Annotated in this window: 107 protein-coding genes and 1 other RNA gene (1 of these 108 running past the window's edge); 12 read left to right on the top strand and 96 right to left on the bottom strand. The window is 51.4% G+C overall.

Going from position 1 to position 115,343, the window contains the following annotated elements; translation table 11 throughout:
* The 50 genes from KCG48_RS03600 to hflX all read right to left on the bottom strand — a co-directional run.
* Positions 1–345 carry the beginning of a 3-dehydroquinate synthase gene (locus KCG48_RS03600; RefSeq protein ID WP_211799940.1) on the bottom strand. 681 nt of this gene lie to the left of the window's left edge, so only the first 345 of its 1,026 coding nucleotides appear in the window; it begins with the start codon at positions 343–345; its stop codon lies off the left edge, out of view.
* A gap of 93 nt (positions 346–438) precedes the next feature.
* Positions 439–1,005, bottom strand: a complete 567-nt coding sequence (locus KCG48_RS03595; RefSeq protein ID WP_211799939.1) for a DivIVA domain-containing protein — start codon at positions 1,003–1,005, stop codon at positions 439–441.
* Positions 1,006–1,030: 25 nt separating this feature from the next.
* On the bottom strand, positions 1,031–1,789 hold the full coding sequence (locus KCG48_RS03590; RefSeq protein WP_211799938.1) for a YlmH/Sll1252 family protein: 759 nt from the start codon (positions 1,787–1,789) through the stop codon (positions 1,031–1,033).
* On the bottom strand, positions 1,789–2,259 hold the full coding sequence (locus KCG48_RS03585) for a cell division protein SepF (RefSeq protein ID WP_211799937.1): 471 nt from the start codon (positions 2,257–2,259) through the stop codon (positions 1,789–1,791). The genes KCG48_RS03590 and KCG48_RS03585 overlap by 1 nt, the downstream gene beginning before the upstream one ends.
* A gap of 13 nt (positions 2,260–2,272) precedes the next feature.
* The gene (locus KCG48_RS03580; RefSeq protein WP_211799936.1) at positions 2,273–2,935 is read right to left on the bottom strand and encodes a YggS family pyridoxal phosphate-dependent enzyme; all 663 of its coding nucleotides are present in this window, start codon (positions 2,933–2,935) and stop codon (positions 2,273–2,275) included.
* Positions 2,936–2,952: 17 nt separating this feature from the next.
* Entirely contained in the window at positions 2,953–3,672 is a 720-nt protein-coding gene (locus KCG48_RS03575; RefSeq protein WP_211799935.1) for a DUF881 domain-containing protein, read from the bottom strand.
* Positions 3,656–4,015, bottom strand: coding sequence for a small basic family protein (locus KCG48_RS03570; RefSeq protein ID WP_211799934.1), 360 nt, complete (start codon positions 4,013–4,015; stop codon positions 3,656–3,658). Before KCG48_RS03570 ends, KCG48_RS03575 begins: the two co-directional genes overlap by 17 nt.
* Complete coding sequence (locus KCG48_RS03565; RefSeq protein ID WP_211799933.1) at positions 4,012–4,731, bottom strand: DUF881 domain-containing protein; 720 nt, start codon at positions 4,729–4,731, stop codon at positions 4,012–4,014. The genes KCG48_RS03570 and KCG48_RS03565 overlap by 4 nt, the downstream gene beginning before the upstream one ends.
* A 25-nt stretch (positions 4,732–4,756) precedes the next feature.
* Positions 4,757–5,566, bottom strand: coding sequence for a cell division protein FtsQ/DivIB (locus KCG48_RS03560; protein WP_211799932.1), 810 nt, complete (start codon positions 5,564–5,566; stop codon positions 4,757–4,759).
* Positions 5,567–5,602: 36 nt separating this feature from the next.
* Positions 5,603–6,772 (bottom strand): putative lipid II flippase FtsW, encoded by a 1,170-nt coding sequence (gene ftsW / locus KCG48_RS03555; RefSeq protein ID WP_211799931.1) that lies wholly within the window; start codon positions 6,770–6,772, stop codon positions 5,603–5,605.
* 9 nt (positions 6,773–6,781) lie between these two features.
* Positions 6,782–7,729 (bottom strand): phospho-N-acetylmuramoyl-pentapeptide-transferase, encoded by a 948-nt coding sequence (mraY, locus tag KCG48_RS03550; protein ID WP_230976987.1) that lies wholly within the window; start codon positions 7,727–7,729, stop codon positions 6,782–6,784.
* Positions 7,722–9,074: a UDP-N-acetylmuramoyl-tripeptide--D-alanyl-D-alanine ligase gene (locus tag KCG48_RS03545; RefSeq protein ID WP_211799929.1), complete on the bottom strand. Its 1,353-nt coding sequence runs from the start codon at positions 9,072–9,074 to the stop codon at positions 7,722–7,724. The genes mraY and KCG48_RS03545 overlap by 8 nt, the downstream gene beginning before the upstream one ends.
* A 134-nt stretch (positions 9,075–9,208) precedes the next feature.
* The gene (locus tag KCG48_RS03540; RefSeq protein ID WP_211799928.1) at positions 9,209–10,948 is read right to left on the bottom strand and encodes a peptidoglycan D,D-transpeptidase FtsI family protein; all 1,740 of its coding nucleotides are present in this window, start codon (positions 10,946–10,948) and stop codon (positions 9,209–9,211) included.
* A 21-nt stretch (positions 10,949–10,969) separates the two neighbouring features.
* On the bottom strand, positions 10,970–11,467 hold the full coding sequence (locus tag KCG48_RS03535; RefSeq protein ID WP_211799927.1) for a hypothetical protein: 498 nt from the start codon (positions 11,465–11,467) through the stop codon (positions 10,970–10,972).
* A 29-nt stretch (positions 11,468–11,496) separates the two neighbouring features.
* Positions 11,497–12,423, bottom strand: coding sequence for a 16S rRNA (cytosine(1402)-N(4))-methyltransferase RsmH (gene rsmH, locus KCG48_RS03530; protein WP_211799926.1), 927 nt, complete (start codon positions 12,421–12,423; stop codon positions 11,497–11,499).
* Positions 12,424–12,432: 9 nt separating this feature from the next.
* On the bottom strand, positions 12,433–12,861 hold the full coding sequence (gene mraZ, locus KCG48_RS03525; RefSeq protein WP_211799925.1) for a division/cell wall cluster transcriptional repressor MraZ: 429 nt from the start codon (positions 12,859–12,861) through the stop codon (positions 12,433–12,435).
* A 296-nt stretch (positions 12,862–13,157) separates the two neighbouring features.
* Entirely contained in the window at positions 13,158–14,432 is a 1,275-nt protein-coding gene (yfmH, locus tag KCG48_RS03520) for an EF-P 5-aminopentanol modification-associated protein YfmH (RefSeq protein WP_211799924.1), read from the bottom strand.
* Positions 14,419–15,669 (bottom strand): EF-P 5-aminopentanol modification-associated protein YfmF, encoded by a 1,251-nt coding sequence (gene yfmF / locus KCG48_RS03515; protein WP_211799923.1) that lies wholly within the window; start codon positions 15,667–15,669, stop codon positions 14,419–14,421. Before yfmF ends, yfmH begins: the two co-directional genes overlap by 14 nt.
* Positions 15,670–15,805: 136 nt before the next feature.
* Complete coding sequence (locus tag KCG48_RS03510) at positions 15,806–17,500, bottom strand: M3 family oligoendopeptidase (RefSeq protein ID WP_211799922.1); 1,695 nt, start codon at positions 17,498–17,500, stop codon at positions 15,806–15,808.
* A gap of 9 nt (positions 17,501–17,509) precedes the next feature.
* Positions 17,510–17,785 (bottom strand): DUF503 domain-containing protein, encoded by a 276-nt coding sequence (locus KCG48_RS03505; protein ID WP_211799921.1) that lies wholly within the window; start codon positions 17,783–17,785, stop codon positions 17,510–17,512.
* Entirely contained in the window at positions 17,778–18,332 is a 555-nt protein-coding gene (locus KCG48_RS03500) for a cyclase family protein (protein ID WP_211799920.1), read from the bottom strand. Before KCG48_RS03500 ends, KCG48_RS03505 begins: the two co-directional genes overlap by 8 nt.
* Positions 18,322–19,074, bottom strand: a complete 753-nt coding sequence (locus KCG48_RS03495) for a CPBP family intramembrane glutamic endopeptidase (protein WP_211799919.1) — start codon at positions 19,072–19,074, stop codon at positions 18,322–18,324. Before KCG48_RS03495 ends, KCG48_RS03500 begins: the two co-directional genes overlap by 11 nt.
* A 252-nt stretch (positions 19,075–19,326) precedes the next feature.
* On the bottom strand, positions 19,327–20,421 hold the full coding sequence (gene ychF / locus KCG48_RS03490) for a redox-regulated ATPase YchF (RefSeq protein ID WP_211799918.1): 1,095 nt from the start codon (positions 20,419–20,421) through the stop codon (positions 19,327–19,329).
* 217 nt (positions 20,422–20,638) lie between these two features.
* On the bottom strand, positions 20,639–21,076 hold the full coding sequence (locus tag KCG48_RS03485) for a Dps family protein (protein ID WP_211799917.1): 438 nt from the start codon (positions 21,074–21,076) through the stop codon (positions 20,639–20,641).
* A 137-nt stretch (positions 21,077–21,213) separates the two neighbouring features.
* Complete coding sequence (locus tag KCG48_RS03480) at positions 21,214–21,861, bottom strand: cyclodeaminase/cyclohydrolase family protein (protein WP_211799916.1); 648 nt, start codon at positions 21,859–21,861, stop codon at positions 21,214–21,216.
* A gap of 102 nt (positions 21,862–21,963) precedes the next feature.
* Positions 21,964–23,445 (bottom strand): histidine ammonia-lyase, encoded by a 1,482-nt coding sequence (hutH, locus tag KCG48_RS03475; protein ID WP_211799915.1) that lies wholly within the window; start codon positions 23,443–23,445, stop codon positions 21,964–21,966.
* 133 nt (positions 23,446–23,578) lie between these two features.
* Positions 23,579–24,172: a hypothetical protein gene (locus KCG48_RS03470; RefSeq protein WP_211799914.1), complete on the bottom strand. Its 594-nt coding sequence runs from the start codon at positions 24,170–24,172 to the stop codon at positions 23,579–23,581.
* A 241-nt stretch (positions 24,173–24,413) separates the two neighbouring features.
* Positions 24,414–26,195: an aspartate--tRNA ligase gene (aspS, locus tag KCG48_RS03465; RefSeq protein WP_211799913.1), complete on the bottom strand. Its 1,782-nt coding sequence runs from the start codon at positions 26,193–26,195 to the stop codon at positions 24,414–24,416.
* Between the two features lie 11 nt (positions 26,196–26,206).
* Entirely contained in the window at positions 26,207–27,451 is a 1,245-nt protein-coding gene (gene hisS / locus KCG48_RS03460) for a histidine--tRNA ligase (RefSeq protein ID WP_211799912.1), read from the bottom strand.
* Between the two features lie 13 nt (positions 27,452–27,464).
* Positions 27,465–28,877: a coproporphyrinogen dehydrogenase HemZ gene (gene hemZ / locus KCG48_RS03455; RefSeq protein ID WP_211799911.1), complete on the bottom strand. Its 1,413-nt coding sequence runs from the start codon at positions 28,875–28,877 to the stop codon at positions 27,465–27,467.
* A gap of 10 nt (positions 28,878–28,887) precedes the next feature.
* Positions 28,888–29,487: an MBL fold metallo-hydrolase gene (locus KCG48_RS03450; protein ID WP_211799910.1), complete on the bottom strand. Its 600-nt coding sequence runs from the start codon at positions 29,485–29,487 to the stop codon at positions 28,888–28,890.
* A gap of 17 nt (positions 29,488–29,504) precedes the next feature.
* Positions 29,505–29,954 carry a D-aminoacyl-tRNA deacylase gene (gene dtd / locus KCG48_RS03445; RefSeq protein ID WP_211799909.1) on the bottom strand — a complete coding sequence of 150 codons (450 nt, stop codon included), beginning with the start codon at positions 29,952–29,954 and terminating at the stop codon, positions 29,505–29,507.
* Positions 29,955–29,962: 8 nt separating this feature from the next.
* The gene (locus KCG48_RS03440; RefSeq protein ID WP_211799908.1) at positions 29,963–32,167 is read right to left on the bottom strand and encodes a RelA/SpoT family protein; all 2,205 of its coding nucleotides are present in this window, start codon (positions 32,165–32,167) and stop codon (positions 29,963–29,965) included.
* Positions 32,168–32,273: 106 nt separating this feature from the next.
* On the bottom strand, positions 32,274–32,792 hold the full coding sequence (locus tag KCG48_RS03435; RefSeq protein WP_211799907.1) for an adenine phosphoribosyltransferase: 519 nt from the start codon (positions 32,790–32,792) through the stop codon (positions 32,274–32,276).
* 22 nt (positions 32,793–32,814) lie between these two features.
* A complete protein-coding gene (locus tag KCG48_RS03430) occupies positions 32,815–33,579 on the bottom strand; it encodes a single-stranded-DNA-specific exonuclease RecJ family protein (protein ID WP_211799906.1) in 765 nt (254 codons plus the stop codon).
* A 143-nt stretch (positions 33,580–33,722) separates the two neighbouring features.
* Complete coding sequence (secD, locus tag KCG48_RS03425) at positions 33,723–35,831, bottom strand: protein translocase subunit SecD (RefSeq protein WP_211799905.1); 2,109 nt, start codon at positions 35,829–35,831, stop codon at positions 33,723–33,725.
* A gap of 126 nt (positions 35,832–35,957) precedes the next feature.
* Positions 35,958–36,239 carry a preprotein translocase subunit YajC gene (gene yajC / locus KCG48_RS03420; protein WP_211799904.1) on the bottom strand — a complete coding sequence of 94 codons (282 nt, stop codon included), beginning with the start codon at positions 36,237–36,239 and terminating at the stop codon, positions 35,958–35,960.
* 82 nt (positions 36,240–36,321) lie between these two features.
* Positions 36,322–37,482, bottom strand: a complete 1,161-nt coding sequence (tgt, locus tag KCG48_RS03415; RefSeq protein WP_211799903.1) for a tRNA guanosine(34) transglycosylase Tgt — start codon at positions 37,480–37,482, stop codon at positions 36,322–36,324.
* A 1-nt stretch (position 37,483) separates the two neighbouring features.
* Complete coding sequence (gene queA / locus KCG48_RS03410) at positions 37,484–38,512, bottom strand: tRNA preQ1(34) S-adenosylmethionine ribosyltransferase-isomerase QueA (protein ID WP_211799902.1); 1,029 nt, start codon at positions 38,510–38,512, stop codon at positions 37,484–37,486.
* Positions 38,509–39,555 carry a Holliday junction branch migration DNA helicase RuvB gene (gene ruvB / locus KCG48_RS03405; RefSeq protein WP_211799901.1) on the bottom strand — a complete coding sequence of 349 codons (1,047 nt, stop codon included), beginning with the start codon at positions 39,553–39,555 and terminating at the stop codon, positions 38,509–38,511. Before ruvB ends, queA begins: the two co-directional genes overlap by 4 nt.
* 10 nt (positions 39,556–39,565) lie before the next feature.
* A complete protein-coding gene (gene ruvA / locus KCG48_RS03400) occupies positions 39,566–40,159 on the bottom strand; it encodes a Holliday junction branch migration protein RuvA (protein ID WP_211799900.1) in 594 nt (197 codons plus the stop codon).
* 110 nt (positions 40,160–40,269) lie between these two features.
* The gene (locus KCG48_RS03395) at positions 40,270–40,614 is read right to left on the bottom strand and encodes a hypothetical protein (protein WP_211799899.1); all 345 of its coding nucleotides are present in this window, start codon (positions 40,612–40,614) and stop codon (positions 40,270–40,272) included.
* A 50-nt stretch (positions 40,615–40,664) separates the two neighbouring features.
* Complete coding sequence (locus KCG48_RS03390) at positions 40,665–41,582, bottom strand: pseudouridine-5'-phosphate glycosidase (protein WP_211799898.1); 918 nt, start codon at positions 41,580–41,582, stop codon at positions 40,665–40,667.
* Positions 41,576–42,685: a PfkB family carbohydrate kinase gene (locus tag KCG48_RS03385; protein ID WP_331000367.1), complete on the bottom strand. Its 1,110-nt coding sequence runs from the start codon at positions 42,683–42,685 to the stop codon at positions 41,576–41,578. Before KCG48_RS03385 ends, KCG48_RS03390 begins: the two co-directional genes overlap by 7 nt.
* Before the next feature lie 162 nt (positions 42,686–42,847).
* Positions 42,848–43,666 carry a zinc ribbon domain-containing protein gene (locus KCG48_RS03380; protein ID WP_211799897.1) on the bottom strand — a complete coding sequence of 273 codons (819 nt, stop codon included), beginning with the start codon at positions 43,664–43,666 and terminating at the stop codon, positions 42,848–42,850.
* 179 nt (positions 43,667–43,845) lie between these two features.
* Positions 43,846–44,658 carry a ZIP family metal transporter gene (locus KCG48_RS03375; protein WP_211799896.1) on the bottom strand — a complete coding sequence of 271 codons (813 nt, stop codon included), beginning with the start codon at positions 44,656–44,658 and terminating at the stop codon, positions 43,846–43,848.
* 24 nt (positions 44,659–44,682) lie between these two features.
* Positions 44,683–45,423: a YebC/PmpR family DNA-binding transcriptional regulator gene (locus KCG48_RS03370; RefSeq protein WP_211799895.1), complete on the bottom strand. Its 741-nt coding sequence runs from the start codon at positions 45,421–45,423 to the stop codon at positions 44,683–44,685.
* A 37-nt stretch (positions 45,424–45,460) separates the two neighbouring features.
* Positions 45,461–46,129, bottom strand: a complete 669-nt coding sequence (locus tag KCG48_RS03365; protein ID WP_211799894.1) for a YigZ family protein — start codon at positions 46,127–46,129, stop codon at positions 45,461–45,463.
* Complete coding sequence (locus tag KCG48_RS03360; RefSeq protein WP_211799893.1) at positions 46,126–47,019, bottom strand: nucleotidyltransferase domain-containing protein; 894 nt, start codon at positions 47,017–47,019, stop codon at positions 46,126–46,128. Before KCG48_RS03360 ends, KCG48_RS03365 begins: the two co-directional genes overlap by 4 nt.
* Entirely contained in the window at positions 47,016–48,806 is a 1,791-nt protein-coding gene (gene hflX / locus KCG48_RS03355) for a GTPase HflX (protein ID WP_211799892.1), read from the bottom strand. Before hflX ends, KCG48_RS03360 begins: the two co-directional genes overlap by 4 nt.
* A 289-nt stretch (positions 48,807–49,095) precedes the next feature.
* On the opposite strand from hflX, the gene hpt reads away from it, so the two are divergent.
* The 3 genes from hpt to mgtE all read left to right on the top strand — a co-directional run bounded on the left by hpt (position 49,096) and on the right by mgtE (position 53,523).
* Positions 49,096–49,617, top strand: a complete 522-nt coding sequence (gene hpt / locus KCG48_RS03350; RefSeq protein ID WP_211799891.1) for a hypoxanthine phosphoribosyltransferase — start codon at positions 49,096–49,098, stop codon at positions 49,615–49,617.
* Positions 49,618–49,735: 118 nt separating this feature from the next.
* Positions 49,736–52,057: a transglycosylase domain-containing protein gene (locus KCG48_RS03345; protein ID WP_211799890.1), complete on the top strand. Its 2,322-nt coding sequence runs from the start codon at positions 49,736–49,738 to the stop codon at positions 52,055–52,057.
* 131 nt (positions 52,058–52,188) lie between these two features.
* Positions 52,189–53,523 carry a magnesium transporter gene (gene mgtE / locus KCG48_RS03340; protein ID WP_211799889.1) on the top strand — a complete coding sequence of 445 codons (1,335 nt, stop codon included), beginning with the start codon at positions 52,189–52,191 and terminating at the stop codon, positions 53,521–53,523.
* Positions 53,524–53,564: 41 nt separating this feature from the next.
* Here mgtE and KCG48_RS03335 read toward each other — a convergent pair whose 3' ends face one another.
* Positions 53,565–54,206 carry a lactate utilization protein gene (locus tag KCG48_RS03335; protein WP_211799888.1) on the bottom strand — a complete coding sequence of 214 codons (642 nt, stop codon included), beginning with the start codon at positions 54,204–54,206 and terminating at the stop codon, positions 53,565–53,567.
* A 213-nt stretch (positions 54,207–54,419) separates the two neighbouring features.
* Between KCG48_RS03335 and yaaA the strand changes: the two genes are divergently transcribed.
* Positions 54,420–55,157 (top strand): peroxide stress protein YaaA, encoded by a 738-nt coding sequence (gene yaaA, locus KCG48_RS03330; RefSeq protein WP_211799887.1) that lies wholly within the window; start codon positions 54,420–54,422, stop codon positions 55,155–55,157.
* A gap of 50 nt (positions 55,158–55,207) precedes the next feature.
* On the opposite strand, the gene hemW is transcribed toward yaaA, so the two are convergent.
* Together hemW and lepA are read right to left on the bottom strand one after the other, a co-directional pair.
* The gene (gene hemW, locus KCG48_RS03325; RefSeq protein WP_211799886.1) at positions 55,208–56,341 is read right to left on the bottom strand and encodes a radical SAM family heme chaperone HemW; all 1,134 of its coding nucleotides are present in this window, start codon (positions 56,339–56,341) and stop codon (positions 55,208–55,210) included.
* 2 nt (positions 56,342–56,343) lie between these two features.
* Positions 56,344–58,146, bottom strand: coding sequence for a translation elongation factor 4 (gene lepA / locus KCG48_RS03320; protein WP_211799885.1), 1,803 nt, complete (start codon positions 58,144–58,146; stop codon positions 56,344–56,346).
* Positions 58,147–58,375: 229 nt separating this feature from the next.
* Here lepA and rpsT point away from each other — a divergent pair, with 229 nt between their 5' ends.
* Positions 58,376–58,639 carry a 30S ribosomal protein S20 gene (gene rpsT, locus KCG48_RS03315; RefSeq protein ID WP_211799884.1) on the top strand — a complete coding sequence of 88 codons (264 nt, stop codon included), beginning with the start codon at positions 58,376–58,378 and terminating at the stop codon, positions 58,637–58,639.
* A 98-nt stretch (positions 58,640–58,737) separates the two neighbouring features.
* Here rpsT and holA read toward each other — a convergent pair whose 3' ends face one another.
* The 17 genes from holA to KCG48_RS03230 all read right to left on the bottom strand — a co-directional run bounded on the left by holA (position 58,738) and on the right by KCG48_RS03230 (position 76,782).
* Complete coding sequence (gene holA, locus KCG48_RS03310) at positions 58,738–59,784, bottom strand: DNA polymerase III subunit delta (RefSeq protein WP_211799883.1); 1,047 nt, start codon at positions 59,782–59,784, stop codon at positions 58,738–58,740.
* Positions 59,784–61,394 carry a ComEC/Rec2 family competence protein gene (locus KCG48_RS03305; protein ID WP_211799882.1) on the bottom strand — a complete coding sequence of 537 codons (1,611 nt, stop codon included), beginning with the start codon at positions 61,392–61,394 and terminating at the stop codon, positions 59,784–59,786. Before KCG48_RS03305 ends, holA begins: the two co-directional genes overlap by 1 nt.
* On the bottom strand, positions 61,382–62,011 hold the full coding sequence (locus tag KCG48_RS03300; protein WP_211799881.1) for a sigma-70 family RNA polymerase sigma factor: 630 nt from the start codon (positions 62,009–62,011) through the stop codon (positions 61,382–61,384). The genes KCG48_RS03305 and KCG48_RS03300 overlap by 13 nt, the downstream gene beginning before the upstream one ends.
* Positions 62,012–62,401: 390 nt before the next feature.
* The gene (locus KCG48_RS03295; RefSeq protein ID WP_230976984.1) at positions 62,402–63,724 is read right to left on the bottom strand and encodes a murein hydrolase activator EnvC family protein; all 1,323 of its coding nucleotides are present in this window, start codon (positions 63,722–63,724) and stop codon (positions 62,402–62,404) included.
* A gap of 195 nt (positions 63,725–63,919) precedes the next feature.
* A complete protein-coding gene (locus tag KCG48_RS03290; RefSeq protein ID WP_211799880.1) occupies positions 63,920–64,273 on the bottom strand; it encodes a DUF1622 domain-containing protein in 354 nt (117 codons plus the stop codon).
* A 132-nt stretch (positions 64,274–64,405) separates the two neighbouring features.
* Entirely contained in the window at positions 64,406–65,419 is a 1,014-nt protein-coding gene (locus KCG48_RS03285) for an aldose epimerase family protein (RefSeq protein ID WP_211799879.1), read from the bottom strand.
* The gene (locus KCG48_RS03280) at positions 65,403–66,920 is read right to left on the bottom strand and encodes a UDP-glucose--hexose-1-phosphate uridylyltransferase (RefSeq protein ID WP_211799878.1); all 1,518 of its coding nucleotides are present in this window, start codon (positions 66,918–66,920) and stop codon (positions 65,403–65,405) included. The genes KCG48_RS03285 and KCG48_RS03280 overlap by 17 nt, the downstream gene beginning before the upstream one ends.
* Positions 66,921–67,056: 136 nt before the next feature.
* A complete protein-coding gene (locus tag KCG48_RS03275; RefSeq protein WP_211799877.1) occupies positions 67,057–67,689 on the bottom strand; it encodes a V-type ATP synthase subunit D in 633 nt (210 codons plus the stop codon).
* A gap of 2 nt (positions 67,690–67,691) precedes the next feature.
* A complete protein-coding gene (locus KCG48_RS03270; protein WP_211799876.1) occupies positions 67,692–69,134 on the bottom strand; it encodes a V-type ATP synthase subunit B in 1,443 nt (480 codons plus the stop codon).
* An 18-nt stretch (positions 69,135–69,152) separates the two neighbouring features.
* Positions 69,153–70,904, bottom strand: a complete 1,752-nt coding sequence (locus KCG48_RS03265; RefSeq protein ID WP_408004692.1) for a V-type ATP synthase subunit A — start codon at positions 70,902–70,904, stop codon at positions 69,153–69,155.
* Between the two features lie 41 nt (positions 70,905–70,945).
* Complete coding sequence (locus KCG48_RS03260; protein WP_211799874.1) at positions 70,946–71,545, bottom strand: V-type ATP synthase subunit E; 600 nt, start codon at positions 71,543–71,545, stop codon at positions 70,946–70,948.
* Between the two features lie 10 nt (positions 71,546–71,555).
* Entirely contained in the window at positions 71,556–71,864 is a 309-nt protein-coding gene (locus KCG48_RS03255; protein WP_211799873.1) for a V-type ATP synthase subunit F, read from the bottom strand.
* A gap of 18 nt (positions 71,865–71,882) precedes the next feature.
* The gene (locus KCG48_RS03250; RefSeq protein WP_211799872.1) at positions 71,883–72,329 is read right to left on the bottom strand and encodes an ATP synthase subunit C; all 447 of its coding nucleotides are present in this window, start codon (positions 72,327–72,329) and stop codon (positions 71,883–71,885) included.
* An 18-nt stretch (positions 72,330–72,347) separates the two neighbouring features.
* Positions 72,348–74,273, bottom strand: a complete 1,926-nt coding sequence (locus tag KCG48_RS03245; protein WP_211799871.1) for a V-type ATP synthase subunit I — start codon at positions 74,271–74,273, stop codon at positions 72,348–72,350.
* Between the two features lie 76 nt (positions 74,274–74,349).
* Positions 74,350–75,375 carry a V-type ATP synthase subunit I domain-containing protein gene (locus tag KCG48_RS03240; RefSeq protein ID WP_211799870.1) on the bottom strand — a complete coding sequence of 342 codons (1,026 nt, stop codon included), beginning with the start codon at positions 75,373–75,375 and terminating at the stop codon, positions 74,350–74,352.
* 12 nt (positions 75,376–75,387) lie between these two features.
* Positions 75,388–76,443, bottom strand: a complete 1,056-nt coding sequence (locus KCG48_RS03235; RefSeq protein ID WP_211799869.1) for a V-type ATPase subunit — start codon at positions 76,441–76,443, stop codon at positions 75,388–75,390.
* Positions 76,444–76,470: 27 nt separating this feature from the next.
* The gene (locus KCG48_RS03230; protein WP_211799868.1) at positions 76,471–76,782 is read right to left on the bottom strand and encodes a hypothetical protein; all 312 of its coding nucleotides are present in this window, start codon (positions 76,780–76,782) and stop codon (positions 76,471–76,473) included.
* Positions 76,783–77,238: 456 nt separating this feature from the next.
* Here KCG48_RS03230 and KCG48_RS03225 point away from each other — a divergent pair, with 456 nt between their 5' ends.
* On the top strand, positions 77,239–77,940 hold the full coding sequence (locus KCG48_RS03225; RefSeq protein ID WP_211799867.1) for an AzlC family ABC transporter permease: 702 nt from the start codon (positions 77,239–77,241) through the stop codon (positions 77,938–77,940).
* The gene (locus KCG48_RS03220; protein ID WP_211799866.1) at positions 77,933–78,238 is read left to right on the top strand and encodes an AzlD domain-containing protein; all 306 of its coding nucleotides are present in this window, start codon (positions 77,933–77,935) and stop codon (positions 78,236–78,238) included. The genes KCG48_RS03225 and KCG48_RS03220 overlap by 8 nt, the downstream gene beginning before the upstream one ends.
* Positions 78,239–78,290: 52 nt before the next feature.
* On the opposite strand, the gene msrA is transcribed toward KCG48_RS03220, so the two are convergent.
* Complete coding sequence (gene msrA / locus KCG48_RS03215) at positions 78,291–78,770, bottom strand: peptide-methionine (S)-S-oxide reductase MsrA (RefSeq protein ID WP_211799865.1); 480 nt, start codon at positions 78,768–78,770, stop codon at positions 78,291–78,293.
* A 757-nt stretch (positions 78,771–79,527) separates the two neighbouring features.
* Between msrA and KCG48_RS14860 the strand changes: the two genes are divergently transcribed.
* Positions 79,528–80,439 carry a CAP domain-containing protein gene (locus KCG48_RS14860; RefSeq protein ID WP_211799864.1) on the top strand — a complete coding sequence of 304 codons (912 nt, stop codon included), beginning with the start codon at positions 79,528–79,530 and terminating at the stop codon, positions 80,437–80,439.
* Between the two features lie 113 nt (positions 80,440–80,552).
* On the opposite strand, the gene KCG48_RS03205 is transcribed toward KCG48_RS14860, so the two are convergent.
* From KCG48_RS03205 to gcvT, 6 genes are read right to left on the bottom strand one after another with little or no spacing between them, the layout of a single operon-like run.
* Positions 80,553–81,527 carry a lipoate--protein ligase gene (locus KCG48_RS03205; RefSeq protein WP_211799863.1) on the bottom strand — a complete coding sequence of 325 codons (975 nt, stop codon included), beginning with the start codon at positions 81,525–81,527 and terminating at the stop codon, positions 80,553–80,555.
* A gap of 3 nt (positions 81,528–81,530) precedes the next feature.
* Entirely contained in the window at positions 81,531–82,913 is a 1,383-nt protein-coding gene (gene lpdA, locus KCG48_RS03200; protein ID WP_211799862.1) for a dihydrolipoyl dehydrogenase, read from the bottom strand.
* A gap of 2 nt (positions 82,914–82,915) precedes the next feature.
* Complete coding sequence (gene gcvPB, locus KCG48_RS03195; protein ID WP_211799861.1) at positions 82,916–84,373, bottom strand: aminomethyl-transferring glycine dehydrogenase subunit GcvPB; 1,458 nt, start codon at positions 84,371–84,373, stop codon at positions 82,916–82,918.
* A complete protein-coding gene (gene gcvPA, locus KCG48_RS03190; protein ID WP_211799860.1) occupies positions 84,370–85,710 on the bottom strand; it encodes an aminomethyl-transferring glycine dehydrogenase subunit GcvPA in 1,341 nt (446 codons plus the stop codon). Before gcvPA ends, gcvPB begins: the two co-directional genes overlap by 4 nt.
* A gap of 2 nt (positions 85,711–85,712) precedes the next feature.
* The gene (gene gcvH / locus KCG48_RS03185) at positions 85,713–86,099 is read right to left on the bottom strand and encodes a glycine cleavage system protein GcvH (RefSeq protein WP_211799859.1); all 387 of its coding nucleotides are present in this window, start codon (positions 86,097–86,099) and stop codon (positions 85,713–85,715) included.
* A 28-nt stretch (positions 86,100–86,127) separates the two neighbouring features.
* On the bottom strand, positions 86,128–87,210 hold the full coding sequence (gcvT, locus tag KCG48_RS03180; protein ID WP_211799858.1) for a glycine cleavage system aminomethyltransferase GcvT: 1,083 nt from the start codon (positions 87,208–87,210) through the stop codon (positions 86,128–86,130).
* Positions 87,211–87,792: 582 nt separating this feature from the next.
* On the opposite strand from gcvT, the gene KCG48_RS03175 reads away from it, so the two are divergent.
* Both KCG48_RS03175 and KCG48_RS03170 read left to right on the top strand, forming a co-directional pair.
* Entirely contained in the window at positions 87,793–89,475 is a 1,683-nt protein-coding gene (locus KCG48_RS03175; protein WP_211799857.1) for a 2-oxoacid:acceptor oxidoreductase subunit alpha, read from the top strand.
* Positions 89,475–90,329 carry a 2-oxoacid:ferredoxin oxidoreductase subunit beta gene (locus tag KCG48_RS03170; RefSeq protein ID WP_408004694.1) on the top strand — a complete coding sequence of 285 codons (855 nt, stop codon included), beginning with the start codon at positions 89,475–89,477 and terminating at the stop codon, positions 90,327–90,329. Before KCG48_RS03175 ends, KCG48_RS03170 begins: the two co-directional genes overlap by 1 nt.
* A 129-nt stretch (positions 90,330–90,458) precedes the next feature.
* Here the strand turns inward: KCG48_RS03170 and KCG48_RS03165 are convergent, their stop codons facing one another.
* From KCG48_RS03165 to KCG48_RS03150, 4 genes are all read right to left on the bottom strand, one after another.
* Complete coding sequence (locus tag KCG48_RS03165) at positions 90,459–91,427, bottom strand: siderophore ABC transporter substrate-binding protein (protein ID WP_211799855.1); 969 nt, start codon at positions 91,425–91,427, stop codon at positions 90,459–90,461.
* Between the two features lie 62 nt (positions 91,428–91,489).
* Positions 91,490–92,287 (bottom strand): iron ABC transporter ATP-binding protein, encoded by a 798-nt coding sequence (locus tag KCG48_RS03160; protein WP_211799854.1) that lies wholly within the window; start codon positions 92,285–92,287, stop codon positions 91,490–91,492.
* Positions 92,284–93,228, bottom strand: a complete 945-nt coding sequence (locus KCG48_RS03155) for an iron chelate uptake ABC transporter family permease subunit (protein ID WP_211799853.1) — start codon at positions 93,226–93,228, stop codon at positions 92,284–92,286. Before KCG48_RS03155 ends, KCG48_RS03160 begins: the two co-directional genes overlap by 4 nt.
* A complete protein-coding gene (locus KCG48_RS03150) occupies positions 93,225–94,175 on the bottom strand; it encodes an ABC transporter permease (protein ID WP_211799852.1) in 951 nt (316 codons plus the stop codon). Before KCG48_RS03150 ends, KCG48_RS03155 begins: the two co-directional genes overlap by 4 nt.
* 179 nt (positions 94,176–94,354) lie before the next feature.
* Here KCG48_RS03150 and KCG48_RS03145 point away from each other — a divergent pair, with 179 nt between their 5' ends.
* Both KCG48_RS03145 and KCG48_RS03140 read left to right on the top strand, forming a co-directional pair.
* Positions 94,355–95,074 (top strand): helix-turn-helix transcriptional regulator, encoded by a 720-nt coding sequence (locus KCG48_RS03145; RefSeq protein WP_211799851.1) that lies wholly within the window; start codon positions 94,355–94,357, stop codon positions 95,072–95,074.
* 190 nt (positions 95,075–95,264) lie between these two features.
* Positions 95,265–96,215, top strand: coding sequence for a DUF7916 family protein (locus tag KCG48_RS03140; RefSeq protein ID WP_211799850.1), 951 nt, complete (start codon positions 95,265–95,267; stop codon positions 96,213–96,215).
* Positions 96,216–96,285: 70 nt separating this feature from the next.
* On the opposite strand, the gene KCG48_RS03135 is transcribed toward KCG48_RS03140, so the two are convergent.
* The 15 genes from KCG48_RS03135 to ppdK form a co-directional block, all read right to left on the bottom strand.
* Positions 96,286–96,861 (bottom strand): chromate transporter, encoded by a 576-nt coding sequence (locus KCG48_RS03135; RefSeq protein WP_230976983.1) that lies wholly within the window; start codon positions 96,859–96,861, stop codon positions 96,286–96,288.
* Between the two features lies 1 nt (position 96,862).
* Positions 96,863–97,426 carry a chromate transporter gene (locus KCG48_RS03130; RefSeq protein ID WP_211799849.1) on the bottom strand — a complete coding sequence of 188 codons (564 nt, stop codon included), beginning with the start codon at positions 97,424–97,426 and terminating at the stop codon, positions 96,863–96,865.
* Between the two features lie 8 nt (positions 97,427–97,434).
* Complete coding sequence (locus KCG48_RS03125; protein WP_211799848.1) at positions 97,435–99,039, bottom strand: gamma-glutamyltransferase family protein; 1,605 nt, start codon at positions 99,037–99,039, stop codon at positions 97,435–97,437.
* A gap of 249 nt (positions 99,040–99,288) precedes the next feature.
* A complete protein-coding gene (locus KCG48_RS03120) occupies positions 99,289–100,143 on the bottom strand; it encodes a MurR/RpiR family transcriptional regulator (protein WP_211799847.1) in 855 nt (284 codons plus the stop codon).
* Between the two features lie 42 nt (positions 100,144–100,185).
* Positions 100,186–100,875 (bottom strand): N-acetylmannosamine-6-phosphate 2-epimerase, encoded by a 690-nt coding sequence (locus tag KCG48_RS03115; RefSeq protein ID WP_211799846.1) that lies wholly within the window; start codon positions 100,873–100,875, stop codon positions 100,186–100,188.
* Between the two features lie 79 nt (positions 100,876–100,954).
* Positions 100,955–102,553, bottom strand: a complete 1,599-nt coding sequence (locus tag KCG48_RS03110; RefSeq protein WP_211799845.1) for a PTS transporter subunit EIIC — start codon at positions 102,551–102,553, stop codon at positions 100,955–100,957.
* Positions 102,554–103,272: 719 nt separating this feature from the next.
* Entirely contained in the window at positions 103,273–104,409 is a 1,137-nt protein-coding gene (locus tag KCG48_RS03105; RefSeq protein WP_331000366.1) for an MATE family efflux transporter, read from the bottom strand.
* Between the two features lie 524 nt (positions 104,410–104,933).
* Positions 104,934–105,272, bottom strand: an RNA gene (gene rnpB / locus KCG48_RS03100) — RNase P RNA component class A.
* 82 nt (positions 105,273–105,354) lie between these two features.
* Positions 105,355–106,134, bottom strand: coding sequence for a Nif3-like dinuclear metal center hexameric protein (locus KCG48_RS03095; protein ID WP_211799844.1), 780 nt, complete (start codon positions 106,132–106,134; stop codon positions 105,355–105,357).
* Between the two features lie 7 nt (positions 106,135–106,141).
* Positions 106,142–106,840: a tRNA (adenine(22)-N(1))-methyltransferase gene (locus tag KCG48_RS03090; RefSeq protein ID WP_269142397.1), complete on the bottom strand. Its 699-nt coding sequence runs from the start codon at positions 106,838–106,840 to the stop codon at positions 106,142–106,144.
* A gap of 46 nt (positions 106,841–106,886) precedes the next feature.
* Positions 106,887–107,774, bottom strand: a complete 888-nt coding sequence (locus KCG48_RS03085) for a PH domain-containing protein (protein WP_211799842.1) — start codon at positions 107,772–107,774, stop codon at positions 106,887–106,889.
* 100 nt (positions 107,775–107,874) lie between these two features.
* The gene (gene rpoD, locus KCG48_RS03080; RefSeq protein ID WP_269142402.1) at positions 107,875–108,978 is read right to left on the bottom strand and encodes an RNA polymerase sigma factor RpoD; all 1,104 of its coding nucleotides are present in this window, start codon (positions 108,976–108,978) and stop codon (positions 107,875–107,877) included.
* 274 nt (positions 108,979–109,252) lie between these two features.
* On the bottom strand, positions 109,253–110,992 hold the full coding sequence (gene dnaG / locus KCG48_RS03075; RefSeq protein ID WP_211799841.1) for a DNA primase: 1,740 nt from the start codon (positions 110,990–110,992) through the stop codon (positions 109,253–109,255).
* Positions 110,993–111,040: 48 nt separating this feature from the next.
* Entirely contained in the window at positions 111,041–112,066 is a 1,026-nt protein-coding gene (locus tag KCG48_RS03070) for a deoxyguanosinetriphosphate triphosphohydrolase (protein ID WP_211799840.1), read from the bottom strand.
* A gap of 269 nt (positions 112,067–112,335) precedes the next feature.
* Complete coding sequence (gene ppdK, locus KCG48_RS03065; RefSeq protein ID WP_211799839.1) at positions 112,336–114,969, bottom strand: pyruvate, phosphate dikinase; 2,634 nt, start codon at positions 114,967–114,969, stop codon at positions 112,336–112,338.
* Between the last annotated feature and the right edge of the window lie 374 nt (positions 114,970–115,343).

Here is a 115,343-nt window from a genome sequence, read left to right as displayed (position 1 = left end):
GAGGGTCGTGGGGACCAGCGTAAGGGGGATCCCCCGTTTGTAGGTGGCCGCGGCAAAGGCCGCCAGATCTCCCACAATGCCACCGCCGATGACCACCATGGCCCTTAGGTCCGGTCCGTCAAAGAGGGCCCCATAAATTTTCTCCACAGTTCGCAGGGTTTTTTCCGTTTCCGACGGCGTAAGAAGCAGCACGGACTTTCCCCGGAGATGGTTTGCCAGGGACAGGGTCTTGTAGAACACCCCGGAATCCACCACAAAAAGAGTCTTGTCCGGAAGTTTTCCGCAAGTCTCTTCCACCGTGTCCAGAAATTCAATCCGATCCGATTGTTCCAATGCTTTCTTCATCATACCATCCTTTCACAGGTTATCTTAACACAGGAGCTCCGTCAGAACAACAAAAGAGACCTTGCCGGGCAAAGTCTCTTCCAGGGTTTGGGTCTACCCGCGGATAACCGCTTCATCATCCACCTCTTCGGAACCCTCCAGGGAGGCTGCCGGGGTGAAGGGCGTAATGCCTGCCACCTTCAGGGAGCCTGTTCCGATGGTTCCCTGGGTGATTTCATCCGCAGAGGAGGCAAAGGCATTCATCTGGCTGTCCAGGAAATTCAGGACGCGCATCTTGAAGCTGGCAAATTCCAGCCGGTACTTCTCATACTCCCGTTTCAGGGCTTCTGTTTCCCGGTTGGCGTTCTCCAGAATGGCATTGGCCTTGTCCTTGGCGCTCTCGATGATATGCTCCGCTTCCTTCTCCGCCTGGCTAAGGGTGGACTCTGCGGTGTTCTGGGCGAGAACCAGCGTATTCTGCAGGGTTTTCTCCAGATTGGCATAATGCTGAATCTTATCGTTGTAGCTTTCCAGCTTTTCCTTCAGATTGGCGTTTTCCCGATAAAGTGCTTCAAAGTCTTCCACCACTTCATCCAGAAACTCATCCACCTCGTCGGTGCTGTATCCGCGCATGGTTCGCTTAAAATCCTTATTGGTAATTTCTACGGGTGTGATTTTCATGATTGCATCCCTCCCTTTTTGCTGCCTATTCAAATTTTGCGTAACTGATTCTCAGGTTGCCTTTCTGGGTGGTTCCCAGGATTTTGCCGATTTTGAACTTTCCCTTGCCCCGGATGGTGAGGGTATCCCCCTCACGGACGTCTTTCGCTTTCTCCCGGGCTTCCTGATAGTTCAGAAGCACCTGCCCTCGCTGGAGAAGTTCCAAGGCTTTGGAGCGAGAAATCCGGGCAATCTCCGCCACCACCACATCCAGCCGCAGGGAGGAGATCACCGCTTCCTTTTCCGTCATCTCCGGCTGCAGAAGGCTTAGTGCTTCCTCATAGGAGAGCACCGTGGTCTCCACAGAGCATCGTCCCACTTGATGGAGTTCCTGGGAAAAGTAACCGGCGTGGGCGGCGAAAACCACCACAAAGGCCCGGTCTTCCCGGAGAAACACATCGCCGAACTTTTCCCGGGCCAGGCCCAGACTCATGAGGGCACCCAGATAGTCCCCATGCCCCAGGGCGATCCGTTTATCCTTGTTCAGGATCTCCAGAATGGCCAAAGGAGCATCGTCCACCTCTCCGGCAGCTAAAGCTCGCCGTTCAAAGTAGGGTTCTCCCAGGGCCTGGATCATGGGATAGTCTTTCATGAGGAGCACCTTCTGGATCACTGGGGGCGGATAGAATTCATCGGTTACTTCCGCAGCCCCCGGCCACTGGTTGCGCTCCAAAAACTCATAGAGCTTTGCCATCCGGTGAGCATCCTCTCCCCGAAAGGCCTGGATAAACTGATTTTTCTCCATTACTTCCAGTTGAGGAATCCCTTGGCTGCGGGATCCTCCTTCAGCTCCTTGGTCACTTCCACCATGGCTGGGGAAAGGATGTAGACCCCGCTTTCCACTTCCTGGAGGTCTCCGGACAGGCTGTAATTGGCACCAGCCACAAAATCCAGAAGACGCTGGGCCGTTCGGGGCTCCAGACCCGTGGTGTTCACCACGACGATTTCATTATTCTTCAGGCTGTCGCAGATCTGCTGCGCTTCATCAAAGGTGGATGGTTTCATAATATGCACTTTGGGGCTCCTTCCGTGGAGACTTACAATTTTATTGGGTTCACGCAGCTCCTTGGTTTCCCGCTTGCGGTTAAGAAGTGCGTAGCTGGTTTTGGGCTCCTCCTGTACTTCTTCTTCCATCTCTTCGCCTTCGTACTCGTCGTAGATGTCCTCATCTTCGAAGCCCATCATATTTCGGAAGGATGACATGATTTTTCCCATTTTCTTTTCCTCCTTATGCGTTGTTTCGCTGACCAAAAATGCTTGTACCAACTCGAATCATGGTGGAACCTTCCTCCACCGCGGTTTTATAGTCCATGGACATCCCCATGCTGAGAATCTCCATGGTAAACCTCTCACTTTCCTCGTTTTTCAGTTTCTCAAACCAGGCGTTCATGTTCTGGAAGTGAACCCGGTTTTCGGCTTCGCTCCCCTGGGGAATGATGGCCATGAGGCCTCGTACCCGAAGATGCTTCAGTGTCTTGATCTTTTCGATGAAGTCCGGAAGATCGGAAGGGATGATGCCCCCCTTCTGGGGCTCCTCCCCGATGTTCACCTCCAGGAGAACATCCAGGACGAGCTCGGCGTCCCCTGCCCGCTTTTCCAGTTCCAAGGCCAGGTTCCACCGGTCCAGGGACTGGATGAGGAAGGTTTTCCCCATCAGCTTTCGAACCTTATTGGTCTGGAGGGACCCGATGAAGTGCCACCGGATATCCTTGGGCAAAGCCTCATATTTCTCCACCAGCTCCTGCACCTTGTTTTCCCCGAAGTCCCGGATTCCCGCGGTATAAGCCTCCAGAATCTCTTCTGGTGTTCGGGTTTTCGAAACGGCGATGAGCTGAACGTGGGGGGGAAGTTCCTGCTGAATTTCCCGCAGATGATCTTGGATGTCTTGCATAGGACACCTCCCTTTTCTTAATTTTCCTGAAGATACTCCGGGTGTATCGGCGGTACCGAGCCTTCCAGCTTCAAGCGATGCTGCTCCGTCACTTTCACGGATATTCCGCGATTGCGCATGATCCGAAGCTGACTGAACTCCATTTCGCCGTAGGCCGCAAGGCCGGCGGGATCCCCCACCACCTGAAGCACAAAGGGGGCGGGAAGATTCTTTCCATTGATGGAGATGAAGGCCCAGCTGCAGTAGATCTCGGACGTGGCGGTGATTCGCTCGCCATTGATGGCTAATGCTTCCGCTCCGCTGAGCTTCAGTTCGTTGATCAGTTTCAGCATATCTTCATTATGAATGATCCTCAGCCAGCTGTCGATGGAACCTTCTGTTTCCCCTTCCTTGGGAAGTCCGTCCTGGAGCTCGATGCGAATTCCAGGGCCCTCCAGAGGCGCATAGCCCAAAAGGCTGCGGTTGCGCTGAAGCTCTTCCTCCATGGCTATGCGGGTGCCGGTGCTGGTTTTGCTGCTTTCTTCAATGGCGGTGAGTTTGGCCTGGAGATCCTTCTGAATCCGCTGCTCTTCGGAAAGCTCCTGGAGAAGCCATTCCTTATAGGCTTCGGCATCGGCATAGTCCGCCTGAACCAGGAGGAGACTGTCGCTTCCCAGGGCAATATGGAAGGTCATGGCCAGCCCGGTGCCCAGGAGCACCGCCCCAAGGAAAACGCCAAGTTTACTCCACAGGTTCATGGCTTCTCCTCTTCACCCATCGCTCCAAAAGGAGCCGGCGGATCACCGCAAAGTTGTTGAAGAGGCGTCCTCCAAAGACCACCACCGCTGCCAGATACATGGGGAGACCCAGTTTGTCGCCTAAGTACGTCAGCATCACGGCGATGACCGCATTGCCGAAGAATCCGGAGATGAAGACCAGGTTGTCAAAGGTTTTCCCCAGGTAGGCCTTCAAGGCTCCCAGCACGGAGTCCAGGCAGGCTAAGATCGCCACGGTGAGATAGGTGGAGTAGATGTCCGGAATCCGAATATCCAGCACCAGGCCCAGGACCAGGCCCAGCAAGAGACCCATTATCACAATCATGGTGTTTCCTCCTCGGTGATAAAGGATGTGGACAGGGGATTTCCGATCTTTTGAAGAATCAGCTCATTTTCCGGCTGGAAGCGGATATCGTAGAAGATCAGGGCGTTGTAGTCCATGGCGCCGTTGAAGCTCATGGCGCTGTAGAGCTTGTTTTTATCCCCGATGGCTTTGATGGTGATGGCTTCCTTGGGGGAGATTTTGAAATCCGACAGCAGGATGTAGCTGTTGTTGGCACTGGATTTGATCCCTGCCTGGAGCGAAAGACGCTGATCATTGATGCTGATGGCTTCCGCGCCGGCGAACTTCAGCTCATTGATGATGTAGACCAGCTCCAGATCCGTCAGATACTCGAAGGTTCCGGGATTCAGCACCGGATCCGTGGGCGAAAGGGTGATGACGAGACCGGGGCCCTTGACATCCACCAGTCCCAGGATCAGCCGTGTCTTGTCCAGCTCTTCCTTCAGCGTCCGGTTAATGGCGCTTTCCGAGGCCATGCCCTCCTCGTAGGATTTCAGATCTTCCTGCAGCTTGCTGTTTTCGGTTTTCAGATTCTCCTTTTCCTTCTGGATCAGCTCAATCTCATGGAGAAGATCCTCCGTTTCCTGAACGGTGAGCTTCCGCACGGGATCCTTCAGCTGCTTGTACTGGTAGGCCAGCAGGAATCCCAAAATAACGAAAACAAGGGCAATGACGAACTGGGTGGTTTTCTTTTTCATAGTAATCCTCTTCTTCTGACTCGGTTCAGTTCTGGGGCGTCTCTAGGGGTTCCGAAGGCGTCTCTGCGGGAGTGAGTACACGCTGCTCATCAAAGACCACAGGACTCTTCAGATCCGCCAGATCGATGTACCCGGTGATTCCCTGAAGCGCAGCGCCTTCGATGATGTTGATGGCGGCATTGAGCTTCTCCTGGAGGGAATCGGGATATCCCAGCCGGATTTCCAGATTCCCAAAATGGGTTTTCAGATTGCGCAGATCCCGAAGATCCAGATCCTGGAAAGCCACGGTGCTGACGTTGCGTTCCTGGAGATCCCGGAAGGAAGCGAGGAGCTTGGCTTTCTCGGGATCATCGGCATAGAGATACTGGCCAAGAGGCGGCAGCTCCTTTTCATCCAGCAGCGTCAGCCCTTCTTCCAGCCGATTCGCCCCCACCTCCAGAAGGATCCCTTCCCGGGTGAGGAGACTGTTGATTCCGCCCAGAAGGTAATTCACTTCCGCCTTGCGCTCCGTGATGACGAGGACCATCCCCTGGGGAAACTTGCGCTCCACTCGCAGCTGGTCAAAGTAGGCTTGGCTTTCCAAGACCGCTTTCACCGGATCCAGATCGGCCAAGAGGATGTTCTGCCCCACCAGGGCATTGACTTCTGCCGTCAGGACCCCTTCCGGGATTTTCTCCGGTCCCACGATGGTCACGGACTGAAGCTGAAACATCGGCGATTTCAGGAAGAAGATCCCCGCCCCCGTGAGCAGAAGGAGAAGAAGCATCGTCAGGATCCTGCGCCGTCTTTTTCGTTTTTTCTTTTTAAGCCGTTCCTGAATTTCCTGAAGTCCCATGGGAACACCTCCTTTTGCTCGGATGATTTCCGCGACTTAGGCGGTTTTAGCCGGTGCTTTCTGCCGGGAAATATTGAGCAGGATTCCCACGGCGGCGAGATTGACCATGAGGGAGGTCCCCCCGGCGCTGATGAAGGGCAAGGTGACCCCGGTGACGGGAAATGCGCCGATGACCACCGCGATGTTGATCAGGGACTGCAGAGCAAAGACGGTGGTGATCCCCATGGCCAGGAGCCGTCCAAAGGTATCCTGGGCCTTCATGGCGATGCGGATTCCCGAAAAGATGAGAAGCAGAATGAGAAGAATCAGGATGAATCCGCCGAGGAAACCCAGTTCTTCCACCACCACGGCAAAGATGAAGTCATTGTGGGCCTCGGGAAGCCAGAAGGCTTTCATCCGGGACATGCCGAGCCCCCGGCCAAAGAATCCGCCGCCGGTGAGGGCGTACAGGGACTGGACCAGCTGGTGCCCGTCCCCCTGGGCATCCTCAAAGGGCTTCATGAAGCTCATGAGGCGGGCCATCCGATAGGGTTCAAAGAGCAACGCCATGAGGAGTCCGGCAAAGCCCAGGGCCGCGAGAAATCCCACATGGAGTAGGGAGGCTCCGGAAAGGAAGATCAGCACGAAGGCGGAGATGAGGACGATGGCACCAATGGAGAGATTGCTCTGGAGGAGCACGATGACTCCGGCAAAGAGCCCCGCCACCAGAAACACCTTCATCACGGGCTTCCAGGGTCTTCGGCGGTAGGTTTCCATTCGTTTCAGCATATTGGCGGCGTAGAGCACCACGATGAACTTGGCCAGTTCCGACGGCTGAAAGGAGATTCCGCCAAACTTGATCCAGCGGCTGGCGCCCTTAGTGGGATCAAAGAGAATCACCGCCACATTGAGGATGAGGATCACCACCACCCCGTACTTGGTCAGCTGTAGGGTATACCGGTGATAGTCCACATTGCTGAAGATGAAGATCATGACCGCCAGGCCCGCCAGGGCAAAGATCCCCTGCTTGATGACATCTTTATAGGCGGCAAAGCCCTTCACCACATTTTCGTAGCTGGAGGCACTGTACACCATGAGCAGTCCAAAGAGAACCAACGCTGCGGTAACCGCCAGCAGCATAAAGTCCGCTTCCTGGTATTTTCGCCGGCTCTTTCGCCGGGAAGAAGGTTTTGTATTCCGGACCGCCTTTTCTTTTGTCTGTACCATGTTAGCCTCCTAGGAAAGGAAGTAAGACACTGCCACCATGAAGAGGGTGATTCCTGTGAATACCGCCACGATTTTCGTTTCTTTCCATCCCAATGCTTCAAAGTGATGATGAATGGGCGCCATCCTGAAGATCCGTTTACCCGTGCGTTTGAACCAGGCCACCTGCAGGATCACCGACAAGGTTTCCACCACGTAGACAATGCCTACAAGAAGGAGGAAAAGCTCCGTCTGGGTCAGCAGCGCCAGAATTCCCAAGGCCCCGCCCAGGGCCAGAGATCCGGTGTCTCCCATGAAGACCTTGGCCGGATAGAAGTTGAAGAAGAGAAAACCCCCCAGGCCGCCCATGAGGGCCATGGCAAAGACGAGGATATCCTTTTGGCCGTTTCGTGCCGCCACCAGGGCAAAGAAGAGCAAGGCAGCGATGGTCACGGAGGAGGACAGCCCATCGATCCCATCGGTGAGATTCACCGCATTGGTCACCGCGGCGAAGAAGATCACCACAAAGGGAATGTAGAAAATGCCCAGTTCCCAGGACCAGGAGGTGAAAGGAATCTTCAGGGCGCTGAGCTCCAGTTGGCCATAGAGAACTCCCCCGGCCAAAAGACCGAAAAGAAGGAGAAGCAGCATTTTCTGTTTGGCGCTGAGGCCATCGGAGGATTTCTTCTTTACCTTGAGGTAGTCGTCCAAAAACCCGATGAGCCCAAAACTCAGCATGACCAGCACCATGAGTATGACGGTGAGGCTGAATCCGGACATGAGGATGGCCACAAAGGAGGAGGACAGCAGAAAAATCAGGCCGCCCATGGAGGGAATCCCCTGCTTGGACAAATGGCTCTGGGGTCCATCGGTCCGGACATTTTGGCCAAACTTGAACTCCTTCAGCTTTTTGATGATGGTGGAGCCTGAGGTGGCGGCCAGAATGAGCGCCAGCAGCAAAGGCAGGAAAGGACTATTCATGACGTCCACCTCCAAATTCTTCCAGAATGGGCAGGAACCGTTCAAAGGCCATGCCTCGAGATGCTTTCAGCAGCACCGTATCCTGGGGTTTCAGCACCTCATGGAGCTTCGCCGCTGCCTCTTCAAAGGTGGCAAAGCCCAGGGCGTTTTCGCCCAGAATCTCCATCATGGCTTTGTCGTATTCCCCCACCACCATCACCGTATCGATCTGCTTTTCCTTGGCAAAGCGAGCCACCATCTGGTGGGCTTCCAGGGATTCATCCCCCAGCTCCCGCATGGTCCCCAGGATGGCCACTTTTCTTCCCTCCAGGGTGGAGAGATAATCCAAGGCCGATTTCATGGAGTCGGGATTGGCGTTGTAACAGTCATTAATGACCGTGAGACGGTGAAGGTCCAAAAGATCCATTCGCATTTTGCTTTTTTCCACATGGATCTCATGAAGCTCGGCATCGGTCATGCCCAGGGACTTCGCCACAATATAGCAGAGGATGCCGTTATGAATATTGTGCTTCCCGGGGATATCCATGGTGATGGTTTCTTTTCCCTTGTTCACGGTGAAGCTCACCGCAGCTTTTTGAAGCTGCAGATTTCGCGCCACATAATCGCCATTTTGGAGTCCGCCCCGGAGGATGGTGTAGGGCTTATCCTTGACGGTGCTCAGGTACTCATCGTCACCGTTGAGGACCAGGAGGCTGTCCCGGCGGAAAAAGTCCGTGATCTCCATCTTGGCCCGGAGGATATTCTCCTGGGAGCCCAAAAACTCGATATGGGAAATCCCGATGTTCGTAATGACGGCAATATCCGGCTGGGCTACCCGGGCCAGATTATGAATTTCCAAAGGGGCACTCATGCCCATCTCCAGGATCGCATAGTCATAGGACTCATCCAGGGAGAGGATCATGAGCGGAAGGCCGATTTCATTGTTGAAGTTTCCGCTGGTCTTGAACACACGGAACTTCTTCGACAGCATGCCATGGAGGATATCCTTGGTGGAGGTTTTACCCGTGGATCCCGTGATGCCGATGATCTTCAGGGGAAGGCTCTTTCGGTAGAAATAGGCCAAGTCCAATATGGCCCGATAAGTGCTCTTCACCAGAAGGAGTGCACACCCTTTAGGAATCTCCCCCACGGGGACATTTTCCACCAGGCATACGGTGGCCCCTTGGGCAAAGGCCTGGGGATAAAGGGTATTTCCGTCCACCCGCTCACCCTTAAAGCCGATGTACAAACTGCCGGAAACGACTTTCCGGGTATCGATGACTACACTGTCAAAGGCTGCCCCTGGGTCGCCGTACAGCTGTGCGCCTAGTTTTTCCACGATTTCCATCACATTGATGCTTCTCATCCTGATCCCTCATTTTCTTCCCTCGCCTCGGGCGAGGTGATAAATTCCATCTTAAAATATACCATAATTTGTCCGGAGAATTTCTGAACTTATACTAAAATAGCATGTGAAATCACATGCTATTTCCGGAAGGCTCATTCCAAATTCAAGTATTGATCGACTTCCAGAATGATTTCCTTGAAGATCGGGGCCGCCACCACGCTGCCAAATACAACGCCTTTGGGACTGTCCACTACCACCAGCACGGTGACTTTGGGATCGGTATAGGGAGCTCCGCCCAAGAAGGAGGAGATAAATTCCTCATCGGAATACCCCATGGTGCCATCTTCCAGCTGGACGATTTTCTGCGCTGTACCGGTTTTCCCAAAAACGGGAATATCGGCAATATAAGCTTGGTGTCGCTCATTGGCGCCAATGGCCTGATACATGAGCTCCAGCATCCGGGCAGAAGTACTCTCCGAAATAATTCGGGTACCGTCTTTCATCCCCAGATTCTCCTGGGCCACCACCTCATCCTTGTCCCGAAGCACCGACTCATCCACCAGATGCAGATGATTCATGACGCCGCCGCTGGCGATGGTGTTCAAGGCATTGAGCATCTGGAGGGGGGTCACGGTGTTAGCCTGGCCGATGGAGGATGTGGCCAGATCCACGTTCTTCATGTTCTCCGTCTTAAAGACGATGCCCGTGCTTTCTCCGGGAAGATCAATCCCCGTTTTCTGGCCGAACATGTACAGCTTCACATAGGCATTGAAGGTTTCTTTCCCCAGCTTCTGGGCAATGAGGATGGTGCCCACGTTGCAGGAATTCTTCAGGACTTCGCCCAGGGTTTGGTCCTTATGGCCATCCCGCTTGATGCAGTTGATTCGCACGCCGTCCACATAGATGTAGCCGGGGCAGAAGAAATGGTCATCCTCATCCACCAGCCCCTCTTCCAGGGCGGCGGAGAAGGTCACAATCTTAAAGGTGGAACCCGGTTCGTAAGCATCGTTCACCGCACGATTGCGGGTCAGCTGGTCAAACTCTTCCTGGGTGCGATCCTGCCAGGGATTGTTGGGATCAAAGTCCGGCAGATTCACCATGCCTAAGATTCCTCCGGTTTTGGGATCCGACACGAGAATGCTGATACTCTTGGCTTCAAAATCAGCCATGGCCTTCTCGGCAAGATTCTCGATGAAATATTGGATCCGTTCATCGATGGAAAGGACGAGATCATTGCCGTTGACGGCTTTGGTCTCCACCACGGGCGCATAGGGCAGTTCACGGTTTTTTTTGTCCATTTCCGCAATCTTCAGCCCGCTGATTCCCTTGAGGGTTTCATTATAGTAATATTCCAGCCCCATGACGCCGGAACCGTCCACATTGACGCTGCCCAGCACATGGGAAAGATAACTGCCATTGGGATAATAGCGGATATTGTCATAGCCGATGAGGAGGAAATTGATGTCTTCCTCATCGATGAGGGTTCGTACCCTGTCGATGGTTTCCTTTTCGATCTTCCGCTGAATGATGATGCTGTTATGGTCCGCGGTGAGCTTTGCCAATACGGCGGCCGGATCGCTCCCCAGGGCCTTTGCAATGAGCTCGGCATAACTTTCTGCCGTCTTCCCCTTGGAGCTTAAAAGCTTCCGGAAGGTCACCAAATCCGCATCCAGACGGTAGGCTTCCGTAGTGGAGGCCAGCACCGCTCCGTTGCGGTCTAGAATGTCCCCGCGGCGAGCCGGCAGGATGATTTCTTTGGAGATCTGATTCTGCGCTTTGGCATAGATATCTTCCTTGGCGATGACGGTGACATAGTACAGGCGTCCCATAAGAAGAACAAACAGGAGCACCACCAGGGAAATCATCAGCCGGTATCTTTTGTTATACTTCATAAAACACCTCAGACCGCGGTTCTAGTTGAAGATCTGCAGATTCAGATAAGCGAGAATCTTCTGGGGAAGGCTAGCTTTTGCCGTCACCGCTTCCTCACTCTTGAAGTTGTTCTTGGACAGATCCACCCGGATCACGCTGTCCTGGCTCACCGACACCAGCGCCATGGCCTGGGACTTCGCCACGATGTCGTTGATGGAGGAGGCCTTGATCAGCTGGGCGCGAAGATCTTCATTTTCCTTGTTTAGGGTTTTGGTTTCGGACTGCATGGAAACATACTGATTCTGCATGCTGTAAATCATTCCGCCACGATAAATCGTGATAAAAGAAGCCACAGCCATGAAGAGAATTGTCATCATGACACTCTTGCGGATCCTGTTGTTCCGCATGGCTGTTCTGCGGGTATATTCCTTTTGGGTCTCCCGTTCTCGCTTTTCCTCCTGGCGCTGGATCCTTGGATCCTCCTGCGCATAGCCAGGATTCAGAACAGTACTTCCGTACTGGACTCTTGGCAGTGCCATCATCATCACACCTTTCTAATCCCCTAATCCTATAACTTCTCGAGAACTCTGAGCTTTGCGCTCCTTGACCTGGGGTTCTCGTCTATCTCTGTATCGCCAGGTACAATGGGTTTCTTGGTCAGCACCTTCACGGTGGGCACTTTGCCGCAGATACACGGCATGTTCTTGGGACAGGTACAGGGATCCATCAGCTCGCGGTATGTATTTTTCACGATGCGGTCTTCCAGGGAATGGAAGGTGATGATGGCCAGTCTTCCCTCTGGCTTCAATGCTTCCACGGCATCCAGCACCGTCTGGTGGAGGATGGACAGTTCCCGGTTAACTTCAATGCGGATGGCCTGAAATGTCCTTTTGGCCGGATGCGGACCTTCTCGCCGGGCTTTTGCCGGGATGGCCGCCTTGATGATTTCCACCAGCTCTCCTGTCGTTTCCACGGGCTTCCCTTCCCGGGCCTTCAGGATGAACTGGGCAATTCTTTTGGCAAACTTCTCTTCGCCGTAATCTCGAATGATTCGGGTGAGTTCTTCCAGGCTGTAGCTGTTGACCACTTCATAGGCGGAAAGAGCCTCTTCCCGGTTCATCCGCATATCCAGTGGTGCATCCTTCATGTAGGAAAATCCCCGTTCCCCCTCATCCAGCTGGTAGGAGGAAACCCCCAAGTCCATCAGGATCCCGTCTACTCCTGACGGAGCAGTTTCAGCGAGAATCCCTTTGATGGACTCGAAGTTCGAGTGGACCAGCGTCACATTGTCATAGTCCTTCAACAGGACCCTGGCATTGCTTAAGGCATCCTGATCCTGATCGATGCCGATAAGTCTTCCATTTTTCAATCGTTTCAATATTTCCCGGGTATGGCCTGCCCCGCCAAGGGTACAGTCCACATAGATTCCGCCTTCCTTGATGTTCAGGGCTTCCAGGCATTCCTCCAGCAGGACCGAAACATGTTTAAATTCCATTTCATTCACCTAAATTCCCAATTCATTCATCTTCGCCGCGATTTCATCCATATCCATCTCGCTGTCGTTATACGCCAACCACTTTTCCTTGGCCCAGATTTCCACGCGGTTCATCATTCCGATGCTCACCACTTCTTCGGCAATTCCGGCATAATCCATCAGCGACTGCGGCAGCAGTACCCGGCCCATCTTATCCGGTTCCATCTCATTGGCGCCAGAGAAGAAAAATCGGACAAAAGCCCGGGCATCTTTGTTCGTCAGGGGCAGGGCCTTGAGTTTCGTCTCAAAGGTCAGCCATTCTTCTTTCGGATAAATATACAGACATCCATCCAGCCCCTTGGTGACAATGAAAGTGTCGCCCAGGTTGTCCCTGAGCTTCGAAGGGATGATGATTCTGTTTTTCTTATCCACACCATGGGTAAATTCACCGATCAGCATCGCTCTTCACCACTTTTCCCCACTTTTTACCACTTTTATGTTTATTTTACACAAAAAAATATAGACCTTCAATAGCCTGAAGGTCTATATTTGGTTTTTCCATAAAATTCACAAATTTTCTATATTTATTTTTGCATTGAAAGCCAAGATATTCCGTCATTGTCAGAATTTACTGCCGGAACCCGTGAACGATTTTCTTTATTTTTGACTTGACACTTCATCCTCGGAAAAGGCAACATTCCCCTGAAGGACAACCCTTTTCGTCCAGAGGGCTCCCCATGAGGATTCTGGATTTCTTAGCGAATAATCACCTGGGTGCTGCGGTCCTTTTGGAAAAGTTCACGAAATTTAGTCTCCACTTGAGAAATATGAATTTTTTTCAGCGTGTCGATGTAGCTGAAGAGTTCCTCCTCATGAAGAATCATCCCCGTCACGGTCTTGCCGATGGCATCCACGGAGTTGAAGAGATTCATGAAGGATCCCGTCATGGCTTTCTTGATGCGGATTAAGTCCATTTCCCGCTGGGGGAAGAACTGAGGATCGGCCAGCACCGAATCAATATAAGCCTCGATGGCTTGCATGGTCTTTTCCGGCTCCCGGGACTCTCCGCCCAGGAAGATTTCGCCATGGTCTGGCTCCAGGGAAATCTCCGTGGAGAAGCTGTCATTGATGAGCCCCGAGCGAAGACTCTCCTCATAGAAGGTGGAGGTGTCTCCAAAGACCAGGCGCATCATAAGTGATCCGACGAGACTCTCTTCCAGAAGATTGGACGGCGTTCCCGGCACTTTGAAGCCGTAGATGTAGTTGGGCACCTGAAGCCCCATGTCCAGTACGGAACTTTTCTTCACAGAATGGGGCGGTTCCCCATAGGTTTTCTTCACCAGATCCTGGGGTTTTCCCGGTTTCACGTTGGCCCGGATGATGGCTTCAAACTGCTCTGGCTCCAAATCTCCCACCAGGACCAGAATCAGATTCCGGGGGTTATAGAAAGCATCATAGCAGTCCAGAAGATCCTGGGGCGTCAGGCTGTAGATGGACGCCACGGAACCGGCGATATCTTCCCGTACCGGGTGCTCCTGGTAGAGGGCCTTCACCGTTTCGATGAATCCCCGGAATCCGGGATGATCATCGTACATCTTGATTTCTTCCGCGATGATCCCCTTCTCCTTCTCCACATTTTCCGGTGTCAGATAGGGCGTGGTCACCATCTGGAGCAGCAAGGCCAGGTTCTCGGCAAAGTTGTCCGTGGTGCTGAAATAGTAAGAGGTCTGATGATGATTGGTGAAGGCATTGACGGAGGCCCCCATTTCCGTAAATCGGTTGAAGACATTCTCTCCCCCCGGCATCTCAAAGACCTTATGCTCGAGAAAATGCGCGATGCCCTCCGGATATTTCCGGAAGGACTTCCCACCGTTGACCGAAAACTCCACATCGGCGCTGCCGTAATCCGCCGTTAAGATGGCATAGGATTTGGCAAAGCCCTTTTTGGGAATATAGTAGGTCCGCAGGGTATTGATGGTGCTCTCATAGATCTGTTCCCCCAGAAAATCCAGGGATTTATAGTTCTCCATGTTGTTCTTCTCCTCCCAGATAATGTCCGGCAATGTATTCCACATTCTTGGCCACGGCCATGATCCGTTCCTTGGTCACCTGCATCAGGTTCTCGATGACTTCCTCCACGGTGATGTCCAGCCCGAAGACCCGAAGGGCAATGAGGTAATTGGACAGGTTATACATGGAATCCTCCATGGCCTTCAGGGTGCTGATGACCTTTGTTCGGGCGACCATAAGCTCCTCGTCGCTGAACTCTCCCTGGATCATGTTCTCCAGTTCCAGGTCGATGAGAGACTTCACCCGGGCAAAGTTTCCCGTATCCACTCCGGCGCCGATGGTCATGACTCCCGCATACTTGTCGAAGGAGGAATAAATGGAATAGGCCAGGGAATGCTTTTCCCGGATCTTATTGAAGAGCTTCGAATGAGCCCCTCCCCCGAAGATGGAGTTAAAGAGCACCAGAGCAAAATAGTCTCCGTTAAAAATGGTCACATTGGTGTTGTAGAGCAGGGAGACTTTTCCCTGATTCACCTTGGAAGTTTCAAAGAAATTCCCCGTCTCCCGGTTAAACTCCCGCCGGCTCCCCTCCTGGGGATCCAGGACCTCGGTGCCGTTTTTCAGGATCGGCAGCCGCTCCAGCTTTTCCAGAATTCGGGCTTCCTCTTCCAGATGACCTGTGGCGTAGCAGAAGGCTTCTTTCTCCTTCAACGCTTCCCACAGGGCCACCAGTTCGGCATTGGTCACCTTCTCCAGTTCCTCCAGGGTGCCATGGTCCGGAATGCGGTAGACGTCATGAAGGCCTAGCTCCATAACCCGTTCCATGGAATAGTGACTCTTGTCATCATAAACGGACTCGATGTAGAGTCTGTGATTGGCGATTTCCTGTTCCACAATCTCCGGTCTGAACTGACCGTCCACGAGGAGCGGGTGGTAGAGCACCTCCTCCAGGAGGGCAATGGCCTGATCCCAGAGATCTTCCTGATACAGGGTGTACCGGTTGTCCAGGAAGGACACATAGAAGATCACAAAGAGCTTTGCCCCTACTTTGCTGAGGCCAATGTCAAAGATGGCGCCGTACATCTCCTGAAGGTGCCGGGAGATCTCCGAGGAGGTCTGCAGGGAACGGGTCCCTCTTTTCAGCACCTGGGCCAGCACATTGTACCCAGTGATATTTTCATCCAACCCCACAGGGATCACAAGGCTGATGGCATTATTTTTAAACTTGCTGGTTTGAATGGTTCCTATATTTCGCATGTTCCCTCCATGGGCTGAGTCATTTGCCCGTGTATAATCGGTTGTATAAAATAGAATAGCACATCTTCCTTAAAAAAGCACGAAACCCAAAAATATGTCCCGAAACCCAACGGTTTCGGGACATGGATTTTATACTTTACAGGGAAAGATCATCCACGGCATCGAGATAGGCTTCGATTTCCGGGAGAATGGACGGAATGGTTTCCGATTGGAAAGGATTCTGAAGTCCGGCGATTTTGACCAGTTCCAGGAAGGGCTTGCTTCCGCCTTCCTTGCAGAGGCTCACATAATCCTCCCAGGCCTTCTTCCCTTCCTTACGGCTGCGAATCCAGAACTGCAGGGCACAGACCTGGGCCAGGGTGTAGTCGATGTAGTAGAAGGGCGAGGTGAAGATATGGAGCTGCTTGAACCAGAAGCCTCCGCGATCATAGAACTCGTTGTCATCATAGTTCTTCAGGGGGAGATACTTCTTTTCGATTTCCCGCCACTTCAGCTTACGCTCCTCTGGGGTCGCCGTGGGATTCTCATACACAAAGTGCTGGAACTCATCCACAGAAACACCATAGGGAAGGAACAGCAATGTTCCCTGGAGATGGGAGAAATGATACTTGTTCGTATCCTCTTCAAAGAACAGCTTCATCCAGGGCCAGGTGAAGAACTCCATGGACATGGAATGAATTTCGCAGGCTTCGTAGGTGGGGAAGCTGTATTCCGGCACTTCATAGGCTCTGGAGGAATAAACCTGGAAAGCATGACCTGCCTCATGGGTGAGGACATCGATGTCTCCGGAGGTTCCATTGAAGTTGGAGAAGATAAAGGGAGCCTTGTGATCCGGGATATAGGTGCAGTATCCGCCGGCCTGTTTGCCCTTCTTGGTCACCAGATCCAAGAGGTCATGGTCGGTCATGAAGTTGAAGAACTCCTCGGTTTCAGGAGAGAGTTCCGTGTACATGGTCTTGCCGTTGTTGATGATCCACTCGGGGGTACCCTTGGGGGTTGCATTGCCCGTGGTGAACTCAATGGCTTCGTCATAGTACTTGAGCTCGTCCAGTCCCAGACGCTTTGCCTGGCGTTCCCGCAGCTTCACCACCAAAGGCACAATGTGCTTGCCGATGGCTTCACGGTAAGCTTTGACTTCCTTCGGGCCGTACTCTGTGCGCAGAAGCCCGTCATAGGCCATTTCCACGTAGCTGGCATAGCCGATTTTCTTGGCCATGCGGTCCCGCACCTTGACCAGCTCATCATAGATTCGGTCGAAGTCGGCTTCATGGTCGCGGAAGAATCCGGAGTAAGCCTCATAGGCGGCCTTGCGGACGCTGCGGTCAGGATTCTCCATATAGGGCACCAGACCCGAGAGGTTGCGCTCCTCGCCGTCAAAAAGGATGGAGGCGGAAGCCACCAGTTTGGAGTATTCCGAAGAGAGCTTATTCTCTTCCTGGAGGTCCTCGATGATCTCGGGCTTGAAGGCCTTGACGGAAACCTCAGCTAGGTTCAGCAGATGCTTGCCGTACTTCTTCTCAATGGCATCCCGGAAAGGGCTGGCCAGAATCCTGTGGTAGAAACTGATGGCCAGATCCTGGAACTGGGGCATGGCCATATCCACATAGTCGCTTTCCTTGTCGTAGAACTCATCTCTTGTGTCGATGCTGTGCCGAATGGACACCAGGGTGAACATGGTTTCCACTGTGCGGCGGATGGCGATGAACTGGTCCATGAACTTCAGAAATTCCTCTTCTGTGGCTGCGGACTCCATACCATTAAAAATGACGCCGATTTCGGCTTTGATCTGGTCCATGTCGGGTCGCTCATATTTGTAGTCTTGAAATTTCATAATTCCCTCCTAAAATTGTTCAATATTGATCTCTTCCCGGACAATCTCCACGTCGAAGTTGTCCTGGATATAATCCAAGATATGGTGAAGCGTCTCCTCCACCCGCTGGCGTTCATTGGACACGGCAGCCACCGCCACCACGATGGACTGGTGCTGATTAAGGTCCTCCACTTCCGCCACGGCGACTTTAAACTGATGCTGAACTTTCGTCTTCAGACTGAGCACAATGCTCCGCTTCTCCTTCAGCGATCGCACATAGGCCGCCCGAAGGCCGATTCTAGCCACCCCCGCATAAATCATCCATTAACACCGCCCTTACAGGAGCCCCGTCAGCTCCCTCAATGTTCAGGGGAAACGCTGCCAGGTGGTACTCCCCTGGCGCCATGCCGGACAGCACGAGATTCTCTAAGATGATTATATCATTGCCCAGGAGAAATTCGTGGACCGGATAGGGATAATCTAGATCGATGGAGTCAAATACTGTACCGATGAGCCGCACACCCTCTGCATGGAGCTCCTGGGCCCGGGCCAGGGACAGGTGTCCGTTTTTGGCGAAAAAGCGCAGGATTCCCGGGTGCAGCGTATCCTCAAAGGACTCGGCCACCTGGACTTTGCCAAAGAAGATCGAAAGATCGGTTTCGCTCTGACTGACGCCGCCGGAATAAAAATGCCGGGGAAAATCCGCATGGGTCCCCGTGTGGGTGGTGAGCTCCATTTGGCGCAGGGAAAACCCTTCCTTGGCCACGGTGAAGATCTCCCGGATCTTCACGGGGGGATCCCCGGGATACCCGGGCATGCCATCGCGAAGGATCTGGCTCACATCATAGATCAAAGTCATCCCTCCAAGCCCGGTAAATGGGCGATCGGCGCTGAAAAGCCGAACGGTTCTTCAGCACATAATACACAAAATACAGGGAGCTGGCCACATAGAGGAGAAAGAGCACAAGGCTCAGGGTCAGATATGCGGCATCCTGGGTGTTCAGATCCCCGATGAGAAAGGGCAGCGAAAAGGCCATGAGATTGTTGAACATGTGGGCGCCCATGACCAGCTTCAAGCTCCCGGTCTTCTGATAGATGAAGCAAAGGGTGAAACCGATGATGGCCGTGGGAACCATGGTCTCCAAATGAAGCACCCCAAAGAGAATTGACGACACCACCATGGCCGTGGCCATCCCTCGCTTTCGGTTCAGCAGATTGAAGAGGATTCCGCGAAAGACGATTTCCTCCACCACCGGAGCCAGGATCACCACCGCCAGGAAGGTGAGCACGAAGGCCCAGGGATTCGTGCCGAAATCCAGCCCTTCCAGAAGATTGGGCGCATTGATGAAGGACTCATAGAGTCTCGGCGCCACCGCCTGGAGAAGCAGCGTATAGAGCACCGTGAAGAGCCCCATGATGAAGAAGGGCAGAAAGATCATGACCAGAGGTTTTCGCTCCTGGGGATCCTCATAAAGGATGGCCTTCCGGTCCTCCCGATGGAGGGGAAGGAGGAAAAATCCGATGAACATGACAAAATAGAAGAGCACCTGCAGCGCATAGATGGCGTTGTCTCCTGCCCCCCAAAATTCCGCCATGATGATCCCTGCTGTTAAAATTCCGTAGTTAAGAAATAGAATCAGCAAAAAAAGCGGTACGGACATCTTTTGAAAATAAGGTCTCAAGACTTCAGCTCCTTCCGGGAGGATTTCTTCCCCATGAGGATAATGTATAGAATCAGTATACCAAAACACTTCCCAAACTCCTAATATTTTGACGATTCCCGCAAAAAAAGAAAGCCCCCGCGAAGCATTGCGCTCCGCCGAGACTTTCTAAGGAGAAGATTAAAATTAAACGTTGAATCGGAAGTTCACCACATCGCCGTCCCGCATGATGTACTCTTTGCCTTCCACGCGGTAAAGTCCTTTTTCCTTGGCATGGGCTTCGGAACCGGAGCTCATGAGATCCGGGAAGGAAATGACCTCTGCCCGGATGAAGCCGCGCTGAATGTCCGAATGGATCTTTCCTGCCGCCACGGGCGCCTTGGTGCCCACCTTGATGGTCCAGGCCCGAATTTCCTGGGGGCCCGCAGTGAGAAAGCTCATGAGGCCCAGAAGCTTATAACTGGCTTTGATCAGGCGGTCAAGACCCGTTTCCTGGATCCCGTATTCCCGAAGCATTTCCAGCTTTTCTTCTTCTTCCAGACTGGAAAGTTCTTCTTCCAGACGGGCGCAAATGTAGACCAGCCCGGCATTTTCATCCTTGATGTATTCCCGGACTGCCTTCACCATGTCGTTTTCTTCCCCGGAAATCAGATCTTCCTCGGAAATATTCGCCACATACAGCACATCCTTGGAGGTGAGCAAAAAGAGTGTCTTGATAAATTCCTTCTGCTCCTCTGTGGCTTCGAAGGTTCTTACGGGTTTTCCCGCTTCCAGGTGGGCTTTCAGTCCCTCCATGAGCTCAAACTCCGCCGCTGCGGTCTTATCACCGGTGCGTTTCAGCTTGGCGGCTTTATCCATCCGCTTTTCCAGCATTTCCAGATCGGAGAAGATCAGTTCCAGATTGATGGTTTCAATATCCCGTATGGGATCCACATTTCCTTCCACATGGACGATATTGTCATCGCGGAAGCAGCGCACCACATGGACGATGGCCTCCACTTCCCGGATATGGCTGAGGAACTTGTTTCCCAAACCTTCGCCCTGGGAAGCTCCCTTCACCAGACCGGCAATATCGTAAAACTCCACGGTGGCATAGACCTTTTTCTTTGAGTTATACAGCTTCTCCAGCGCCGCCAGACGATCATCCGGCACATTGACCACCCCTACATTGGGCTCGATGGTGGCGAAAGGATAGTTCGCCGCCTCCACGCCCGCCTTGGTGATGGCGTTGAATAACGTACTTTTTCCTACATTGGGTAAACCCACAATTCCTAATTTCATTTTATTTGTTCCTCACTTCGTTATTTCCCTGATATCTCATCAATTATACCGATGAATAACGGTTTTTTCAATAAAAGTCGTCATTCTCCGGCAATGGACGCCCCAGCCTGGACTTCAGGCGCTGACGAAGTCCCAAAAATCCAAGGCTCTACCGAAATCCCTAACGTTTTTGCGCCAAAAAAGCAGAAATCCTCCCTTTCGGGAGGATTCTTAAAAACTATGCCAAGGTGGCGTTCAGCATCCACAGAGCCTTCTGATAGTATGCGGTGAACTCATTCATGATATCCACCGTGGGGTCATCCCCTTCTTTTTCCGCCAGTTCCTTCACTTCCAGGGTGAGGCCCAGAAGATACTCGAAATCGGTCTTGATCAGCTTGACCAGATCCATGTCGCGTCCGAACTTGTCGTCACGTTCTTCGATCTTGCTAATTTCCAGAGCACCCTTCAGGGAGGCGACGGGAGAGAAGCCCAGCTGAAGCATTCTTTCAGCGACGGTGTCCATGTCTTCCGTGACTTTGTCATAGTAGGTTTCAAAGAGACCATGAATCTGATAGAATGCAGGACCCTGAACATACCAGTGGACATTGTGAAGCTTCGTGTACATCACCATGAGATCTGCCACATACTGATTGAGTTTCTTTTCCAAATTTGCCATTTAAACGTACCTCCAAATTTATATTTAATTTAATTTATAATTATTATAAATTAGCTTAATTACAATATACAGGAAAACGCCTGAAGTTGCAAGTCTTAGAAATGAACAAAATGTAAAGATTCTAAAATGAATCTAAGTTACTGCCGTCCGTAGATCTTATCCACCACAGAAGCTACGATGTCTTCCTTGATCACCCGGGATTTCTCCACCATGAGGTCCGTGCGGTTCTTCAAGTTGATGGTTTCCTCGTTGACCTCGGAACTGGCCAGATTGATGAAGACATTGAGCGCTGCCCCTTCAATGGCGCTGTGGATGAGGATGGCGGCTACTCCGGCATCGGAGATGGCATTTTTATTTCCATACTCCGTGGCCACCTTCAAGGGTTCATACATGCTGAACGCCTCGTTGAGCAGCACCCAGGGCACTTCCAGGACTTTTTCCTTAGCCTTCTCGATGTGCTCCGAGCGGATCTTCTTCTCTTCCTCGGTTTCTTTGGGGAGGCAGTAGCCTTCCATGAGGATGTCAAAAGCCTTCGCATCATCCACCATGAGCTGCAGATAGCTTTCCCGGAACTTGTCCGTGGCTTCCCGAGCTTCTTTCAGGGACAAAATGACGGCTTCCGGATAATCCTTGGCGACCTTTTTATCGATGGTCAGGTTGAACACCATGGAAGTCAGGGCTGCCGCCAGGGATGCGCTGAGGGCTGCGGCCGCTCCGCCTCCGGGGGTCGGCTTTCCCTCACCCAGGACACGGGTAAACTCTTGGACGGTCAATTCTCTTAACATAAACTCACCTCTTCTATTCTATTTTAACCTCAACCCGGGGAAATGACAGGGTGAAACCCCTCATTTCACGGATCATTATCAAAAAATTAACAATGCCTGGACTTAGCCTACAAAATTCCGGAGCACCCCATGGACTTTCTCCATTTCGAGATGCATGAGCACGTCTTCCTTCAGGAAGGGCACTTCTTTCCGGATACTGCAGTAGAGCTCGCCGGTGCCGCGGCCCAGGGTCCGATCCGGACGAAAATCAATGGCCTGGCAGGCGGCAAAGGCCTCGATGGCCAGGACTCGCCAGGTATTGGCCACGATCTCCCGAAGTTTTCGGGCGGCGGTGTTGCCCATGGACACGTGATCCTCCTGATTGGCAGAGGAAGGAATGGAATCCACCGAAGCCGGATGAGCCAGGATCTTGTTTTCCGACACCAGGGCGGCTGCCGTATACTGGGTAATCATAAATCCGGAGTTGAGCCCACCGCTGGGGGCAAGAAATGGCGGGAGATCATTGAGCTGATGGTTCACCAGCCGCTCCAGCCGTCGCTCAGCGATGTTGGCCAGTTCGCTCACCGCAATGGCCAGGAAGTCAAAGACAAAGGCCATGGGTTCTCCATGGAAGTTCCCGCCGGAATAAATGGCATCCTCCGCCAGGACAATGGGATTGTCCGTGACGGCATTGATTTCAATGGTGATTTTCTCCTCCGCATAGGAGAAGGTATCCTGGATGGCCCCATGGACCTGGGGAATGCAGCGGATGGAGTAGGCATCCTGACAGCGAAGATCATTCTGCCGGGTCACTAAGGAGGATCCTTCCAGAAGCGCGAGAATTTCCCGGGCCACTTTCATCTGACCCGCATGTCCCCGGACTTCGTGGAGCCGGGAATCAAAGGCCGTGGTGATGGCACGCAGGGCTTCCATGGAAAGGGCTGCGGAAAGATTTGCCGCTTTCAGGGCTTTCTTGGCATCGATGAACGCCAGGGCGCCCATGGACGTCAAGGCCTGGGTGCCGTTAATTAGGGCCAAGCCTTCTTTTTCCGCCAGGACCACGGGGGAAATCCCCGCCAAGCTTAGGGCATCTTTGGACGCATAGACCTTCCCCTGATACTCTGCCTGTCCTTCGCCTATGAGGGTCAGCACCATATGGGCTAAAGGAGCCAGATCCCCCGAAGCGCCTAGGGAGCCTTTTTCCGGTACCACCGGATGAACTCCGGCATTGAGCATAGCCAGAAGCGTTTGTAAGGTTTCCAGCCGAATCCCGGAATAGCCGCGGGCCAGGGCATTGATTCTAAGGAGCATCATGCCCCGGATCTCGTCCCGGGCCATGGGGTTACCCACGCCACAGGCATGGGAAAGGATAAGATTTCGCTGCAGCTGGGCCAGTTCTCCGCTGCCGATTTTCACCTCGGAGAATTTTCCGAATCCCGTATTGACCCCATAAACCGCCTGATCGCTCTGGGCGGCTTTTTCCAGGATCCGTCGGGACTCCAGGACCCGTTTTTCTGTCTCCGGAGACAGCATGACTTTTTCATTCTCTCTGGCCACCCGGACCAGGTCTTCCAGTGTCAGTGTTCCATTTTCTATCGTAACCATAATCTACCTCCTGTCCCTCTATCATATAATGAAATCGTTTTTCTGAAAAGGGCAACCCGGCGCAGGAGGCTGTTTTTGAGACTCTTCGAAAAAAAATCCCCCTTCTCGTCAAAAAAGGGGGAACTTTACGCAATTACTGCAAGTAGTAGTAGGAAATTTCGCCCGCCGCCCCGGCCACTTGAAGGACAAAGACCTCCCGAAGGAGCTTTTTTTCTTGGGCATGGACAACTTCGATGCCCTGGTCGGTGACGAGAAACGATGGAACTGCTGAGCCGGAATAGAACTGCTGCCCATACCCCAAACTGCGAATTTTCAGGGACGGAACCAGCGGGAGGCACTTCCAGCGGGAGAGAAATCGACCATAGCCAATGCCGGTGACCCCTTCATCCTCCGCCCCATGGCGAAGAATCTTATAGGTCCCCAGACTGTTTTTCCAGCTGTACCGGATATCGAAGTTTTCCCAATGGTCCTGGTCCTTCACCAGGCCCTGGAGATGGAAGTTATCCACCTCGCCTTTCTCATTGACGATGAACTCTACCCGGCGAAGCACCATATTTTCGTTATTGAGGTTTTCGCGTTCCAAAAGTTTTGGAATCCTCTCTACCCAGTCCACATCCCCGGCGTTTAACCGTTTTGACTCCACCTGGCGCTGGGGTAAAGGTGTTAAGAGGAGAAGGACGAAGAGAAGGATGAGCGGGATACTGATCCGAAGAAGATATTTATACATGCCGGAGTCCCCTTTGTTTGAAGTTGTCGGCCTTCGTTCTTTCAACGGGAGATCATCACCGAAAAAAAGATCGACACCTTAATCTTAGCGCAGATTTCGAAATTTTAAGCCCGAACTTCTTCGGGGTTTTCTCCCCTTTTTTTAGCTGTCGCGGGTTCTTTCGAACATTGAGCGTAAAAAAACTCACCAAAGGATTCCCGGAGGAATCTTTGGTGAGTTATCCGTTTAAGGGATTTAATGACTATTCTTTGATGCTGATGCCGATGCCCAGATCCCGGAGCTGGTTGTCTTCCACCTTGTCCGGAGCTTCGGTCATGGGATCGAAGGCGTTCTGGTTCTTGGGGAACGCTATGACATCCTTGATGTTGTCCGTGCCCGCCAGGAACATGACCAGACGGTCCATGCCGAAGGCCAGGCCGCCATGGGGGGGAGGACCGAACTTGAAGGCTTCCAGGAGGAACCCAAAGCGTGCCCAAGCCTCCTCCTCGGAGAAGCCCAGGAGCGAGAACATTTTCTGCTGCAGCTTTGTATCATGGATTCGGATGCTTCCACCGCCCAGTTCTTCACCATTAAGCACCATGTCGTAGGCTTTGGCCCGAACCCTGCCTGGGTCGGTTTCCAAGAGGTCCAGATCCTCTTCCATGGGGCTGGTGAAGGGATGGTGAAGGGCAACAAAGCGCTTAGCCTCGTCGTCCCACTCCAAGAGCGGGAACTCGGTGACCCAGGCAAAGCGGAATTCCTTGTTTCCTTCGAGAATTCCAGTTTTCTTAGCCAGATCCAGACGAAGGGCGCCCAGGGACTGCAGCACCACTTCATTCTTGTCAGCCACGATGAGGATGAGGTCCCCAGTCTTGGCGTCCATGCGCTGGATGATGGCTGCAATTTCTTCTTCGCTGAGGAACTTGGACAGGGCGGTCTTCACGCCATCCTCCTTCAGCTGAATATAGGCCAGGCCTTTGGCCCGGTAAGTTTTCACAAACTCGCCCAAACGGTCGATGTCCTTTCTGCCCATGGCGGCGCCACCGGTCAAGTTTATGGCTCGAACGCTGCCGGATGCCTCCAGGGCGCTCTTAAAGACCACAAACTCCGTCCCGGAAACCAGGTCGGAAAGGTCGCGGATTTCCATGCCGAAGCGAAGATCCGGTTTGTCGGAACCGTACTTCTCCATGGCTTCCTTATAGGTAATCCGCTGGAAGGGCGTTACCACGGAGTAATCCAGAATGTCCTTGAACACCTTCTGGATGAGCCGCTCATTGAGGTCGATGATGTCCTCCACCCCGATGAAGCTCATTTCGATGTCGATCTGGGTGAACTCCGGCTGCCGGTTGGCTCGAAGATCTTCATCCCGGAAGCATTTGGCAATCTGGAAATATTTGTCAAAACCGGAGACCATGAGGAGCTGCTTGAAGAGCTGGGGGCTCTGGGGCAGCGCGTAGAAGGATCCGGGATAGTTTCGGGAAGGAACCAGATAGTCTCGGGCCCCCTCCGGGGTGCTCTTGGTCAGGATGGGGGTTTCCACTTCCAGGAATCCTTCCTGATCCATGAAGTTCCGCACCGTGATGTAGGCTTTGCTTCGGATCTTCATGATCCGCTGCATGTCCGGACGACGCAGATCCAGATAACGGTACTTCAGCCGGATGTTTTCTGCGGCATCGAGGTTTTCCTTGATGTAGATGGGGGGAGTCTCCGATTCCGAGAGAATCTTCAGCTCCTTGGCAATGAGCTCCACCTGTCCCGTGGGCATGGCCGTGTTCACCGCTTCCCGCTTTTCCACGGTGCCTCGAACCAGAATGCAGTATTCATTGCGCAGCCGGTCAGCCTTCTCGTAAGCCTCCTTGGACGCTTCCTCCCGGAAAACCACCTGCAGAATGCCTTCCCGGTCACGGAGATCGCAGAAGATCAAAGAACCGAGATTTCGCCTTTTGGAGACCCACCCCGTCACCACAATCTCCTGGCCGATGAGAGATTCATTGACCAGCCCTGCCATATGTGTTCGTCGTTCTTGTCCTAACATTTCGCCCATATTCTTCACTCCTACTTCATGCCCGACAGAATTGCCTCTGCCTCGAGCTTCACTTCAATCTGTTCACCGGTGTCCATTTTCTTCAGCGCTGCGGTTTCCCCACGAATTTCGTCTTCGCCCAGGATCATCGTATAGCGGGCGTTGACCTTATTGGCATACTTCAGCTGAGCTTTCAGTTTCTTGTCCATATGGTCGATCTCCACTTTGAGTCCCCGTGCCCGAAGCACATGGGCCATGGCCGCGGCTTTCAGTTCCGCTTCCTCACCCATGGAGGCGATGAAGAGATCAAACCGGGAAGGCTCGGGAATTTCGATGCCCTCATCCTGCATGGAGAGGAGCAGTCTTTCCAGCCCCAGGCCAAATCCCACAGCCGGCATGGCCGGGCCCCCGATCTCCTCAATGAGGTAATCGTAGCGTCCCCCGCCGCAGACGGTGATGTCCTTGTTCACAATCTCGAAGACCGTCTTGGAATAATAATCCAGTCCCCGGACGATGCCTTTATCCACTTCGTACGGGATCCCCATGGCCTGCAGATATTTCTGCAGGGTATCAAAATGCGTGGAACATTCGTCGCAGATGTTGTCCAGGATCAGCGGGGCATCCTTCACGATGACCTTGCAGGATCTTTCCTTGCAGTCCAGAATCCGCATGGGATTTTTGTGGAACCGGTCCTGACAAAGGGGACACAGCTCGTCGTAGTGCGGGGTAAGAAATACCTTGAGCTTGGCATTGTACTCCGCTCGGCAGCCGGGATGACCGATGGAGTTGATCTTCAGGCTCAGGCCCTGGATGCCCAGTTCCTGGAAAGCGCGCATGGCCAGGGAAATGACCTCCGCATCCACGGATGGCTTCGCGGCGCCGAAGACCTCGATGCCGAACTGGTGGTGCTGCCGAAGGCGTCCCTTCTGCACATTCTCATAACGGAAAACCGGGGTGAAATAGTAGAGCTTTGTGGGCTGTGCCTCCGCATAGAGGGAAGCCTCCACAAAGGCACGCACGGCCGGTGCAGTTCCTTCCGCTTTCAGGGTCATGCTTCGTCCGCCTTTGTCCTCAAAGGTGTACATTTCCTTCTGCACCACATCGGTGGTTTCCCCTACGCCCCGCTGAAACAGCTCCGTGCTCTCAAACATGGGGGTGCGGATCTCCCGGAATCCGTACTCTCCTGCGATGGTCCGCAGATGATTTTCAATGTAGTGCCATTTGTATGCCTCCATGGGAAGCATGTCCTTTGTCCCTTTGGGTGCCTGTAAAGCCATGTCCGTCTCCTCCTTATGCGTGAAGAAACTCCAGTTTCTTCCTCATCATTTCCTCAAATCTTTCCGTATAGTCCGGCAGACCCTTGAAGTTGGCCTGCCTTGTGATGACGCCATCCTTTACTTTCTTGGTGATGCCGTCGGCGCCGATGGCGATGATCGTCTTCACCTCTTCAATCATGGTGACGTTATAGAGGTTCTCAAACCCCGGTTTGGCGTAGCCCACATTTTCGTGGTTGCCCACCATGTGCTTCTGCCGATACATGTAGTACGGGAGAAGTCCCATGGCGCGGGCAGTTTCATCAGCCCGACGGTACATGCGGTTCATCTCCTCCTGGGAAGGCAGGGGATACCGCTTTTCCAGGATAAAATCCTCATAAAGACGGGATGCCCGTTTTAACGCCAATCCATGGACCGTGAGACTCTCCGGGGAGAGTTCCTGCACCGCCTTGAGGGTTTCTTCCAGGTCCTCGGGGGTTTCCCCCGGAAGGCCCAGAATCAGGTCCATATTAATATTATCAAAACCCTCTTCCCTTGCCAAACGAAATATTTCACGAACCTTTTGAGCATCATGATTTCGGCCGATGAGGCGCAGGGTGTCGTTTTGCATGGTCTGGGGATTGATGGAAATGCGGGTGGTGCCGTGGGCTTTCATGCTTTTCAGTTTTTCCCGGGAGATGCTGTCCACCCGGCCTGCTTCCACCGTGAACTCCAGCACCTGGCGGCCTTGGAGGAAGTTCTCATGGATGGCGGCCATGACGGTTTCAAACTCGTCATCGCTCACCGCCGTGGGGGTTCCTCCGCCGAAATAGACGTTGTTTACGGACATTCCCTGTTCATCCAGGAATCGTCGGATGGCCTCCATTTCCCTCAGCATGAGGGACAGATACCGGTCCTTGAATCGGTTGCCCGTATACACATTGGAGGTAAAGGAACAGTAAAGGCAACGAGAGGGGCAGAAGGGCATGCCGATATAGATGTCGCAGGAGTTCTCCACCTGAACCTTCTCCAGAAGCTTGGTTTCCTTCAGCGCCACTTCATGGGCCAAGGCCACCTTCTCGGGACGGGTGAAGTGTTCCGCCTGAAGAATCGCCTGGATCTCTTCCAAACCCTTCCCCGATTCCAGAAGCTCCCGGACAATCTTCGATGGCCTCACCCCGATGAGAGTCCCCCAGGGAAGCGCCTTGCCCGTTTTTTCTTCCAGAAGCCGGTAGAGCCGCCGACGAAGATCCTGAAGATCCCGGGGCTTGTAATCGGAAATATGCTCTGCCCCAAAGAATCGGATGCAGAGCTTTCCTTCCTTCACCTGAACCTCAATATCCACGTCCCCTTCTTCCTCTTCCTCCAGATATCGGATCTGGGGATAGAAGAGGTTGATCATATGGTACACATGATACCGCAGATTATTGTCGCTGCGTGCACTGATCATGGCGGGCCTCCTATTTCAGATAGGCATTGAATGCCTTCTCGATGCCCAGGGTGGTCTCCGGACCGTGTCCCGGGTATACCCGGGTCCCTTCGGGCAGCGTCATGAGCTTGTCCTTGATGGAGGAAATGAGCTCGTGAAAATCCCCGCCGTAAAGGTCGGTGCGGCCAATGGAATTTTGAAACAGCACATCCCCCACGAAGAGGTTTCCTTCAATAAGATAGCTGAGACTGCCCTTGCTGTGGCCCGGGGTGGCGTAGATGGTAACCTTTCGGCGACCGAACATCAGCTTGTCCCCCTCCTTCAAAAACCCTTCCGCGGGACGCATCCGGCCAAAGGCCATTTTCCGCTTCTCGATGGCCATCATGTCCTCTTCGGCGATGAACGCCGGGACATGGAAAGCGTCACGCACCGCATCCACGGCGCCCACGTGATCCACATGGCCGTGGGTGAGAAGAATATACTTCAGCTCAGCCCGAAGCTGACGCAGGTAGCCGATGATCTCTTCGGCCTCGTCACCGGGATCAATGAGGATGGTTTCCCGGGTGTCCTCATCCATGAGGATATAGGTATTTTCCTGGTATGGCCCCAGGACAGCTTTCTTAATAATCATAGGTTCTCCTTTTGTCACTAGAAGCCCTTTCGGCTATCGAGAAGAATGGTGACGGGTCCGTCATTGTCGATGCTCACCTTCATCTCGGCCCCGAACTTCCCGGTTTCCACGCGTAAACCGCTCCGCCTTAAGGCTTCCGCCAAGGCTTCATACAAGACTTCTGCTTTTTCTCCTTTGGCCGCTTCCGTGAAGCTGGGCCGTCTTCCCTTCCGGACATCGCCGTAAAGGGTGAACTGGGAAATGAGGAGAATTTCTCCTCCTACGGCATCCAGGGAAAGATTCATCTTTCCCTGGTCATCCTCAAACACCCGAAGGCCTTTAATTTTTTCTTCCATGTACTTCAGGTCCTCCGGGGTGTCGTCCTCCCGAACCCCTAAAAGCACCGTGAATCCTTTACTGATCCGGCCCACGACTTCCCCGCAAACTTCCACGGAAGAAGACGTCACCCGCTGTATTACTGCTCTCATGCTTACTCCTATAGGTTTCCAATGCGGAAGGCATCGATGATGCTGGTGACTTTGCGCATCCGTCGAAGGCATTCTTCCAGAAGGTTGATGTCCTTGATGAGGAGGGACAGATGAAGAAGCACGGTGGCATCCTTCTTGGTCTCCACATTCATGGCGTTGAGGGGGATCTTCATCTCGTTCACCACCGAGATGATATCGGAAACCAGGTTGGGACGGTCCGTGGCCTGAATCTGAATTCGGGCACTGTAAAGCTCCGTGCTCTCCTTCTCCCACTCCACGTCGATGACCCGGTGTTTCTGGTCGTTCTTCAGTTCTTCGATATTGCTGCAGTCTGCCCGGTGAATACTGATTCCTCGGAAGTTCGTGATGAATCCCATAATCTCATCGCCGGGAACGGGGTTGCAGCACTTGGCAAAGCGGACCTGGACATTGTTCATGCCCGAAACGATGACGCCAAAATAGGACTTCTTCTTCGCTTTATCCTTTTTGCGCTGGGCTTCGATCTGTTTTTCGGCTTCCAAGAGGGAAAGCTTGTTGTCCTCGTTGATCTTGGCCTTTTTCTCTTCCTCCAGGGCATCCTTGAGGGCGGTGACCACCGTGGACGGCAGCACCTGGCTGGCCCCCACCACCACGTAGAGATCTTCCATATTGTTGCCGTGGTATCGGCGAATGAGGCGGTCGAGCATTTCGCCTTTGGCAATGTCCGCAAAGTTTCGGTCCTGTTTTTTAGCTTCCCGCTCCAGGAGTTCCTTGCCCCGCTGGATGTTCTCCTCCCGCTTTTCCTTCTTGAACCAGGCTTTAATCTTCGTCTTGGCCTGATTGGAAGTGGCGATGTTCAGCCAGTCGATATTCGGACCCTTGGGCTTCGATGAGGTGACAATTTCGATGATTTCCCCCGTGGCCAGCTTATAGTCCAGGGTGACCATATTGCCGTTGACCTTGGCGCCAATGGTGCGGTTTCCCACATCCGTATGAATCCGATAGGCAAAGTCGATGGGGGTAGCGCCGTGGGGAAGATTGATGACTTCTCCCTTGGGGGTGAAGACGAAGATCTCATCTCCGAAAAGATCGATCTTGAAGGCCTCCATGAACTCCTCCGCATCGGAGGTTTCCTTCTGCCATTCCAGCATATCCCGAACCCAGACCAGTTTTTGGTCCATGGAATCCCGGGGAGCTTCTTTGGAGGATCCGGATTCTTTGTATTTCCAGTGGGCGGCAATACCATACTCCGCCACCCGGTGCATTTCGTAGGTGCGGATCTGGATCTCGAAGGGCTTGCCCTGGGGCCCGATGACCGTGGTATGAAGACTCTGGTACATATTGGGCTTGGGCATGGCAATATAGTCCTTAAAGCGTCCGGGAATGGGCTTGTAGATGGTATGGACGATGCCCAGGGCGGCGTAGCAGTCCTTGATGCTGTCCACCAGAACCCGGATGGCCGTGAGGTCGAAGATCTGGTCGATATTTTTATTCTGCGCCATCATCTTCTTGTAGATGGAGTAGAAGTGCTTGGGCCGGCCGTCGATGTCGCATTCGATGTTGGCATTCTGGAGTTTCTCCACAATGTCTTCCATGATCTTGGCGATGTAGGCTTCCCGTTCCTTGCGCTTCTCGGCGATCTGATTGACTAAGTCGTAATACTCCGTGGGATACATGTAACGGAAGGCCAGATCCTCCAGCTCCCATTTGATCTTGAACATCCCCAGCCGATGGGCCAAAGGAGCATAGATGTCAAAGGTTTCCTTGGACTTCTCCTTCTGCTTTTCCGGCGGCATATAGCGCAGGGTCCGCATATTGTGAAGGCGGTCCGCCAGCTTGATGAGGATCACCCGGATATCCTTGGCCATGGCCAGAAGCATTTTGCGCACATTGTCCGCCTGCTCCTCTTCCTTGGACTTATACTTGATTTTTCCCAGCTTGGTGACGCCGTCCACCAGTTCCGCAATTTCCGGACTGAAGAGCTTGGCGATTTCTTCCTCCGTATAGGTGGTGTCTTCCACGACATCATGAAGAAGCCCGGCAACGACGGTATTGGTGTCCATTCCCATGTCCACCAGAATCGACGCCACTTCCACGGGGTGAGTCACATAGGGCTCCCCGGAAATGCGCCGTTGGTCCCCATGGGCTTCCGCCGCCAGGTTATAGGCCTTGATCACCAATTCCTTGTTGATGTGGCCCGACTTATCGATTTTCTTCATCAAGTCGTACAGCATGTTCCATTCCTCATTTCTGCAGGTTCAGTATTCCACGAAATAGAAGATAAGCTGGTTGATCAACCAGCCTTTTGTTGTTCATTATATTCATTTGAAGGAGACTTGTCTAGAGATCATAGGTGATGAGCGATTCCACCTTGTAGCCGTCCAGCTTGTCGCGGCCATGGAGCTCGGTGAGTTCAATGATGAAGTCCACGGAAACCACTTCTCCTCCTGCCAGTTCGATGAGCTTGGCGCAGGCGGAGATGGTTCCACCAGTGGCTAGAAGGTCGTCCACCAGGGCGACGCGGGCCCCCTTGGGGAAGGCATTCTTGTGCACTTCCAGGGTATCCTGGCCGTACTCCAGATCATAGGTGATGGTGACAGTTTCCTGGGGAAGCTTACCCTTCTTGCGGATGGGAATGAAGCCCACCCCCAGGGCATAGGCCAGGGGAACCCCAAAGATGAAGCCGCGGGCTTCCGGTCCGGCGATGTAGTCCACGCCCTGTCCCCGAAGCTTGGCCGCCATTTCGTCGATGAGGGTCTTGAAGGCCTCTCCATCGCCGATGAGCGGGGTAATATCCTTAAAGCTGATTCCCTCCTTGGGGAATCCTTCGATGATGGCAATCTTGTCTCTAAAATTCATAATAACCTCCACTAGGGTTCGTTTATCTGCTCTTGATCAGGTACTTGGCAATTTGTTCCGCCCGGTTCATGTCTTCTGTGGTTAACAGCTCGATGATAATTCGCGAGTTGTCCACCATGGATCCGGGATTGTCTCTGGGGGTAAGCAGGTTTCGCAGTCCCGCCTCATCACAGGAATTCAGTTTTTTCAGGGACCGGATTCCATAATTGTTGGAGACATGGAGGCGATTCAGCCCCATGCTGAGGACCTCATCCCGGGAGACATCCGTCTCTTCCGAGCCCAAATAGACGAGATCAATGTAGCGGTAAATGTTTCGGGTGTCATAATTGATGGACAGTTCCTTGGAGAAGGTGAAAACATTCTTGAGAATCGTGTCCCCTTCCACCGAAAAAGCGTACTCCATGGTATGGTCGCCATGACCGATGGAGACCAGGTCCGTCTCCCCGTCGTCCAAAGTTTCCCGGACACTGCGGGTGAACCCTTCATTGAGGGACACCATGACCCCCGGGGTGAAAAAATCCAGATGGGTTCGGGCATCGGCGATGAAATTTTCCCGGCTGCCCCCTTGAGGAACGAGGAAATAATCAAAGTCCGCATTGAAGTATCGGAGCACAAGAATAAGAATCGCGATGCTGCAGATGCCTTCCCGATTTCCTTTGCCGTAAATGAGGATCTTCTCCCGGTCATTCACCGCTTTCATGATTCTTAAAATTGCTTTATGGGTATACTTCTGGGAAACCGTTGAATCGACTCCCCGCTGCAGTGACCTTAAGTATGTGTAAACCATATCCATCCCTCATCCTTAAAACAATCTCATTATAATACATTTCCGCTCAAGCTACAATTGAATGGAGGAATATTGCGGAAGCGCTGAAAAAAAGGGCCGCATGGCGCGGCCCAGGGTTGCTGTCAAAAGACTTCAGTCTGCCCTTACTTTTTTGCAGCTGATCGTTTCTCCAACATGATCCAGAACGGTCCAGCAATGAAGAAGGTGGAAAGTCCGCCCACGAAAACGCCCACGGAAATGGGGAGGGCAAAGTCGCGGATCTGGGGAACAAACACCGCCACAGATACGATGGTGAACAGCGTGGTGGCCAGAGTGCCCACGGAGCGCATGAGGGACTGGTTCATGGACAGATTGACCAGTTCCTTGGTTTCCATCCCCGGATGCGCCAGCTTGTTCTCGCGGACACGGTCGAAGACCACGATGGTGTCATTGATGGAGTAGCCCAGAATAGTCAGAATGGCCGCGATGAACGGGGTATTGACCAGAATCTGGAAGATGGCGTAAATGGCCACCAGGAAGAAAATGTCGTGGACCAGGGACGCAATGGCCGCAAATCCGTAGTTCTTCTTGAAGCGCAGGGAAATGTAGACCAGCATGAAGGCCGCGGCAATGATTACGGCTTTCACGCCGTTCTGGGTCAGCTCCTTGCCCACGGAGGCGCCGATTTCATCCAGGGAAATGACCGCCTTGTCATCCAGGGTATACTTTGCCTGGATGGCTTTCACCACTTCACCCATGGTTTCAGTGGTCAGAGCCTGGCTGCGCACTTCGATTTGGGTCTCATCGATTTTCTGGGTCAGGGCCTTCCCATCAAAGGGCTTGATGATTCCGTCCATGACTTCCTTGTCGTAGGCACTGCCCACTTCCATAACCAGACGGGTACCGCCGGCAAAATCCAGACCCAGGTTCATGCCCTTGGTGACGCCGAAGAAAATACCCAGGGCAAGCACTGCTGCCGCCACGATGGTCCAGGTTTTGGCTCCCTTGATGAAGTCGAAGTTCGTAACTTTCTTCGTGGTGGACGTGACGCCGAAGTCCTTGGCTTCCTTCAGGAAGCCCATGTTAACACCCAGCCAGATGAGCTGTTTTGTGATGACGAGGGCAGAGAACATGGAGATGACGATACCGATCATCAGGGTCAGGGCAAAGCCCTTCACCGATCCGGTTCCCAGGAAATAGAGCACCAGTCCGGCGATGATGGTGGTGATATTGGCATCGAGAATGGAACTCATGGCATTGTGGAAACCAGCCTCGATGGCTTTATGAAGGTTCCGCTGGGACTTGAGCTCCTCGCGGATTCGTTCGAAAATCAGGATGTTGGCATCCACGGCCATACCCACGGTGAGCAGGAAGCCGGCGATTCCGGAGAGGGACAAGGTGGCATCGATTCCGTAGAAGACGAAAAGCAGCAGCCAGCAGTAGAAGCCCAGGGCCACGGAAGCCAGGAAACCTGGTTTACGGTAGCGGAGGAGCATATAGGCCACAATGAAGGCCAGGCCCACAAAGGCTGCAATCTTCACATTAGCCATGACACCAGCACCCAGGCTGGGTCCCACGGTCTGTACCTGAACGGCCTTGACCGGATAAGGCAGAGCTCCGGAGTTGATGATTCCGGCGAGGAACTGGGCTTCTTCCACAGAGCCGATGCCGGAAATGACGGCTTCTCCGCCGGAAATGGCTTCATTCACCCGGGGAGCAGAAATTTCCTCATCATCCATGTTGATGGAGATGGATTTTCCAATGAGGTTCTCTGTGGCTGTCTTGAACTTCTCCGTGCCCGAGGCATTGAGCTTCAGGGAAACTACAGGCTGACTCTGGGCATCGATCATAGCCGCGGCGGATGTGACATCACTGCCGCTGAGGATGACCTTTCCATCGGGATCCTTGAAGGTCAGATTTCCCGTGGTCTGCAGGTTCTTGACAATTTCACTGGAGTTGAAGACACCAGGAATGTCGATGCGGACACGATCCGTGCCCTCGGTGGTGGTGACGGTCTCACTGACGCCGATCTTGTTCACGCGAAGATCCAAAAGGCTCTTCATGGAGTTCAGATCTTCCGCGGTGACTTTGTCCGACTGAATTTCCATGACGACGGAAACGCCACCCTGGAGATCCAGTCCCCGCTTAATGACTTCCCCGAAGGACTTGACCCGGTAGTCGCCCACATGGAGCCCCTCGATGCCGGAATAACCTAAAAAGGCCAATAATAAAAGGATGATGACGAAGATCGTCAGATTGCTTTTTTTCTTCATGTCGTGTACCTCCGATTTGTCTTTCATTGTCGCGCATACCCTGCAGCCAGGGGGTCCGCTGTGGCCCTAAAAATAGGGCAGAGCCCATGCACTGCCCTATTTCTTCATCCTACCTCGTGTCTGTGATTATTCGGTGACATCCTCCGACGCATTCACGCTGGCCACCGCTCCCCGAATAAAGGTGAGACGGGTTCGGTCCGGTCCGGACTCCACGGTGATGCTCACATCATCCATGGCCACGATGCGCCCCACAAGACCGCCTCTGGTGGTAATCTGATCGTTGACTTTCAATTCGTTGACCATTTTGCTGAATGCTGCCCTTCTCTTCTTTTCCGGAAGGAACAACATAAAATACATCAGTCCCAGCATCGCTGCGATGGGTAATACCTGTCCTGCGAGTTCTCCCATTCTTTCTGCCTCCAATCATTAATATCTACATTATAATGAATTATCTATGAATTATAAAGATATTTTCTCTTATCCCCAAGGTTTATTCCAAAAGAGCCCCTGCAGGGACTTCCTCCTGACCCCGTGCCCAGTCTTTCAGTTTCTGGGCCTTGAACTCCGCAAAGCGGTCTTCATCGATGGCCAGCCGGATATCCGCCATGAGCTTGTTGTAGAAATGGAGATTATGGAGCACGCAGAGCCGCATGGCCAGCATTTCCTTGGCTTTGAACAGATGACGGATATAGCTGCGGGTGTAGCTTCGGCACGCGGGACAGGTGCAGCCTTCATCCAGGGGCTTCTCATCAAACTCGAAGCGCTTGTTGTTCATGTTGATTTTTCCCCGTTCCGTGAAAACATGGCCATGGCGTCCGTTTCGGGCGGGTAAAACACAGTCAAAGAAGTCCACGCCTCGCTCCACCGCTTCCAGAATGTTCTCCGGCGTCCCCACGCCCATGAGATAGATGGGCTTGTCCTGGGGCAGATGGGGAACGACCACATCAAGAATCCGGTACATTTCCTCATGGGACTCTCCCACGGCTAAGCCGCCGATGGCGTAGCCATCCAGATCCATTTTGGAAATTTCCTCCGCATGGGCAATGCGGATATCCTCGTAGGTGCCGCCCTGGTTAATGCCAAAGAGCATCTGCTTTTTGTTGATGGTGGTTTCCTTGGCGTTGAGGCGGTCCAGTTCATGCTTGCAGCGGACCAGCCAGCGAGTGGTCCGTTCCACGGACTTTTCCACATACTTTCGTTCCGCCGGCAGCTCGATGCATTCATCAAAGGCCATGGCGATGGTGGAGGCCAGATGGCTCTGAATCCGCATGGATTCCTCCGGCCCCATGAAAATGGAGCTTCCATCGATATGGGAGTTGAAGTAGACCCCCTCTTCCTTGATTTTTCGGATTTTTGCCAGGGAAAACACCTGGAAACCGCCCGAATCCGTGAGAATGGGCCGGTCCCAGTTCATGAACTTATGGAGTCCTCCCATCTTGGCCACCAGCTTGTCTCCGGGGCGAAGATGAAGATGATAGGTGTTGGACAGTTCCACCTGACAGCCGATCTCCTTGAGATCCATGGAGGAAACGGCGCCTTTAATCACCGCCAGGGTCCCCACATTCATGAAGACCGGGGTTTCAATGGTGCCGTGGGGGGTGACAAACCGTCCCCGACGGGCTTTATTTTCTCTTTTCAGTAAAGTATACATATTATTCGTTAATGAACATGGAATCGCCGAAACTGAAGAAACGGTATTTTTCCCGCACCGCCGTTTCATAGGCGTCCATGACATTCTCCTTTCCCGCCAGTGCAGACACCAGCATAATTAATGTGGACTCCGGTAAATGGAAGTTGGTGATGAGCCCGTCGATGCATTTAAATCGGTAGCCCGGATAAATGAAGATCTTGGTATACCCCGACTGCTCCTTCACTCGTCCGTCTTCCTCCGCAATGGTTTCCAGGGTCCGCGTGGACGTGGTGCCCACGGAGATGATCCTTCTCCCCTCGGCCTTGGCTCGGTTAATGATCTCGGCGTTGGCCTGATCCAGGGTATAGTACTCTGAATGCATATCATGCTCCTCCACGGAGGTGACCTTCACCGGACGGAACGTTCCCAGTCCCACATGGAGGGTGAGATACGCGATCTCCACGCCCATGGCCTGAAGCTTTGTTAGCAGCTCTTTGGTAAAGTGAAGCCCTGCCGTGGGGGCAGCGGCTGAGCCCTGCTCTCTCGAGTATACGGTCTGATAGCGCTCCTTGTCCTCCAGCTTTTCCTTGATGTAGGGGGGCAGGGGCATTTCCCCCAGCCGATCCAGGATCTCCTCAAAGACGCCCTCATGGAAAAACTTCACGATGCGGTTGCCGTTTTCCAGCACTTCCACCACCTCAGCCTGGAGAATGCCTTCCCCAAAGGTGAACCTGGCCCCTACCCGAGCCCGTTTTCCAGGTTTGGCCAGACACTCGTAGGTGTCAATGTTTTTCCGGTTCAGAAGGAGAAACTCGATCTTTCCTTCGGTTTCCTCCCGAAGGCCCAAGAGTCTTGCGGGCATGACCCGGGTGTCGTTGAGCACCAGGACATCCCCAGCGCGCAGATACTCCGGCAGGTCATAAAAGTGTTTATGTTCAATGGTTCCGGTGCTTTTACTCAGGACCAGAAGCCGGCTGCTGGACCGGTCCTCCAGGGGATGCTGGGCAATGAGCTCCGCAGGCAGGTCAAAATAAAAATCTTCTACTCTCAATGGTCTTCCTCATTTCCTTTAAATGCGGAGAGCTGGCTGCCCTCCGATGAATCCCGGGATACACCCAGGTGGTGATATGCTCGGTCCGTGGCCACACGGCCCCGGGGTGTTCGCATGATGAAGCCCTTCTGCAGGAGGTATGGCTCGTAGACATCCACGATGGTGTCCAGCTCCTCTCCAATGAAGAAGGATAACGTCTCCGCCCCCACGGGTCCCCCCTTGAAATGGTGGACAATGGCCTCCAGAATTTTGCGGTCGATGCGGTCAAAGCCCTCATCGTCCACGTCCAGGCGCTTTAAGGCTTCCATGGCCGTTTCTTCGTCGATGATGCTTTTTCCCTTCACCTGGGCAAAATCCCGGACCCGTTTCAGGAGACGGTTGGCAATTCGGGGCGTTCCGCGGCTTCTTCGGGCAATGCAGTATGCCCCGTCCTCGGAAATCTCAAAGTGGAGAATGCCCGCGCTGCGCACGATGATCTCCTTCAGCTCTTCATCGGTGTAATACTCCATGGAGAGCTGCACCCCAAAGCGATCCCGCAAAGGGGAAGTGAGAAGGCCGATTCTTGTGGTGGCCCCAATGAGGGTGAACCGGGAAAGATCCAGACGAATGGATTTTGCTTGTCCGCCTTTTCCGATGACGATATCCAGGGAATAATCCTCCATGGCGGGATAGAGTATCTCCTCCACCGTGCGGGACAGCCGATGAATTTCGTCGATGAACAGCACATCCCGATCATTGAGACTGGTGAGAATCGATGCCAGATCCCCCGCCCGTTCGATGGCCGGACCGGAGGTGATCTTCAGGCTTCCGCCCATTTCCGTGGCGATGATATTGGCCAGGGTGGTTTTACCCAGCCCCGGGGGGCCATGGAGAATCACGTGATCCAGGGACTCCTCCCGGAGCTTTGCCGCCTGGATAAACACCTTCAAGTTGTCCTTCACCTTTTCCTGGCCGATATATTCACTTATTCTTGCCGGTCGCAGCGAGTATTCGCTGGTCACGTCTTCCTCGGTGAATGCCGAAGTGATCAGTCTGTCATCCATGGTTTATCCCTCAATTCATCAGGTACCGGAGGGCATCCTTGATGATCCCTTCGATGCTCTGGTTTTCCTCAATGTTCTTCAGCGCTGCCTTGGCTTCCCGCTCGGAATAGCCAAGCGAAATCAGCGCAGCCAATGCTTCCACACTGCTGTTTTCTTCCGCCGACTGCTTCTCTGTGAGGCTGGCCGCCAGGGACGGGTTCTCCACGCGGAGTTTTCCCTTCAGTTCAAGGATGAGCCGCTGGGCGATCTTCTTTCCGATGCCCGGAGCCTTCATGAGAAGAGCCTCATCCCCTTCGATGATGGCAAACTTCAGCTTATCCGGAGAACTGGCCGAGAGCAGCGACAGGGCCGCTTTGGCTCCCACCCCGTTAATGGTGATCAAGACGAGAAACAGATCCAGCTCCTCCCGAGACGTGAAGCCGTAAAGCCCCACAAAATCCTCCCGGATGATCTGGGTGAGATAAAGGACCGTTTCCTGGCCCATGGCGGGCATCTGCGCCATGGTATGGCCTGAACTGTAGATCTTGTAGCCAATCCCGTGATTTTCGATGGTGACATAGTCCTTAAAAATGCCCTGGTATGTCCCTCGGATATAATCGTACATTTCAAACCCCCTCCAATGTTTCCCATCTATCTTAACATGTTTACCCCCAATTTTGAAACAGGAGTTTGCACAGCAAAAAACCGGTGAAAAAATCACCGGTCTTGCGATACTTATTTCTTGTCATGGGTAGAATCTTCATCATAGTCCACATCCACCACATCATGTTTCTGCTGGAAAAAGGACTCGTCCCGAACACTCTTTACCTGATGATCCATGGTCTCGTGGATTCCCGAATCGGACTTTGGCGTATAAACTCCGCTGTCTTCCCTTTTCTCCGAAGTTCTTCCGGAAAACATCGGTCGGATGAGGCTCCGGTAAAAGTACCAGATCATTCCGACCAAGAGGATGTAGGGCAGGAGGGATATGGCCAAGCTGAGAACCAGGATCACCACGACAGTGAATACCAGGGTTCCGATCAAGCTGCGTCCATTCATCATTTCATCTTCTCCGTTCATTGATTGATGAAACTACTCTACCAGAAAAAGATTAAATGAGGATTAAACCGTTATGCCAGCTTGGAAAGCTCCACGGCAATCTTGGCGGCCAGTTCGGCGTTGCTGTAAACCAGCTGAATGTTGGCTTCCAGAGAATCGCCTCCGGTGATTTCCTTCACCTTAGCCAGGAGGAAGGGGGTTGTCTCCTTGCCCTTGATGCCCTGGGCGTTGGCTTCTTCCACGGCCTTCTCGATGACGCCGCTGATGAAGTCAGCATCCATGGAGTACGCTTCCGGGATGGGGTTGGCGATGAGGGCTCCGCCCTTCAGACCCAGATCCCACTTGGTCTTTAGCACCTTAGCGAATTCTTCAGGAGTGTCGATGCGATAGTCCACTTTATATCCGCTCTTGCGGCTGTAGAACGCCGGAAGCTCGTCGGTGCCGTTGCCCAGTACAGGCACGCCCTTGGTCTCCAGATATTCCAGGGTAAGACCGATGTCCAGGATGGACTTGGCTCCAGCACAGATGACGGCTACACCGGTGGAAGAAAGCTCTTCCAGGTCTGCAGAAATGTCCATGGAGGTCTCGGCTCCGCGATGGACGCCGCCGATTCCGCCGGTGGCGAAGATCTTGATTCCGGCCAGGTCCGCGATGATCATCGTGGAAGCCACGGTGGTGGCGCCGTCTTTCTTGTTGGCTACAATGTAGGGAATATCTCTGCGGGATACCTTGGCGATGTCCGGGGCTTTCCCCATGTGGTCAATTTCCTCGGGGCTGAGACCGGCAATGAGTCTTCCGCCGATGATTCCGATGGTGGCCGGCACTGCGCCGTGATTTCGGATGATCTCCTCCACCTTCAGGGCTGTTTCCACATTCTTGGGATAAGGCATCCCGTGGGAAATTATGGTAGACTCCAGAGCCACCACCGGCTGACCAGCCTTCAGGGCCTCTTCCACTTCTTTGCTCATGTACAGATAGGGTTTTAACATGACGTTACCTCCAGATTTTTAATTATTTTTTGGATGTTCGCAGTACTCATTTCTTTATTGATGGTGTCGTAGGAATCCATGGCTAAGAGGGATGCCCCCATGGAAAAGATAAGCTTGTCCCGGATTTCCATTCCCTCGAGATTGGCATAGACCAAAGCGGCTTGGAACGCATCTCCAGCCCCGGTGGCGTTTTTGGGAATCACCTTCTCCGCTTTCAGGATTCCGGTGCTCTTCCCGTCGCTGTAATAAACGCCCTCTTCCCCCAGGGTGATGATGACATTGCGGACACCCTCCCGGTGAAAATAGGTCGCTGCCTGATCCAGATCGCCCCGGCCCGTGATCTTGATGCCGGAAAGGGCTTCAGCCTCCAGCCGGTTGGGCTTGATCGTATGGAACTTGCCGATGATTTTTTTTGCCCGAAGGGCTTTCGTATGGGAGACGGTATCCAGATAGAGATCATTGTCCTGAAAAAGATTGACCCCAAAGGTCAGGACTTTTTCTTCCAAATTGGTGTCAAAGACGATGGCCTGGCTTTTGGAAATAATCCCCTGGTTGTCCTCCAGGTATTTTTCATCCAGCCGGGAAAAAATGTCCATGGAGGCGATGGCCACGTCCATGTCATTTTCGCCGTTGAGAATGGCCAGATAGGTTCCCGTGCCCAAATCATTGATTTTCAGCACGTGGCTCATATCGATGCCGGTCTTCAGGGAATCCTGAATAATCTTGTCTCCATAAATGTCATTGCCGACCACGGTAAAAAGCTTCGTGTTCACGCCCAGCCGTGCAAGATTTTCCGCAATGTTGCGCCCCACTCCGCCCAGGGACAGGGAGACCTGTCCGGGGTTTGAATCCCCTCTTCGCAGGGTGGTGAAGGGGTACCCCATGATATCCATGTTGGCGCCGCCGATGACCGATACATGATCCCGCTCATCCACCACGTAACCGCGGCCTCGGATGATTCCCTTTTTGATCAGATTGGTGATGTGCACCGCCACGGAAGAACGCGTGATGCTCAGCGCATCGGCAATCTCCTGCTGCGAAACAAAGGGATTTTCGCGGATGATGGCGATGATTTCCTGTTCTCGTTGGGTAATGATCCTCACCTCCAATTAAGCTTTAGTTTATTCCCTAAACTTATATTTAGATTTTACTGCACAGATTCACCTTTTGCAAGGGGAAAAATACGCTTTTACAAATTATTCTTTTCTGTTTCAATTTGGGCACAAAAAAAGAGGCAATCCGATGATTGCACTCTTATTCTTCATTTAACGCTTTATGTCTGTGAGGAGCTGCTGATACTCTGCATTGAGTTCTTCCAGTTCAGTCTTGGTATCGGATGTGACCTCCCCCTGGAAGAGCCCTTGAATGGCGCTTTCCGTCTCCTGGAGATGGAGCAGCATTTCATACTTGGACTCGAAGGTTTTCGGCGGAGACACCAGTTCCAGCACCAGAAGGTCCAGGGTTTCTCCACTTTCCTTCATCTCGCCCACCTGGCTCACATCAAAGAGCTTATTCACCAGGCTGTTAAACCCGTCCCCTAGGCCCAACCCTTTGACGAAACGGTTGATCCGAAGGGTGGTAAGACTGTCGATGTTGGCCTGGATCACCGCTCCCTGCTCCTCAAATCGTGTCACCACCGTATTGAACTTTTCCCGGTAATTTTCCAGTTTCTGAAGCTCCTCCGCCTGGGCCTTTTGAGCTTTCAGGTTTTCCGCCTGGGCAATGCGGTCCTCCTGGGTGGATACGGCGTACTTGACCCCGTAGATTCCTGCCAGCACCATGGTGAGAAGCACCACCACCAAGCCCAGCCGAAGAAATGGCGACCGTCGTCCCCGTTTCTTCCGGTCCCGGTCATAGATTTCCTCCGGGGCAATGTCCAGGGCTCCCGTTCCCGCAAAGGGCTGACTGTGATCCTCCACTGCCAGCACTGAAGATTTCTCCTGCCGGTGGAAAAAGGAAGATCGGGGAGGATTTTCCTCATCGTAGGCGCCCAAGGTCACCTTAGACTCTTGGAGCGGGAATCCGCACTGGTTGCAGAATCGGCTGCCCTCCCGATTTTCATGATTACAGTTTGAACAGTTCAATTCTTTCACCTCCTGAGGACTCTTCCTCTTTTTCATCCTACCCTGTACTCTTGTGATTTCCTCATCAGTATAGCGAAAGGGACTTATAGCATTCTGTTTAAAGGATTAATTTTCGCTGAAGATTTGAGCATCAAAAAACCTGAAGCCCTCAGGCTCCAGGTTTATGGCTGATCCGTGCGTTATCCCAGGGCCACATCCAGGATCATCATGATGGTGAATCCCACAAGCACACCCATGGTGGCATAGTCTGAATTATTGTTGGACTGGGCTTCCGGAATCAGTTCCTCCACCACCACGTAGATCATGGCGCCTGCGGCAAAGCACAGGGCGAAGGGCAACATGCTCCGAACACTGAGGACCAGAAGAGCCCCCAGGACCCCGGCAATGGGTTCCACGATACCCGATGCCTGACCATAGAGGAAGGCCTTCCCCCGGGACATGCCTTCTCGGCGCAGCGGGATGGACACGGCTGCCCCTTCCGGGAAGTTCTGCAGTCCGATACCAATGGCCAAGGCGATGGCGCTGGTTAGGGATGCAGACTCAATGCCTGCCGCCACGGCCCCAAAGGCCACGCCCACAGCCAGTCCTTCCGGAATATTGTGCAGCGTGATGGCGGTGACGAGCAGGACACTTCGTTGCCAGGAGGTTTTCGGTCCTTCCTGCTCGCTGGGCGCAAGCCCCAGATGCATATGTGGAAGGGTCTTGTCCACAAGGAACAGGAAGAGCCCGCCGCTCATGAATCCAAAGGCCGCCATGGCCCAGGCATTATAGCCCATTTCCGTAGCCAGCTCCAGACCCGGGCTGATGAGAGACCAGAAACTGGCCGCAATCATAACCCCAGCGGCAAACCCCAGCATCGTGTCAAAGACTTTCTTGTTGATGCTTTTAAAGAAAAAAACCAGTGCGGATCCCAGGGCAGTTACACCCCAGGTGAACAGTGTGGCGAATAAAGCCTGAACTGTGGCATCATAACCTCGGATGAACTCAATCATGCGTGCGCCCTCCCTGTGTTAACGTTAGTTCTCTTCGAAATTCTCATCAAAGTCGGCATTGTGGTAAACATTATCCACATCGTCATCTTCCAGGAGCTTGTCCACAAGCTTCTGGAACTTTTCCGACATCTCCAGATCCAGACTGGTGGTGACATTGGGCAGCATGGTGACCGATCCTTCCAGAATCTCAAATCCGGCATCGTTGATCGCCGCCTTGACGGTTTCAAATGTCTCCGGTTCGGTGATGATTTCAAACACCGTATCTTCAGAAAGGAAATCCTCGGCGCCGCTGTCCAAAGCCACCATCATGAGCTCTTCCTCGGACACATCCTCGGTCTTTTCCACCACGAGCTGACCCTTCTTGTTAAACATAAAGGTCACAGATCCCGTGGTCCCCAGATTTCCGCCAAACTTGTCAAAGATGTGACGCACGTTGCCTGCCGTACGGTTCTTGTTGTCCGTATAGGCTTCGACGATCACGGCCACGCCATTGGGTCCATAGCCTTCGTAGACCATTTCTTCGAAATCAGCTCCGCCGGTTTCTCCCGCTGCCTTCTTGATCACGCGGTTGATGTTGTCCATGGGCATATTGGCTGCTTTTGCCTTGGTGATGACGTCTCTGAGCTTTGAGTTGGTATCGGGGTTTGCCCCGTCCTTCGCCGCCATCATCAGCTCTTTGCCGATCTTGGTGAATATTTTGCCGCGCTTGGCATCCATTTTGTTCTTTTTGGCCTGTATGTTGTGCCATTTAGAATGTCCTGACATCGTTTATCCCTCCACTTCATTACGAATACTGATTATATCATTTCATGTCCTGTTCTTCAAATCCCTTTTGGAGGCCATCCTCATCCTGGTAGAACAGCTCTTCCTCGCCCGCCGTGAGGATTGCTCGTCCTGCGGTAAGATTGGTCAGATCCGTCATGACCTGGGAGGCTTTTTCCGATGGCAGATAAAGCTGAAGCAGGACTTTGTCCGTATACTCCACGTGCTCGATGGGCTGATGATGCTCCCGCAGGTAGTGCTCAATTTTCCCCAAAAGATCATACTCCGTTTCCACCATGACTTCTTTGCCGAGAACCCGTTCCACAGAACCGGCCTGGGCCAAGGCATCCACCGCTCCCCGGACATACGCCCGCGTTAAGCCGGCCGCACCTAAAAGAATGCCGCCGAAATAACGGGTCACCACGATACAGGTGTAGCGCAGCTCATTTTTCCGGATCACCTCCAGGACAGGAATGCCTCCCGTGCCCTGGGGCTCGCCATCATCGCTGTACCGCTGAATCTGCATGTCCTCCCCGATGGTATAGGCGAAGACATGGTGCCTGGCTTCCTTGAACCGGCCCTTTACCTCGGCAATGAACGCCCGGGCTTCCTCTTCACTGAACACCCGTTTGACACTGCCGATAAAGGTGGATTTTTTTTCCACAAACTCCGCTTCCGCCTGCTGTTTTACCGTTCGATAGTTTTTCATAAGCTGTAGACATTCTCCTCAAACATAAGATACCCCTCCGGCGTTTTCACGCTTCGATAGCTCTGCTTCAGCAGATTCTTCCGGTGAAGGAGGTTCAGAATCCCTTCCATATGGAGATCAAAATCCCGGAAGAAGGGATCGGCTTTGATTTCACTGGAACTTAAAGGGCGGGAATGCTCCCGGAAATAAGCCAGCAGCACTTCAGAGGCCTCAAGTATTTCCTTATCCAGCCGCTGCTTGAGATACCGGTTAACAATTTTAGTTTTCTCTTCCAGCTGTTCTCCGGAAACCAGAAGCTGATAATGCTGACGAAACTCCTGGTCCAGCCCTGCTGCCACATTCAGCGTGTCTTTCGAAATCAGATAGCCTCGGGTGTTCACTAAAATGGAGGCGAACAGCTCCATGGACTCCATGAGGGCATGGTAGGCCCCGTAATGGTTCCCGTAATACATGAACTTCTCCGTGGAGTCGATGCTCTTGATGAGCCGCCCCAAATAGGACAGTGTCCACTTTCGCCGGTCTTTTTCCGGATAGAATCGGGCATCATTGTAGCGGCTGGTAATTTCAGGATCTTTGGAGAAAACCAGCTTGGAGGAGGAGAAGATGCGGTGCATGTAGCCCCCCCGCACCTCCAACTCCCGCCAGGCCAAAAGCTCTGCTTTACTGAGAACCTTCAAGTGAACCGGAACCCCCTGTTCATTGGAATAGAGATTCCGGATCCCCGGACTGCCGTCTTTCAAAATCACGAAAAAATCAATATCGGAGTTCTCCCACAGGTCCCCGGTGACCATGCTTCCAAAGACAAAGGCCGCCAGGATATCCGGCACTTCCTTCATCCTCTGCGTCACCACCTGATAAACCTTCTGGTACTCAACGATGAGATTCTTCATTTTTCTCCTCCTCGGCGGAACTTTTCATAAAGGTGCACTTCTTTTTTCGGCAGTTTGGCTTGAATAAGGGTTCCTTCTTCGCCGTACTCTTCCGAAATCACATTTCCCTTGTCGTGAATCTGCGCTGCCAGCTTCTGCATATCATAGGGAATCAAAAGCTCCAGGGTGACCAAATCATCGGGCAGCGTGTCGGACAGAAGTTCGATGAGCGCCTTCAGGTTTGTCCCCATTTTTGCGGAGATTTCGATGATGGGATACTTGTCCCCATAGAGCTTGGTCAGCTCTTCCGTCATGTAGCTCTTGCCCTTATCCACTTTGTTGATGGCAATGATGCGCATGCCTTCTCCGGCACCGATCTCCTCCAGCACCTGATCCACGGTGACGGCCTGGCTGTAGCAGTCATCCACAGAGCCATCGATGACATGGATCAAAAGGTCCGAGTACACCACTTCCTCCAAGGTCGACTTGAAGGCCTCCACCAGATCATGGGGAAGCTTTCGAATGAAGCCCACGGTATCGGTGACGGTGACCACGCGGCTGTCCCGAAGGGCAATGGCGCGGGTGGTGGTGTCCAGAGTGGCAAAGAGCATGTCCTTTTCCAGGACCTTGTTCTTCACAATGGCATCTTTCGACGCCATTTCCGCCAGGGCATTGCGCAGAGTGGACTTTCCCGAGTTGGTGTAGCCCACCAAAGATACCCGGGGAATGCCGTTCTGATCGCGACTTTCCCGCTGCACGCTGCGGATGGCCACGACTTTTTTCAGTTCATTTTTCAGATCATTGACCCGGTCCCGGATTTTACGGCGGTCAATTTCCAATTTTTGCTCTCCCGGTCCCCGGGTGCCGATGCCGCCACCGGTTCTGGACATGACTGTTCCCAGGCCAATGAGCCTGGACATGCGGTACTTCAGCTGGGCCAGCTCCACCTGGAGCTTGGCTTCCCGGCTGCGGGCCCTTCGGGCGAAAATCTCCAGAATCAGCGTCGTTCGGTCAATGACCTTTACGCCCAGCTCATCCTCGAGATTTCGAATTTGAGATCCGGACAGCTCGTCATCCACGATAACCATATTGCTGCGGGACAGCTGCAGAGCTTCCCCGATTTCCTGAACCTTCCCCTTGCCCACATAGGTGGCGTTGTCCTGGGTTGCCCGTTTCTGGAAAACCACATCGCCCACGGGGACATCGGCTGCCTTGGCCAGCTCCCGGAGCTCCACCAGGGAATCCTCGGAATCCAGGCCCACCAGCACGGCTCGTTCCTCGTCTTCCTCCAGATCCTCGGCTTCCTGCAGAAGCCCCTCATTGTAGGTGATCCGGTCCAGCACATTGAAACGGTACGCGTCATCCAGTTCCATGGGGGTTGTGGCCTCCACATGGATTTTCTGATTCTCCACGGTGAGGAAGCCCATGACCACCTGGGGATGGTCCGAGGCGCCGATGGCGATGATGCTGTCGAGCTTCATTTTGATCAGTGCCGAAATATCCAGTGCGGACAGTTTCGGATTTCCGTTGGGATGGGTATGGACCACTCTCACCCGGGAAAGCTTATTGTCTCTTAGCTCCACCAGGGGCATGGACACGGCGCTGCTGTCCCCCACGGTCACTTCCAGCACCTTGCCCTTCCGATCCACCAGGACGCTGATCTCCCGATCCAGTTCCTTGGTGATCTTCAGCATGATGTCCACGATGGCCGTATCTAAAAATGCATATTTCGCGGTCTTGATCTCAAAAATTGCTTCCAGTTCTTCGAGGATCCGATTCCGAACCCCCTCAATATTTCCAGTAATCACAAGAATTCCTCCTTGCCTTTCAAGATTTCCGGAGTAACTTCTCCGAAGATTTCTGGATACGACAAAACCCCGAAAATCAAGTGATTCTCCTCTCCCGTGACTTCGGGTGCAACACTTGACTGCCCGGGCTTATCCTCCCTTATATTCATCCCATGGGGGCCATGCTTGGGGCAAAAGGCCTCAAACGCCCGTCGTGCAGACATTTTCCCTAGGTTCTTGACATATCCAAATCAATTATATATGATTTACTTTAATATGTACACTTTGAAAAGGAACGGTGACTAACCCGATGGAAGATAAGGCAAGAAACATTCTGATCAGCGAGGAAGAGATTCGCGTAAAGGTCAGAGAAGTTGGAAAACAGATCACTAAAGATTACAAGGAGAAGAAGCTCTATGTCCTGTCTCTCCTGCGCGGAAGTTTTATTTTCACCGCGGATCTTGTCCGAAATATTGAGCTGGACACCACCATTGGTTTCATGACTACCTCTTCGTACGGTCACAGCGAGACCTCCAATGGAAATATCGTCGTGGTCAATGATGTTCCCGATGACCTCAACGGCTATGATGTTCTCATCGTGGATGACATTGTGGATACGGGCATCACCATGGACTTTGTCGTGGGCTATGTGCAGTCCAAAGGGGCAGCTTCCGTGAAGACCTGTACCCTTCTGGATAAGCCCTCCCGACGAAAGGTGGAGATTGCTCCGGACTACTGCTGCTTCGTCATCGAAGATGTCTTTGTGGTCGGCTACGGCCTGAACTACGGGGACCATTACCGCAATGTGCCCTATGTCTTCAACTGGAAGTAATAAGGCGCTGATTTCAGGACGTACTCAGCGAATCTTCAGAGTTTCTAAAGATGCTTTACTGTAAGGTAAGGCATCTTTTATGTTATAATACAGTCAGTAATTTTACGGAGGAAAAAAGATGAGCCAGAAGCCCAGCACGCGAAAGAACGCCAAATCCAGTTCCTTCACGTTATTTGCGAAAATCATTAAATTTATATTGATCACGTTCATCATCACCGCTATGGTTGGCGGAATTTATGTGACCAAGATCATTCTCACCATCGCCAAGGAAGCTCCTGAAGTGGATGTGAACAAGTTCCTTGCCTTGTCTCAGCCCAGCATCATCCTGGATGACCAGGGGAACCAGATGGACATCCTCCATTCGGATGAGGTTCGTTTTCCGCTGAAACTGGAAGAGATGGGCGATAACATCAAGAACGCCTTTATTTCCATCGAGGATGAACGCTTCTACAAGCATGAGGGTGTGGACTACAAGCGCACCATCGGCGTAACCCTCCGGGATATTCTGGGCCAGTTTACCGGCAACCGGGATATGCAGGGCGGTTCTACCCTAACGCAGCAGATCATCAAGAACACCTTCCTCACCCGGGAACAGAAATACGAGCGTAAAATTCAGGAAATCTACATGGCCCTCCAAGCTGAGGAGCTCCTCACCAAGGATCAGATCCTGGCCACGTACCTGAACAGTGTTTACCTGGGCGGCAGCGCCAACGGTGTCGAAGCCGCAGCACGGCAGTATTTCAACAAATCCGCCAAGGATCTGTCCGTCATTGAAGCTGCCTATATCGCCGGTACCACCCAGAGCCCTTCGAACTACTATGCGTTCTCCCAGAGCAGCATGGCAAATCCTTCGAAGTACATTAACCGAACGAAGCTCGTGCTGAACGCCATGCTGAAGAATGGAAAAATTACTGAACTGGATCACGCCGCCTATATGAATCAGCTGGATACGGAAGGCATCGCCTTCACCCGAACCAAGATTGTCAGCGACAAGTATAACTTTGAATACTTCACCCGTCCGACCATCGACCAGGTCCGCAATGACCTGAAGGAAAAGCTGGGCTATACCGATGAGGAAATCAATGATCTCATCTCCTACGGCGGTCTGGTCATTCATTCCACCATGGACCGGGATGCCCAGGAGTACACCATCGGCGTGCTCAACGACTTCGCCAACATCAAAGCGGAGTACATGCACACTTCCAAGGATCCGGCCGGCAACGAAATCGATACCCGAACGGAAGCTCAGGCGGCATTCTCCGCCGTGGACTACCGCACAGGTCAGGTCAAGGTCCTGGTGGGCGGACGTAACATCGACGAACCCTCCACCTCAAACCGGGCTTACTACTCCCCCACCTTCGCCAACAGTGTCCTGCGCCAGATAGGATCCACCACCAAGCCCCTGACCGTTTACGGTCCGGCCTTGGATACCGGAGCCATTACCCTGGGCACTCCCGCCAAGGACATGCAGATTGACCCCAAGGAAGATCGTCCCATTGCGTCTCTCTACAACACCCTGAACCGTAAATGGCCCAATAACGTGAACTTCCGCTATACCGGATTCACCACCATCCGTCAGGCCATCGTGGGTTCCTACAATACGGTTTCTGCACGAACCCTGTACACCATTTCCGGAAACCAGTTCGAGATTTCCAAGAACTACGGCAAGAAGTTTGGCCTGGTTCTTCCCGAAAATCCGGTGGCTTCCAATCTTGCCCTGGGCTCCAACGTCAATGACAACAAAGACGGCGGAAATCCCCTCATCCTGGCCACGGCCTATGGCGCCTTCGGCAACAGCGGCGTCGTGACGGAAAGTATTTTGTACACCAAGGTCACGGATTCCTCCGGAAACGTCATCCTGGAGAATATTCCCAAGTCCGAACAGGTACTGCGTCCCCAAACGGCTTATCTCGTCTATGATGTCCTGAAAGACATCGTGGCCAAGAATGTGCCCAGAGCCCGTTTGACCAGTATGCCTCTGGCCGGTAAAACCGGTACCGCCACCAATGAAAACAATCTGCCAACGGATATTTGGTTTGCCGGTGTCTCCCCCTACTATTCCGCATCCATGTGGATCGGATCCGATCAGCGTAAACCGCTGCTGGTCCCCGGGTCCAATAATACGGTTATTTCCTTCATCACCCAGGTAGCCTATGGAAAAATCATGGCCTACCTCCAGGAAGGACTGCCCGTGACGAATGTCACCCGACCCAGCGGACTCATCACCGCCTCCTTCTGCAAGGAGTCCGGCGGTATTCCCAACGAGCAGTGCTATGTGGCCGGCACCGTGGCTTCAGACCTCTTTGTCAGCGGTACCCAGCCCACCACCATCTGCGATGTCCATACCTACGAAGCCCCCGTCATCGATCCCACCGCCCCCACGGAGCCTGGAAACAACGGCAACGGTAATGGGAACGGCAATGGCAACGGAGGAAACTAAGGTTTAGTCCCCTATATGCACGGAGAAATCCGTGCATATTTTTGTAGTGCATCTCCCCCAAGAGACTAACGCCTAACCCCCCGGTAAAGTATAATAGAGGAGAGACGAATCTCCTGGAAAGCTGGTGTCCCATGAAAAGAGACGAAGAACTGATCCGCCTGATCCTGGATTCCCCCATTGAGGAAATCCTTATTCTCCTGGATGATCTCCACCCTGTGGATGTCCTGGAAGCCCTGCAGGCGTATGAAGGAAATCCCATGGATCTTCTGGAGAAACTTCCCGATGAGTATATCGCCATGCTCATCGACGAAGCGGAAGACGATGAAAAATATGATATTCTGACCCTCTTCCCCCAAAGTCAGCAGAAGAACATCATCGAAGAGATGTCTTCCGATGAACTGGCGGATCTTTTGGGATCCATCGACACGGAAGATCAGGACACCCTGCTGGAGAGCATGGACAAGGAAGACCGGGAGGAAATGAAGGAGCTGTTAAGCTACAGCCCGGAAACCGCCGGCGGCATCATGGCCACGGAATTTATCTCGGTGAAAGAGTCCATGACCATCGATGACACTCTGCAGTTTTTGCGCTCCACCTCCCCCGATGCCGAAACCCCTTACTATCTCTATGTCCTTAATGATCAGAATGTCCTCCGGGGCATTGTCCCCATCCGGGACATCATCACGTCTCCTCCCGATGCGCTCCTTCGGGATATCATGTCGGAGAACATCACCGCCATCCCCGTGGAGATGGATCAGGAAGAAGTATCCAACATCTTCCAGAAGTACGGTTATATGGCCATGCCGGTGGTGGACCCCGAAGGGGTCATGCTCGGCGTCATCACCGTGGACGACGTCATGGAGGTCCTCACGGAGGAGCACACCGAGGATATGTACCGACTGGCCGGTCTGGATGAGGAAGAAGTGGTGGACGGTACCGTCCGAGCTTCTGTCCAGTCTCGCCTTCCCTGGCTTCTGGTCAATCTTCTCACGGCCATTTTAGCCTCCGCCATGGTGAGCCTCTTCGATGACACCATTGGCAAGGTGGTCGCCCTGGCTGTCTTCATGCCCATGGTCACTGGCATGGGTGGAAATGCCGGCACCCAAACCCTGACCCTCATGATCCGCGGATTAGCCATTGGTCAGCTGACACCGGAAAATGCCCGGCAGATCCTCCGAAAGGAATTCGGTGTCGGGGTGATCCACGGTTTGGTCCTGGGACTCATTGTTTTCGTCATGGGATCCCTCTGGGAACACTCCCTCACCTTTGGCATGGTCATCGGCATCGCCATGTTCCTGAACATGATCGTGGCCACCATGGCGGGGTATCTCATCCCGCTACTTTTGCGAAAGCTTGGGGTGGATCCCGCCCTGGCTTCAGGGGTTTTTGTCACCACCATGACCGATACCCTGGGTTTCTTCTTCTTCCTGGGTCTAGCCACCCTTCTCATCGAATATTTGATCTAAAAAAACGAGGCAATCACGGTGAACGTGACTGCCTCTAGTTTTTAGTAGCCCAGATCCAGGGGAAGAATCAGCACTTCGATCCGATCCTTGGTTCCCTGGCGCTTGATTTGTGAATAGCTGTTGCAGAGTCGGTCTGCCACCTTGCAGTCCATGCAGCTACCAGCCTTGGTGCAGGGTGTATTGCGGTTAAGCCGGGTACAGTTGGCGGGAGCGGCTACCTCCCGGATTCGGGCCTCCGCCTCTTCCGAAGACCCCACGATCTTATTCATGCCGATGATGACAAAGACTTTGTCCGGGCCGTAGGTCAGCGCTGCCACCCGATTTCCCGTACCATCCACATTATAAAGGTGTCCGTCCACCGTCACGGCATTGCTGGAGGTGAGATAGTAGTCCGCAAAGAAACTTTTCCGGAAGACTTCCTTGCGCCCTTCATTGGTCAGGGTTTCCGCATAGCGATCAAAGAACTCCACATCCCGGGCACGAAGGTACTCGATGAGATTCAGCTCAAAGAGCGTCTGGGATCCCCCCACGGCCACTGTAGACTTATCGGGAAGATTGGCGTTGAGATAATCCAGGAGCTCCCCTTTGTCCTTCAGGTATACGCCCTTCATGTTGTTTTTCGCCAGGTTCTCCACCAATCGCTGAATTTTATGCTCATAGATTGAAAATAAATGCTGATCCATCATAATTCCCCCATTCTTTCTGATTCTAGGGGTATTATATCGCATTGGTAAACTTTTTCATACCGAAGATTCTGCATCTTAGGCGGTGATTTGGGAAACTTATCCCTCCTCGCCGCTGACGACCACACTTGCCTGAAGAAACCAGCTTCTTTCGCAGAATGTGGTAAAATGGATGCATATGGATCTGTCTTAGAAATCAAGTTGGAGGTACTTATGTTAGCCATTTTGTCCCCTGCCAAAACCCTGTTGGAAGAAAAATCGGCCGTCCGCACCACAGCTCCCCGTTTTGAACATGAAACCCACGAACTGCTCGAGATCCTTCGGGAACAGAGCCCGGAAAACCTGGCCAAGCTCATGGGGATTAGCGAAGAGTTGGCCGAAAAAAACTACCAGCGCTTTCAGAGATTTTCCACCGCCAAAGCCTATCCTGCCCTATATCTCTTTCGGGGAGATGTGTATCGGGGGCTGGATGCCGATACCCTCTCCCCCGACGAAATTCTGTATCTGAAGAAACACCTGCGGATTCTTTCTGGCCTCTATGGTCTTCTTCGCCCCCTGGACCGCATCAAACCCTACCGTTTGGAGATGGGCACCCGCCTTCTGAACGGCCGCGGAAAAAATCTCTATGCCTTTTGGGGAGATGAAATCCAGAAGCAGCTGGAAAAGGAAGCCTCCGATGGAATCCTCATCAATCTGGCCTCCCAGGAGTATTCCAAAGTCATTCACCGAGATACCACAGCTCTGACTGTATATGATGTGGATTTTCGAGAACTTCGAGAGGGGGAATTCAAAATGATCTCCTTTTTCGCCAAACATGCCCGGGGAGAAATGGCCCGTTTCATGGCCGCGAATAAAGTCCGTACTGTGGAGGAGTTGAAGCACTTCAACCTCAGCGGCTATCAGTTCCATAAAGGACTATCCCAGGAGCATAAGCTCGTCTTTACCCGCTAAACCACAATGCCCCCGTCCTCCAAAAATCTCTGGAGAACGGGGGCATCATTTTATGTGGAAAGAAGAAATTCACTGAGCACTGTGTTGGAAAACTCGATTCCCTTTTCGGTGAAGCGAAGATACGCGGGGGTATCCTCCAATAGACCCAGCTGGGTGAATCTTTCCATGGGCTCTGCAAAAAGCGTATCCAGGGATACGTGAAAGCGCTCTTGAAAACGGGCTTTATCAATCCCCTGCCGCATGCGCATTCCCATGAAAATATATTCTTCCATGTCCTCCTCCGGGGTATTGGGATGGATTCGGACAGCTGCTGTGCCTTTTTCCTTCATCATCCGGAGATAGCCTTCCACCGTGCGGATGTTCTCTTGCCGAATGCCATCCACATACTCGTGGGCGGAAGTTCCGCAGCCCACATAGTCCCGCCCTTCCCAATAGCGGATATTATGGCGGCACTCTTTTCCAGGCCGGGCATAATTGCTGATTTCATAGCGTTCGTATCCTTCCTCATTCATTCGGCGAAGGATCACTTCATTCATCTGCCGCTCCAGATCCTCGTCGGGAAGCTTCAGCTCCCGGCGCTGATTCCGGTAGTAGAACGGGGTAAACTCCTCGATGATGAGGGAATAGCAGGAAATATGATCCGGGGAAAGGGACAGCACATCCTGAAGGGTTTTTTCCAGGATCCGGAGGTTTTCCCCAGGAAGGCCATAGATCAGATCCACATTGATATTGCTGAATCCTGCCTGCCGAAGCATCAGATAATTATCCCGAAACTCCCGGAAGGTATGGATTCTTCCGATATCCAGAAGAATCTGGTCATTGGAAGACTGGAGACCGATGGACAAGCGATTGACCCCCATGGCCTGGATGGCCGGAACTTTCGCTTCGGTAAGATTCCCGGGATTGCATTCCATGGAAATCTCACAGTCCGGGGTACGCTCCACCCCCGCCAGGGACTGGCCCAGGCGTTGGAGCTGCTCAGCACTGAGATAGGTGGGGGTTCCCCCACCGATGAAGATGGTATCAAACCGCTTTCCCTGGGTTTTCAGTCGAATCTCCTGATCCAAGGCTTCCAGGTACGGTTCCACCAGCTTTTCCTTTCCGGAATAGGAGGCGAAATCGCAGTAGTAGCATTTTTGGGCACAGAATGGAATATGAATGTAGAGCCCGTAGGTTTTTTCCATGGCTACTCCACTTTCAGGATGGACATGAATGCTTCCTGGGGAACTTCCACGGAACCTACCTGACGCATTCTCTTCTTGCCTTCCTTCTGCTTTTCCAGAAGCTTTTTCTTACGGGAGATGTCACCGCCGTAGCACTTGGCCAACACGTCCTTACGCAGGGCTTTTACGGTCTCCCGGGCAATGATCTTGGAGCCCACAGCCGCCTGAATGGGAATCTCAAACATATGACGGGGAATAACTTCCTTGAGCTTCTCTGCGATGTTGCGGCCCTTGACATAGGCCCTTTCCTCCGGGACGATCATGGACAGGGCATCCACCACTTCCCCATTGAGCAGAAGATCCAGCTTCACCAGTTTGGTGGTCTGATAGCCTGCCAGCTCGTAATCCAGGGAAGCATAGCCTCGGGTTCGGGACTTCAGCGTGTCAAAGAAATCATAGATGATTTCATTGAGGGGGATGATGTAATGAATCACCGCTCGGGTCTGCTCCACATAGTCCATGTTGATATAGGTTCCCCGCCGGGTCTGGCATAGGTCCATGACCGCCCCCACATACTCGGAAGGGGTGATGATGGAGGCCTTGACGATGGGTTCCTCCATATAGTCAATCTCCGTGGGTGACGGAAGATTGGTCGGATTTGTGATCTGAACCATCTCGCCATCGGTGCGGAATACGTTGTAAATTACGGAAGGAGCAGTGGTGATGATGGGGATATTGAATTCCCGCTCAATCCGCTCCTGAATAATCTCCATATGGAGAAGCCCCAGGAAGCCGCAGCGGAAACCAAAGCCCAGCGCCACGGAGGTCTCATACTCAAAGCTCAGGGCTGCATCATTGATCTGCAGCTTCTCCAAAGCTTCCTTGAGCTCTTCGTAATCGGCGCCATCCACCGGATAAATTCCGGAGAACACCATGGGGATGGCCTTCTTGTAGCCAGGCAGAGGCTCCAAGGCCGGATGAACTGCACTGGTTACCGTATCGCCCACCCGGGCATCTCGAACATTTTTGATGGATCCGGTGATGTAACCGACATCGCCGGCCATGAGGGCTTCTCCCGGGAGAAGTTCCGGGGTGAACACGCCCACTTCGGTCACTTCATGTTCTTTTCCCGTGGCCATGAACTTCACCTTCATCCCCGGACGGATCGTTCCTTCCTTCACACGGACGAAGGAAACAACTCCCTTATAGGAGTCATAATAAGAATCAAAAATCAGCGCCCGAAGGGTGCCGTTCTCATCGCCCTGGGGCGACGGAATATGGGCAATGACCCCTTCCAGCACATCCTGGATGTTGAGACCCGTCTTTGCGGAAATCTTCGGGGCATCGGCGGCTTCGATGCCGATGACGTCCTCGATCTCCTTAACCACGTCATCGATTCTTGCCGAAGGCAGATCGATTTTGTTGATCACCGGCAGAATTTCCAGATTATTGTCCAGCGCCAGGTAACAGTTGGCCAGCGTCTGGGCCTGAACTCCCTGGGTGGCATCTACCACGAGAATGGCCCCCTCGCAGGCTTGGAGACTTCGAGACACTTCATAATTGAAGTCCACATGTCCCGGAGTGTCGATGAGATTTAAAACATAGTCCCCATCCTCCCGACGGTAAATCAGCCGGACGGCTTTGGACTTGATGGTGATGCCTCTTTCCTGCTCCAGCTCCATGCTGTCCAGGACCTGTGCATCCATCTCCCGGGACGACAAGGCCCCTGTATATTCAATGAGCCTGTCGGCCAAAGTTGATTTGCCATGGTCGATGTGGGCGACAATGGAGAAATTTCGAATCTTCTTTTGTCTTTCGCTCTGCATAACCTTCACCTCTATACTATTTTCCACGATACATTATAGCATATCAGGTCCCGTTCCCGCTCCTTTTTCTTTTCGAACTTTGTGTTTTGCCCTTGCATCAAAAATCCTGAGATGATATAATACGAATGTTATAAGACTCGCAAGCACATTTCCCCAAATTGCTGGAGTTAACCCTTTAGGACATGTTGAAAAAATACATGCCCGAAATATAATTGGAGGGGGTGAAAAAGTGGCAAACATCAAATCATCTAAGAAGAGAATCAAGATTACCGAAAAGAAGACACTCAGGAACAAAATGGTAAAATCTGCGCTCAAGACCGCCATTAAGAAGTATGAGACTGCTGTTGCAGCAGGCAATGCGGAAGAGGCTAAGGTCTTGTTGGGTTCTGCAATTAAATCCGTAGATATGGCTGCATCTAAGGGTATAATTCATAAGAACATGGCTTCCAGAAAGAAGTCCAGACTTACTCTGAAGTTCAATAAAATGGCATAATGGATCCCCTGCTTTGAAGGAAACTTCAAAGCAGGGTTTTTACTTTCCCACCGAAATAAGGCAGGAAAACGACCAGCGTCGTTTCCTGCCTTATTATCTTATCGGATATCCCGAGCATTGACCAGACCCAGTATGAGCATTTCCAGCAAGGCCATGGAGTCCACGGAAGTGGTCTTCATCATATACTCATGTTCCAGAATCACATCCAACAGCTTGCCGTATTCGCTGTAGCTGATGGCATCGGCAATGCGGGTCATCCTGTCCGCATACCAGGCGCTTCCCGTTTTCAGGGATTTCATGATCTCAGCGGAGCCTGCTTTCTGCTCTGCCAGGGCTTTGATCTTGAAGAGCAGCCGCAGTCTGCTGCCGATGACGCCAATGATCATTTCCGCTTTTTCGCCCCGATAGACCAAATCGTTGACAAGATTCAGAATATCTTTGATGTTTCGGCCCAATCCCCGCTCCGTAAAAATCAGGTCCAGGAGATTCATAATATGCCGTTCATCGGAGATCTCCATGATCTTCAGCACGTCCTCTTTTCGGATCTCACGCCCGGCAGTATAGGCAACCAGTTTGTCGATTTCTTTCTCCAGCTGCAGCGTGCTTCCTTTGAAAACTTCACTGATAAAGGTAGCAAGATTCTTTGGCGGCTCCACTCCCCGCTCCAGGAGGAGTTTCTCCACAAAAGCACTCACACTCCGGGGTTTTAAGGAGTCCACGGCTTCGATGATGCTCTTTGGGCTGATTTTCTTTTTTAACCCATCCAGGTAAAAGTTCTTCTTGTTTAAGTCGTTCTCATACTTGTAGGAACCAATGAAATAGAGATCATCCCGGGGATCTTTCAGATACTCCTCCACCAGCTCCTTCAGGGGCGAACTTCCACTGGTCTCCATGAACTGGCAGTTGGAAAGCTCCACCAGAATATCCTCACTCAGCATAGAATAGCTGGAGAGGGCATTCTGAAGATCTTCCGACGTGCACCGGTTGGCATCCAGCTTGATGTGACTTAGGGAATCCTCTTCTTTTAAGACCTTTTTTCGCAGCTGATCGCGCACCTGAAAAATCATCTGCTCATCTTGGGCATAGAGAAAAAATGCCCGTTTTTTTCCACTGTTCACGATCTCGATCAGTTCTAAATACTCCACTACTTCACCCTCATCACTTTTCTACCCATGAGCATAACCTTCTTCACCCGGTATACGCCGGAAGTATACTCCAGGCGATCCCCGAGGTTCAGCCTCCGGTTGTCGAGATACACCCGGGGAATGCCCCGGGGATTTCCCGAAGGCTCGATGCGTATCGTTCGATTATCCAGTGTCATGACCATGGCTTTGCGCAGAGAAGTCATTCCCTCCTCAGCGATCCTATAATCCATGATATCATAAACCTTCATTTTATGGGTAATCCGAATATAGGGAAGGCCGTATTTGTTGTACAGGCTTACGGAAGTTCCCCAGGGCAAGGTAAAGAGAAGGATCACCAGAAGAAAAACCAGCGCGCGTTTTCGCGCCCCTTTCCGAAGAAAGAGATACAGGGATAATGCGACGCCAACATAGCCAAATACCAAATGCTCCAGATTCAGCACCAGCTTCATGCTTCCCATAAATCGTCCCACATAAGCCGCCAAATCAAAGAAAATCCCCATAAATGGCTCAATTATGGTAGTAAGCACGGGAATGTCCACAACCAATACCCCGATAAAGGAGAAATAGGTGATGATGGTGTAAAGCGGTACCATGAGGAGATTTCCAGGAAAGATCCCCAGGGACAGTTCCGGAGCAAAGGCTAATACCATGGGCAGGGATAAGGACAGGGCACTGAGCGTCATCACCATGGATTCCAGGAAAAGAGTCGGTCCATGAAGAAAATATTTAAGAAGCGGTGGGTGAAAGAGCAGAATTCCCAGGGTAGAGAAATAGGTCAGCAAAAATCCAGGTCGAAAGATGAGATAAGGCTGAAGAAACGCTTGCAGGAAGAAGGCTAAAGCTAGCCCCGTGACGGGATCACCTTCCCTTCGGCAAGCATAACTGACCTCACGGTAGCAGATGGTGAGTACCGTCCGGTATCCGGGAACGGAGCCTATGAAGAACGCATAGAAAAGCATCACCGGCAGTCTTCCCTTTTTCAAGCCCAGGCGTTTTAACGCCATTTCCAATAAGGCAAAATGAAATCCCGAAATGGAGAGAATATGCATAATGCCAAGATTCTCCATATCCTCGCTTCGCCGTTCATCAATCCCCTCGGTTCTTCCCAGGACCAGCGATGCCATGAGACTTCCCCGATCAAATCCATATTTCTCCATGACCTGATCCATGAGATTCTGCTTAACGCGCTGCATTTTGCTGATGCCATCGGAGTGTGCTTTCATTTCCCGGATCTCCACCACTCCTGCATAGCCGCTCCGATGGGGTTCCCGGGCCGTGACCTTGACCTTCCCGGTGAGAACCGTGCCTTCCGGAAAATCTGGCATGGCCTCTTCCAGAAGATACTTTCGGGATCCTTCGGTCACCACGGTGGAACGCTCATACCGGGCGGTGATCCGAAGGTTCACCGGCGCCCCTGTCCCATAATAATGGTCAAGGGAAACCCACGCCAGGAACAGGCCCAGAAGCGCCACAAGCACATACCGTTTCCCCTCTCTCGCCAATCCCAAGGAAATGAGGCCCAGGAGCATGGCCACCAGTCCATAGGACTTCAGGGAGAGCCCGTAGAGGGCGCACAGAAAGCTTAGAACCGTCAGTGCTAGTAAGTGCATTCACGTTCGGCCAAAAGCGTCTGTATGCGCTTTCTTGCCCGTTTTTCCTCCCGGGACACAAAAACCTGGGACCGCTTAATGGCATCCCCGATTTCCTGCTGGGACATCCCGTCATAATAGCGGTGCACGAGGATCTTCTTCTGCAAAGGGGTGACCATCTGCAGAACTTCCTCCACCATGAGCCGGTTGTTCACCTCATCTGTATGGGTCCACTCCGAGTGGCCTTCCCCGTTGGTCTGTCGAACATAATCGATGATGTCTTCTGCAGATTCCATGATCATCCCGTCGCGGTTTCGAAAGTTCAATGATGAGATCGTCATTTCTCTTCGCTGATGTTCTTCGCAAATCCGCTGCACTTCCCCTCGAATCAGGTAGTAGGCATAAGTCACAAACTTGTTGCCAAACTCCGGCTTGTAGTTTTTTACCGCCTTCAGCAGTCCCACACAGCCTGCCTGAAAAACATCCTCCATGTCGGAGGGATGGGGAGAGGCATAATAGTAGTCCTTGATAATTTTGTAAATCAGGGCCTTATTGGCTTCCACCAGCTCCTCTTCCGCCTGCCGGTTACCGTCTCGGATCTCCTCGATGAGTGCTTCATTGCAGTAAATTTTGATCATCCCCTTTCGCGCGTTATGATCTAAAATTACTGGTAAATACGGATTTTCTCAAGGTAATCTCCTCGACAATCCGCTTATATCGGGCTTTACAGGAAAATATCCCTCGAAAACGGGACTGTGATGACTTTTCCCTATTTATTCCGATGTTATTTTAATAATATCTTGTTTTTATTTATTAAAAATATTTATTTTATATATTTAATATTTATTTTGCCATTTCAAAGTTTAATTCCACTCAACATCTGCTTCTCCCGGTGGGTAAAACCTATACGACTCCCACCCTTCATGGAAATCTTGATCAGCCCGGTTGATTCGGTTTTAAATTAAGCGAAAAATTGACGAAAAATTTTTTGCAAAAAAAGAGAGCCGAAGCTCTCTATTCGTGGAATATTAATCCAAATATGTCATGGGATTGACGTGGTTTCCGTTCAACCGGATTTCAAAATGAAGATGCGGCCCTGTGCTGGCCCCTGTGCTTCCAATGAATCCGATGATCTGCCCCTGGGTCACGGTCTGGCCCACCGTGGCATTAAAGCCGCTCAGATGGGCATAGAGGGATGAAATTCCATTGCCGTGATCGATGATCATATAGTTTCCATAACCGGAATGGTAACTTCTCAAGATGACCTTTCCGCCTTTTGTTGCCTTAATACCGGTGCCATAGGATGAGGCGAAATCTACGCCGGTATGGAAACGGATATCCCCGTAAATGGGATGTACGCGGTTTCCGTAGTAGGAGGTGATTCTGCCACTGACGGGCCGAATAAACCCAGTGGAGACTTCCACATTGGATCCTGATCCTGAACCGCCGCCTGCAGCTTCCTCAGCCTTCTTCCGCTCTTCTTCTTCCCTTCGGGCTTTTTCCTGAGCTTCCCGAATCAGACGCTGAATTTCCGCTTCCAGTTCTTCATTTTCTTCCATGATATCGCCGATATTGGTGGAAAGCTGACGCTCTTCCTCCGTCATGGCATTGATCAGGGCTTTCTTTTCATACTCCAGATTTCGCTGTTCTTTCAGTTTCGATTCCACAGCAGCCTTGCTCTGGACGAGGGTGCTCTTTTCTTTTTCCAATGATGCTTTTTCCTGGGTCAAGGTTGTTCTTGTGGTTTCGGCTTCCACTTTCGAAGCTTCCAAACTGGCCTTTGTGGCATCCAGCTCCACGATGATGGCATCAATGGTGGCAATGATCTCATGGTCTTTCTCCGCCATTTTTTCAATAAACATCAGCCGTTCCGTGAAATCGATGATGCTGGTGGATTCCATGAGGGTGAAAATAATATTGCCAAAGGAGTTGTATTTATAGGCAGCCCGGACTCTTTCACTGAGGATATCCTGCTGCGTCTTCAGCTCTTCTTCTTTTGCCTTGATATGGGCAGCCTGAATGGTGATGTTGTTTTCCAACTCCACGATCTTCTGCTCCATGGCGGTGATTTCTCCAGATTTCTTTTCAATCAGACTGCTCTTGACACTGATCTCCGTATTAAGCGCAGCGATTTCCTGGTTAAGGGAGTTAATGGACTGGATCATCTTCTCCAGTTCAGCATTGACTTTCTGCTTTTTATCCTGGATTTCATTTTTTTCCTGATTCAGTTCATTGATCTTTTCTTGGTTTTCTTCAATTTTATCCTGATACTGCCCCGTTTCTGTGGCCATAGCGGTCATTTGAGTGGTCAGTAGAATCGCTGTGATGATCGCAATTATTTTCTTTTTCATACTTCCCTCCTGTTCCTACCGCTAATTTTACACGATCTTATCCCAAAGATTAAGATAAGTGCATAAGTTTCACATTTACAATTTGATCATAATCGAAAAAACGAAGAATATATAGTAAAGTTAGCTAAATTTACATTATATTCACAAAAAAGGGCTTGAATTTCATATTCATGCCCTTTTGTTTTCCTATTTTTTTTATGCGGACTTCTTGAAAATCGTCTTTTCCTTATGACTTCCCGAATGCATGAGCTGAGGAAGCAGCGCAACGATGATTCTTAAGCCCATGATGATCCCCAGGACTAAAAGCTCATCCTTAGTATGGATAATAATGGTCTTCAGCACCTCCGCCGAGAGAAGAAATTCCAAGGCCATACCCAATCCTTTGGCAAAGTCGGTCTTGATCTGGTCGTCTTCCACATGACGGGAGAGAATCCCTTGGATATAGATGACAAACGCTTTTGTCGAGGTCACCACAATGACAATAATTCCCATGAATTCCAAGAGGTAGATCACCGTCGGAAGATAGTGCTCAATAAACTTTGCTAACATTGAAAATCTCCTTTTCATCAATCATTCTTCCTTCATGATAGATGAGAACGATATCGAAATCAATGTGTTTGTTAATTAATTATTAAATTGCCAACGTTCTGCACCTTTCACCAAACAAAGTGCAGTTAATCTTCAAAATCTTGGCAAAAGCGAATTCAGAAAATCCTCTTCACCCACTGAGTTTTGTTCGGAATCTGGGCAATTTTCTCCGAAAAACGGAAGTTCCACTGGGGTTTCCAGTTTAAAGCGATACTCCACGAAAAGCGGTTCTACGCCCTTTATGGGAAGTTTTTTCTGGGCTTCCGCTGCTTTTGCCAAACGCTGGGGAAGCGTACCAAAGCCAAGAAAAAGCCCATGGGAGGATCCTGACTCATGGGGGTTTGGACGGTGAGTATCCAGGAGAACAAAGGGATAGGAGGTCTCCACTTCCAGGGTTCTTCCCGTAAAACGGTGCGTAATTCTTGCCGCTGTCCCTTTTTCCGAAGTCAGAACATATCCGTGATGAAATCCATCGCCCCGCTGAAACTGAGGTTCCTCCGGACTCATTTCCTCCCCGATTTCCCGCTGATACCGAAACTCAAAGGCAGTCCCCCAGGTATCCCGGAGCTCTCCGGAAGGCTTTGCGTCCTCGTCCAGGAACTCCACCGCCGAAGAGCGGAGGAACAGTTCATGGTATTTGACGCTTTCCCGATGATCGCCAGACAGGTTGAACATCATAAAGTGGGAAGGATGAAAGATGGGTTCCGAACCCCCAGGATTCTTATCCCAAATCCGCAGCGTGTGCGACTCCAGCTCCACCAGCAGCTCTTTGGACCATCCCGGAAAGGGGTCCAGGACCAAGGGATCCTGAGACTCTCGCCAGAGTCGAACTCGAGGAGGGTCTTCGGAGATCACCTCTGCTTCATAGGGGGGAAGCTCATCCATCGTCATGCCGCCAAAGGGAGTATCCAAAAGTTTCGGGTGATCTTCGCCAAACGGCTGCGCAAATACCACATTTTCCACTGTACCTTCCAAATCCGGGAGATGAAAAGCCGTCATCAAGCCCCCCAGGGTAACGAAGCTGACTTTCATCTTGTTCCTATTCTCCAGGGTGACTTTTCTGCACGCCTCCCCCAGGTCGTTCATCGGTTCAAATCTGATCCTCATATAGCGCCTCACAGCAGCGAGCAAAGGCTGCCCTTCCCTTCTCATCGTGTTTGAATATGCCGCAGTCCAGGAGAATCTTATGGAATACTTCCCCGATCTCCTGGAAGAGAATTCCTTCATAATTATCTTCCGAAAGATCCTTGTGCCGAAGGAGAATATTCAATGCAAAATCCTTGTGTTTCTTCAGCTCCTCGTCCTGGGCAATGGCTTCCCAATTCCCTAGAAGCATGGGAGCCTTCATGCGCTCAAACTCTTTCTTCAATCGCCCGGGGAGCACAGCCAGACCCATGCATTCAATGAGCCCGATATTTTCCCACTTGATGTGATGGTACTGGGGCTGGGTATGGAATATCCCCGTGGGATGCTGTGCATCCCGCCGGTTGTTCCGCAGAATGAGATCCACCTCATACCTGCCCTTACGGAACCGCACCACGGGGGTTATGGTATTATGCTCTTCCCCTTCCGTGGAGGCGAGAAGATTCACCTCTTCATCGGAATAGGTTTTCCAGCGCTCCAGGATCAAAGCGGCGACCTTCAAAAGCGCTTCCGGCGCACTCCCCTTCAATCGGATCACGCTCATGGGCCAATGGACAATGGACGCTTCCACGCCGGTATTTCCCAAAGAGACCCCCGGCTCTTCCTTGGCCTTGGCCAGCCCAAACTCAAAATTCCCGCCCTGAAAATGGTCATGGGTGAGAATCGAGCCGCCCACAATGGGCAAATCAGCATTGGATCCCATGAGATAATGGGGAAAAAGGGTAACAAAATCCAGCAGCCGGTGGATGGTTTTCGGGGTAATCTTCATGGGTTCGTGCTCCCCCTTGAAGACGATGCAGTGCTCATTGTAGTAGACATAGGGCGAATACTGCATGAACCAGGGCTCCCCCGCCAGCGTCAGGGGAATGATCCGATGATTCTGCCTTGCCGGATAATCCAGTCTCCCGGCATAGCCTTCGTTCTCTTTGCAGAGAAGACACTGGGGATACGCTCCCTGGGCCGTCGTCCGGGCTTTGGCAATCATTCGCGGATCCTTCTCCGGTTTAGACAAGTTAATGGTTAAGTCCAGGGGACCGAAGGGAGTTTCATGGACCCATTTGACATCCTTTGCCACCCGCTGCTCCCGGATATAGTTCGTTGCCCGGGCAAAGTCATAGGAAAATTTTGTGGCAGACTTCGGGGAGATTCCATAGCGTGCCCAGAATGCTTTTAAATATTCCGAGGGTTTGCTGACAAAAACCCCCATGAGTTTCGTGTCCAGCAGGTCGAGGAGTTCATTGGAGTCATTTTCCACTTTCCCCTGTTCCACAGCCCAAAGTCGGATCCGCTGTAGAATGTCTTCCACCGGTTCCTCCAGACAAGGGCCTTCCACGTCCACATAGTGATCCTCATTCAGCACTTCCATCAGTGCATTGGTGGCGTAAATCCGGTCGGCTTCCTCAATGAGCTGCTTGCGGACAGCATAGGAGACCAACCGCTTCACGTCCAAATTGATGTCTATCATACAACACCCTCCTTTTTCACACTTCCTTTAGTATAAAGGAATATCCGGAAATATTAAAGCATCATTCCCTTTCTCCTGGAAGATTTCGAGGAAATAAGCAAGAAGGTATCCCGAATAATCCGAGATACCTTCTTGCTTATTTGGCTAGAGTCTTCTGCTTGTCTTTATTCACTTTGATCACCTTTTGACGGGTGAACTCTTCGCGTTCTTTTTCTTCCAGCGCTTCCGAGATAAACTTGATGTTGGCTTCAAACTCCGGAATCACAATATTCTTCAAGGCGTTGGCGCGTTTTTGTGATTTTCGGATGGCATTGGCCAAGCGGTAAATGCTGTTCTCGATTTCCGCCAAAGTCACCGTGAGCAGCTTTACCTCATAGAAGGAACGATAGGCATAGTCAAACTTGGTGTTTGCCCGTTCCATCCCGTAGGAAAGCTTCAGCGGAGGTTTCGCATAGATGATTTTGGGAATTTCCACGCCCATGACGCTGCGGTACGTGATTTCGATGCCGTTGTCGATGGGAATGGCCTCCGTGAGATCGGTGATGATTCCCAGGGTGGTATTGGCTTCCTGCAGGGCATTGTAGGCTTTGCTGAAGGTGATGGTGATCTTTTCACGCAAAAGCTTCACGTCATCCAGGTGGGTCATCATTTCACGGATGAGGATATTTCGCTTCCGGTCCATGAGGTCATAGCCCACCTTCGCCAGGGCGTTGGACTTCTTGATGGCAATGAGATTACCTTTCGTGGGAAAAACTTGCTTGTTAGGCATGCTTATTCACCGCCTACGGAAAGCTCACGGATGATGGTTTTCTCCCCAAGCCGGAACCTGGAAACCGCCCTTTCATTGTTGTAGAATTCTTCCAGAACTTCTGTGTCCACTCGGTCCAGTTCCGACTTTGGCAGCACAGATAGAAGATCCCAACCCAAGTCCAGGGTTTCCTGAATATCGCGGTTGCTGTCCGGTCCCTGCGAAAGGAAATGGATCTCAAAAAGCTCGCCGAACTCCATGTACTTCTTATCCACTTCACTGAGCTCGTCCTCGCCGATGACCGAAGCCAGGCTTCGCGCATCCTGCACCTTCGCATAGCTGGCGAAGAGCTGATTGGATACGGGGGAGTGATCCTTACGGGTATATCCGGCTCCGATGCCGTCCTTCATGAGACGGGACAAGGAGGGGAGCACACCCACAGGAGGGTAAATTCCCTTCTGATGAAGATCCCGGTCCAGGACGATCTGGCCTTCGGTGATATAGCCGGTCAAATCCGGAATCGGATGGGTAATGTCATCATTGGGCATGGTGAGAATCGGAATCTGTGTCACCGATCCCTTGGCCCCTTCGATGATTCCTGCACGTTCGTACAGGGAAGAAAGGTCAGAGTAGAGATAGCCTGGATATCCTTTTCGTCCGGGAATCTCCCCCTTGCTGCTGGAGAACTCACGCAGAGCTTCGCAATAGGAGGTCATATCCGTGAGGATGACCAGAATATGCATGTCCTGTTCATACGCCAGATACTCCGCCACGGTGAGCGCGCACCGGGGAGCGATGGTTCGCTCGATGATGGGGTCATTGGAGAGGTTGATAAACATGACGACTTTCTCCATGACGCCCGCTTCTTCGAAGGAACGTTTGAAGTAGTCCGCCACGTCATTCTTCACGCCCATGGCCGCAAACACGATGGCGAAGTTCTTTCCATCGCCTTCGGAAATCTTGGCCTGCTTGACGATCTGGACGGCCAGCTCATTGTGGGGCATACCGGATCCCGAAAAGATCGGGAGCTTCTGTCCCCGGATGAGGGTGGTCAGGGAGTCAATGCTGGAGATTCCCGTGTTGATGTAGTTACGGGGATAGACACGGGACACCGGATTCAGCGGCATACCGTTGATATCCGCCATCTTCTCCGCATAGATCTTTCCCAGACCATCGATGGGTTTGCCGGAACCACTGAAGGTTCGGCCTAGAATTTCTTTGGAAAGCGGAATCTCCATGGGTTTTCCCAGGAATTTCGTTTTCGTATTGGTCAGCGAAACGGCATTCGTTCCTTCAAAAACCTGGATGACGACTTTCTTGCCCTCGATCTGGACAACACGGCCCATTTTCGAAGAGCCGTCCTCCATGGTGATTTCTACCATTTCCTCGAAGCCCACATCTTCCACATTATCCAGGAACACCAGGGGCCCATTTATTTCATTTAAACCGATATATTGAAGGCTCATTGGTCTCCTCCTTTCTTCTTACCGGATTTTGGCGATGGCATCATCAATCATATTGAAGTAGCTGTCCAAAAGTCCGATGTTGTCATTGGGCACGTCATATTTCATCTTCGTGACCTTGTCAAAAATTCCCGAATCCAAAAGCATATGAAGGGATTTTCCCGTGGTCAGGTATTCCTTGGCCCGTTTGTTCAGGTAAAGGATCACATCCATCATCTTCATCTGCTTCTGCAGGGGCACATAGGTGTCTTCCTTGTGGAAGGCGTTCTGCTGCAGGAATCCCACACGAATCACCTTAGCCACTTCAATGACCAGCTTCTGGTCATCGGGAAGCACATCGCTGCCGATGAGTTTGACGATTTCCATGAGCTTATTCTCCGCTGCCAAAAGCACGGTAATGTCATTGCGGTTTAGGAGGAACTTGGGGCTGATATTCTTGTTGTACCACTTGGAGAGATCGCCCAGGTATTCAGAATAGCTCTGGTTCCAGTTGATGGCGGAGTAATGACGGATATAGGCCAGCTGCTTGTCCAGTGCCCAGAAGCAGCGGACAAAGCGCTTGGTGTTCTGGGTGACCGGTTCAGAGAAGTCTGCTCCCTGGGGAGAAACGGCTCCGATGATCGTGATGGAGCCTTCGGTCAGATTCAGATTTTCCACATAGGCTGCTCGCTCGTAGAACTGGGAAATCCGGCTGGGCAGATAGGCAGGGAAGCCTTCTTCCGCTGGCATTTCCTCCAGACGTCCGCTGATTTCGCGAAGGGCTTCGGCCCATCGGGAAGTGGAGTCTGCCATGATGGCCACATGGTATCCCATGTCGCGATAGTATTCGGCCAGGGTAATTCCCGTATAGATACTGGCTTCACGGGCTGCCACAGGCATGTTGGAAGTATTGGCGATGAGGACGGTTCGCTCCATCAGGGGTCGTTGAGTCTTGGGGTCGATGAGCTCGGAGAACTCCTCCAGAACCTGGGTCATCTCATTGCCGCGCTCGCCACAGCCCACATAGACGATAATATCCGCATCACACCACTTGGCCAGCTGGTGCTGGGTCATGGTCTTTCCGGTGCCGAAACCGCCGGGGATACTGGCTGTACCACCCTTGGCGATGGGGAACAGGGTATCGATGACCCGCTGTCCCGTAATCAGGGGCACGGAGATGGGAAGACGCCGCTTGATGGGGCGGGCAGTCTTGATGGGCCACTTCTGGATGAGCGTCAGTTCATGGACCTCCCCTTCTGCGTCCCGAAGGCGAACAACCCAGTCCTTCAGCGTGTAGGAACCATTTTCTCTCACCTCGATGACTTCCCCCTTTAAGGTGGGAGAAACCATGAGTTTATGGAGAATAAGCTCCGTTTCAGGAACGGTGCCGTAAACCTGGCCGCCTTCCAGCTGATCGCCCACTTTGACCGTGAGGGTGACCTCCCAGGTTTTGGCCATATCCAAAGGATCCACATTGCTTCCGGCGCCGATGAAGGCTCCCGACTCCGCGGCAATTTCTTTCAGGGGACGCTCAATGCCGTCAAAAATATTCATGAGAATTCCGGGGCCTAAGGTGACTGAAATGGGCATGCCCGTGGGGTATACCGGATCTCCAGGCTTTAGCCCTGTGGTGGATTCATAAACCTGAATGGTGGTGAACTCCTTTTTGATGGAGATCACTTCTCCCAGCAGCTGCTTATGTCCCACATAAACCATTTCCAGCATGGCGAAGGATGTGGTGTCCTTGACGGTGACCACGGGGCCATTGATGGAATAAATAACATTATCGTTCAAAATATCACCTCTTTGCATGTTCTGCAATGCCGTGTGAAAAGCTAGCCAATGATGAGATTCGAATTGGCGTAGAACTTCTCCCGTTCTTCATTAAGTGTTGAATCAAAGGTCTCATCCACAATGATGCGGTCCTTCTTGACTTCCAGACGGAATCCGCCCAGTTCAATCTGGGGATCCACAGTACCCTGGGTCCCTTCGCTGAAGCTACGGAGAAGTTCCGGGAGAAGAGACTCGTCCCGTTTGCCCACAATAAGCACGGCGTCAGCACGAAATCGCTGGGCCAGTTTACGGGTTTTCTCCCCCATCATGGTCTTGTAATCGTCCGTGGCCGCGTAGGCCAAGAGTTTATTTCGGACATCGGCGAACAGTCCTTCCGTCAGCTCCTGACGCTTCGCCATGAGCCGTCGGTTATTGTCATCGGCCAGCCTGCTGAGGGAAATGGCATGATCACTGTCGATCTCTTTAAGCTCCTGATCCACGATGATCTTCGCATTGAGTTTCGCCGTCTCTTCCAGCTCGGTCACCACTTTATTCTTGATCTTTTCGATCTCTCGCCGAACCTCTTCCAGCTCTTTCTCCGATACTTTTCGGATTTCCTGCTTGAAGTAGGCTTCCAGCTCCTCTAAGGTATTGTATTGCATTGCTTTCACCTCATAGCTTCACGCCGATGGCTTCGCTGACATACCGGTCGATGGTTTCTCCAATGTTGGACTCCCCATGACGATCCGGTACTTCAACGATGAGCGGCTTCAGCTGTCGTAGTTTTAATTCAGAAATGACCTCGGGACAGGTTTCAATGAGCTTTGTGGTGATCATCACGATGGCGATCTCCGGATCATGCATGACCCGTTCAAGTTCCTTCAGGACATCTCGTCGTTCATGGACGACCACACCCTCGATTCCTGCCAAACGCATTCCCATTTGGGTATCAATATTGTCACTGATGAGGAAAAATTTCATGGAAACCTTCCTTTCTGCTTACAGCTTGTTGATGATCAGGATGGAGATCAGCAGACCGTAAATCGCAACACCTTCACCCAGTGCCACGAAGATCAGGGACTTACCGAAGTTTTTCTCATTTTCGGAGAAAGCACCGATGGCGGCAGGGGCTGCGGCAGCAACGGCGATACCTGCGCCAAGGGCAGACATACCGGTGGCCAGGGCAGCACTGATGAAGCCCAGACCTTGGGCGATGGTACCGGTGATTCCGGCAGTTACCACAGCTTCTTCAGCAGCAAATACGGAAACATCGCTGAGGGAGAAAATGATCGAAGCGACGATGACGGCGAAGAACGAGAAGACATGGGTGAGCAGACGACGCTTTGCGGATTTGGCTGTGGCCTTCCCGCGGAAGACATTCACCAGGGGCAGTGCAATGAGGACGATCAGCGCCAGGGGCAGAAATATTTCAATTGAATTCAACATAGGAATTTCCTCCATTTTTTATATCGTTTCTTTTAAAGATTTGAACGGAATACCGGAACCGGTGTAATAGCGGGAGAACATTTCATAGAATTCCAGACGCAAGACCTGAATTCCCACAATAAGTCCTTCCAGAGCCATGACAAAGAGGTTTCCGAAGACAAAAACCACAGGACTGGCGGAACCCGCCATTTCCATGAGGCTGGACACCACCAGCATCATGCCCGCATGGGACAAGACAAAGCCGGCCACACGCATGTAGGACATGGTGTTGGTGATATAGGAAAGGATGATCTCAAAGAGTTCAAAGAACGCCTCCGTAAAGAAGCCGCCAAATCCATTGGGGAACATCGCTTCATGGTGCAGCTTCCGCTCAATGGGTTCCTTAAGGAACATGAGCAGCAGCGGGACCGCCACAAAGAGAATCAGCGTCAGCGTATTGAAGGGATTGAACACACCACCCAGCATCAGCCCGGCACCGCCAAGGACAAAGGTATACATGAAGAGCCCGGCAATGCCATTATGGGACATCACCATCTCGGCATAGTGCTGTTTCTTGAAATTGATGTAGATGTTGATGCCAATGGTGGCCACAATGAGGACAGAACCAATGGCGATGGCCGCCAGAAGCAAGGTCATGGTAAAGCCGGGATCCATAACATGGATGGGCTTTCCGGGAAGTCCCAGGATATCCGTATAGAAGGGAGTGAGAATTTCCTCGTTTCCGAAAACTGATCCATAAAGCAGACCAAAGAGTGCGGAAGAAAGTCCAATGCGGATGCCCACAGCACCCAGTTTCATTCCCTTAAATCGATACAGGAGATATCCCAGTAAGGACAGCAGCAGGCCCTGGCCCAAATCGCCGAACATGATCCCAAAGAGCATGGTATAGGTGAAGGCCACAAAGGGGGTCGGGTCGATGTCCTTATAGGCTGGAACCCCGTACATTTCCACAAACATGCCGAAGGGTTTGGAGAACCAGCTGTTTTTCAGCTTCGTCGGCGGTACAAGACGCTTGTCATTTTGTGCAGGCCGAACTTCGATCTCTACTTTGGGAAGATCCGCGAAGGTTTTTTCCAGCTTCTTGACATCGGAAGCGGCGATGAACCCCGTGATGGCAAAACGCTCCCCGAAGCCCAAAACATATCTTCGGGCCTCAAAGACTTTGCTCACATGCTCCAGCACTGCAGTAAACAGGGAGTAACGCTCCTGGGTTCGCTCCAGAAGGCTTTGCTTTTCTTTGTTCAGCTTTTCCACGCTGGCCTTCAGGCTGTCGATCTCTTCCTGTAGGTTTTCCTTGGCCTTTTCCGGAGTGCCATGGACAAAATCCGGAATATGAATTCGCTCGAAATAAAGAGAGGTAAAGACGTTGTCCACTTCCCGCTCATAGCTGTTGGTGGTCATGTAGATGCCCCAGCTGTAATTGGTGTCCTCACTGAAACTGTTCCAGACAAAGGGACGGTTATTGTAAAACTGCAGCTTGGTGACACTGTCCAGGGGCAAGCGGCCTACTCGGGACACAATATACCTGCAGGAAAAAATGTCATCCAGAGAAACATCGAGATTTTCGATGTTTTTTACCTGAATGAGAGCATCTTCATCCTCTCGGATGAGCTGCTCAATTTCCTTGATCTGAGAGTTGATCGAATCATACTTATCATGGGTTTTCTCAATAAACCTGCTGATTTGCGCCAGGTCGCAGTCCTTGACATCAACGGTTTGTTTCTTGATGACTAACCCCATATCCTCTTCCACTTCCTTGATGCGATTGAGCATCTTCAGATAAGGATTTTCGTAATATAAGGTGGTTAGGCCATGCACACTGCCGGCCAGTTTGCTGGCCGGTTCCGGATGAAAATCATCCATTTCAATGAATCTGGCCAGTACTTCGTCAAGACTTTCCAAATCCGAGACGATATTGACCAGTTTCATTTTAGAAATCGCCATTAAAGTTCCTCCTTCCTATGACATCGCTGTATGTGGTCGTGATTCGGTGACTTCTCCTCCTCGAGCCCTCAAGGTCTTAATGGGTTGCCCCAGACTTGAAAAGATCGGCCAAGGTTTTTGCTTTTGTAAAATGTTTCTTTGTCTTCATCTTGGTTGGAGGGGTCAGCCGCTTGTCGCTGCTTGCTGGCCTCACCTCAATCTCCACGAAAGGAAGATCCTGAAATGCGTTGGTGACGGAATCCATATTCTCCGGCAGGATAAATCCTGAAATGGAAAAACGGTTGCCCAGGACCAGAACAAACTTCCGGGCTTCAAAAACCAGGCTGGCATGGGCTAAAGCCAGGTAGAGCTCTGACAGCTTCTCTTTGGTTTCCTGTCGCAGCTCTTCTTTTTGAAGATTGAGTTTATCCAGGCTCCGCTGGAAACTCTTCATTTCCTCGGTCAGTCCTTCCAGGGCTTCCTCCGGCGTTCCGTGTATGAAATGTGGAATGTGGATGCGCTCAAATTGAAGGGAGCTGAAAAGATTGTCCACTTCGCGCTCATAGCTGTTGGTGGTCATGTAGATCCCCCAGCAGTGGTGGAAATCCTGGGACAGCGCAGTCCAGAAAAAGGGCTTAGACTTATACTCTTCCAGTTTCTCGGCACTGTCCAGGGGCAGCTTCCCCAAACGGGAAACCATGTACTCGCAGGCGAAGATCTCATCCAGGGAGATTTCCAGATCCAGGATGGGTTTCACCAGGTTTTCGATTTCCTCGTCTTCTTTCTTCAGCTGGGCAATCTCTTCAATTTTGGACTGAATGTCCGTATAATCCGCTTGAATTTTTTCGATGAGTTCCTCGGGGTGATCCAAAAGTGCTGGAGCTGATGAATCCTCCGTTTCCTGAACGTCCATGTCCAAAATCCCCAGGAGGGACTTTAGCTGCTCCATCATTTTCTTATAGGGATTTTCCTGAACCAGCGTGGTCAGTCCGTGGACACTGTCTGCAAGCTTTGCAGCGGGTTCCGGATAGAAGTCCGAGAGCCCGATAAATCGGTCCAGTACCTCTTCCAGGTGGTTCATCTCCGCGATGATATTGACCAGTTTGGCTTGGGTCTTTGCCATGATGGCTCCTCCTTAGTAGATCAGAAGTTTCTCAATTTCTTCGATGGGGGTCTCGTAACGTATACCTTCAATGATATTCACCAAATTTTGAACTTCTGTTTCAAAAAGGATGCTGTAGGCGGTAAAGATTAACGGGGCATCGATCGAAAAATGCATGTAGCGTTTTGCTAAGTTATACTTGATTTTATTCGCATAATACTCAATGAAGACATAATCGTCATCATCGATGTAGAGATGGTACTTGGAACTCTCCAGGGCTTTCAGCACGTCTTCCGCCGTGGGCAGTTCGATGAGTTCATCGATCTGGGCCCGGGACATGCGGGTTTTATTCCCCAGCATGGCTTTTCGAATCTCCGCATTGGTCACCTTGAAGAATTTCTTGAAACGGTAGATCTTCGTAATGTTTGACAGTTCAATCTGGGTACGGTAGATCTCCAATAGTTCTTTCTTCCGTTTCCCTTTGAATGTACGGTTGATCACCTCAAACACATACTCATAATAGTAGCTTTGCAGTTCCCGCTCCATGGAGGTGTAGTCCAGCTTTCCCTCCTTGTCTGGGGGATAAGCCTGGAGGATGCCATGATACGGTGTCCGCTCCAGCACCTTCAAAATATCTCCGAAGGTCTTGGCACTGGGCAAGGCGGCCATGTTAAAGGAAAGATAGTCATTGAGAAAAACCGGAAGACTCATGACCATATCGTCAAAACGGTCATCATCCTCAAATTTATCAGGCGTCAATGCTCTGACAGACATCAAGATGATGTCAATCTCCCGCTGGATCAGATTCATCTTGTAAAACTCATTTTTGGTGAGCTGGGAAAATTTCAACAGCTTCAAGAGCCGCTGAAACATATGCCGTCGTATCAGCTGTTCCAGCTGGCCGCGATGAATCGTATTTTCATAGATATCTTTCAGGGATGCACCATAGTCGGTTTCATTCTTCAGGTATGCCGCGATCTCCGGAACACTTCGTTTTCGGATGAGTTCTTCATAGTCCTCTTGCTTCAACCGATTCCCATACATGGCTTTGGCTTTGGATGCGATAGCAGGGCTGTCCATGTTCTTCATGTTCCGAAACCCTCCTTTTCTATAGTCTTAGGCTTTCAGGCAATTGTTGTAGATCGTTTCGATCCATTGTTCTTTCTGACGGTCAAATTTATCCATGAGTTTGCTCAGGGCTTCCTGATACTCCGCTTCGAAGGTGGCAGCCTTTGCTTCGTATTCCTTGTTCAACTCATCCCTGCGCTTTTGAATGGTTTCTTCCGCCTGTTTCGCATAGGTATCGTTGATGGAACTGCCTTGCTCCTTGAGCTTCGCTGCAATGGTATCCCGCTCGGCAATGGCTTCTTCCAGCTTCTTGCGGGCGAGTTCATCTTCATTGACAATTTCTCTGATGATTTTTTTCATGTTAACCCCCTTTCCGTCATCTTTTGGACTGCCCCATCCCGGGAAGACGTTGAAAACACAACGAAAAAACTGTCCTCAATAATGACATTTTCTAATATATTCCTGTTTTTTGGTAAAGTCAAGAAATTAACTATCGGTGTAAAACCCTATTTTTACGCCGTTTTACGCGATTTTAAGAGGGTTTATCACCGTGGGATGAAATTAGCCGCTGAGGAAGGTGAATTCCTCATTATTTGCAACAGAACTCCTTCTTTTTTCTGCATTTTGTATCAGAACTGTTTTCACTTCCTTAAAATCCCCTCCATTATCCCCATGGTACAGGATAACCTGAGGGGGAACAACCATATAAATTTGAATAATCTGTCAATAAGAAGGGAAATGCATCGTGTTTATTTGATGAATAAAGTTTGAATATCCAAGGATTACGCGGTAGAATTGTAATAATTTCCACAAAAGATGACCACGAAAGGTGTGAACACAATGATCTCCTCGACTTCCTTTAAGGACGGGATGAAAAAAGGCATTCCCATCGTCACCGGATATCTTCCCATTGCCATAGCCTATGGCGTCATCGGAACCCAGGCGAACCTTTCCCCCCTGATCCTCGTGGCCATGAGCGTCCTCGTTTATGCCGGAGCCGCTCAGTTCATGGCCGTAAATCTCTTCTCCCTAGGCATCGGTCCCTGGGAAATGATCCTCACCGTGGGCATGCTGAACCTCCGGCACTTTGTCATGGGGCTTTCCTTTCAGCATAAAATCCGCAGTTCGCAGAAGGATCGCCTCGTCTTGTCCCTGGGCCTCACCGACGAAACCTTTGCCCTTCTTTCGGCCGATGAAGCCCCTGAACCGGCTTATGCAAAGGGCGTCATGCTCATCTCGTATCTGTCCTGGGTATTGGGCACGGTGATCGGCATTCTCTTTGGGGAAGTCCTTCCCGAAGTGGTCTCCTCCGGGATGGCCATCGCCATCTATACCCTCTTTATCACCCTTCTTCTCTCCGCCCTTCAGGGACGAGCCCGACTTCTTTTCATTCCCTTATCCAGCATGGCCGCAAATACCCTGCTCAGCCTGTTCCTGGCCAAGGGGCTCGCCATGCTCTTCGCCATTCTCTTGGGCGCGTTCATCGGCGCCCTCTGGGGAGGTGAATCCCTTGACTAACGAACTCTACACAGTATTGGGGATGGCCCTGATCACCGTGATCCCCCGTGTTCTTCCTGCGCTGATCCATCAAGGCGGTCTGAAAAACAAAGTCCTTCAGCGTTTTCTCTCCAGCATACCCTTGGCGGCTCTCGGCGCATTAATCGTCCCCGGAATCTTCACTGTGGGGGGCTCCTGGGGAATCGGCTTCGCTGGAGGGCTCATGTCTCTTCTCCTTGCTGGGCGCAAACTGAATATCATGGTGAACATTCTCCTCTCCACAGGATTTGTCACCCTTCTTCTTCTCGTTTTTAGTTAGGAAGAAGACACAAGGCCTTCCCCATGGAAAATCCATGGGGAAGGCCTTATTTTTAGTCGATGGATAAGTCGATATGGCAGTATCCCCGGGGATTCTTCTTCAAATAGTCCTGGTGATACTCTTCTGCCGGGTAAAAGTTTTTCAACGGTTCCACTTCCACCACGATGGGAGCCGCATACTTGGCTCGGCGTCCCTCGATGAAAGCCTCAATGACGGGACGATCCTCTTCCGAGGTATAGTAGATCCCCGTACGGTATTGGGTCCCCACGTCATTTCCCTGCTTATTCAGACTGGTGGGATCGATGACTTTAAAAAACTTGGTGAGCAAGAGCTCCAAATTCGTTTCGGTTTCATCATACTCCACCCAGACGGTTTCAGCATGTCCCGTCTTCCCAGTGCACACCTGCTCATAGGTAGGGTTTTCCACGGTGCCGTTGGCATATCCGGATTTTGTCAAAAGGACGCCTTCTTTTCGGGAGAAAAATTCGTCAATGCCCCAGAAGCATCCACCAGCCAATGCAATTGTCTTCAATATCATTACCTCCTCTTTATTCTCTCTATTAATTGTAGCAGAAATTCTCAAAACCGCGCAGCGTACCCTGAAGATCCAGGGAAAAATCACAGAGAGAAATAAACGGCCTCGCCATTATCACCGTATTTCGACAAATCTAGACAACTTCATGATATTCCGAATCAGAACTCGAGCCACGCTGAGCTTCCTCTTCGAACCCTTAATCTTCATTTTGCATTACCGCTGAAGATAGTTCCCCCTCTTGAAATCTTGAGAAGTTCCCACCACCCATGGCATCCAGGAAAATAAAACCTCCTTATCCCTTAGAGCTCAGAACATCCATGATGTATTTGAGTAAAATTCAAAGTGGTATGGATATAAGTCGGTAAAATAGCAAAACCCTATGGATTAAGTCCAAAATAGCGAACTTTTCTTCATCAAATTCCACCATTTTAGCGACAAGAATCACTCTTTCGATTTACAACCAGCTCACTTTCACCCCATATGCGTCGCATACTTCGACACAATTCATTCATACTAACTGAAATCACAAAACTTCTTCATTATTTTTGGATTTTATGACAATTTTAATTTAAATTCGATGAAAACTGCTCCATTTTATAAAATTTGTTCGTAATTTTGGGTTGTGCTAGACTTTTCTTGTGAATACCATAAGATTTTAATTCGATTCTACAACTTAAGTACAATAAGTTTTTGAAAAGCTAACATAAAAGTCATAATGTGGTTGAGCGAATAATAATTGATGATGAGGTGTCCCTTGAACAAGAAATGGATTATCGGACTATTGGCCGCGTCTACTCTCGCCACCTCCTTTCTCTCTTTCGGAAAGGAAGGAATTGCCACCAGCATCGAACAAGTGCTTGGAAGTGAACGATCTGCCGTCATGGCCGAAGAGGTTCCCCAAACTTCTTCCGATCTACGATCCGTCGCCGCTACTGCACCTGTACAAAAATATCCGGATCTGATTCTTATCACCTCCGCCAAAAAACAGGATGCTCGGGAAAGAGCCTTCCTGAAGTCTGTGGTGAACCGGGTGGACCTGGAAAAACTAGAAAACATGGCGAAGCTTCAGGCTGAACTGAAAAAGCAGGAAGAAGCGGCCCGCGCTGCCGCCTTGGCTGCGGAAGAAAAAGCCAAAGCCGAAGCCCAGGCCGCTGCTCAAAAAGCTTCTGCTCCTGTCAAGAGCACGAAGACTTCCACTCCGGCTCCCGCGAAAGCACCAGCTCCGGCTCCCGTGAAAGCACCAGCTCCCGCCCCAGCTCCCGCGGAAAGCACTTCCACCTATAACTTCCTGGCTCAGGTGGAGAAGGACATTTTGACCGTCACCAACCGCTACCGCCAGCAAGCGGGACTCCCGCCTCTCAAGTGGGACAACACCCTTTATAGCTCCGCCCGGGATCACAGCAAAACAATGTTTGTGAACAACAACTTCTCCCATACCACCAAGTATGCCGTGGCGGAAAACATCTATATGTTGGCTTCTTCGGATCAGAGCAAGCACACCGCGGAGTACATTGTGGGGAAGTGGATGGCTTCTGCCGGCCATCGGGCCAATATCCTGGATCCCCGCGTCACCATCATGGGGGCAGGCGTCCTCACAGGCAAACAGTACTTCAGTCAGTATGACCGTTCCCTGCTCACCATCTACGCCACCCAGCATTTCCGCTGATTTCGCCCTTTCTGCCGTTCATCTCTTGAAGATGAACGGCTTTTTTGTTTCGGTCCTGACGGAAAAGCAAACAAGCGGCGGGTAAGTCCGCCGCTTGCTTGGTGTTTTTTTTGTTAAAAGAGCAGTGCCAGGAGCTCTTCCTGGGATACTTTAGCCATGTAGTCCTCCACAGGCACATCCGCCAGCAAATGGCGAAGCTGGGCTTCTTCGTGGCGAGCTCCCCGAAGGATCCCTTCCAGTTCCGTGATTTCCTTGACGCCGAAGAAATCGCCGTAGATCCGAATATCCTGGATGATTCCCTGTTCCACAGCCAAGGTCACCTCCACCAATCCGCCGGGGTATTTTTCTTCCCGGGTCATGGCGAATTTGGGACTTTGCCCGAAATTCCAGGACCATTGACTGTATTTTTCATCCCGCAGTTTGGTGATCATTTCCGTCTCTTCCTGCGTAAATCCCGTGGGAGCCGTAGCGGCATCCCCCGTGACTGATGCCATGACATAATCCCGAAACTCCAAGACGGTCATGGGCTTTGCCAAATGATCGCTGATATTGGTGATGCGGGAAGCCACCGATTTCACACTCTTATCCGTGAACTTGATGTCCCGCGGTTTCAACGCCCCGGAAATATCCGCTTTGACCGAGGAAAAAAGCAGTGTGCCATGATGCATGACCCGTTCCCGATGTTTACACTGGGCTGTTCCGGAAAACTTCTTTCCTTCAATGGTCATGTCGTTTCTTCCAGAGAACTCCGCCTGTATTCCCAGTCCCTGGAGCGCTTTCACGATGGGTTCGCTGAACCCCCGGAAGTCATTGAAACTTTTTCGGTTATTTTCAATGAAGGTATAGTTGAGATTCCCCAAATCGTGGTATACCGCTCCCCCGCCGGTGAGCCTTCGCACCACGCGGATCCCTTTTTCCTTCACATAGTCCACATTAATTTCCGAGAGGGTATTCTGATTCTTTCCCACGATGATGGCATTATCATTGCGCCAGAGATAGAAAATCTCGTCATCGGTGTGTTTTAGCAGATACTCTTCGGAAGCCAGGTTGAAATAGGCGTCCGTATTTTCACTGATGATGTATCGCATGGGTCATCTCCTTGTTTGTATCATATGCACGGCATCGCCCGTCAGGCCCATGACGCTTTCATAGAAGCTTTCGGATAAAGTGGGATGGGCATGGATCACGGGTTTCAGATCCTCCACCCGCATTCCTTTCTCGCAGGCCAAGGTGGCTTCGGCAATGAGATCCGATGCATGAGGGCCCAGGATATGAACCCCCAGAAGCCGGTTGTCCTCATCGGCCAGCACCTTGATGAGCCCTTCAGGCTCGCCCAAAGTCTGGGCCTTTCCGTTAGCGCCAAACATGAACTTGCTGCTTTTATAGGGAATCCCCTCTTCCTTGAGCCGATCCTCCGTCCAGCCTACGCTGGACATTTCCGGGAAGAGGAAGACGCATCCGGGAACCCTTTTCCCCAGGTGCGGTTTCTCCCCCGCCAGAAGATCCGCCACATATTCTCCCTGGGCTGAAGCCACATGGGCCAGCTGCCAGAGACCATTGACGTCGCCGATGGCGTAGACATTTTCTGCCGTAGTTCGGAAGTGTTCATCCACGACTATTCCCTTGCGCTGGATCTCCACGGGGAGATTCTCAAGGCCAAAACCCGTCACCCGGGCTTTTCTTCCCGTGGCGACCAATACGCGGTCGCAGGTCAGCTCGAGTCTGTCCTTCTTTCCCTGGGCTTTCACGGTGAGGACGCCCTCCTGGGCGGTGATCTCCTCCACCGCCATGGCGGTGTGCACCTCGATCCCCTGCTTTTTCAGCATGGGCTTCATTCGCTTCACCAGTTCACTGTCCATGCCCGCAAGAATATTGGGCAAAGCTTCCAGAACCGTGACTTTACAGCCAAAGGCGGCAAAGATTCCCGCAAACTCCATACCGATAATGCCTCCGCCGATGATGACCAGGTGATTCGGGAGCGTATCCGCATCCAAGAGTTCTGTGCTGGTGACCACCCCCGGTGAGTCGATCCCCGGAATAGGCGGCACAAAGGAGGTTGATCCCGTGGCCACGATGAGCTTGTCATAGGAGAGCATCTCCCCATTTACCCGGACCATTCCCGGCCCTTCGATATGCGCTTCCCCGAGGATAACCTGCACGCCGCTGCTTTTCAAGAGCTGCTCGATTCCCCCCACCAGGGTATCCACCACGTCATTTTTACGCTGACGGATTTTCTCCCCTTGGGGTTTTACTTCACCTTGCAGTTCCAAACCGAACTGATCCAGCTCCTTCGCCGTGCGAAAGACCTGGGCACTGCGGTAAAGAGCTTTGGTCGGGATGCAGCCATGATTCAGGCACACCCCGCCGATCCGCTCCTTTTCAATCAGCGTCGTTTCAAAACCCAGCCGGCTTAAGCGGATGGCGGCCACATAGCCGCCAGGTCCTCCGCCGATAATGATTACTTTTTCCGCCATACTTACTCCTTCGTCCAACGGAGAACCAGCTGACGTGCCGCCAGAGCTTCATCCAAGCGTCTCACCGGAGAGTGATGCGGGGCGTCCTTAAGCAGTTCAGGAGTCTCCTTGGCTTCTTTGGCAATCTGCTTCATCACTTCAATATAGGCATCCAAGGTTTCTTTGCTTTCCGTCTCCGTGGGTTCCACCATGAGGGAACTGTCCACAATGAGCGGGAAATAGATGGTAGGTGGATGATAGCCGTAGTCGATGATCCGCTTGGCCACATCCAAGGTGGAAATATCATTGACCCGATCCTTCAGTCCCGCAAAGATTACCTCATGCATGCAGGGCTCATCCACGGCCACCTTATAGTCATCCTGAAGACTTGCCCGGATGTAGTTGGCATTGAGCACTGCATTGACGGAGGCAGCTTTCAGGCCGTTGCTGCCCATGGAGAGCATATAGACATAGGCCCGGAGAATAACCCCAAAGTTACCAAAGAAGTTCTTCACCTTCCCGATACTGTCTTCACGGCTGTAATCCAGCACATACTTGCCTTCCTTCAGTCCAACCACGGGCACGGGAAGATAGGGGGCCAGCATGGCCTTGCAGGCCACCGGTCCTGATCCAGGTCCGCCGCCGCCATGGGGCGTGGAGAAGGTCTTGTGCAGGTTGTAGTGGAGCACGTCGAAGCCCATGTCGCCGGGTCGGGCAATGCCCATGATGGCATTCATGTTGGCGCCGTCGTAATACAGGAGACCGCCCACTTCATGTACCAGTTCGGCAATTTCCTGGATATGTTTCTCAAAAAGCCCCAGAGTGCTGGGGTTCGTCAGCATTAATCCTGCGATCTCATCGTTGAGCACAGCCTTCAGCGCATCAATATCCACGGAGCCATCCTTATGGGAAGGCACTTCCACCACATCAAATCCTGCCACAGCCACAGAAGCCGGGTTGGTTCCATGGGCGGAATCCGGAACAATAATCTTGTTGCGCTTGGTATCCTGACGCATCTCATGGTATTTCTTGATGAGCATGAGTCCGGTGAGTTCTCCGTGCGCTCCTGCGGCAGGCTGCAGCGTCACTGCATCCATACCGGAGATTTCCTTAATGTTTTCCTGAACCTGATACATGACTTCCAGAGCCCCCTGGACCGTCTCCTCCGGCTGGAGGGGATGGAGCCGGGCAAACTTGGCATTGGCGGCCACATCTTCATTGATTTTCGGATTGTACTTCATGGTGCAGGAACCCAAGGGATAGAATCCGGAATCAATGGAGTAATTTTTCTTGGAAAGCAGCGTGTAGTGCCGGATAATGTCCAGCTCGCTGACTTCCGGGAACTCCGGGCTCTCTGCCCGAAGATAATCCTCCGGGAGATAGTCCGTGAGATTCATTTCCGGAAGCTTGTCCTCCGGCAGGGCATAAGCGCGCCTTCCCGGTTTCGAGAGTTCAAAAATCAGTTTCTCGTAAGCCATCATATCTCCTCCATGATTTCCACAAATTTCTGGATCTCTTCCATGGTTCGGCTTTCCGTCACGGCAATGAGCATGGCATCTCCCAGATCCGGATTGCACTTCTTCAGATCAAATCCACCCAGGATTCCCTTCTCCAGAAGTTTGGCATTGAGGGTTTCCACAGGCACAGGGCACTTCACCGCAAACTCCTTGAAGAAGGGCTGTTTGAAGAGCAGTTCATACTTTCCCGTGGCAGTGAGAAGGTTCGCCGTATGATGGGCCTTCTTGAAGGACTGCACGGCAACTTCCTTGATTCCTTCTTTTCCCAGCGTGGCCATATAGACGGCCGCGGTGATGGAATTGAGAGTCTGGTCAGAGCAGATATTGGAAGTGGCTTTGAAACGGCGGATATGCTGTTCTCGGGCCTGGAGCGTAAGCACGAAGGCTCGCTTTCCATCGCGGTCCAGGGTCTGGCCGACGATTCTTCCGGGCATTTTGCGCATAAGTTTCGTGGAAGCGGTCATGAAGCCCAGTACCGGGCCGCCATAATTGAGGTTCTGGCCCAGAGCCTGCCCCTCGCCCACCACGATGTCCGCTTTCAGTTCGCCGGGGCTTTTCAGCACACCCAGGGCGATGGGATCCACGCTCATGATGAGCAGGGATTTGTTCTCATGGACAGCTTCTTCCAGGGGACGGATATCTTCGACAATTCCGTAGAAATTGGGGTACTGGACGATGACTCCGGCGATATTCCCGGAGAGCTTGGCTTTCAGATCTTCCAGATCCGTAACCCCGTCCTTTTCCGCAATGTAGTCCATTTCCACATTTCGGAACTTCAAATAGGTTTCGAGCACCTTAATGTATTCGGGATTGAGGGTACGAGATATTAGGACCCTTTCCCGCTTGGTCTGCACCGAGGCTAAAATTGCCGCTTCTGCAGCCGATGTGGCCGCATCGTACATGGAGACATTGGACACCTCCATCCCAGTGAGGGCGCAAATCATGCTCTGATATTCAAATACACTTTGCAGGGTGCCCTGGCTGATTTCCGGCTGATACGGCGTATACGCCGTATAGAACTCGGAGCGGGACACCAGATGGCGGATCACCGACGGAATATAGTGATCATAGGAACCAGCCCCCAGGAAACAGACCAACTCATCGATGCTGGTGTTTTTCCCCGCCAGTTCATTCATGATCCCCCGAACTTCAATCTCCGATTTTGCCTGAGGCATGTTCAATTCATTTTTCAGCCGCAGACTTTCCGGAACGCTGAGAAAGAGTTCATCTGTGCTTTCCACACCAATGGCCTGGAGCATTTCCTGAACATCTTCGGCAGTATTGGGCAAATATGGATGCATGCTTATTCCTCCCCGGCGATGAGCGCTTCATAATCCTCTTTTCCCAGCAGGTCGTCCAGTTCACTCTTGTCCTTCAGGGCCACAACCACCAGATGATGATCGTAGGCATTCTCATTGAGCAGAGCCGGATTATCCTCCAGTTCTTCATTGATTTCCAGCACTTCTCCGGAAACGGGCATATAGATATCGGAAGCGGCCTTTACGGACTCCACGACGCCCAGGTTGTCTTCCTGAGCCAGTTCATCTCCGACAGATGGCATTTCCACATAAACAATGGAGCCCAGGGAATGCTGAGCATAATCGGTGATGCCGATATAGGCTTTGTCCCCTTCCACGCGAACCCACTCATGCTCCTTGGTGTAAAACAGACCTTCTAATACGATAGACATAATTTACTCTCTCCTTTAATCTCTTATTTTATCGTTCTAAGAACTTGCGGTTACGAACTATAGCCTTGGAGTACTTTCCCCGGATCTCGATGTCGATTTCTTCTCCGATTTTGGAGAACCGACTGTCCACCAGGGCTAACCCGATGATGTCACCTAATGTGGGAGATTTGTATCCCGTGGTGACCACGCCGATTTCCTCTCCATCTTTAAACACTTTGTAGCCGTGGCGGGGAATCTTCTTGTCCGTCATGGTGAAGCCTACGATTTTCCGGCTGACGCCTTCAGCCTTCTGTCTGGCTAGGACCTCTTTCCCGATGAACTCCTCTTTATCCACTTTGACAAAGAAGCCATAACCGGCTTCCACGGGGGTAACCTCATCGCTCAGCTCATTGCCGTACAGGGGCAGGTTAGCTTCAAAACGCAGCGTATCCCGGGCGCCCAGTCCAATGGGTTTAGCCCCGTCTTCGATGAGATTCGTATAGAGGCTCACCACATCTTCGTTGTTCAGATAAATCTCAAATCCGTCTTCTCCCGTATATCCGGTTCTCGACACCATGCACTCCACACCGTCGATGATCACGCCGCGGCGGGCAAAGAAAAATCCGATCTCTGAAAGATCCGTCTCTGTATGCACTTGAAGAAGCGCTTCAGCATTGGGTCCCTGAAGAGCCAGCTGAGCGGTCACATTGGACACGTTCTCGATGACCACTTCTTCTTCGGACTTTTGAGATAGTACCCATTCATAATCCTTGTCCGTATTTGAAGCGTTCACCACCAGAAGAATGTCCTCCGGGGAAAAACGGTACACCAGAATGTCATCGACGATCCCGCCGTTCTCCCGGCATAAATAAGTATAGAGTACCTGGTTGTCCACAATCTTTTCCAGATTGTTTGTGATGAGATGGTTGACGAACTTCAGGGCATCCTTTCCTTTGACGGTGATCTCCCCCATATGGGACACATCAAAAAGTCCCACATCCGTTCGGACAGCTTCATGTTCCTGCAGAATCCCTTCGAATTCCACCGGCATGTACCATCCTGCAAAATCAACGATTTTTCCACCGTATTTTGCATATTCTTCTGCTAAGGGTGTTCTTTTTAAATTTTCCAATCCAAAACCTCCTCACCGTAATTAACCTACACTCTCATCATAAGCATTTTTGCTCCTTTATTCAATAAGCATGTTGTAATAGTTTACACGCGAAACCCGTATAAAGATTAACAATACTTTCAATATCGAGAACAGGGAATGCGATTTCTTCACATCTGTTTTTGTTTTTACGTTTCAGTTATCCCTGCCCATTCTGTGTTCCACCAGCCCAAACCTCTTCATTCTAAATTGTTTCATTCCGCTTCTTATCTCATTTTTCGCTTTCATCCCTAAAATTCAATTTTTAGTACAGCACGAGTTTTTGCTTTTAATCGCGACCTTCCCTTCTCCATATTTTTGTTCAAGTCTTTTCAAAGGTTGAAGTAAAAATGAAAAAGTAAACTGTTAATGGGATTTCCGCTATCATTTCGTCATGAAAGGTATCAAATTGTTTCTGTTTTCTCAAAATTTAAAGGTTTTCATTGAACGCAAGATGTCTTTTGTGAATGAACCGTGACGAGAGTCCAAAAATTTCATGACTTCGCCAGAATCCGGGGTTTTCATGCTTATAATGGGGGAAATATGAATCAAGAGGTGAATATTATGAATGTCAACCTTCTCATTGGCGGCGCAGCCGGCCAGGGAATGGAAACCCTGAGCTCCACCCTGTCGAAAATCCTCCAAAAACGGGGATACCAGCTGTTTACTTTGCAGGACTATATGTCTCGGGTCCGGGGAGGACACAACTTTTTCCAGCTTCGCTTCTCCGAAGATCCGGTGCTGACCCACCGGGATGATCTGGACGGAATCATTGCCCTGAACCAGGAAACGGTGGAGCTTCATCTTCCCCGGCTGAACCCCGGCGGATTCATCATGGCGGATGAGGATGTCCAGCTCGATGACCCCCGCCTGATTACCATCCCGGCGAAGCGCATTGCCAGGGATGCGGGAAACCCCAAGGTGCAGTCCAGCGTGATCCTGGGTGCGCTCCTTCAACTTTTCGGCATGGATGCGGAGCATTTGGAAGACTGGCTTGCGGCGAAATTCCCGCCCAATGTCGTCCAGCAGAATCTCCAGGCATTCCAGGCTGGCCACGGCCTGCTGGAGTCCCGGTATTCGGAGCCAACCTTGAAGAAGTCTCCCAATATGCTGATTCAAGCCAATGAAGCCATTGCCTTAGGCGCCCTGGCAGCGGGGATGAAATTCTACAGCGCCTATCCCATGACCCCTTCCACGTCCATCATGAGCTACCTGGTTCGCAAGTCCAAGGAGGCCCAGGTGGTGGTGGAACAGGCTGAGGATGAAATTGCGGCCATCAACATGGCCATCGGGGCTTCCTATGCCGGTGTCCGGGCCATGACCGGCACCTCCGGCGGAGGATTCTCCCTCATGGTGGAAGCCGTAGGGCTGGCCGGCATCATGGAGACTCCGCTGGTCATTGCCGAGATCCAGCGTCCCGGTCCAGCCACGGGACTGCCCACCCGAACGGAGCAGAGCGATCTGAAATTTGTGATCAACTCCTCCCATGGGGAATTCCCTAAAATGGTCATTGCCCTGCGTCATCCGGAGGATGCCTTCTACCAGACCGCCCGAGCCTTCAACCTGGCGGATAAATACCAGATTCCCGTCATCCTTCTGGGCGATCAGTACATGGCCGATGCCGTCCGCACCGTTGCCCCCTTCGATCTGGACCGTGTCACCATCGACCGCCATTTGGCTGGAGAAGAAGTGGTGGAAAACGGAAATGTCTATAAGCGGTATGCGCTGACGGACACCGGCATCTCTCCGCGGATAATCCCCGGAAAAATCCCCGGCACCATGGTCAATGTGGACAGCGATGAACATGATGAAATGGGAAACATCACCGAGGAGTCGGCTGTACGAATCCAGATGGTGCACAAGCGTGCCCGCAAGTGGGAACTCCTCAAGGAAGAGCTTCTGGAGCCGGATCTCCTCGGTTCCAAAACCCCGGAGGTTCTCCTTCTGGGCTGGGGAAGTCTTCACAGTCCCCTGTCCGAGGCGGTGGAACTGCTGAATGCCCGCCATCCCGGCAAATTCGGCGCCCTGGTCTTCGGGGATGTTTGGCCTCTGCCGGAAAAACTCCTTCGTGAAATGGCCGGTCAGGCCAAAACCATTCTTAATGTGGAACAGAACTCCACCGGTCAGCTGGCGTCCCTGATTCGTGAAGTCACCGGGATCGCCACCCAAGGTTCCGTGCTGAAATATGACGGACGCCCCTTGTCCGCCACGGAAATTGAAGAAAAAATTCTGGAGGTGCTCTCATGATAGAAAAGAAAGAATTCCTCACCTTTGAAACCGCATGGTGCCCTGGATGCGGAGATCACAGCATTCTGGAGGCCCTGAAGGAAGCCCTCACGGAAATGGGGAAGAACCCCCATGAGGTGCTGGTGGTGGGCGGCATCGGCCAGGCGGCCAAGACGCCCCAGTACATCAACGCCAACGGCTTTGAGGGGCTCCACGGAAGAGCACTTCCTCCGGCTGCCGCGGCAAAAATCGCCAATCACCATCTCACGGTCATCGTGGACACCGGCGACGGCGACTCCTATGGCGAAGGGGGAAACCACTTCATCCATAACATCAAGCGAAATGCGGACATCACCCACTTTGTCCACGACAATCAGATCTACGGCCTCACCAAAGGCCAGTCCTCCCCCACTTCGGATCTGGGGCTGGTGACGGACTTCACCCCCGATGGCGTGAACACCAATCCCATCAATCCCATGGTGGCTGCCATCGGACTGGGCTGCGGCTTTGTGGCCCGGGCCTTCAGTGGCGACAAAGAGCACCTGAAGAAAGTCATGAAGGCTGCCCTGGACTATAACGGTTATGCTCTGGTGGATATCCTCCAGCCCTGTGTCACCTTCAACAAGGTGAACACCTTTGCCTGGTACAAGAAGCGGGTCTACCGCCTGGACGATACCCCCGGTTATGATCCCACAGACAAAATTCAGGCCTTCACCAAGGCCCTGGAGTGGGGCGATAAAATCCCCACAGGAATCCTTTATCAGGAAGACCGGGAAAGCTACACGGACAAGGTTCCCTTCCTCCAGGATGCCCCACTGGTGGATCTCCCGGTGAAAACCGACGTGATCCGCAGTTTCCTGCGAGAGTTCATGTAAATCATCGATTCCATCAAAAATCCGGTATGCAGTTTCAACTGAACTGCATACCGGATTTTCTTCGGCCATCAGGAGCGGATAGAAAAGGGAAAAGGGGAAACCGGGGTGTCGAATCTCCCCTCCACCACTCTATTTCAAGGCGGCTTCCATATCCTCCAGCATCAGCTGGGTGCTGGTGAATCCGCCGGCAGTGATATACCAAACTTCAGGATTCAGGTAGAAAATCTTTCCATTCTTAAAAGCATCGGTTTGCTTCAGGATGTCGTTCTCCACTGTGGAAACCGCATCCACCTGTCCGCCCACTACTTTGGAACGGTCAATGACAAAGAGATTCTCCGGATTCTTTTCCAGAATATATTCAAAGGTAACACTCTGACCATGGGTCGATGCTTCGATCCCCTGATCAGCCTCCTGATAACCCAGGGCATGATGGATGAGACCGAATCGGGATACCGCGCCATAGGCGCTGAGCGTCCCTTCATTGGCCAGAATAATGAGGGCGTTCTCCTGCAAAGCACTGACTTTTTCTTTCATGGTGCTGATCTTTTCCTGAAGGGTGGATGCCAAGGTTTTAGCCTCCGCTTCCTTCCCGAAGATTTCGCCTAAAAGGGTCAGATTTTTCTCCACAGAGCCCATATAGTCGGCGTTGTCCACGGCAATATACACCGTAGGAGCAATTTTGCTCAGTTCCTCATAGGCCGCTGCGGTGCGGGTGGAGATGAGAATGAGATCCGGAGCCAGGTTGTAGACTGCTTCAAAATCAGGTTCCTTCAAGGTCCCCAGATCCGCATAAGCCTCTCCATCATAAGTCTTCAGAAACTCTGGCAAGGTGGCTTTGGGAAGCCCTGCCACATCCACCTGGAGATTATCCAGAAGATCGAGAAGTCCGTAGTCAAAGACCACGACTTTCTCCGGCCGTCTCGTCAGTTTGGTTTCCCCCAGTTCATGGGGGATGGTCAGGTTAAAGGACTCTTCCTGAGGGGTTTCTCCCGGTGTTTCCCCCGGGGTGAAAGCTTTCACCGACTGGCCGCAAGCGGTGACGGTGAGGAGCGTGGTGAGAAGAAAGGCAGAAAATAGGATCTTTTTATTCTTAAACATGGTTACACCTCGTTGTTTTCAATTATTGTCCGATGGAAGCTTTAACGGATTTGGGGCAATGCTCAGGAAATCGCCTGAATATAGGGTACTGGGGGCACGGGATCCCCATAATAGGTACAGATCCTTTTCCCGCCCAGCTGATGGACCTCAAACTTCATGTCATAGAGGTCACTGAGCACCGCACTGCTGATGATGTTTTCCGTCACATCATGGTAGCGGATCTCTCCATCCTTTAGGGCCACAATGCGGTCCGAGTAACAGGATGCAAAATTGATGTCGTGGATGACGATGAGGACGGTTTTTCCCAGTTCTTCCACAATAGATCGGAGGATTTTCATGATCTCCACGGCATTTTTCATGTCCAGATTGTTCAGCGGCTCATCCAGGAGGATGTATTCCGTGTCCTGGGCGATGACCATGGCGATGTAGGCCCGCTGCTGCTGCCCGCCGGACAGCTCGTGGAGATAACGGTTTTCCAGCTCCTCCAGCTTCATATAGGCCAGGGCCCGGTTCACCATGGCGGTATCCTCCTCGGTGAGATTTCCCCGGCAATGGGGAAATCGGCCAAAGGAAACCAGTTCCCGTACGGTGAGGCGGACGCCCACGGCATTATTTTGCTTTAGAATGCTGATTTTTTTCGCCAGCTCACTGCTCTTCCACGCCTTCAGGGAAATCCCTTCGATTTGAACATCCCCCCCGCTGGCGTCCATAAGTCGGGAGATGATGGAGAGCAGGGTACTCTTTCCGGCACCGTTGGGGCCGATGAAGGAGGTGATCATTCCCTTCTCCACTTGAAGCGTAACCCCGGAGACCACTTCTTTCGTTCCGTATTTCTTCGTGAGATTTTTCATTGAAATCATAGCCGATTCTCCCTTATAAGCAGAAAGATGAAGTAGAGGCCCCCCACAAAATTGATCATGACACTGATGGGGGTGTTGAAGTTGAAGACCTGTTCCACCAGAAACTGCCCCAGAACCAGCGCTGCAGCGCTAATGAGCATGGATCCCCACAACAGAATCCGGTGCCGGTAGGTTTTCAGAAGTTCCCGGGCGAGATTGGTCACCAGGATCCCCAGGAAGGTAATGGGCCCCACCAGGGCGGTGGATACGCCAATGAGCACTGCAGAAAGAAGAAGCATGCGCTGAACCAAAACCGGATATGCCACCCCCAGGTTCACCGCATTGTCTCGGCCCAAACTGAGCACATCCAGTTCCTGAACATGGCGGGAGATTATGAAGAGGCACAGAAGGATCAAGCCTGCGGCAAGAGTCAGGACACGGGTGTTGATGTTGTTAAAGCTGGCAAACAGCTGTCCCTGGAGAATGAGAAACTCATTAGGATCCAGAATCGCCTGGAGATAAGAGGATGCGCTGCGCAGGAGGGTCCCCAGGACAATGCCCACAAGGAGCATGCGGTAAAGATTTCCCTGAACCTTTTTCAGCACCGTTCGCAAAAGGAGGACGCTGAAGAGTCCCATGAGGAGGACAGAGAAGAGGAACTCGCCTGATCCGGAGGACTTTTCCTGCAGGGTGGCCCCCCCAAAGAAAAGCAGGGCGGTCTGAATGAACACATAGAGACTGTCCAGCCCCAGCACACTGGGTGTCAGGATCCGATTTTCGGACACCGTCTGGAAAATCAGACTGGCTGACGCGATGGAGAATCCGGTCAGGATCAAGGCCGTCACCTTGGGGATCCGCCTGGACAAGGCGTAGGCGGAAATGCCCGAAGAGGCGTCATGGAAGAGAAAGATCCCTGTCCCCACGAGGAGAAGCAGCGTTAAAAGCAGAAGTTTTTTTCTCATGGGGTATCCCCTCCCTTTAGCAATAGATAGAGGAAGATGATCCCGCCCAGAACCCCCACGGTGAGGGAAATGGAGATTTCATAGGGATAGATGACCCATCGACCCAGGATATCGGATAAAAGGAGGAACACGGCTCCCAAGAGCAGCGTCGTGCTCAAATTCTTTCGCAGGTGATCGCCGTAAACCATGGCCACAACATTGGGAATAATGAGCCCCACAAAGGGGATATTGCCCACGGTGACCAGGACGGCGCTGGAGATGAGGGCCACGATACCCAAACCCAAGTTGACCACCAGTTCATAACGAAGGCCCAGGTTTTTGGCAAAGTCCTCCCCCATGCCAGCGATGGTAAACTGATGGGCAAAAAAATAAGCCAGGATGACCAAAGGGATGGTGATGTAGAGAATTTCATACCGGCCTTTGGTGATCAGGGAAAAACTGCCCTGGAGCCAGGAGTTCACATTCTGGACCAGATCAAACCGGTAGGCCACAAAGGTAGTGACGGCATCAATGAGGTTGCCCAGCATGATGCCCACCAAAGGAATCACGATGACATTCTTCACCTTCACCCGCCGAAGAATCATCATAAAGAGGAAGGTGCCTGCCAGGGCGAAGAGGAAGGCCACGGCCATTTTCCCCATCATGGGGGCTCCCGGGAGAAACAGCATCACCAGAAGAATCCCAAATTTCGCCGAATCCATGGTGGCTGCCGTGGTAGGCGAGACAAACCGGTTTCGGGTAACCTGCTGCATGATGAGTCCGGAAATGCTCAGGGCCATGCCGGTGATGATCACGCTGAGAAGACGTGGGATCCGGCTCAGCAGGAGCACCAGGATTTCCATTTCCCCGCCGTTCCACAGATCCTGAAAGGAAATGCTTTTGGCGCCAAGGAAAAGTGACAAAACAGAAAGGATCACCAGCGCAAACCCTAATTTTTGCGTCTTCATGGCTGATAATGGTTTGCACATGCCATTATGTTTGACACCTCACTTCTTGTATTGCTATAATTGAACATGACAAAATTGATAATCATTCTCATTTATAATATCAGGAATGCCCATGATTATCTTTTGGGTGATTTGTTTTTTTATCACGATTTTTGGGTAAACGAAAGGAGAGGTTCACTTTGCTCATCGAAAGGAACCCCAAAGAGGTGGCGGAGGATTTTTATGCCAGCACATTCATCCCCTGCAGTGCCTATACAATTGAAGGAAAACTGCTTTTCAGCGGTGGTGATCATTATCAATACGGCGATCATGGGATCATCGCCGATCTCATCGATAAATTAACCCAGCAGAACCCCTACGCCTCATTAACCCTCTCCAATGCAGAAGGGTTTAACTATACAGCCTATCAGTGCAACCAGCTGAAACCCCAGGACGGTTTTCTCGTCGTCGGCCCCTATGATCAGTATGATGTTCAGCGGATCTGTGATGCCGATATTTGCTACTTCCAGAATCTTCATCTGGAGGTTCAGGCCCTGAAGCCGGAGCCCTGCCAAAAGAGCGGCTGCGCCGCCTGCTATAGCTTGAATGTCCGCCGGGCCATGAACTTCATCCATGCCCATTATCGGGAAAACATCGGCCTTAATGATGTGGTGAAGGTGCTCAAGCTCAACAAGAGCTATTTCTGCACGCTGTTTAAGCAGGAAACTCAAATGACCTTTACCCAGTATCTCAATGCCGTTCGGGTGGAGAAAAGCAAACGTCAGCTCCTCCATGGAGACAAGTCAATCCTGGATATCGCCTTAGCCGTGGGCTACACCAGCCAGAACTACTTTACCATCATGTTCAAGCGTATTACCCAGATGACCCCTTTGGAGTTTCGCCGGAAGGCATTGGCTTAGTTTATTTTCTACATTATACCGGAAAGATTCTAATTTGTAACTATTATCATTTAAGATTTAATGTTTTATTTTCTTCTACTCCTTCTTTTCTTTCTCTTTCCCTTAGCAATCCCTGCCTAGCAGCTCTCCCCTCTCCTCCCTGGGTGTGCTACAATAAAACCAAACTACAGAAACCAATGGAGGAATCAACATGAAGCGAATCTTTGATCTCGATTATGCAGACTACTTCACCATCCGGGGAAAAGAACTGCTGGAAACCATCCGGACCAGTGAGGGCCGAACGCTTATGGCGGAAACCATCATCACCACTTTCCCGTTGCTGGATGGGATTTCGAACCCGGAGACCGCTGCCGCCTTCAGTGCGGATATGGTGACCCTGAACACCTTCAGCTTTGATGCCCCCTTTATCTTCGGTTATGACGATAGGGATTTCTCTGCTTATGGAAACTTAGCTGGCTACGCGGAAAAGATTGGAGAGAAGGTTAATGCGAACCGGGTGGATCCCGACTATATCCGAAAGTTTAAGCGCATGCTGGGCCGTTTTATCGGCGTGAACCTGGAACCGGTACCCGAAGGCAGCGATTATCCATCGGGTCTTCACTGCTCCGAAGAAAATCTCATGCGGGTGAAGGAGCTGGGCTTTGACTATATTGTCATCACGGCAAACCCGAAAACCGGAGTCACCAGTGAAGGAATCCGTCAGGGCATCCTTCGGGCGAAAAAGATTCTCGGTGAAGACACCGTCATTGTGGCCGGAAAAATGCATGGTGCCGGTGCCGGAAACATTTATGATGAGTCCGTCATCGAAAGCTTTGTCACCGCAGGCGCAGATATTATCCTCCTCCCTGCCCCCGGCACGGTGCCGGGATTTACGGTGGAACGGGTGGGAAAGTTCGCGGAGATGATTCACCGCCATGGAGCCCTGGTACTCACCACCGTGGGCACCAGCCAGGAAGGGGCCACCGAATCCTATATTGAGCAGGTAGCCCTCATGGCCAAGATGGCTGGGGCGGACATTCAGCACAGCGGTGATGCTGGAGTCTCTGGTATGACCCCTCCGGAAAACCTCATGCGCATGTCCATCACCATGCGGGGTAAGCGGCATACCTATCGCCGCATGGCCCGTTCAGCCCATCGCTAAAAAAAGAAAATCTGTGCAACAAAAATCTCTTGCAGAAACACTGCAAGAGATTTTTTGTTGTGAGGATTCCTTACGAGGGGAAGCCCACAAGGAGCAGATTGCCCACGACCCCCATCACCGCGCCCAGAAGGATCAGCACAATGAGGTCAAAGCGTTTCCAGAGCTTCAGCACAAAGCCCGTCACAAAGGCCGCGGCCGCCACAACGCTGAGACCGGAAAGGGAGATCACGCCCCCTTCAAAGAGGGAGCTTTTAAACATGCTGATGGCAGCGATGGCAATGAGGCCAACAATGCCGGGCTTCAGCCCTTTGAGCATCTTATCCAGAAATCCGATCTTCTTGTCGCGGAAGATGAAGAACGCTAAGATCATCATGAGGATAAACTGAGGGGTTACATTTCCAAGGGTCGCCACAATGGCTCCCGGGATTCCCGCCACTTTGGTGCCCACAAAAGTGGCGGAGTTGATGGCGATGGGGCCTGGCGTCATCTGGGAGATGGAGACCAGATCTGTCATCTCCTTCATGTTCAGCCATCCCCGCTCCTCCACCACAAAGCGCTGGATCAGAGGAAGAACCGCATAGCCGCCGCCAAAGGCAAAGGCTCCGATCTGGACAAATACCCAATAAAGTTCAAGCAGTGCCATCATCCTACTTCACCTTCCCTTCGTCGACCAGGGTGAAGGTTAAGAGTCCCAGCAGGGCCAGGGAGAGAATGATGAGAATGGTGTGGATCTTGAAGAAGTAGCTGGCCACAAACGCCCCGATCATGAGGGTGAGGGCAAAGTAGGTGTGCTTCTTCAGCGCCGCTTTCCCCATATCGAAAACCGTGAGGAACAGCACGGCGCTGATGACGCCGCCCATACCCAGAAGGGCCGATTTCACCCAAAAATTCGTAGAAAAGGCCTCATAGAAATAAAAGATCACCGTAATGATGATGAGACAGGGAAGCACCGAAGCCAAGAGAGCGCTGATGGCCCCTTTCCAGCCCCGGAGACGATAGCCCGTGAGCAGTGAGGTACTGATGGCCATGGCCCCTGGGCCGCTCTGGGCCAGGGCCACGAGGCTGAGCATCTCCTCTTCGTCGATGAGCCCCTTCTTCTTCATGAACTCATCGCGGATGACGGGAACGATGGTGTACCCTCCGCCAAAGGTGAAGGCATTTATTTTAAAAAACGTGAAGAATATTTCCCACAACGAAATCTGTTTTTTCATGTTACCTCCTAATATAGCGCCACATTGCTGTCGGTGCGGGACTCGGTCCCTACGGCGTAAACCCCGTTATCCAGCTTTAGGATGATCTGCCCCCGGCCAAAGTGGGTGCGGTCTTCCTCCACCTGCACATCGTGCCCCCGAAGTTTGAGCTCCTCGATGATCTGGGGATCAAACCCGGGTTCCACTTTAAAAGTTTTTTCCCGAATCCACTGCCACCTCGGTGCATCCAGGGCCATCTGGGGATTTTCCTGGAAGTCGAGAAGATGGGATACCACCTGGAAATGCCCTTGGGGCTGCATATATCCGCCCATGACTCCAAAAACACCCACGCACTGTCCTTCCTTCAGCAGCATCCCGGGGATAATTGTGTGATATGTCTTTTTTCCTGGCGCAAGACAGTTCACATGATTTTCATCGAACTTGAAATCCGCTCCACGATTTTGCAGAGAAATTCCGGTATCCTTCACCACAATCCCGCTGCCAAAACCCATGTAGTTGGACTGGATCATGGAGACCATGTTCCCCTCCTCATCGGCGCAGTTAAGATATACGGTTCCGCTGGTATACGGGTCATCAGCGCTGTGAATCCGCGCATCTTCAGTGATCTGACTGAACCGTTTCTTCCCGTACTCCGGGGAGAGAAGTGCCTGAGGGTCCATGTTCATGAGCTTCGGATCGGTTATGTAGTGCATCCCATCGGCGAAGGCCATCTTCATGGCTTCAAACATGTCATGGTAGTAGGCGGTATCGATTTTCTTCACTTCCCGGTTCTGGAAAATATTGAGCGCCATGAGGGCCACCATCCCTTGTCCGCTGGGGGGGAGCTCCACCACGTCATAACCGCGGTAATTCACAGAGAGCGGTTCCACCCAGGCGGATTCAAAGGCTTCCAGATCTCTCTTTCGCAGATATCCTCCGTGGGTGATCGAATCCTTTTCAATCTGTTCGGCTAGTTCTCCTTTATAAAAGGAATCCCCGTTGGTTTCTCCGATGAGACGGAGAGTTCGGGCGTGGTTAGGCAACTTTACAATCTCAAAGGGTTCCGGAGCTTTTCCATTAAACGAAAAGGTCTTGAACCATTCTGCATACTCCGGTTTATCGCCAAAAAGCTCCACATACCGGTCATAGGCCTGCTGCCACATCTTAGCAGTGTTGGGTGCCAAGGGGAAGCCTTTTTCCGCATACTCGATGGCGGGCGTTAGGCATTCCAGAAGGGTCAGTTTTCCAAAACGGCGAGAAAGACTAGCCCATCCTTTCGGTGCTCCCGGTACCGTCACCGGTGTCCAGCCGTGGACCGGCATTTTGTCGTGACTCTTCTTCACCGCATCCAGGGAAATCCCTTGGGGTGAAGGACCATTGGAGTTCATTCCATAGAGTTTGCTGCTCATCCACACCAACGCAAAGTTATCGCTGCCGATGCCATTGGCCGTGGGTTCCACCACGGTAAGGCATGCGGCCGTGGCAATGGCGGCATCCACAGCATTGCCCCCCTTCTTGAGCATATCCAGTCCAGCCTGGGAAGCCAGGGCATTTCCAGTGGCTACCACGCCGCGGCGAGCGCTGAGGGTCAGTCTTTGGGAAGGATAAGGTTGATGATGGGGATTAAAAAACATCGTTGTCCTCCTTAGTGCAAATCATGCTGTCATCCGAAGATGGGAATAATTCCACCGTCCTCAGCCCCTGGGGCCAATGACACAGTATCATTATAACGCATTCCCGGGGAAATGTTCCTGTTCTGAACGTTTTTCCCCCTCAACTTCCCCGAGCCATGGACTTCGCCGAACCATTTTTCAAGAATTTCTCCTTCATCCGATAAGAAAGCAGGCAGCCTCCCGGGCTGCCTGCTTTCTTATCCCCTCGAATTAATAGAGTTTGGGGACCACAGACTGAAGGGTCTGTTCCTTATTGATCTCACTTTCCTGAAAACTGTGCAGATAATATTGCATATAGAGAAGGTCAAGCAAATACAGCTGTGCCACTTTGGCGGAGGTGGAACCGCCCTGGAAAGGACCTTCCATGGCTCCCGTCAGGAGCACCACATCGGCATATTCCGCCAGTGGAGACTTCTGGTACCGGGTGATGGCAATAACCTTGGCCCCTGATTTCTTTGCCTCCATGGCCACTTCCACTGTATCCTTGGTTTGGCCGGAAAAGGAGATGATCACGGCCACTTCCTTTTCGCCCATGAGCGATGCCGTCATGGCTTGCAGATGGGAGTCAAAGGTGCAGCTGCTCTTGTTGGTGATTCGAAGAAACTTAATATGTCCCTCCAAAGCCGTGGTGTAGGAAGCACCTACCCCAAAGAACCGGATATGGTCTGCAAAAAGCAGATAACCGGCAGCGGTTTTTAGATCCTCATAATCGAGAAGCGAATAAGTGTTTTCAATGGCCGAAAGATTGGCATTCTTTACCTTTTCGGAAATCTCCTCCAGCGAATCTCCCTCATGGATGCTGCTGTAAATCTTCTGACTGCTCTGATCTTCGCTAATGCTGTTGGCTAAAGCGATCTTAAACTCCTGATAGCCCCGAAGTCCCAAGGTTTTACAGAATCTGAAGATACTGGCCTCTCCGGCACTGCAGGCATCGGAAAGCTCGGTGATGGACATGTACATGATCTTTTCCCGATGGCTCAAGGTATAGTCCGCGATCTTTTTCTCGGATTTCGTAAAGGTGTTATAGAGCGTTTCGATGGTGGAATAGATATCATTGATTTTCAACGGTTGCACCTCCCTTCCCTACTTTAGCACAGCAAACCGCCTTTATTGAACTGCAGCGATAAATCTTTTTGCGATTTCCAGAGGACGGGTGATGGCTGAGCCTACCACCGCGGAAAAGACTCCCAGCTTCATCACTTCCCGCAGCTCTTCCGGTGTGGAAATTCCGCCTTCCGCGATGAGGGGTGTGCTGATCTTCTCGACGATTTCCTGCATCAGTGCCAGATCCGGCAGGGGCCGGTCCTGGGTATACGCCGTGTACCCCGCCAGGGTGGTTCCCACAAAGTCAAATCCCAGCTCGGCTGCGGTTTTCGCTTCCTCAAAGGTGGAGCAATCCGCCATGAAGAGCTGCTGCGGATATTTTGCCCGAACCTCGGGGAATAAGGTTTCAATGGTAGTTCCATCAGGTCGCACCCGCTTTGTGGCATCCAAGGCAATGATATCTACCCCTTCCTGAGCCAGGGCATCAATTTCTGCCATGGTGGGAGTGATAAACACGGGATTGTCCCCATAGACCTTCTTGATGATGCCGATGATGGGCAGATCCACAGTTTTTTTGATCTCCTGAATGTCCTCCACACTGTTGGCGCGGATGCCCTGGGCTCCCGCCAGGGAAACGGCATAGGCCATTCGGCCCATGATATAGGAACTGTGGAGGGGTTCATCCGGCAGTGCCTGGCAGGAGACCACGACCTTTCCCCGGATAGCTTCCATAATTTCTTCTCGACTTCTCATATCTTCGCTAAATGCTACCTCCTTTAACGGGACAAAGATCTCCATGCCCCCTTGGAGCATGGAGACTTCCTCATCCGGTTTACTTTACCTTATTGATCTCATTTTTTAGGATTTCAGCCAGGGCTCCATAAACCACCTGAACCCCATTTCCTTTGCGGAAGACACCCTTTGCCTTGAGCTTGGATTTCCATGTGGCATCATCGGCCACTTTGGAGGCATCTTTCACCGTAACGCGAAGACGCGTGATGCAGGCGTCCACTTCGGCCAGATTCTCCCGACCGCCCAGGGCTTCAATGACTTCTTCGATATCCATGTCTTTCATCATGGCATCTTTCTTGGAGTAGAGCTTTACCTCTTCCTCCTCGCCACGACCCGGTGTTTTCAAGTTGAACTTCAGGATCAGGGTCTTGAAGACATAGTAGTAAATCAGCGCAGTGGGGATTCCCAAGATCAGGATCCAGATAAAGTTGGTCTTGGCATTTCCCTGGATCAGTCCGAACAAGGTAAAGTCGATGATTCCGCGGGAGAAGGTTACCCCGACGGCGACTTTCAGTGCATACAGAATAGCATAAGCCAATCCTTCCAGCAGGGCATGGATTCCATAGAGAACTGGGGCCACAAAGAGGAAGGTAAACTCAATGGGTTCCGTGATTCCGGTGAGGAAAGAGGTCAGCGCTGCGGAAAAGAGCAGTCCGCCTACCATTTTCTTTTTCTTGGAATCCGCCGTATGATACATGGCCAGGGCTGCTGCAGGAAGACCGAACATCATGGGGAGATAGCCTCCCATGAAGTACTTGGTGCCTTCTGGGCTGAAGCGAAGGGTGTTGGGATCAGCCAGCTGCGCAAAGAAGATGTTCTGTCCCCCTTGAACCAGCTTTCCCGCCACTTCCATTTCCCCGCCCAGGGATGTGAACCAGAACAGGGGGTAAATGGCATGATGAAGACCGAAAATATTGAGAAGACGCATGAAGAATCCATAGAAGAAAATTCCCACAGGTCCTGTTTTTCCAAAGAACTCCGCAAAAGTGGAGATGCCCAAGTGGATGTAGGGCCAGATGAAGGGAATGATGGCACCAATGATGCTAGCCGCCAGCACACTGATGATGGGGACAAATCGGACACCGGAGAAGAAGGACAGGGCTTCCGGCAGCTTCTTGTCGTAGTACTTGTTGGTCAGCACTGCCACAACAATTCCGATGATAATGCCGCCCAGAACGCCGATTTTCACGGAGAACATGCCCAGCTCATAACCATAGACATTGGACTGCTTAGCTGCTTCCAGCACAGTCATGCCCTGGGAGAGGAAATAATCCGCCGTGGTGGTGGCTGGAGTATGGCCCAGGAAGCCGAGAACTTTGCCGATGACCGAGTGCATAACCACAAAGCCAATGGCGGCAGAAAGTCCGGCAGCACCCTTTTCCTGCATGGCGAGCCCGGAAGCAATTCCCACGGCAAAGATCAGGGGAAGACTTCCGAAAATAACATTTCCGATGGTTCCCATGGTGCTCAGGATGTAGTTCAGTATGGTTCCTTCGCCCAGGAGCCACTGCAGACCATAGGTTTCAATCATCAAGCTGTTGGTGAAGGCAGCACCGACACCCAGCATAATACCAGCAATGGGCAGAACCGCGATGGGAATCATAAATGATTTTCCAAGACGCTGAAGCTTTTCAAACATAATAGACCTCCAAATAAAAATTGATTATGGCGAGATGACCTATTCGTCATCCATGTTTTGAGATTACCATTTCTGTTTATCGGTTTCAATACATTTTGGAAAATATTTTCATAAATATATTCTTAACGAAAATTATTGCCAATCCTCTTTCCTGATCCAAATCTTCTTAAACATCAGGATAGCCCCTGGAATAGTCTATAGTCACCGCTACTCCCCTATTTTTTTATGTTACCGTCTGCCGCAATTTCCCCTCAACAAGATAAACCTAGTAAAAAGATGGCAAATCATTTTTCCCCAAAAGAAAAAGCCCCCGAAGGAGCTTGTATCCGTGGTACTCGTAAGTCTATAAGCTGAGTTCCGTTTTTGAAACAGGTGTTAATTTCCTGGAATATCCTATCCGATCAATCCCCAGTAACCCATTAAAATCAATGCTTTGATGTAGTTCATTAACTGATGAGGACTTCCCGAAATATATTAAAATTTCCCCAAGGCGGAAAAAAATCTCAAGAAAAACCCCAAATTCGCCTGTCTTGTGGTCGTCATCATCAATGTCGGTGGAGACGATTGAATCATCATAACTACGCAATAATCCCAACTGGTGGTGTCTGATATAGCGTTCCTTTGATCTCTTTTCCGATTGGTATTTTCGCTTGTACTCGCCGATATTCTCATCCCGATTAATTTACCTGACCGATGAAACCATCTGCAATGCAACTGTTCTACAGTTCATTCAGCCTCCTTAAGCTAAAGAACAATAAGACTCCTGAAGTCGTGGCAGAAATAAGATCAGCAATGGGCTCTGAATAAAATATACCGATAACACCAAGAAAATGCGGAAGCAACAGCGCTAATGGTATCAAGATAAATACCTTTCTTAAAAGAGCAATGAACAAGGATTTACGGGCTTGTCCAGTTCCGACGAAAAACATCTGCGCAGACATTTGGATTCCAAAAAGCCAAAGCCCACCCATGAAAATTGGTAGTAGCTTTGATACTAATGCGATCAGTTCACCATTCGGGGTAAAAACTCCAGCAAACAGGTGCGGAATGAACAAGACCAAAACATAATAGCAAAATGTTGTTCCGAACGTTACCCGTAAAGATAGTTTCATCACTTCTTTTACTCGATCAAACCGGCCTGCCCCATAATTATAGCTAATGATAGGTTGCACCCCCTGTGTGAACCCTTGAATAGGAACAATCACTAATTGCATCACACTTTGCATAATCGTCATCGCTCCAACGTAAATATCACCGCCATAGCGTAATAATCCAGTGTTGAACACAATCAGGATTGCTGATTCTGTAACTTGCATTACAAACGAAGAAACGCCTAAAGAGACGATTTTCTTTGCGATCTCAAAATCCATCTTCAAGCATTTTCTTTTGATTTGAATTACTGATTTCTTCGAAATCAGGAAATGCATGACGAAAGCGGCACTTAGCGCCTGGGATAGTACAGTCGCTATGGCCGCACCGCTAACCCCCAGATGAAAGCCGAAAATTAAGATCGGGTCTAAAATAATATTCGTAATCGCTCCAATTAATACAGATGTCATGGCGATCGTCGATTGTCCTTGGCATGTGATAAACAGATTAAGTCCCAAGGCAAACTGTACAAACAGCGTTCCTAACAAATATATGCTCGTATATGTGTTCGCGTATTGATAGGTGCTATTGCTGGCTCCAAACATATAAAGTAACGGTTTCTTAAAAACAAACACTGTTATCGTTAAGAAAACAGAGATGATCGTCAGTATTACCACACCTGTACCTAAAATCTTTTCAGCTTCTTCCTTATGATTTCGTCCTAAGGCAATTGCAGCCAGAGGTGCGCCTCCGCCACCAACAAACATGCTAAATGCTGAAATAATCAAAATCAGCGGTGCGCTACACCTAAGCCTGTCAATGCAATGGATCCAATTTCATCAATATGTCCTACATACATACGATCCACAATATTGTAAAGGACATTGATGACCTGGGCAATGATCGTAGGTATTGATAAGCTCCGCATCAATGACCCTATTTTTTCAGTACCCATTCTAGATTTCTGTTCCGTCAATTTTTTTTACTTCCTTTCATGCCTCATCTCTTCAGTATTTCTCTGTTTTTTAGCTAGCCTCTAACCGGCTGCAGCTGTCATCCAATGATCGAACTGCGTATATACCCGCTTTCCCCAAAAAACATACTCTCTAATGATAACATATTACGATCTTTATTTTTGTCTTAATTTGCATGATGCTAGGTATATTCCATCTTCATCTATTCTCAAGGACTAACAACCCTACAAGCAGTTTATTCTCTTCTATATTCTATTTTTTCTTGGCAAATCGGATTTTTCCCAAAAGAAAAAGCCCCGCAAGGGGCTATTTTCAATGGTGCAAGTAAGTCTATAAGCCGAGTTCTGTATTTGATAATCATCTATCTAGGCCATACATTTCTGTATGGCTCCAGCGGCGCACCCGGAGACGAGACGAGCAGCCTCTACATGTCCCTCTATTCGGCCTTGCATCAAGTGGGGTTTACATAGCCGCAAAGTCACCATTGCGCTGGTGAGCTCTTACCTCACCTTTCCACCCTTGCCCCTTACGAGGCGGTATCTCTCTGTTGCACTTTCCTTAAGGTCACCCTCACTGGGAGTTACCCAGCACCCTGCTCTACGATGCTCGGACTTTCCTCTCCTGACATAGTCAGCAGCGATTATCTGGCTTACTTGCTAAACCATGATACCAGAAGTTCTGGCATTTGTCCAATGAACCTTTCGCTCGGAGATCCGAAACCAAACGATCGAATGGCCGTTAAATAAACTTGAAGGGATCCCGCTCCACTTCGCTGAAATAGACGGGAAGTTCCCCATGACCGGCAATAAACTCCTTGACCATGCGTTTCATCAGGTTATAGAACACCTGCTGCTCCGAGGCAAAATGCCCGGGATCCACCACGGCAATCCCCTGTTCCTCCAGCTCCTGCACATGATGATAGGTGGTGTCCCCCGTGAGGATGCAATCCGCCCCTTCAGCCACGGCTTTTTTGAAATAACTCTGGCCGCTGCCGTTGATGATGGCCACCCTTCGAACAGTCTGGTTGAGATCTCCGGAATAACGAAGATTCTCTATCCCCAGAACCGTTTTGGTTTTCTTGATGAAGTCCGACAGTTTTACCGCCCGACGGAGATACACCATGCGTCCGATCCCGGAATCGTAGTCAAAGGAACACTGATCCAGAATGTCAAAATCAATGTATTCAAACATCCGGACTAAAGTATCATTCATTCCATCCTTCACCGAGTCCAGATTCGTGTGTGCCGCATAGACATTGATCCCACTGCGAATCAGTTCAATGATTTTTCGGCCCTGAAGATGAGAATCCGTGATCGTGGACGGTTTGACAAAAAGCATGGGGTGGTGCGAGACGATGAGGTTCGCTCCCAGTCTTTTTGCTTCCCCAATGACGGCATTGGTCGTGTCCATGGAGAAGAGGATTCCCTGAATAACATCTTCCTCACTTCCCACCATGAGACCCACGTTGTCATAATCTTCCTTGTAGGATACGGGCGCATGCGATTCGATCAGTTTCATGAAATCCCTAACCAGCACAGTCATCTTTCAATCTCCTTAAATCCTTTATTCGGGCAGTCAGCACTTGCTGCCTGATTTGCGCACTTTCTGAGTTTAGCTCTAGCTTGGCTAAAATCGCTTCCCCTTCCCGGATCTTCTCCTCGAGAAAATCCGGAAGCAAGGGATCTTGGTTTTGGATCAGCCGTTCCCCCACGAGATAGTTTACGTATTCTGCCATTTTTTCCGGATGATCACAGTAGCAGACGAGAAACGCCTCATAGAAACGCCGCTCCTCCCGGATGAGCGCTTCATCCAAAATCGTGAAGGGTCCGTTATACAGGTATTCCCGAAGCACCTCCGGATTCTGAGCCGGCTGGAGCAGGAGAAAATCCAGTTCCTTCACCACAGACAAGTCTTTTTCCAGAAGGTCCCGGGTGAGTACCCCGCCCATCCCCGCAAGGACGGCACCATTCACGGGAAGCCCTTTCAGGGTTTCCAGACCGTTTCCCAGGGTAAACTGCATGTTGACCTTTACCCCGGCTTCTGCTGCATTCATTTTCGCTTTGTCCAGGGGACCCACTTTATTGTCGGAGGCAATGCCTGTTTTGATTTTATTCTGACGGAGCAGTTCGATGAGAACATAACCGTGATCGGTTCCGATGTCCGCCACCACATCCGTTGGGGGAATCATATCCACAATCTTCATTAGTCTAGGGCTTAAGTCCATAATCTCTCCTCAATATGCTTTACTCAGTTACATTCTAACATAGATTTTACACAAAAATGGCGATGATTGTGCTCGCCAAAGAAAGGATCAGAAAAAAAGTCACCGCCACGGGGAACGCCATGACGCGGTAATAGTACACCCGGTCCACCCGGGAGTACATGCGGGCAAGAATAAAGGTTCCCACCGACAGGGCAAAATTCATCAGGGCATAGAGGATCATTCGGTCCACGTACACCCGAGCCGGAATATAGGAGAGAATATCTGCATTCAGACGGCCCACGGCGATAAACGGAGGAAGAAAATGCAGATAGAAAAGAACGATGGGAACTTCCACTATCAGGAGAATCAGGATGGAGTTAAAGACAAAAATTTTCCGCATTTTGTTTTCGCTCTCCTGGAGATCCTTTTCCAGGACTTCCCGTACACGGAATTCTTCCCGCACATGCCGTTTTCGTAGCTCTTCCATAAACGCATCCGGATTCTCCGGAGAAATGGCATAATTGCCTTTTTCCGTTCCAAAATAGATGGCTTTCTTGGAACTGGTAATATACATTTTTACTTTTCCGATCCCTTCAATGTATCCTTCCCCCACAGAAAAACGCTTGCTGAAAAGCCCTGTCCATCCGCTTTGGTTGATCAGGGTAATCCGCTGGGTGCAATAGACAATTTCCTCCAAAGAAACACGCTCATCGGTGAACTTAAATCCGGTTCCGATGGTGATGTGCTTTTCCCCGATCCGGTACTGCAGGGTATGGAGAAAAATGGAAATATAGGCGGTGTAAAGAAGCGCCCCTAAAATGATGATCATCATGAGACTTTTGGTCAGCACATCTTCCGCACTGCGCAGAATGCTTCCCGCAAAGATCAGCAAAATCAGGACAAAAAAGAATAGGTTTTGAAGAAAATTCGACTTCTCCGGTTTGAATGTCATCATCGATCACCTACTGCCATTATAACACAGGACCATGGCTCTGCTCAGTCTGTTTCACGTTTTCCTCCATGAGAAAAGGCAGCCGAAGCTGCCTTGTTCATCCCTAATCGAGATAGTCTTTCAGTTTTTTGCTGCGGGAGGGGTGACGCAGCTTACGCAGCGCCTTGGCTTCAATCTGCCGAATTCTTTCTCGGGTCACATTGAACTCCTTGCCCACTTCCTCCAAGGTTCTGGAACGGCCATCATCCAGTCCAAATCGAAGTCTGAGCACCTTTTCCTCCCGAGGAGTCAGGGTGTCCAGAACGCTGATGAGCTGCTCCTTGAGCATGGTGAAGGCTGCGGCCTCTGCCGGGGCCAAGGCATCATCATCCGGAATGAAATCTCCCAGATGGCTGTCTTCCTCTTCACCGATGGGAGTCTCCAGGGAAACAGGTTCCTGGGCGATCTTCATGATCTCCCGAACCTTCTCTGGAGGCATCTCCATGATTTCCGCAATTTCTTCCGGCTGGGGAGCTCTCCCCAGTTCCTGCAGGAGCTGTCTTTCCACGCGGATCAGCTTATTGATGGTTTCCACCATATGAACAGGAATACGGATGGTTCTGGCCTGATCGGCAATGGCACGGGTGATGGCCTGACGGATCCACCAGGTGGCATAGGTGGAGAATTTGAATCCCTTGGTGAAATCAAACTTTTCCACGGCCTTAATGAGGCCCAAATTTCCTTCCTGAATCAGATCCAGGAACAGCATTCCTCGTCCCACATATCGCTTGGCAATGGAAACTACCAGCCGCAGGTTCGCTTCCGCCAGCTGCTTGGCGGCTTCTTCATCGCCCGCTTCAATGCGCTTGGCCAGGGCCACTTCCTGATCTGAGGTCAACAGCGGAACCTTACCAATCTCCTTGAGATACATTCGGACGGGATCATCGATGGCTACACCTTCGGGAACGGAAAGATCCACTTCAGTCTCTTCCTCTTCCTCTTCCAGGTCGCCCATGATCTCGATGTTCAGCCCTTCCAGGGTCTCATAGATTTTATCGATTTGATCGGGAGTCAGATCAATCTCCTGAAGCTCATCGAGAATTTCCTTCTCGGTGATGCTCCCGCTCTTTTTTCCTTTTTCGATGAGGCGCTTAACCACACTCATCTGGAACTCTTTATCGTGGACCTTCTTCTCCGGCTTATCGGAAGAATCGTCATCGTCCTCCAAGGCAACTATTTCATCCTCGGCTTCCACATCCACAGCCTTTTCCGCTTTCACAGCTTTTTTCTTTCCCGTTTTCACAGGCTTAGCCGCCGATTTTTCTTCCGGCAGAGCGTCATTCATCTCCACCTCATCTGCTGCAGGCTTTGCCTTCTTGGTTTTTTTAACCGGCTTCACTGCCGCTTCCTTCTCCAGGGTTGCCTCTTCTGCCATCACCTTTGTTGTCTCTTCCCCCTGAGGCTTTGTCGTTGTCTTTTTCTCCTTCTTCTCCGCTGCCATTTCAATACCTCCCTAATGTCTTCTGAAGCTCGATGAGCTTCATGGCCAGTTCCAAGGATTCCTTGGTCTGCCCTTTTTTATCCAGTTCTCGGATGTCTTCCATCAGTTTTTTCTGACTCATGAGATTTTTATAGTGGTTGATGGTTTTCATGAAATCATCGATGAGGATATCCACATCAATATCAGGAATCTCCACCATTTCCGTGATCATGGTCCACTCTTTGGAGGACTCCAGATCCCTGCAGCGGCTTTCCACATGGGCCCACACATTGTCCGGGGGACCCTCATAAGCCATGAGGGTGTCAAAGATCCGCTGGTGACTCTCCAGGACAAAATCCTCCCGGTGCAGTCTTGTCCGCGCATAGGCGCTTCCCAGAGCAAGAATCTTCAGCAGGGCCCGTTCCGCCTTCACGTGGGCCGATTCCATATGCACCGGCCGCTCCATGGTCATGATTTCCAGGGGACGATTTTCTTCCGTGCCGCCCTTCATGAGACTGAGGAGGGTGCTTTCGGCAATGCCGGTGTCTTCGCTGACCTTCTGCAGATACACATCCTTTTCGATGGGATCCAGCTCATTCAGAATCTCCACCACCTTGCGGGCATAGCTGATTCTTCCCTCTTCCGATCGAAGATTCAGGCCTTCTTTGGCTTTTTGCATCTTATAGTCCACCAGGGGGAGCGCATGATCCAAGAGGGCTAAAAAACTGTCTTTTCCCTCGGACTTCACAAAATCATCGGGGTCTTTCCCCTTGGGGATCAGCACCACCTTCACCGAAACGCCCTCTTCGCGAAGAATGTCCAGTCCGCGAACCGTGGCCATCTGCCCGGCATTGTCAGCGTCATAGCTGATGTAGACTTCTTCGGCGTAGCGTTTCAGGAGCCGGGCCTGAATTTTTGTCAGGGCCGTGCCCAGGGATGCCACCACATTTTTGATGCCTGCCTGGCTGAGACTGATGCAGTCCATGTACCCTTCCACAATAATCAGGCTTTTCTCCTTGCTGTTTTTCAGCGCAAAGTTCAATCCGTAGAGATTGGTGCCCTTGTGAAAAATGGGGGTTTCTGGGGAGTTCAGGTATTTGGGTTTTGAATCATCCATAACTCTTGCGCCAAAGGCGATGACCCGTCCCCGCTGATCAAAAACCGGGAAGATCACCCGGTTACGAAACCGGTCATAAATCTTTCCCTTTTCGTTTTTGGTGGCTAAGCCGCAAAGAACGATATCTTCCTCCCGGAAATTCATGGCCTTCAGGTATTTCAAAAGGCTGTCCCAGGAATTCAGAGCAAAGCCCAATCCAAAGGTTCGGATGGTGTGATCCGTCATTCCCCGCTGATAAAGATACTGGCGAATTTCTGGCTGATTCTGCAGATTCTTGAAGAAAAAACGCGCCGCTTCCACATGCATTCGGTAATAAATGTCCTGCCGGTCTTGGGCCCGCTTTCGCTCGGGGCTTTCTTCCAACGTAATGTTCGCCCGCTCGGCCAGGAACTTCAAGGCTTCGTGAAACTCCAGATTCCGGTGTTTCATGATGAAGGTAATGACGTTTCCGCCTTCCCCGCAGCCAAAGCATTTAAAAATCTGTTTATCCCGGGTCACGCTGAAGGAGGGGGTTTTCTCACTGTGAAAGGGGCACAGCCCCCAGTAATTCCGTCCAACCCTCTTGAGTTTCACGCTCTCAGAGATAATATCCACGATGTCGTTGCCTTCTTTGATTTTTTCAATTATCTCTTCAGAGATGTTCAATTATATCACCCTTTTCTCTCATCCCAAATGAATATTATAACATTAATGTCAGTAAATAACAATTTTGGGAACATAGATCTGGTTGAAGGTGATGATGGCATAATCATCGGTCATTCCCGCGATATAGTCCGCCACAGCCCGGATCTTTCCTTCTTCTTCCGCGATGGCCCCATAAAGTCCCGGCATCGCCTCCACATGTTCCAGGTAGTAATCGAAGAGTTTGTGCAGGACAAATTTTGCCTTATCCCGCTCCTCTTTAAGATGCTCTCCCGTGTAGATTTTTTTGAACAGAAATGCCCGGAGGCCGTAGAGGGCGTCAAAAATATCCTCTTCCAGTTCCACCTGGAGAACTCCTTTTTCCAGATTGCTGTTGGTCCGGTCCACAATGTTTCGAACCAGGGTATCAATACGTTTGCTGTGTGTTGTGCCCAGCATCTGGATAAACTCCTGGGGAAGATCCTCCATGTACAAAAGACCTGCACGAATGGAGTCGTCAATGTCATGATTGACATAAGCGATCTTGTCGGCAAAACGGGCGATCTGCCCTTCCAGCGTTTCCGAAATGGTACCGCTCTTGAGCCCACTGTGGTGGAGGATCCCATCCAACACCTCCACGGTGATGTTGAGTCCCTGGCCGTCTTTCTCCAGCTTCTTCAGCACACGGACGGACTGCTCGTTATGTCGGAAGCCCTCCGGGATCCGCTCTGCCAGAACTTCTTCGCCGTTGTGGGCAAAGGCCACATGACCGATATCATGCCCCAGGGTGATGGCTTCCACCAGATCCTCATTGACCGAAATCCCCCGGGCAATGGTCCGGGCAATCTGCGAAACTTCCAGTGTATGGGTGAGCCTTGTACGATAGTGGTCCCCGGAGGTCTTAATATAGACTTGCGTCTTGTGCTTCAATCGCCGAAAGGATTTGGAGTGGATGATCCGGTCGCGGTCATGCATAAAACAAGTGCGGTACGAGTCCAGTTCTTCAAACCGCTCTCTTCCCCGGGAGTTTTTCGAGAAACAGGCCTGGGGGATCAGGGTCAGTTCTTCATGTCGTTCAATTTTTTCTCTAACCGTCAAAGTAACACCTCCATGCTTTCATTATTCCACATATCTTTCCTTAACCCTTTAATTTCATAGAAAGTGGTATAGCACAATACTATTTTAGTTATTTCTTCTTATTCTATACCACAGCCTTCCCTGGGCCTACTCCCTTGATCGTGCTCTTTTCCAAAGGGGCAGACTTCCTTGGCGAAAAAAGGGTCCTGTTTTCCCTTTCGGGGAAACAGGACCCTTCTCATGACCTCTATTCCGAAATCCGGTGTACATCCGGTTTCCGGAATGAGGATTTATTTTTTGCGGGGATTCTTTACTTCAGCCTGCGCTGCAGCCAGTCTGGCCACGGGCACGCGGAAGGGGGAGCAGGATACATAATCCAGTCCGATGTTGTGGAAGAATTCCACGGAGGAGGGATCTCCACCATGCTCTCCGCAAACGCCCAGCTTGAGGGTTGGCTTTTCGCCTCTTCCCAAGGTAACGGCGGTCTTCACGAACTTGCCTACGCCATCCTGGTCCAGTTTGGCAAAGGGATCAAAGTCGTAAATCTTCTTTTCATAGTAGTGCTTCAGGAAGGTTCCGGCATCGTCTCTGGAGAAGCCGAAGGACATCTGGGTCAGATCGTTGGTGCCGAAGGAGAAGAAATCAGCTTCGGTGGCAATCTCATCCGCAGTCATGCAGGCTCTGGGGATCTCAATCATGGTTCCCACCAGGTACTTCAGCTCTGCGCCTTGCTCCGCGATGATGGCATCGGCGGTCTTCACCACGATGTTCTTCACGTACTTCAGTTCCTTCACTTCACCCACCAGCGGGATCATGATTTCTGGAACAATATTCCAGCCCATCTCAGCGTTAACTTCCAGGGCAGCCTCAATGACCGCTCTGGTCTGCATCTCGGCGATTTCCGGATAGGAAACGGCCAGACGGCATCCACGGTGTCCCATCATGGGGTTGAACTCATGAAGATCCGTGATGACGCCATTGAGCTCATCGGTGGTTACATTCAGGGCTGCTGCCAGCTCTTCAATTTCCTCGGGATGGGTGGGGAGGAATTCATGCAGTGGTGGATCCAGGAAGCGGATGGTCACCGCACGGCCTTCCATGGCCTTGTAGATTCCCTTGAAGTCGCTCTTCTGCATGGGCAGGAGTTTCTCCAGGGCAGCCCGGCGAGCTTCCTCGGTTCTGGCCACGATCATCTGTCTCATGATGAAGATTCTGTCCTCAGCAAAGAACATATGCTCCGTACGGGTCAGGCCGATGCCTTCTGCACCGAACTTCACCGCCTGGGCGGCATCATGGGGAGTATCGGCATTGGTTCTGACCTTCAGGCTGCGGATTTCATCAGCCCAGCCCATGAAGGTTCCAAAGTGTCCGGAGATTTCCGGTTCCACGGTTTCAATCTTGCCCTCATAGACGTTTCCGGTGGATCCGTCCAGAGAAATGTAGTCCTCTGTGCCGTAGACCTTGCCGTTTACCGTCATGGTCTTCTTCTTTTCGTCCACCTTGATGGCTCCAGCTCCGGCTACGCAGCATGCGCCCATGCCACGAGCTACAACGGCAGCGTGGGAAGTCATTCCGCCACGGACGGTGAGAATGCCTTCTGCGGCGATCATGCCTTCAATATCTTCCGGTGAGGTTTCCTGGCGAACCAGTACCACCATTTCGCCGGCTTCATGTCTTTCTTTGGCTTCCTGTGCGGTGAACGCAATCTTACCCGTGGCAGCGCCTGGGGAAGCGGGAAGTCCTGTGGCAATGACGGGATGGTTCTTCATCTCTTCCTGATTGAAAGCGGGGTGAAGAAGCGTATCCAGCTGCTTGGGATCCAGCATGAGAATGGCTTTTTCCTTGGTGGTCAGACCTTCTTCAACCATATCCACAGCAATCTTCAGCGCTGCCTGGGCAGTTCTCTTGCCGTTACGGGTCTGGAGGAAGTAGAGCTTTCCTTCTTCAATGGTGAATTCCATATCCTGCATATCACGGTAGTGATTTTCCAGGGTATTCACGATGTCCATAAACTGCTTGTAGGTTTCGGGCATCTGCTTTTCCAGTTCTTCAATGGGCGATGGGGTCCGGATACCGGCAACCACGTCTTCGCCCTGGGCATTCATCAGATACTCGGCGAAAATCTTCTTCTCTCCGGTGGCAGGGTTTCTGGAGAAGGCTACGCCTGATCCTGATGTATCTCCCTTGTTTCCGAAGACCATTTCCTGAACATTTACAGCGGTTCCCCAGCTGGAAGGAATATCATTGAGTCTGCGGTAGACGTTGGCGCGGGGATTGTCCCAGCTGCGGAATACGGCCGTTACAGCCTCGATGAGCTGCTCACGGGCATCCTGGGGGAAATCGGTTCCCTTCTGGCTTCGGTAGAATGCTTTAAACTGAAGAACCAGTTCCTTCAGATCTTCGGCAGTCAGTTCCGTATCCAGATGAACGCCCTTGGCTTCCTTCATTTCTTCCAGAATGGCGTCAAAGTCCTTCTTATGGATTTCCATGACCACATCACCGAACATCATGATGAATCTTCGGTAGGAGTCATAGGCAAATCGCTCATTGTTGGTTTCTTTGGCCAAAACTTCTACAGTTTTGTCATTGAGACCCAGATTAAGAATGGTGTCCATCATGCCAGGCATGGATGCTCTGGCACCGGAACGCACGGAGACCAGCAGTGGATTGACTTCTCCACCGAAGGTTTTTCCGGTGGCAGCTTCCAGCTGACTCATGGTGTGATGAATTTCATTGATAATTTCCGGAGCTATGACCTTGTCGTCATCATAGTATTTATTGCAGGCTTCTGTAGTGACCGTGAATCCCTTTGGAATTGGAATTCCCAGGTTCGTCATTTCTGCAAGATTGGCGCCCTTACCTCCGAGGAGGTTTTTCATGGATGCGTCACCTTCATGAAAAAGGTAGACATACTTCTTTGACATAGATTTCCCTCTCTTTCAATGATTGATTGATGAACTTTGACTTGGGACCCGAAACTCGGCGGAATACAGATTTCTCTCTCTTTCTGTATACCAAAATCCCTGTACATTATAACACAGGAGCCCCGTAAAATGTATATGATTTCATCGGATTTTCATATTATTAACTTATGTTGTAAAACAAGGGGGTTAAACGACTTCAGACTGTGCTAAAAACCCGACTTTGACAGTTTCTTTAAGACATCTGCGACGAAACCCCTGATATCCCAAAGAAAATCAGGGGTTTTCTTATTATTTCTCTTGTTGTATACGGTTGTATATGATATAATAAGGTATGTTTGTAAAAGTAACCAAGAATCGCGAAGGCATTCAGTATG

The sequence above is a fragment of the Proteiniclasticum sediminis genome, from assembly GCF_018128025.1.
GTDB classification, from domain to species: domain Bacteria; phylum Bacillota; class Clostridia; order Clostridiales; family Clostridiaceae; genus Proteiniclasticum; species Proteiniclasticum sediminis.
The sequence above is the reverse complement of the archived record's forward strand: the minus strand, read 5'-3'. Positions and strand labels throughout refer to the sequence as shown.

What these genes read in the sequence shown, in the direction of transcription:
- KCG48_RS03360 (WP_211799893.1), bottom strand. Translation starts at nt 47,019, where the DNA reads ATGAAGAATCTCATCGTTGAGTACCAGAAGGTTTATCAGGTGGTGACG.
- KCG48_RS03275 (WP_211799877.1), bottom strand. Translation starts at nt 67,689, where the DNA reads ATGCCTAACAAGCAAGTTTTTCCCACGAAAGGTAATCTCATTGCCATC.
- mraZ (WP_211799925.1), bottom strand. Translation starts at nt 12,861, where the DNA reads ATGCTGATCGGTGAATTTACCCATGGTGTGGATAAGAAAAACAGAATC.
- KCG48_RS03090 (WP_269142397.1), bottom strand. Translation starts at nt 106,840, where the DNA reads ATGGACTTAAGCCCTAGACTAATGAAGATTGTGGATATGATTCCCCCA.
- KCG48_RS03365 (WP_211799894.1), bottom strand. Translation starts at nt 46,129, where the DNA reads ATGAAAAACTATCGAACGGTAAAACAGCAGGCGGAAGCGGAGTTTGTG.
- KCG48_RS03440 (WP_211799908.1), bottom strand. Translation starts at nt 32,167, where the DNA reads ATGCTGTACGACTTGATGAAGAAAATCGATAAGTCGGGCCACATCAAC.
- lepA (WP_211799885.1), bottom strand. Translation starts at nt 58,146, where the DNA reads ATGCAGAGCGAAAGACAAAAGAAGATTCGAAATTTCTCCATTGTCGCC.
- KCG48_RS03290 (WP_211799880.1), bottom strand. Translation starts at nt 64,273, where the DNA reads ATGTTAGCAAAGTTTATTGAGCACTATCTTCCGACGGTGATCTACCTC.
- KCG48_RS03345 (WP_211799890.1), top strand. Translation starts at nt 49,736, where the DNA reads ATGAGCCAGAAGCCCAGCACGCGAAAGAACGCCAAATCCAGTTCCTTC.
- KCG48_RS03575 (WP_211799935.1), bottom strand. Translation starts at nt 3,672, where the DNA reads ATGAACCTGTGGAGTAAACTTGGCGTTTTCCTTGGGGCGGTGCTCCTG.
- KCG48_RS03285 (WP_211799879.1), bottom strand. Translation starts at nt 65,419, where the DNA reads ATGAGGATCAGATTTGAACCGATGAACGACCTGGGGGAGGCGTGCAGA.
- KCG48_RS03485 (WP_211799917.1), bottom strand. Translation starts at nt 21,076, where the DNA reads ATGGCAAATTTGGAAAAGAAACTCAATCAGTATGTGGCAGATCTCATG.
- KCG48_RS03175 (WP_211799857.1), top strand. Translation starts at nt 87,793, where the DNA reads ATGAATGTCAACCTTCTCATTGGCGGCGCAGCCGGCCAGGGAATGGAA.
- KCG48_RS03245 (WP_211799871.1), bottom strand. Translation starts at nt 74,273, where the DNA reads ATGGCGATTTCTAAAATGAAACTGGTCAATATCGTCTCGGATTTGGAA.
- KCG48_RS03535 (WP_211799927.1), bottom strand. Translation starts at nt 11,467, where the DNA reads ATGGCACTGCCAAGAGTCCAGTACGGAAGTACTGTTCTGAATCCTGGC.
- KCG48_RS03435 (WP_211799907.1), bottom strand. Translation starts at nt 32,792, where the DNA reads ATGAATTTTAGAGACAAGATTGCCATCATCGAAGGATTCCCCAAGGAG.
- hemZ (WP_211799911.1), bottom strand. Translation starts at nt 28,877, where the DNA reads ATGATCAGTGCACGCAGCGACAATAATCTGCGGTATCATGTGTACCAT.
- KCG48_RS03260 (WP_211799874.1), bottom strand. Translation starts at nt 71,545, where the DNA reads ATGCAATACAATACCTTAGAGGAGCTGGAAGCCTACTTCAAGCAGGAA.
- KCG48_RS03115 (WP_211799846.1), bottom strand. Translation starts at nt 100,875, where the DNA reads ATGAGAAGTCGAGAAGAAATTATGGAAGCTATCCGGGGAAAGGTCGTG.
- KCG48_RS03150 (WP_211799852.1), bottom strand. Translation starts at nt 94,175, where the DNA reads ATGAAGACGCAAAAATTAGGGTTTGCGCTGGTGATCCTTTCTGTTTTG.
- KCG48_RS03240 (WP_211799870.1), bottom strand. Translation starts at nt 75,375, where the DNA reads ATGGCAAAGACCCAAGCCAAACTGGTCAATATCATCGCGGAGATGAAC.
- KCG48_RS03580 (WP_211799936.1), bottom strand. Translation starts at nt 2,935, where the DNA reads ATGCAAGACATCCAAGATCATCTGCGGGAAATTCAGCAGGAACTTCCC.
- KCG48_RS03545 (WP_211799929.1), bottom strand. Translation starts at nt 9,074, where the DNA reads ATGAGAAGCATCAATGTGATGGAAATCGTGGAAAAACTAGGCGCACAG.
- ychF (WP_211799918.1), bottom strand. Translation starts at nt 20,421, where the DNA reads ATGAAATTAGGAATTGTGGGTTTACCCAATGTAGGAAAAAGTACGTTA.
- hpt (WP_211799891.1), top strand. Translation starts at nt 49,096, where the DNA reads ATGGAAGATAAGGCAAGAAACATTCTGATCAGCGAGGAAGAGATTCGC.
- KCG48_RS03480 (WP_211799916.1), bottom strand. Translation starts at nt 21,861, where the DNA reads ATGTTAAGAGAATTGACCGTCCAAGAGTTTACCCGTGTCCTGGGTGAG.
- KCG48_RS03565 (WP_211799933.1), bottom strand. Translation starts at nt 4,731, where the DNA reads ATGAAAAAGAAAACCACCCAGTTCGTCATTGCCCTTGTTTTCGTTATT.
- ruvA (WP_211799900.1), bottom strand. Translation starts at nt 40,159, where the DNA reads ATGTACGATTATATCCGAGGGACATACCAGGGCATTTTTAAGGACTAT.
- lpdA (WP_211799862.1), bottom strand. Translation starts at nt 82,913, where the DNA reads ATGGCGGAAAAAGTAATCATTATCGGCGGAGGACCTGGCGGCTATGTG.
- KCG48_RS03590 (WP_211799938.1), bottom strand. Translation starts at nt 1,789, where the DNA reads ATGGAGAAAAATCAGTTTATCCAGGCCTTTCGGGGAGAGGATGCTCAC.
- KCG48_RS03085 (WP_211799842.1), bottom strand. Translation starts at nt 107,774, where the DNA reads ATGATGACATTCAAACCGGAGAAGTCGAATTTTCTTCAAAACCTATTC.
- KCG48_RS03095 (WP_211799844.1), bottom strand. Translation starts at nt 106,134, where the DNA reads ATGAAACTGATCGAATCGCATGCGCCCGTATCCTACAAGGAAGATTAT.
- KCG48_RS03510 (WP_211799922.1), bottom strand. Translation starts at nt 17,500, where the DNA reads ATGAAATTTCAAGACTACAAATATGAGCGACCCGACATGGACCAGATC.
- KCG48_RS03595 (WP_211799939.1), bottom strand. Translation starts at nt 1,005, where the DNA reads ATGAAAATCACACCCGTAGAAATTACCAATAAGGATTTTAAGCGAACC.
- yfmH (WP_211799924.1), bottom strand. Translation starts at nt 14,432, where the DNA reads ATGGAGAACTATAAATCCCTGGATTTTCTGGGGGAACAGATCTATGAG.
- KCG48_RS03270 (WP_211799876.1), bottom strand. Translation starts at nt 69,134, where the DNA reads ATGAGCCTTCAATATATCGGTTTAAATGAAATAAATGGGCCCCTGGTG.
- tgt (WP_211799903.1), bottom strand. Translation starts at nt 37,482, where the DNA reads ATGTATACTTTACTGAAAAGAGAAAATAAAGCCCGTCGGGGACGGTTT.
- yajC (WP_211799904.1), bottom strand. Translation starts at nt 36,239, where the DNA reads ATGGGAGAACTCGCAGGACAGGTATTACCCATCGCAGCGATGCTGGGA.
- mgtE (WP_211799889.1), top strand. Translation starts at nt 52,189, where the DNA reads ATGAAAAGAGACGAAGAACTGATCCGCCTGATCCTGGATTCCCCCATT.
- KCG48_RS03570 (WP_211799934.1), bottom strand. Translation starts at nt 4,015, where the DNA reads ATGATTGTGATAATGGGTCTCTTGCTGGGCCTGGTCCTGGGCCTGGTG.
- KCG48_RS03585 (WP_211799937.1), bottom strand. Translation starts at nt 2,259, where the DNA reads ATGGGAAAAATCATGTCATCCTTCCGAAATATGATGGGCTTCGAAGAT.
- KCG48_RS03495 (WP_211799919.1), bottom strand. Translation starts at nt 19,074, where the DNA reads ATGGCGGAATTTTGGGGGGCAGGAGACAACGCCATCTATGCGCTGCAG.
- KCG48_RS03165 (WP_211799855.1), bottom strand. Translation starts at nt 91,427, where the DNA reads ATGTTTAAGAATAAAAAGATCCTATTTTCTGCCTTTCTTCTCACCACG.
- ruvB (WP_211799901.1), bottom strand. Translation starts at nt 39,555, where the DNA reads ATGGATGACAGACTGATCACTTCGGCATTCACCGAGGAAGACGTGACC.
- gcvPB (WP_211799861.1), bottom strand. Translation starts at nt 84,373, where the DNA reads ATGATGGCTTACGAGAAACTGATTTTTGAACTCTCGAAACCGGGAAGG.
- KCG48_RS03140 (WP_211799850.1), top strand. Translation starts at nt 95,265, where the DNA reads ATGAAGCGAATCTTTGATCTCGATTATGCAGACTACTTCACCATCCGG.
- KCG48_RS03450 (WP_211799910.1), bottom strand. Translation starts at nt 29,487, where the DNA reads ATGATTATTAAGAAAGCTGTCCTGGGGCCATACCAGGAAAATACCTAT.
- KCG48_RS03280 (WP_211799878.1), bottom strand. Translation starts at nt 66,920, where the DNA reads ATGATAGACATCAATTTGGACGTGAAGCGGTTGGTCTCCTATGCTGTC.
- secD (WP_211799905.1), bottom strand. Translation starts at nt 35,831, where the DNA reads ATGAAGAAAAAAAGCAATCTGACGATCTTCGTCATCATCCTTTTATTA.
- dtd (WP_211799909.1), bottom strand. Translation starts at nt 29,954, where the DNA reads ATGAGAGCAGTAATACAGCGGGTGACGTCTTCTTCCGTGGAAGTTTGC.
- KCG48_RS03305 (WP_211799882.1), bottom strand. Translation starts at nt 61,394, where the DNA reads ATGCACTTACTAGCACTGACGGTTCTAAGCTTTCTGTGCGCCCTCTAC.
- KCG48_RS03295 (WP_230976984.1), bottom strand. Translation starts at nt 63,724, where the DNA reads ATGAAAAAGAAAATAATTGCGATCATCACAGCGATTCTACTGACCACT.
- gcvH (WP_211799859.1), bottom strand. Translation starts at nt 86,099, where the DNA reads ATGTCTATCGTATTAGAAGGTCTGTTTTACACCAAGGAGCATGAGTGG.
- KCG48_RS03135 (WP_230976983.1), bottom strand. Translation starts at nt 96,861, where the DNA reads ATGATGGCACTGCTTGAACTTTATTGGGTATTTGTCCAGATCGGAGCC.
- ftsW (WP_211799931.1), bottom strand. Translation starts at nt 6,772, where the DNA reads ATGGTACAGACAAAAGAAAAGGCGGTCCGGAATACAAAACCTTCTTCC.
- yfmF (WP_211799923.1), bottom strand. Translation starts at nt 15,669, where the DNA reads ATGCGAAATATAGGAACCATTCAAACCAGCAAGTTTAAAAATAATGCC.
- KCG48_RS03375 (WP_211799896.1), bottom strand. Translation starts at nt 44,658, where the DNA reads ATGATTGAGTTCATCCGAGGTTATGATGCCACAGTTCAGGCTTTATTC.
- yaaA (WP_211799887.1), top strand. Translation starts at nt 54,420, where the DNA reads ATGTTAGCCATTTTGTCCCCTGCCAAAACCCTGTTGGAAGAAAAATCG.
- KCG48_RS03130 (WP_211799849.1), bottom strand. Translation starts at nt 97,426, where the DNA reads ATGAAAAAACAGATTTCGTTGTGGGAAATATTCTTCACGTTTTTTAAA.
- KCG48_RS03155 (WP_211799853.1), bottom strand. Translation starts at nt 93,228, where the DNA reads ATGAGAAAAAAACTTCTGCTTTTAACGCTGCTTCTCCTCGTGGGGACA.
- KCG48_RS03335 (WP_211799888.1), bottom strand. Translation starts at nt 54,206, where the DNA reads ATGGATCAGCATTTATTTTCAATCTATGAGCATAAAATTCAGCGATTG.
- KCG48_RS03300 (WP_211799881.1), bottom strand. Translation starts at nt 62,011, where the DNA reads ATGATCAAAATTTACTGCAATGAAGCACTCATCGAGGAGATCCGAGAC.
- gcvPA (WP_211799860.1), bottom strand. Translation starts at nt 85,710, where the DNA reads ATGCATCCATATTTGCCCAATACTGCCGAAGATGTTCAGGAAATGCTC.
- KCG48_RS03540 (WP_211799928.1), bottom strand. Translation starts at nt 10,948, where the DNA reads ATGAAGTATAACAAAAGATACCGGCTGATGATTTCCCTGGTGGTGCTC.
- KCG48_RS03125 (WP_211799848.1), bottom strand. Translation starts at nt 99,039, where the DNA reads ATGTTTTTTAATCCCCATCATCAACCTTATCCTTCCCAAAGACTGACC.
- KCG48_RS03395 (WP_211799899.1), bottom strand. Translation starts at nt 40,614, where the DNA reads ATGAACGGAGAAGATGAAATGATGAATGGACGCAGCTTGATCGGAACC.
- KCG48_RS03470 (WP_211799914.1), bottom strand. Translation starts at nt 24,172, where the DNA reads ATGTATAAATATCTTCTTCGGATCAGTATCCCGCTCATCCTTCTCTTC.
- KCG48_RS03255 (WP_211799873.1), bottom strand. Translation starts at nt 71,864, where the DNA reads ATGAAATTTTTCCTCATCAGTGACAATATTGATACCCAAATGGGAATG.
- KCG48_RS03235 (WP_211799869.1), bottom strand. Translation starts at nt 76,443, where the DNA reads ATGAAGAACATGGACAGCCCTGCTATCGCATCCAAAGCCAAAGCCATG.
- KCG48_RS03560 (WP_211799932.1), bottom strand. Translation starts at nt 5,566, where the DNA reads ATGGGACTTCAGGAAATTCAGGAACGGCTTAAAAAGAAAAAACGAAAA.
- rsmH (WP_211799926.1), bottom strand. Translation starts at nt 12,423, where the DNA reads ATGGAATTTAAACATGTTTCGGTCCTGCTGGAGGAATGCCTGGAAGCC.
- KCG48_RS03205 (WP_211799863.1), bottom strand. Translation starts at nt 81,527, where the DNA reads ATGCGATACATCATCAGTGAAAATACGGACGCCTATTTCAACCTGGCT.
- KCG48_RS03430 (WP_211799906.1), bottom strand. Translation starts at nt 33,579, where the DNA reads ATGGTTTACACATACTTAAGGTCACTGCAGCGGGGAGTCGATTCAACG.
- KCG48_RS03390 (WP_211799898.1), bottom strand. Translation starts at nt 41,582, where the DNA reads ATGTTAAAACCCTATCTGTACATGAGCAAAGAAGTGGAAGAGGCCCTG.
- mraY (WP_230976987.1), bottom strand. Translation starts at nt 7,729, where the DNA reads ATGAATAGTCCTTTCCTGCCTTTGCTGCTGGCGCTCATTCTGGCCGCC.
- KCG48_RS03370 (WP_211799895.1), bottom strand. Translation starts at nt 45,423, where the DNA reads ATGTCAGGACATTCTAAATGGCACAACATACAGGCCAAAAAGAACAAA.
- aspS (WP_211799913.1), bottom strand. Translation starts at nt 26,195, where the DNA reads ATGGGCGAAATGTTAGGACAAGAACGACGAACACATATGGCAGGGCTG.
- ppdK (WP_211799839.1), bottom strand. Translation starts at nt 114,969, where the DNA reads ATGTCAAAGAAGTATGTCTACCTTTTTCATGAAGGTGACGCATCCATG.
- KCG48_RS03230 (WP_211799868.1), bottom strand. Translation starts at nt 76,782, where the DNA reads ATGAAAAAAATCATCAGAGAAATTGTCAATGAAGATGAACTCGCCCGC.
- KCG48_RS03110 (WP_211799845.1), bottom strand. Translation starts at nt 102,553, where the DNA reads ATGTTTGAAAAGCTTCAGCGTCTTGGAAAATCATTTATGATTCCCATC.
- KCG48_RS03105 (WP_331000366.1), bottom strand. Translation starts at nt 104,409, where the DNA reads ATGTTTGTTGGTGGCGGAGGCGCACCTCTGGCTGCAATTGCCTTAGGA.
- KCG48_RS03160 (WP_211799854.1), bottom strand. Translation starts at nt 92,287, where the DNA reads ATGATTTCAATGAAAAATCTCACGAAGAAATACGGAACGAAAGAAGTG.
- hisS (WP_211799912.1), bottom strand. Translation starts at nt 27,451, where the DNA reads ATGGCTTTACAGGCACCCAAAGGGACAAAGGACATGCTTCCCATGGAG.
- KCG48_RS03250 (WP_211799872.1), bottom strand. Translation starts at nt 72,329, where the DNA reads ATGTTGAATTCAATTGAAATATTTCTGCCCCTGGCGCTGATCGTCCTC.
- hutH (WP_211799915.1), bottom strand. Translation starts at nt 23,445, where the DNA reads ATGGTTACGATAGAAAATGGAACACTGACACTGGAAGACCTGGTCCGG.
- hemW (WP_211799886.1), bottom strand. Translation starts at nt 56,341, where the DNA reads ATGGAAAAAACCTACGGGCTCTACATTCATATTCCATTCTGTGCCCAA.
- KCG48_RS03225 (WP_211799867.1), top strand. Translation starts at nt 77,239, where the DNA reads ATGACCACGAAAGGTGTGAACACAATGATCTCCTCGACTTCCTTTAAG.